Genomic DNA, 114,556 nt, shown 5'->3' on the forward strand with positions numbered 1-114,556 from the left:
GTGCCCCCTTCTCCGGGTTTTGGCTATCTCCACATGGATCCCAAACCGGGGGGGGGGGGGGGGGGGGCGGCCCCCGGGGGGGGGGGGGGGGGGGGCGCCCGCCCGGGGGGGGGCGCCCCCGGGTCTCAGGCCGTCGCCCGGACCACCGGCTCCTGGAGCTCGGTCACCCACTTCTCCCGGTCCTCCGGGCACTCCAGGCTGATCTCGCGGGCGTATCCCGCCGACCGGTAGCCGTTGGCGTCGATCCAGCGGGCCAGGGTCTGGGCCGTCGGCAGCACGGCGTCCATGGACCCCCGGTGCACGACGGTCGCCGCCTCGAACGCGGGCAGCTCGACCACCGTGATCCCGGTGTCGCCGACCGGCCCCACCGGGGCGGAGACCGTCATTCCGGCGTGCACGACGACCCCGCCGCCGTCCGGCACCTCCTCGTACCGGGCGATCCCGGGGCCCGACGGGGTGAGACCCGCCTCCCCGAGGAGGGGGAGGAGCCGGTCGTACAGCGGCCCGATGACCGGGGTGATGTCCTGCGGCTCGTAGCCGCCGGCCACCCCGGTCAGCTCCGCGACCCGCACCGCGGGCACCTTCTTGATCACGACGTCGTCCGTGGACATGTGTCCCTCGCTCTCGATCGACCGGAGCCTCGCCTCGACCCGGGCCAGCCGTGCGGCCGCCGCGGCCATCGCCGCCTCCAGCTCCGTACGGCGCAGCCGCAGCATTCCGCGCAGTTCCTCCGGGCCGACCGCCTCGTCCACGACGGCCCGCACCTGCTGGAGCGTGAAGCCGAGGTCCTTGAGCGCGATGATCCGGTTGAGCCGGGCGAGCTGGGCGGCGCCGTAGTAGCGGTAGCCGGTCGAGGGGTCGGTGCGGTCCGGGTGCAGCAGCCCGATCTCGTCGTAATGACGCAGCATGCGGGCCGACACCCGCCCGTACCGGGCGAAGTCTCCGATGGTGAACATGACGCCTCCCACTGCACGGCTTCACACGGTGTGAAGGTCAAGGGGCGGCGGGGACGGGCCGCCCGGCACAGGCAGGAGCCCCGCTCCTCCGCCGGGGCGGAGGAGCGGGGCTCCTTGGATACTGCTCTTACCGACCGCGATCGGCCGACCCGGGCAACTAGACCGGGGTGACGTTCTCGGCCTGCGGGCCCTTGGGGCCCTGAGTGACGTCGAAGTTCACGGCCTGGTTCTCCTCGAGGGAGCGGAACCCGGACGCGTTGATCGCGGAGTAGTGGACGAAGACATCCGGGCCGCCGCCGTCCTGGGCGATGAAGCCGAAGCCCTTTTCAGCGTTGAACCACTTGACGGTTCCGGTAGCCATAAGCCCTCCTTGGGCCAAAGGGTTGCCCTGCTCCAGAACCTGCAATGAAGTCTGAAAACTACAAAAGCCTGCGGGGTTACATGCTCCGCAGGCTCTGTACTGCAAGGGAAACCAAACTGCAACTTGCCGTCGAGCCTAGCACGCAGGGTGTGGGGAGGGGTAGAGGGAAAGATCACTTCATCCACATGTTTGATTGCCGCGGGAGGGGCCCTCCCAGAGGGCCTTCCCGTGCGCCGTCCGCCCCCGGTGGGGCGGCCGGACGGCGACGGGTCTAGCCTCGCGATGTGGACAATTCAACCGTTTCAAACGCCGCGGTCGACGACCGTCGCCCCCGGCCGCGCGTCGGCCACATCCAGTTCCTCAACTGCCTTCCCCTCTACTGGGGGCTGGCACGGACCGGAACCCTGCTCGACCTGGAGCTGTCGAAGGACACCCCGGAGAAGCTCAGCGAGCAACTGGTCAGGGGCGAACTGGACATCGCCCCCGTCACCCTGGTCGAGTTCCTGCGCAACGCCGACGACCTGGTCGCCTTCCCCGACATCGCGGTCGGCTGCGACGGTCCCGTGATGTCGTGCGTGATCGTCTCGCAGCGGCCCCTGGAGGACCTGGACCGGGCCCGCGTCGCGCTCGGATCGACCTCCCGGACGTCCGTACGGCTGGCGCGGCTGCTGCTCGCCGAGCGGTACGGGGTCAACCCCGACTACTACACCTGCCCGCCGGACCTGGGCCTGATGATGCAGGAGGCGGACGCCGCCGTCCTCATCGGCGACGCGGCCCTCCGCGCCAACCTGCACGACGCCCCCCGCCTCGGGCTCCAGGTCCACGACCTGGGCGCGATGTGGAAGGAGTGGACGGGCCTGCCGTTCGTCTTCGCCGTCTGGGCCGCGCGCAAGGACTACCTGGCGGCCGAGCCCACCGCGGTCAAGCAGGTGCACGAGGCGTTCCTCGCCTCCCGGGACCTGTCCCTGGAGGAGGTCACCAAGGTCGCCGAGCAGGCGGCGCGCTGGGAGGCCTTCGACGCGGAGGTCCTGGAGCGCTACTTCACCACCCTCGACTTCCGCTTCGGGCCGGCCCAGCTGGCGGGCGTGGAGGAGTTCGCCCGCCGCACCGGCGAGGCGGCGGGCTTCCCGGCGGACGTGAAGGTGGAGCTGCTCGGCGGATGAGAACATCCCGCCGCCGGGGAATGCCATTTTCGATTTTGTTGAACGCGCGATGAATGGCGGATTGCGCGAGACACCGGGAGTACGCAGCCGATGTCTCCCGCAATCCGCCCCCGCGCCTCCCGCAATGTGCCCCGGCCGGACCGGCGCATTCACGCCTTTTATCGCGCTGAATGACGCCGTTCGTTCCCTTGGGGGCGAAATCGGCGGATGGTTTCTCCCGTGGCCGGACGAGACTTCGCGGACACGAACTAGGCTTCGGTCGGAGGTCCGGCCGGGTTCACAGGGGGAGTCCTTATATGCAGCCGCTGGAAGCCGGGGAACCGCTGAGCATCGGCGCCTACCGGCTGCTCGGCAGGCTCGGGGCCGGCGGCATGGGCCGCGTGTATCTCGGGCGCAGCGCCGGCGGCCGTACCGTCGCCGTCAAGGTCGTCCATCCGCACTTCGCGCTCGACGAGCAGTTCCGCGCCCGGTTCCGGCGCGAGGTGGAGGCGGCCCGGCGGATCGGCGCCCAGTGGACCGCGCCCGTCCTGGACGCCGACCCGGACGCCCCCGTCCCCTGGGTCGCCACCGGTTACGTGGCCGGGCCGCCGCTCTCCGCGGCCGTCACCGAACACGGCCCGCTGCCCGAACACGCGGTACGGGTGCTGGGTGCCGGTCTCGGCGAGGCGCTGGCCGCGGTGCACGAGCGGGGCCTGATCCACCGGGACGTGAAGCCGTCCAACGTCCTGCTCGCCCTGGACGGCCCCCGGCTGATCGACTTCGGCATCGCCCGGGCCATCGACGCGACCGCCTCGCTGACCTCCACCGGGGTCTCCGTCGGCTCGCCCGGCTACATGGCGCCGGAGCAGATCCGGGGCACCGACATCTCGGGCGCGGCCGACATCTTCTCGCTGGGCGCGGTCCTGGCGTACGCGGCGACCGGCTCCGCCCCCTTCCTGGGCGACTCGTCGGCCGTCCTCCTCTACAAGGTGATCAACGAGGAACCGGAGCTGGGCGACCTCGAGGGCGGTCTGCGCGAGACCATCGCCACCTGTCTGGCCAAGGACCCGGAGCGGCGGCCGACCCCGGCCGAGCTGGCCCGCCGGCTGCTGCCCGGCGGCGCGGCGGTGGCGGTGGCGGCGGGCTGGCTGCCGGGCCCGCTGGTGCGCGAGGTGAGCCGGTCGGCGGTGGCCCTGCTGGACCTGGAACCGCAGGAGGCGCCGGTGCAGTCGGGGCCGGTGCCGTTCAGCAATCCGTCGTTCGGGGCGGGTGCGGGCGACTCCGCGTTCGGGGCGGGGAGGGGCGACTCCGTGTTCGGGGCGGGGAGGGGCGACTCCGTGTTCGGGGCGGGGAGGGGCGACTCCGTGTTCGGGGCGGGTGCGGGCGGGCCCGGATTCGGCTCGGGTGGGCCGGGCGCCGGGGACCCGGCGTACGGCTCCGGGGGTCCGGCCGCCGCTTCCGGCGCCTTCGGCCCGCCGGCCCCGGGGGCGGACGGGGTGCCGGGGCAGCGGACCGGGGGACGCGGCCCGGGCCTCGGCGTGACGGCGGGCGGGGAGGGCGCGGGGCGCCGCCGCGTGAGCTGCACCGTCGCGCTGGCGGTGGCCGGGGCGCTGGCCGCGGTGACCGTGGGCGGCGCGTTCCTGCTGGACCTGATGCCGGGCAGCGGCGGCGACAGCGGCAACGTCGGGCACGGAGAGGTGGGGCGCACCCCGCCCGCCGCCTCCGGCGGGCCCAGCTCACCGGCGGACTCGGCCACCGGGTCGGCCACGGCGGGGCCGGGAGGGGCCGGCGAGCTCCCCGACGCGTTCGTCGGCACCTGGAAGGGGCCGCTCACCGAGAAGACCACCGGCCAGTCGCACGGCACGCTCACCGCGGTCTTCGAGAAGGGCCGCAAGGGCACGGACGTGCTCCACCTGACCACCTCCCTGTCCGCCGGCATCGACGTCACCTGCTACAGCGTCGCCACCCTCACCTCCGCCTCCGACGACGAGGTCGAGCTGCGCGAGCGCGCCGACCCGGACCGGCCCGGCACGGCGGGGCTCTGCACCACCACGCCCGCGGGCCTCCACTTCACCCGGGCGGCCGACGGCACGCTGCGGTTCAGCTCCGACGAGAAGGGCGCCGGACTCCCGTACGGCACGCTGACCCGGTCCGGCGGCTGACCGCCGAGCCCGCTGGCGTACGCTGAACCGGTCCGAAGGCCCCGTATCGAGCTTCCGCCTGCCGCCCTTCGGGCGACGACGGGCAACTCGATACAGGCCCTAGATCCGTTGAAAAACCGCCGAAAGGTGACAGCCCGGTGACCGAGAAGGCCGACCTCCAGCCCATCCTCGACCGCGCCGCCGAAGGCGGCCGGATCACCCCGGAGGAGGCGCTCGACCTCTACCGGTCGGCCCCGCTGCACGCCCTGGGCGCGGCGGCCGACGCCGTGCGCCGCCGTCGGTACGCCGGTACGGAGCACATCGCGACGTACATCATCGAGCGCAACATCAACTACACCAACGTGTGCGTCACGGCGTGCAAGTTCTGCGCGTTCTACGCCGCGCCGAAGGACACCGCCAAGGGCTGGTCCCGGGACCTCGACGACATCCTGCGCCGCTGCGCGGAGACGGTCGAGCTCGGCGGCACGCAGATCATGTTCCAGGGCGGGCACCACCCGGACTACGGCGTGGAGTACTACGAGGAGCACTTCTCGGCCATCAAGAAGGCGTTCCCGCAGCTGGTGATCCACTCGCTCGGCGCCTCGGAGATCGAGCACATGGCCCGTATCTCCAAGGTCTCCGCCGAGGAGGCGATCAGCCGCATCCACGCCGCCGGTCTCGACTCCTTCGCGGGCGCCGGCGCCGAGCTGCTGCCGGCCCGGCCGCGCACCGCCATCGCCCCGCTCAAGGAGTCCGGCGAGCGCTGGCTGGAGATCATGGAGATCGCCCACGGCCTCGGCGTCGAGTCCACCTCGACCATGCTGATGGGCACGGGCGAGACGAACGCCGAGCGCATCGAGCACCTGCGGATGATCCGGGACGTGCAGGACCGCACCGGCGGCTTCCGGGCGTTCATCCCGTACACGTACCAGCCGGAGAACAACAAGCTGAAGGGGCAGACGCAGGCCACGCTCTTCGAGTACCTGCGGATGATCGCCATCGCCCGGATCTTCCTGGACAACGTCGCCCACATCCAGGGCTCCTGGCTCACCACGGGCAAGGAGGTCGGCCAGCTGTCGCTGCACTACGGCGCCGACGACCTCGGCTCGATCATGCTGGAGGAGAACGTCGTCTCCTCGGCCGGCGCCAAGCACCGCTCCAACCGGCTGGAGATCATCGACCTGATCCGCAAGGCGGACCGGGTCCCGGCCCAGCGCTCCACCACGTACGAGCACCTCGTCGTGCACGACGACCCGGCGAACGACCCGGTCGACGAGCGCGTCGTCTCGCACCTCTCGTCCGTCGCGATCGAGGGCGGCACCGCGCACCCGGAGCTCAAGCTCCTCGGCGCCGACTAGCGCCTTGCTGACGATCCACGCCGCCGCCCTGCTGCTGCCGGGCGGCGGCCGCGCACCCGTGCCCGACGGTGCGGTGGCCGTACGGGACGCGTCGGTCGCGGCCTTCGGACCGTACGGGGAACTGGCCGCCGCCCACCCCGGCGCCCGCGTCCGGCACTGGCCGGGCGTCCTGACCCCGGGCCTGCTCCAACGGGACGCGGTCCGGCTCCTGGAGGAGTGGTACTTCCCCGACCCGCGCGAGGCGGACGCGCTGGGCACCGAGCCCCTGACCGGCGCCGCGCTCGACGCGCTGGGCCCCGAGGAGACCTGGCGGGCGGGCAGCGTGCGGCGCGGGCTGCACCGGATGCTCGGGCACGGCACGACCGCCGTGACGGCCGGCCCCGGCACCCCGCCCGCCCTGCTCACGGCCGTACGCCGGTCCGGGCTGCTGGTCATCGGCGGGCCGGCGGCCCCCGCCGGCGTGCCGCGGATCGACCCGCTGGCCGGGGCCGCGGCAGTGTCCGAGGCGATGGCAGCGCCGCTCACCGCCGGGGGCCGCGCGGACCTCGCCGCCTTCGACGCGCCGGGCGAGGCCGGGCTGCTGGCGGCGGGCGCGGTGAGCTGCGTGGCGACGATCGCGGCGGGGCGCCTGGTGTACCGGGGCCGGTAGTGGGGCCTACGGCACCGGGGGACCGCCCAGGTAACGCCCCTCGGCGTCGTACGGCCAGGCGTTGGCCACGCAGCCCTTCAGCCCGTCGATCTGCTGCATCATCGCGGGCGCCGGCCGCCCCTTGCCGGGGCAGGTCTCGTGGTCGTGGCCGAGCCAGTGCCCGACCTCGTGGTTGATGATCAGCGCCCGGTACTCGCCCAGCGGGCCGTCGAACTCCGGCGAACCGGTCTGCCAGCGCTTCAGGTTGACCATCACGACGGGGCCGACCCGGCAGTTCACCTCGCCGTGGGTGTCCAGCCCGCTCGCCCCGCAGATGCGGTCGGTCGTCCCGGGGGTGGCGATCCGTATGACCAGCCCGGCCGGCCCCTTCGCGACCTGCCGGAACGTGTGCTCCCCGTGGTGCGACCAGCCCCGGGGCGCGGCCAGTATGCGCGCGACGACGGCGGCCGCCCCGTCCGCGTCGAGCCCGGAGCCGTCCTCCACCTCGACCCGGTAGGTGTTCCCCGTACCGCTGTCGGTGGCGGCGGCCCGGGCCACGGTGAAGACGGCCGCGGGCGTGCGGCCGGGGCCGTGCGCGTCGTTCCAGCGGAGGCCGACGACGGCGACCGCCGCGAGCACGACGGGGACGACGGCCATCATGAGCAACCGGCTCCGGCCGCTCTCCCCCCGGCGCCCTTTCCCTTCGGGCATCCTTGGCCCCTCCCCCAGTGATCGGTTGTTCCGTCCCCCGCTGATAGGACCGGTGAGCGGGCGGATCGGTTCAGTCCGCACCCGTACGAGGTGGGGCCGAGGCCGTCTGAAGGACCGTTACGGTACGGAGGGGCCGCCCAGGTACGCCCCGTTTTCGTCGTACGGCCAGGCGTTGGCCACGCACCCCTTGAGCCCGTAGATCTGCTGCATCATCGCGGGGGCGGGGCGGCCGGCGCCGGGGCAGGTCTCGTGGCCGCGGCCGAGCCAGTGCCCGACCTCGTGGTTGATGATCAGGGCCCGGTAGTCGTTCAGCGGCCCGTCGAACTCGGGCGAACCGGTCTGCCAGCGCTTGAGGTTGACCATCACCGTCTCGCCGATCCGGCAGTTGACCTCGCCGCGCGTGTTCATCCCGCCCCGCGCGCAGCTCCGGTCCGTGGTGGCCGCCGTCGCGATCCGGACGACCAGCCCGGCCGGACCCGACGCCACCCGGTGGAACGAGCGCGTCCCGCCCTGCCCCCAGCCGCGCGGGGCGGCGAGGATGCCGGCGATCCGGTCGGCGGCCTCGTCCGGGTCGACGCCCGAACCGTCCTCGACCTCGACCCGGTACGCGTAACGCCCTTCCGGGCCGCCGGCACGGGCGGTCGTGAAGGTGCCGGGGCCGGCGGCGGGGACGCGGACGCGGGTGGGGGAGGGGGTGGGAGAGGGCGAGGGAGAGGCGGAGGGCGACCGGGACGGCTTCGGGCTCCGGCCGGGCTTCGCGGAGGGGGTGGGTGAGGCGGTCGCGGGGGACGCGGCGGCCGATGGCTTACGCGCGGCGGCGGACGCCGGGGACTCGTCCCCGCCCGCCCAGCGGGGTGCCAGGACCACGACGACGCCGATCAGCGCCGTCGGTACGGCGACCATGGCCAGCACCCGTATTCGGCTGCGTCTCGCCCGTCTCGCCCGCCGCCGCCCGCCTCCGCCATGCCGCCCCCGTCTGCTCTCAGCCCCCACGGACAGAGTCCTCCTTCGCTTCCATCGGACGTTCGTCCGCGTACGCCACCAATTCCATGAACCGCGCGTCCCGGGCGACGGCCAGCAGGTCGTCCGCGGTGACCGGTGCCGACACCATGGCCTCGTCGTCGCCCCCCACGGTGAGCGTCACGCGGCTGTGCCCGTATCCGAAGCGGACGGTGACCCCGGTGATCGTCCTGCCCCCCTTGGCGTTCCCGGCCGCCGTGATCGCCTGGGCCATGATGCCCCCTGGCAGTGACACCTCGTCACACCGGTAGTGCTTCACCGGGACATCGAGGCAGGGCGGTTCCGCCTCGGACGTGGCCGACGGGCGGACCGAGAACACGACGGGGAAGACCCGGCCGTCCGACCCGCCCTGGTACCGGCTGACGGTGAGATCGGTCCGGCGGACCGGCCCGACCGCCTCGGGCAGCAGGGCTTCGAGCACCCCCGCCGCCTCGTTCTGGAATACCGTCTGCCGAGACAGCTCCGTCTCCGACAGGTCCGCCATGGAGGACTCGCCGGGTTCCGGCTCGATGTGCACGGGGAGACGGAGCCCCGGGCGGGCGGTGTCCAGGGGCGTGGGGACCGGCGTGGTCCGCGAGGCGGCCGACCAGTCGCGTACCCGCTCCGTACCTCCGCCCCATACCGGCAGCGCGGCGCCGAAGACCCCGAGAGCGAGCAGGGCGGCCGCCCCCGCACCGATGGCGGCGCGGGCCCGGGCCCGGCGGCGGCGGCCCCGGACCAGGGCGCCGGGGACCAGATCGGGCAGCGGGGGCGCCCCGTCGGTGGCCCGCTCCATGGCGGTCCGGAGCAGCAGTTCCTCGTCCTCCCGGCCGGGTTCGCCGCCCGGGGAGGGGTCCATGAACACGTGCACGGCGTCACTCCTCAGCTTCGGGTGGTGTAGAGGTGCGCGTCGCCCAGGCGGGCGCGCAGCGTGGCCAGAGAGCGCGAGCACTGGCTCTTGACGGTGGACGGGCTGCACCGCAGCAGCCCGGCGACCGTCTCCACGCTCAGGTCCTCCCAGTAGCGCAGGACGACCATCGCCCTTGCCCGGGGCGGAAGTTCGGCGAGGGCCGCCAGCAGCGTGACCGTGAGCTCCGGACCCACCGCCGGGGCGGGCGCGGCGATCGGCGTGTGGGCGAGCAGGTCGCGCAGCCTGCGGCGGCGCTCGGCGATGTAGGTGCGGGTGAGCACGGTCCGGGCGTAGGCGTCCGGATGGTCGGCCGCACGCACCCGGTGCCAGTGCTGGAACAGCTTCGCCAGCGTCGCCTGGGTCAGATCACGAGCGGCGTCGGCGTCACCGCAGAGCAGGTACGCGGTGCGGTAGAGCCGGTGCTGACCGGCGCGGGCGAATTCCTCGAAGCCCTCGGCATCCCGGCCGGCTTCCGTGAACATCTGCCCCCTTCCCTGTTCTTCCCGGTTCTCCGAAGGTCTCTCCGTGAGTACTGAGTGCCGCCGGGCCGAAAAGGTTGAAGCCGACTTCGCCGGAGGCGTCCGCCGCGAGCCGGCGCGGCCCGGGCTGCTTGAATGGGATGCGTGACCCGAGCCTCCCTGGACAAGCAGCCGCACGAAGTCGCCTCGATGTTCGACGACGTGGCGGCGAACTACGACCTCACCAACGACGTGCTCTCGCTCGGCCAGGCCCGGCTGTGGCGCAAGGAGGTCGCCAAGGCCGTGCACGCCCGGCCCGCCGAGAAGGTCCTCGACCTGGCGGCCGGCACGGCGACGTCCTCGCTGCCGTTCGCCGCGACCGGCGCGTACGTCGTGCCGTGCGACTTCTCCATCGGCATGCTCCGCGAGGGCAAGAAGCGGCACGCCTGGCTGCCCTTCACCGCCGGCGACGCCACGAGACTCCCCTTCCGCGACGAGACCTTCGACGCGGTGACCATCTCCTTCGGCCTGCGCAACGTCCAGGACACGGACGCGGCGCTGCGCGAGCTGTACCGGGTGACCAAGCCGGGCGGCCGGGTCGTCATCTGCGAGTTCTCCCAGCCCGTCTGGACCCCGTTCCGCACGGTCTACACCGAGTACCTGATGCGCGCCCTGCCCCCGGTGGCCCGCGCGGTGTCGTCCAACCCCGACGCCTACGTCTACCTCGCCGAGTCCATCCGCGCCTGGCCCGACCAGCCCGGCCTGGCGAAGAAGCTCCAGCGGGCCGGCTGGTCCCAGGTCGCCTGGCGCAACCTCACCGGCGGCGTGGTGGCCCTGCACCGGGGCGTGCGCGGCTGACGGTCCCGGCGGGCCGCAGGCCGGGAGCCGGGCACCGCGCGAAAGCGGTTGCGCGCATTCCGAGTTGACGGGAACCGGTGGACGGGGAAGATGTGTCCGTTGATACGGCGCGCGTCTTCCCCGTCCCCGCGTGTCACGGTCCCGCTCGTCCCCGGCCCGCTGCGGAGCTCCCATGCCCTCGTACTGCCCCTTCTGTGGAACCCAGGCGCCGGACGAGGCGCGCTTCTGCGTGAAGTGCGGGCGCGAACGCCCCGCGGCCCCCGCCACGCCCCCGCGGCCCGCCGCCCCGCCACCGCCGCCCGGTCCGCCGCCGCCCGCGGTGCCGGCCTACATGACGCGGCCCGCCGCGCCGCCGCCCGGATACGCGCCGGCGCCGGCCGGGCCCTCGCCGGCCGGGCTCTTCCTCGGGCGGGTGATGCGCGGTGACTGGGCGGCCTCGCTGAAGGCGGCCGTCTGGCCGACCGGGCTGATCATCGGCCTCGCGGTGGCCCTCGCCATCCCCGACTACGGGCAGGGGGACGACGTCGTCATCGGGTGGAGCGACCGGCTGCGCATCGCACTCGCCATGCTGCTCCAGGCGTTCGGCGGCGGCTTCGAGATACGGGCCCTCGCGCCGGGCGGCATGAACGACGGCGGCTACGGCGACGACGCGTACGGCGGCGGTTCGTACGGGGACTACGACCCGGGCGGGCAGGGCCGGATGACGCTCTCCCTGATCCCGCTCACCGTCACCGTGCTCTGGATCGGCGCCCTGATCCTCGGCGCCCGCGCCGCCCGCCGACGGGGCGGCGGCCTGGACGCGGCGGTCCGCATCAGCGTCGTGGCCGCCGCCGCGGTCCTGGTCCTCGGGCTCTACGCCCAGCCCGAGATCGAGGACGTCTCGCTCCACTCCTCGCCGGTCCTCGCGGCGCTCGGCGCCCTCGCCCTCGCGCTCGTCACCACCGGCGCCGTCCTGCAACGCGACGCCGCGGCCGCCTGGCTGGCCCGGCGGCCGGGTGTGCTGAGCCTCGTACGCGCCGCCGGAACCGCCGTCCGCGCGCTCGGCGCGGTCCTGCTGCTCTGCGCCCTGATCGGTTACGTCACCTACGCCACCCTGGACGACGTGGACGGCACGTCCCTGCTGCTCGCCCTGCCGCTGCTGCCCAACATCGCGCTGATGGTGCTCTCGGTGAGCTGGGGCGGCTCCGTCGAGTACGACATGCGCGGGCAGGCGGACTTCTTCGGCTCCGGCATGGAACACGGCGCGTTCGGGCTGGGCGAGCTGAGCGAGGCGGCGAACGACTGGGCCCTCGTCGGAGCGCTCGCCACCGGTCTCGTCTGCGCCCTCGTCGTGGGGCTGCTCGCCGGCCGCCGCTCCGCCGACCGCCGCGAACAGGTCACGGCCGGCGGGCTGTTCCTGCTCGGGTACCTGGCGTTGACCGGCATGAGCGGACTGTCCGCCGAACTCTCCGGCGGCGTCACCGAACTCGCGGGCCGGGGCACCCTGGAGATCGCCCCGAGCGTCGCCGACGCGCTGCTGTTCGGGCTGCTGTGGGTCGGCGGCGCGGTGCTCGTCGCGCCGTACCTGGCGCGGATGGCGGGCGGCGGCGGCCCGGGCGGCGGCACCCCGGCGCACCCGGCTCCGCCGAGCCCGTACGGCCCGCCGCCCGGGCCGCACGGCTCGGTGCCCGGCCAGTACACCCCGCCGTCCGCGCCGGGTGCGTACACCCCTCCGCCCGGCACCGCACCCGGCCCGTACGGCCCCCCGCCCGGTCAAGCCCCCGGCCACTCCGGCCCGCCCGCCCGGATGACCGCCGCGCCGGAGGCCCCCACCCCCGGGCGGGGCGAGCCGCCGGCCGACGCGATGCCGGGGCCGTACCTCCAGGCCCAGGCCCCCGCCCAGGCCCCCGCACGCCCCCGTCGGCGGCCCGTCCTCGTCTGGGGCGCCACCCTCACCGCCGCCCTGGTCCTCGGTGGCGGGGCCACCGCGGGCACCCTCGCCCTGATGGATCGCCACGACGACCCGGGCACCTCGGAGACCGGCGGCAGGAACGGCGGGAGCGACGACCGGGCGACCCCCGTCCAGGACGGTGAGGAGTAGCACGGCCACGTACAGGGGGCGGGCGGTGCCGGGGAAGTCCCCGGTGCCGCCCGCCCCCTGTACTCCTCAACGGTGCCGGCCGCCGGTCAGAGCTCCAGCCGGAAGCACCGCGCCTCCTGGCCCGGCAGCGGCGTCGTGAACGTCTCGGCCGGCTCCATGCCGAGGCGCCGGGCCACCGCGGCCGACCGCTCGTTGAGCACGTCGATCACCGCCACCACCCGCTCCACCCCCGCCGCGCGCAGCCGCTCCAGCGTGAGGCGCGCGGCGGCCGTCGCGTAACCCAGCCCCCAGGCCGGCCGGGCCAGCCGCCAGCCGATCTCCAATTCGCCCACCGGGCCGTACTCCGTCGGCCCCCACGGCTGGGCCCCCGTGAAGCCGACGACCCGCCCCTCCCCGTCGAGCACGGTCCACAGGCAGTAGCCGAGTTCGGCGTCGTGCCGCCGCTGGCGGGCGGTCCACTCCTCGTACATCGACAGTTCTTCCGGCCGGCCGCCGGAGAACCGCATCACCTCCGGGTCGGCGAAGGCGCGGTGCCAGGCCACCGCGTCCTCGTCGGTCGGGACACGCAGCTGTACGACGGGAGGAGCGGCAGGCGCGATCGACATGAGGCAGCCCTTCGGAGGGTTGATCAGCAGGCCCCCATAGACTGCCTTGGACCTGTGCCGCGCGGCACGCGAATTCGAGTCTTCGGGAGAGCCGACCGTGACCGAGCCCCTGTCCGAACACAGCGCGGACGTCATCGTCGTCGGGGCGGGCCCAGCCGGCTCCACGACCGCCTACTACCTGGCCAAGGCCGGACTCGACGTCCTGCTCCTGGAGAAGACCGCGTTCCCGCGCGAGAAGGTCTGCGGCGACGGCCTGACGCCGCGTGCCACCAAGCAGCTCGTGGCCATGGGCATCGACATCTCCGAAGAGGCGGGCTGGCTGCGCAACAAGGGCCTGCGCATCATCGGCGGCGGCGTCCGGCTCCAGCTGGACTGGCCGGATCTCGCCTCCTACCCGGACTACGGACTCGTCCGCAAGCGCGACGACTTCGACGAACAGCTGGCCCGGAACGCGCAGAAGGCCGGTGCCCGGCTGTACGAGCGGTGCAACGTCGGCGCCCCGATCACCGACGAGCGCACCGGCCGGATCACCGGGGTGCACGCGAAGCTGGGCGAGGAGAAGACCCCGGTCACCTTCCACGCCCCGCTCGTCGTCGCCGCCGACGGCAACTCCACCCGGCTCTCCCTGGCGATGGGCCTGCACCGCCGCGAGGACCGCCCCATGGGCGTCGCGGTGCGTACGTACTTCACCTCGCCCCGGCACGACGACGACTACCTGGAGTCCTGGCTGGAGCTGTGGGACCGGCGCGGCCCCCAGGAGAAGCTGCTGCCCGGCTACGGCTGGATCTTCGGCATGGGCGACGGCACCTCCAACGTCGGCCTCGGCATCCTCAACTCCTCCTCCGCCTTCCGGGAGCTGGACTGGCGCGAGGTCCTCAAGGCGTGGTGCGCGTCCATGCCGGAGGACTGGGGCTACACCCCGGAGAACATGACGATGCCGATCCGAGGCGCCGCCCTGCCGATGGCCTTCAACCGCCAGCCGCACTACACCAAGGGCCTGCTGCTGGTCGGTGACGCGGGCGGCATGGTCAACCCGTTCAACGGCGAGGGCATCGCGTACGCCATGGAGTCGGGCCAGATCGCGGCCGACGTCATCGTCCAGGCGCACGCCCGCGCGACCCCCGCCCAGCGGGAGCTGGCGCTGAACAACTACCCGAAGGTGCTCAAGGAGACCTACGGCGGCTACTACACGATGGGCCGCGCCTTCGTGAAGCTGATCGGCAACCCGAAGGTCATGAAGGTCGCCACCCAGCGCGGCCTGACGCACCCGCTGCTGATGAAGTTCACGCTGAAGATGCTCGCCAACCTCACCGACCCGACGGGCGGCGACGCGATGGACCGCGTCATCAACGGTCTGGCGAAGGTGGCGCCGCGCTCGTAGCGCCCGTTCACAAACGAAGGAGCCGTCACTCCCGAGCGGGGGAGTGACGGCTCCTTCGTGCGCTTCACGTGCGGATCAGGCTTGTGAATCCGTGAACGCGGCGCTGTCGCGTACTAGAGGACGCGGACCGCGCCGGTCGGCATGTCGTAGTCCAGCGGGCGCTGCACCACACCGGTGGAGGAGTTCTGCGCGCCCACGAACTGGCCGCCGCCCACGTAGATCCCGACGTGGTACGCGCTGCCAGCGCCGCCCCAGTACAGGATGTCGCCCGGCTGGAGGTTGCTCAGCGAGACCTGGGTGCCGAAGGTCGACTGGCTCTGCGAGACGCGCGGCAGGTCGACGCCCACCGTACGGAACGCGGCCTGGACCAGGCCCGAGCAGTCCCACGAGTTCGGGCCGGTGCCGCCGGACACGTACGCGTCGCCGACCTGCGCCTGGGCGAACGCGACGACGGAGGCCGCGGAGCCGGTGGCGTGGGAGGAGTACGAGGTCGTGGCGGCGGTGGTGGAGCCGGACGACGAGGTGCCGGTGGTCTTCAGCGTGGTGCGCTCGGCTGCGCGGGAGGCGCGCTCGGCGGCCTCCGCCTTCGCGGCCGCCGCGGCCTTCGCGGCCGCCTCGGCCTTCTTCTTGGCCTCCGCCTTGCGGACCGCCTCGGCCTTGGCCTTCTTGGCGTCCTTGGCGGCGGTGGAGGCCGCCGCGTCCTCGTGGGCCTGCGTCTCCAGGTCCAGGGCGACCTGCTGCGTGGCCTCGGCGGAGGCCGCGACGGTGGTGGAGAGTCCCGCCGTGATGGTGGGCATCTCGATCGTCTGGGTCACCGGTTCGGCCTGGGCCGGGCTCGCGGCACCCGCGACCGCGATGGTGCTGAGGACGCCACCGGCAACTCCGGCCCGCAGTGCCGTCGTCGAGGCGTTTCGGCGGGGCTTCCGGTGGCTGGGTATGTGAGCGGTGTGGGACATGGGTACTAGCGCTATCAGGGTGCGAGGGGTCCCATCAAGAAACGTGTGTTGCGACACAGTTACGTCCGGAATCTTTGAATCCGCTTCCTGGCGGCCCTTATTGACGCCGTAACGGTCAAAACGGACACCCGTGATCACGGCTGTGATCACGGGTTTTCAGCGATACGCCCGAATTGCCCGCCGCTTACCACTTGTTCACACGGTTGGCCAAGCCCGCTTCTGTGGCGGCCGCCGAGGGGTGACGCAGGTCACAGCATGGTCTCGCCGGGGTGGGCATACGAGCGCTCCGCGCGGGCCGGGGGTGGCGAGCGCCGAACTCGCGGCGCGCGGTGGCCGATTCGTGTGATTAAGGGTTTATGTCGCTCTGCGTCCACTTCGTTCTGTGAGGACCCCCGCGCGAGTGACCCCGTTCCGGCCGGTCCGCCCCCGGAGTGGGGCGGGTCCCTTTATCACCCTCTCGCGTCCCGTGCCAATTTTGCGCTGAGCGTCGCGACTTGATAGTGCGACATCCGTTTGACCAGCGAAAACGGCAGCAGATGTCACCTCTCGTGATCACTCGACCGCTTCGCGTACGAAGGTCACCGCTCATCCGACTTCATGATCGTTCGTCAGGTGGTGGAGATCACAAAGACGTTGGTGTACCCCGTGTCGCAGATCACAGGACGGCAGGCATAGGATGCGGGGCAGTCGGGCTTGTGAACTGCCTCACATGTGCACGATCTTGGTGAGGCGGGGAGCCGGTTCGCCCGATGCGGTCCAACGGTCAAGGACGACTGGAAGGAGCGAGGAGCGTGAATGCCTACGCGCCCATCCTCGTGCTCGGCGCCCTCGGGGCAGGGTTTGCGATCTTCTCCGTGGTCATGGCCACGCTTATCGGCCCCAAGCGGTACAACCGGGCAAAGCTCGAAGCGTACGAGTGCGGTATCGAACCGACACCCACGCCGGCCGGAGGCGGCCGCTTTCCCATCAAGTACTACCTGACGGCGATGCTCTTCATCGTCTTCGACATCGAGATCGTCTTCCTCTACCCCTGGGCGGTCAGCTTCGACGCCCTGGGGATCTTCGGGCTCGTGGAGATGCTGCTCTTCGTGCTCACCGTCTTCGTCGCCTACGCCTATGTGTGGCGGCGCGGCGGCCTGGAATGGGACTGAGGGGCTGAGGGGCACACCATGGGACTCGAAGAGAAGCTGCCGAGCGGCTTCGTTCTGACCACCGTCGAGCAGGCGGCCGGCTGGGTGCGGAAGTCCTCCGTCTTCCCGGCGACCTTCGGCCTCGCCTGTTGCGCCATCGAGATGATGACCACCGGGGCAGGCCGTTACGACCTGGCCCGCTTCGGCATGGAGGTCTTCCGCGGCTCGCCGCGGCAGGCGGACCTGATGATCGTGGCCGGGCGGGTGAGCCAGAAGATGGCACCCGTCCTGCGGCAGGTCTACGACCAGATGCCGAACCCCAAGTGGGTCATCTCCATGGGCGTCTGCGCGTCATCGGGCGGAATGTTCAACAATTACGCGATTGTTCAGGGTGTTGATCATATTGTCCCGGTCGATATCTATTTGCCGGGCTGCCCGCCGCGGCCCGAGATGCTGATGGACGCGATCCTCAAGCTGCATCAGAAGATCCAGGGCTCCAAGCTCGGGGTCAACGCCGAGGAAGCCGCCCGCGAGGCGGAGGAAGCGGCCCTCAACGCCCTGCCCCTGATCGACATGAAGGGGCTCATGCGATGAGCGACGAGCTGAGCGGCTCCTCCGTCCCCGTCCCGCGTAACGAGCACGGCGAGGTCATCGGCGTACGCAAGGGGATGTTCGGCGCCCGGAACGGCGGCGACACCTCCGGCTACGGCGGCCTCATCCGTACCGTCGCACTCCCCGGCGCCTCCTCCCGCCCCTACGGCGGCTGGTTCGACGAGGTCGCCGACGAGCTCGAGGGCGCCCTGGAGGAACAGGACCTCCTCCCCGAGAACGCCATCGAGAAGACCGTCGTCGACCGCGGCGAGCTCACCTTCCACATCGCCCGCGAGCACCTGGTCACCGTCGCGAGGACCCTGCGCGACGACCCGGCCCTGCGCTTCGAGCTGTGCACCGGCGTCAGCGGCGTCCACTTCCCCGGCGACAAGGGCCGCGAGCTGCACGCCGTCTACCACCTGCGCTCGATCACCCACGGCCGGCTGATCCGGCTGGAGGTCTCCACGCCGGACGACGACCGGCACCTGCCGTCCCTCGTCCCGGTCTACCCGACCAACGACTGGCACGAGCGCGAGGCGTACGACTTCTTCGGGCTCGTCTTCGACGGCCACCCCGCCCTCACCCGGATCATGATGCCGGACGACTGGCAGGGCTTCCCGCAGCGCAAGGACTACCCGCTCGGCGGCATCCCCGTCGAGTACAAGGGCGCCCAGATCCCGGCTCCGGACCAGCGGAGGTCGTACTCCTGATGACCACTCCCCATGCAACGCCCCGCGCCACGACCGAGGGGACTGTATATACAGTCACCGGCGGCGACTGGGACGAGGTCGTCGAATCGGCGGTCAAGTCCGACGACGAACGCATCATCGTCAACATGGGCCCGCAGCACCCCTCCACGCACGGCGTGCTGCGGCTCATCCTGGAGATCGACGGCGAGACCGTCACCGAGGCCCGCTGCGGTATCGGCTACCTCCACACCGGCATCGAGAAGAACCTCGAATTCCGCAACTGGACGCAGGGCACCACCTTCGTCACGCGCATGGACTACCTGACGCCGTTCTTCAACGAGACGGCGTACTGCCTCGGCGTCGAGAAGCTGCTCGGCATCGAGGACCGGATCCCCGACCGGGCCACCGTCCTGCGCGTGCTCCTGATGGAGCTCAACCGGCTCTCCTCGCACCTGGTGTGCATCGCCACCGGCGGCATGGAGCTCGGCGCCACCACGATCATGATCTACGGCTTCCGCGACCGGGAGCTGGTGCTCGACCTCTTCGAGCTGATCACCGGGCTCCGCATGAACCACGCGTTCGTCCGCCCCGGCGGCCTCGCCCAGGACCTGCCCCCGGGCGCGGTCGACCAGCTGCGCGAGTTCGTGAAGACCATGAAGAAGAACCTGCCGGAGTACGACAAGCTCGCCACCGGCAACCCCATCTTCAAGGCCCGCATGCAGGACGTCGGCTACCTCGACCTCACCGGCTGCATGGCCCTCGGCGCCACCGGCCCGATCCTGCGCTCGGCCGGGCTCCCGCACGACCTGCGCAAGACCGACCCGTACTGCGGATACGAGACCTACGAGTTCGACGTCCCCACGGCGGACAGCTGCGACGCCTACGGCCGCTTCCTCATCCGGCTCGAGGAGATGCGCCAGTCGCTGCGGATCGTCGAGCAGTGCATCGACCGGCTCGAACCCGGACCGGTCATGGTCGCCGACAAGAAGATCGCCTGGCCCGCGCAGCTCGCGCTCGGCCCGGACGGCCTCGGCAACTCGCTGGACCACATCAAGAAGATCATGGGCACCTCCATGGAGGCCCTGATCCACCACTTCAAGCTGGTGACCGAGGGCTTCCGGGTCCCCGTCGGACAGGTGTACACCGCCGTGGAGTCCCCCAAGGGCGAACTCGGCGTGCACGTCGTCTCGGACGGCGGGACCCGCCCCTACCGGGTCCACTTCCGCGACCCGTCCTTCACCAACCTCCAGGCCATGGCGGCGATGTGCGAGGGCGGCCAGGTCGCCGACGTCATCGTCGCCGTCGCATCCATCGACCCCGTGATGGGAGGCGTCGACCGGTGACCGAAGCACGTAGCGAAGTCAGTCTGGGGATGCCGCAGCTCCCCGCCCCCGCCTACCCGGCCGAGGTGCGCGCCAGGCTCGAAGCGGATGCGAAGGAGGTGATCGCCCGCTACCCCGGCAGCCGCTCCGCGCTGCTGCCGCTGCTGCACCTCGTGCAGTCCGAGGAGGGGTACGTCTCCCGTACGGGCATGGCGTTCTGCGCCGACATGCTCGGCCTCACCACCGCCGAGGTCACCGCGGTCGCCACCTTCTACACGATGTACCGGCGCAAACCCAGCGGCGACTACCAGGTCGGCGTCTGCACCAACACGCTCTGCGCGGTGATGGGCGGCGACGCGATCTTCGACCGGCTCAAGGAGCACCTCGGCGTCGGCAACGACGAGACGACCGAGGACGGCAAGGTCACCCTCGAACACATCGAGTGCAACGCCGCCTGCGACTTCGCACCCGTCGTGATGGTCAACTGGGAGTTCTTCGACAACCAGACCCCCGAGAGCGCGACCCGGCTCGTCGACGACCTGATCGCCGGCCGCACCGTCGAGCCCACCCGCGGCGCGCCCCTGTGCACGTACAAGGAGACCGCCCGCATCCTGGCCGGCTTCCCCGACGAGCGCCCCGGCGCCGTCGCGGCCTCCGGCGGCGCGGGCCACGCCTCGCTCATCGGCCTCAAGCTCGCCAAGGGCGAGGCCGCACCGCAGGCCCGGGTGGTGGGCCCGCGCGGCGAGGCGCCCGGCGACCAGCCGCAGAAGGGCGCCGAGCACCTCAGCTCCCACGACGCGCCGCAGCAGACCTCGGCATCCGACCCGGACTTCCCGGCCGGCCCCGCAGCCGAGGAGGGGGAGTGATGACGTTGGCCACCGAGATCGACCAGAACGGGACCAGCCCGGAGAAACTGCTCGCGCCCGTCCTGTCCGCCTTCTGGGACCAGCCGGACTCCTGGACCCTGGACACCTACCGCCGCCACGAGGGCTACGAGGGACTGCGCAAGGCCCTCGCCATGTCCCCGGACGACCTCATCGCGTACGTCAAGGACTCCGGTCTGCGCGGACGCGGCGGCGCCGGCTTCCCCACCGGGATGAAGTGGCAGTTCATCCCGCAGGGCGACGGCAAACCGCACTACCTCGTCGTCAACGCCGACGAGTCGGAGCCGGGGACCTGCAAGGACATCCCGCTCCTCTTCGCCAACCCGCACAGCCTCATCGAGGGCATCGTGATCGCCTGCTACGCGATCCGTTCCTCGCACGCCTTCATCTACCTGCGCGGCGAGGTCGTCCCCGTCCTGCGCCGGCTGCACGAGGCCGTGCGCGAGGCGTACGAGGCGGGCTACCTCGGCACGAACATCATGGGCTCCGGTCTCGACCTCGAACTCACCGTGCACGCGGGCGCCGGCGCGTACATCTGCGGCGAGGAGACCGCACTCCTCGACTCGCTCGAAGGACGGCGCGGCCAGCCCCGGCTGCGCCCCCCCTTCCCCGCGGTCGCCGGTCTGTACGCCTGCCCCACCGTGGTGAACAACGTCGAGTCCATCGCCTCGGTTCCCGCGATCCTGAACAAGGGCAAGGACTGGTTCAAGTCCATGGGCAGCGAGAAGTCCCCGGGCTTCACGCTGTACTCGCTCAGCGGCCACGTCGCGGGCCCCGGCCAGTACGAGGCCCCGCTCGGCATCACGCTGCGCCAGCTCCTCGACATGAGCGGCGGCATGCGCCCCGGCCACCGCCTCAAGTTCTGGACCCCCGGCGGCTCCTCCACCCCGATGTTCACCGACGAACACCTCGACGTCCCCCTCGACTACGAGGGCGTCGGCGCCGCCGGTTCCATGCTCGGCACCAAGGCGCTCCAGTGCTTCGACGAGACGACCTGCGTGGTGCGGGCCGTCACCCGCTGGACCGAGTTCTACGCCCACGAGTCCTGCGGCAAGTGCACCCCCTGCCGCGAGGGCACGTACTGGCTGGTCCAGCTGCTCCGCGACATCGAGGCCGGCAAGGGACGGATGTCCGACCTCGACAAGCTGAACGACATCGCCGACAACATCAACGGCAAGTCGTTCTGCGCCCTCGGCGACGGCGCCGCCTCGCCGATCTTCTCCTCGCTGAAGTACTTCCGCGAGGAGTACGAGCAGCACGTCACCGGCAAGGGCTGCCCCTTCGATCCCGCCAAATCGACCCTCTGGGCCGACGACAAGAACGCTCACCAGGGGGTGAACGCATGACAGTCACCACGAGTGCGCCCTCCGGGGGCGGCGAAGCGGCGATCCCGCCCGAGGACCTGGTCACGCTGACCATCGACGGCATCGAGATCAGCGTGCCCAAGGGCACCCTGGTCATCCGCGCCGCCGAACTCCTCGGCATCGAGATCCCGCGCTTCTGCGACCACCCCCTCCTCGACCCGGCCGGCGCCTGCCGCCAGTGCATCGTCGAGGTCGAGGGCCAGCGCAAGCCGATGGCGTCCTGCACCATCACCTGCACCGACGGCATGGTCGTCAAGTCGCAGCTCACCTCGCCGGTCGCCGACAAGGCACAGCGCGGCGTGATGGAGCTGCTGCTCATCAACCACCCGCTGGACTGCCCGGTCTGCGACAAGGGCGGCGAGTGCCCGCTGCAGAACCAGGCGATGTCGCACGGCGACGCGACCTCCCGCTTCGACGGGAAGAAGCGGACGTACGAGAAGCCCGTGCCGATCTCCACCCAGGTGCTGCTGGACCGTGAGCGGTGCGTGCTGTGCGCGCGCTGCACCCGGTTCTCCAACCAGGTGGCCGGCGACCCGATGATCGAGCTGATCGAGCGCGGCGCGCTCCAGCAGGTCGGCATCGGCGAGGGCGACCCGTTCCAGTCGTACTTCTCCGGCAACACCATCCAGATCTGCCCGGTCGGGGCGCTGACCTCGGCGGCCTACCGATTCCGCTCCCGCCCCTTCGACCTGGTGTCGACGCCCTCGGTGTGCGAGCACTGCGCCGGCGGCTGCGCCACCCGCACCGACCACCGGCGCGGCAAGGTCATGCGCCGCCTGGCCGCAAACGACCCCGAGGTCAACGAGGAGTGGCTCTGCGACAAGGGCCGCTTCGCCTTCCGCTACGCCCAGCAGCGCGACCGGCTCACCACCCCGCTGGTACGGGGCGAGTCGGGCGAGCTGGAACCGGCGAGCTGGCCCGAGGCGCTGGCCGCCGCGGCCGAGGGCCTGTCCGCGGCGCGGGGCCGGACCGGGGTCCTCACCGGCGGCCGGCTGACCGTCGAGGACGCGTACGCGTACAGCAAGTTCGCGCGGGTCGCCCTGGACACCAACGACATCGACTTCCGGGCCCGGGTGCACAGCGAGGAGGAGGCCGACTTCCTGGCCTCGCGCGTCGCCGGGCGCGGCAAGGACCTGGACGGCTCGGGTGTCACGTACACCTCGCTGGAGAAGGCGCCGACCGTGCTGCTGGTCGGGTTCGAGTCGGAGGAGGAGGCCCCCGGGGTCTTCCTGCGGCTCCGCAAGGCCCATCGCAAGCACGGACAGCGCACCTTCTCCGTCGCCTCGCACGCCACCCCGGGCCTGGTGAAGGCGGGCGGCGCGCTGCTTCCCGCCGCGCCCGGCACCGAGACCGAGTGGCTGGACGCCATCGCGGGCGGCGTCGGCCTGGAGGGCGAGGGCGCCGTCGCGGCCGAGGCACTGCGCGGTGAGGGCGCGCTGATCGTGGTCGGCGAGCGGCTGGCCGGGGTGCCCGGCGGGCTGACCGCCGCGGTCCGGGCCGCGACCGCGACCGGGGCCCGGCTGGTGTGGATCCCGCGCCGGGCGGGCGAACGCGGTGCGGTGGAGGCGGGCGCGCTCCCGTCGCTGCTGCCCGGCGGCCGTCCGGTCACCGACCCGCGCGCCCGGGACGAGGTCGCCGCCGCCTGGGGCGTCGCCGGGCTGCCGTCCCGCTCCGGCCGCGACACCGGCCGGATCATCGAGGCCGCGGCCACCGGCGAGCTGGGCGCGCTGCTCGTCGCCGGGGTGGGCGTCGAGGACCTGCCGGACCCGGCGCGGGCCCTTCAGGCCCTGGACCGGGTCGGCTTCCTGGTCTCCCTGGAGCTGCGGCCGAGCGAGGTCACCGACCGCGCCGACGTGGTGTTCCCGGTCGCCGCGGTCGCCGAGAAGTCCGGCACCTTCCTCAACTGGGAGGGCAGGGCGCGGATGTTCGAGGCCGCGCTGAAGCCCGACCAGATGACCCGCAACCTCGCCCCGGGCGACGCGCGGGTCCTGCACATGCTGGCCGACGCGATGGACGTCTCCTTCGCGCTGCCCGACCTGAAGGCCGCCCGCCGCGAGCTGGACCGGCTCGGCGGCCGGCGGGGCGAGCCCGCGGACGACCCGCGCTTCTCCGCGCAGCCGCTGCCCCGGCCCGGCGACGGCGAGGCGGTCCTCGCGGGCCACCGGATGCTGCTCGACCTGGGCCGCCTCCAGGAGGGCGACACCGCGCTCGCCGGGACCCGGCACGAGGCGGTGGCCCGGCTCTCGGCCGCCACGGCCGCGGAGAGCGGGGTCAAGGACGGCGACCTGCTGGCCGTGTCCGGACCCCTCGGCAGCGTCGAACTCCCGCTCCGGGTGACCGACATGCCGGACCGCGTGGTCTGGGTGCCGCTGAACTCCACTGGACGGGGCGTGCCGGCGACGACCGGGGCCCGCCCCGGCGGACTGGTCCGGATCGGCCCCGCCGCCGCCGGTACTCCCGACGTCACACCGGAGGTGCGGGCGTGACCGCCTTCGCTCAACTGGCCGCGGCACCGCACGGTTCGGTGCTCGCCGCCGAGGACCTGTCGATGTTCGGCGACGACCCCTGGTGGCTCGTCGTCGTCAAGGCCGTCTTCTGCTTCGCGTTCCTGATGGTGACCGTGCTCTTCTCCATCGTGTGGGAGCGCAAGGTCGTCGCCTGGATGCAGCTGCGCATCGGCCCCAACCGGCACGGCCCCTGGGGCATGCTCCAGTCGCTCGCCGACGGCATCAAGCTGATGCTGAAGGAGGACGTCGTCGTCAAGCGCGCGGACAAGGTCGTCTACGTCCTCGCGCCGATCGTCGCCGCCATCCCCGCGTTCATGGCGATCGCGGTGATCCCCTTCGGCCCGGCGGACAACGAGGTCTCGATCTTCGGCCACCGCACGGCGATGCAGCTCACCGACCTGCCGATCGCGATGTTGTACATCCTCGCGGTCGCCTCGGTCGGGATCTACGGCATCGTGCTGGCCGGGTGGTCGTCCGGTTCGACGTACCCGCTGCTCGGCGGGCTGCGCTCGTGCGCGCAGATGATCAGTTACGAGATCGCGATGGGCGCCGCGTTCGCCTCGGTCTTCCTCTACTCCGGGTCGATGTCGACCTCGAAGATCGTGGAGGCGCAGGAGGACCGCTGGTTCGTCATCCTGCTGCCGGTCTCCTTCATCATCTACATCGTCACGATGGTCGGTGAGACCAACCGCGCCCCGTTCGACATGCCGGAGTCCGAGGGCGACCTGGTCGGCGGCTTCAACACCGAGTACTCGTCGATCAAGTTCGCGATGTTCATGCTCGCCGAGTACGTCAACATGGTCACCGTCTCGGCCGTCTCCACGACCCTGTTCCTGGGCGGCTGGCGGGCCCCGTGGCCGGTCAGCACCTTCTGGGAGGGCGCGAACCACGGCTGGTGGCCGATGCTCTGGTTCGTCCTCAAGGTCCAGCTGCTGCTGTTCTTCTTCATCTGGCTGCGCGGCACGCTGCCCCGCGTCCGCTACGACCAGCTGATGAAGCTCGGCTGGAAGGTCCTGATCCCGGTCTCCGTCGTCTGGCTGATGCTGGTCGCCACGGTGCGGGCACTGCGCAACGAGGGCTACGACTTCTCGAAGATCCTGCTCTACGTGGCCGGTGCCGTGATCGCGGTGCTGCTGATCTCCTTCGTCGCCGACATCTTCCGCGACAAGAAGGACAGGGCCGCCGCCGCCGAGGCCGGCCCCGAGCCGGCGTTCGACCCGATGGCGGGCGGATTCCCGGTGCCACCGCTGCCCGGACAGACCCTGCCGCCCGTGCCGCGGCGCAGGCCGCGCCGTGAGCGGGAGCTCGTTGTCAGTGGCGGCGTGGATACTCAGAGTGACGGAAATCCGAGTGACGGAAAGGAGGCCGACGGTGTCTGAACTGCCTGATTCGCCGGGGTCCAAGAGGCCGGCGAAGCCCACCGGGCCGACGGGGTCGACGGCGTCCTCGCAGTCCTCCTCGTCCTCGGAGGACAAGTTCCAGAATCCGGTGGCCGGCTTCGGCGTGACCTTCAAGGCCATGTTCAAGAAGCGGTTGACGGAGCAGTATCCGGAGACGCCGAAGGTGACGGCGCCCCGCTTCCACGGCCGCCACCAGCTCAACCGCCATCCGGACGGGCTGGAGAAGTGCGTCGGCTGCGAGCTGTGCGCCTGGGCCTGTCCGGCCGACGCGATCTACGTGGAGGGCGCGGACAACACCGAGGAGGAGCGGTACTCCCCGGGCGAGCGCTACGGCCGCGTCTACCAGATCAACTACGCGCGCTGCATCTTCTGCGGACTGTGCATCGAGGCGTGCCCGACCCGGGCGCTCACGATGACCAACCAGTTCGAGCTCGCCAACACCACCCGCGAGAGCCTCATCTACACCAAGGACGAGCTGCTCGCCGGCCTGGAGGAAGGCATGGTCGACAGCCCGCACGCGATCTACCCCGGCATGGACGAACAGGACTACTACCGGGGCCTGGTCACCGAGGCCGCCCCCGGTACGGAGCGCCAGCCCGCCGTCTCCCAGGGCGAGAAACCGGCCGACGGGAACGGCGGGAACAACGGCGCCGCGCAGGAGGTGGACGCATGACCGGCCTGGCCGCAGCGGCCTCGCAGACCTCGACCGGCGAGGCCGTCCAGTTCTGGGTGCTCGGCACGGTCGCCGTGATCGGAGCCCTGTCCACCGTACTGATGAAGAAGGCCGTGCACAGTGCGCTGAGCCTCGCCGGGACGATGATCGTCCTGGCGGTGTTCTACCTCGCCAACGGCGCGTACTTCCTCGGCATCGTGCAGGTCGTCGTCTACACCGGCGCGATCATGATGCTGTTCCTCTTCGTGGTCATGCTCGTCGGCGTCACGGCGGCGGACTCGCTGAAGGAGACCCTCAAGGGCCAGCGCTGGCTGGCCGCCGGATGCGGCGTCGGCTTCGGCGTCCTGCTGATCGCCGGCATCGGCAACGCCTCGCTGAAGAGCTTCAACGGCCTGGGCACCGCCAACACCGTGCACGGCGGAAACGTGGAGGGGCTGGCCAACCTCATCTTCACCAAGTACGTCTTCGCCTTCGAGATCACCGGCGCGCTGCTGATCACCGCGACGGTCGGCGCGATGGTGCTCACGCACCGCGAGCGCACCGAACGGGCCAAGACCCAGCGGGAGCTGTCCGAGGAGCGCGTGCGGAGCAACCACCTCCCGCCGCTGCCCGCCCCCGGCGTCTACGCCCGGCACAACGCGGTGGACATCGCGGGCCTGCTCCCCGACGGCACCCCGTCCGAGCTCACCGTCATGCGGACGCTGCGCAAACGCGGCCAGATGCGCGACGTGTCCCAGGAATCACTGGCCGGCCTCAAGGCACTGGAGCAGCGCTCCGGTGAGCGGCTCGGCCGGGACACCGAAGAAGAGGAGGTCGCCAAGTGAATCCGGTCAACTACCTCTATCTCGCCGCCCTGCTGTTCACCATCGGCGCGGCCGGGGTGCTGATCCGGCGGAACGCGATCGTGGTGTTCATGTGCGTGGAGCTGATGCTCAACGCCTGCAACCTCGCGTTCGTCACCTTCTCCCGCATGCACGGCAACCTCGACGGCCAGATCATCGCCTTCTTCACGATGGTCGTCGCCGCCGCGGAGGTCGTGGTCGGGCTCGCGATCATCGTGTCGCTGTTCCGTTCCCGCCACTCGGCCTCGGTCGACGACGCCAGCCTGATGAAGCTGTAGAGGGGCGCTTGTACCGTGGAGAATCTGATCGCGCTGCTCGTCGCGGCGCCCCTGCTCGGAGCGGCGGTGCTGCTCTGCGGCGGCCGGCGCCTCGACCGCGCCGGGCACTGGCTCGGCACCCTGCTCGCCGCCGCCTCGTTCGTCGTGGCCGTGGTGCTCTTCACCGACATGCTGGGGAAGAGCGCCGAGGACCGGGCGATGCACCAGAAGCTGTTCAGCTGGATCCCGGTCGAGGGCTTCCAGGCCGACGTGGCCTTCCAGCTCGACCAGCTGTCGATGACCTTCGTCCTGCTGATCACCGGTGTGGGCACGCTGATCCACATCTACTCGATCGGCTACATGGAGCACGACGAGCGCCGGCGCCGCTTCTTCGGCTATCTGAACCTGTTCCTCGCGGCGATGCTGATCCTGGTCATCGCCGACAACTACCTGCTGCTGTACGTCGGGTGGGAGGGCGTCGGTCTGGCGTCGTACCTGCTCATCGGCTTCTGGCAGCACAAGCCCAGCGCGGCCACCGCCGCGAAGAAGGCGTTCCTGGTCAACCGCGTCGGCGACATGGGCCTGTCGATCGCGATCATGCTGATGTTCACCACCTTCGGCACGTTCGCCTACGGCCCCGTCCTGGAGGCGACCGGCGAGACGAGCGAGGGCAAACTGACGGCGATCGGCCTGATGCTGCTCCTCGCCGCCTGCGGCAAGTCCGCCCAGGTGCCGCTGCAGTCCTGGCTCGGTGACGCGATGGAGGGCCCGACCCCGGTCTCCGCCCTCATCCACGCCGCCACCATGGTCACCGCCGGTGTCTACCTCATCGTCCGCTCCGGTGCGATCTTCAACGCCGCCCCGGACGCGCAGCTGGTCGTCGTGGTCGTCGGTGCCGTCACGCTGCTCTTCGGTGCGATCGTCGGTTGCGCGAAGGACGACATCAAGAAGGCCCTCGCCGGTTCCACGATGTCGCAGATCGGCTACATGATCCTGGCCGCCGGGCTCGGCCCGATCGGGTACGTCTTCGCGATCATGCACCTGGTGACGCACGGCTTCTTCAAGGCCGGGCTCTTCCTCGGCGCCGGTTCGGTCATGCACGGCATGAACGACGAGGTGGACATGCGGAAGTTCGGCGGCCTGCGGAAGTACATGCCGGTCACCTTCGTCACCTTCGGCCTCGGCTACCTCGCGATCATCGGCTTCCCCGGCCTGTCCGGCTTCTTCTCCAAGGACAAGATCATCGAGGCGGCCTTCGCCAAGGGCGGCACCGAGGGCTGGATCCTCGGCTCCGTGGCCCTGCTGGGCGCCGCGATCACCGCGTTCTACATGACGCGCGTGATGCTGATGACGTTCTTCGGCGAGGAGCGCTGGCGCCGCACACCGACGCCGTCCCCGGCCGCGCCGGACGTCGAACCGGCCGCCGAGACGCGCGGCGAGCACGCGGAGCCCCACCCGCACGAGTCCCCGAAGTCCATGACGATCCCGATGATCGTGCTGGCCTTCGGCTCGGTCTTCGCCGGCGGCTTCTTCTCCATCGGCGACCGCTTCCTGCACTGGCTGGAGCCCGTCACCGGCCACGACCACGGACACGCCCCGATCGGCGCGTCGACGGTCACCGCGGCCACCATGGTGGCGCTCGTCATCGGTGCCGCCCTCGCCTGGGCGATGTACGGCCGCAAGCCGGTGCCCGTGGTCGCCCCGCGCGGCTCGCTGCTCACCCGGGCCGCGCGCCGCGATCTCCTCCAGGACGACTTCAACCACGTGGTCCTGGTCCGCGGCGGCGAACACCTCACCCGCTCCCTGGTCTACGTCGACCACACCCTGGTCGACGGTGTCGTCAACGGCACGGCCGCCACCATGGGCGGGCTCTCCGGCCGCCTGCGCAAACTGCAGAACGGCTACGCCCGCTCCTACGCGGTCTCGATGTTCGGCGGTACGGCGGTTCTCATCGCCGCGACCCTGCTGATGAGGGCGGTCTGATCACATGTCCTTTCCCCTCCTGACAGCGACGGCGGCGCTCCCGGCGATCGGCGCGGTGGCCACCGCCGCCGTCCCGGCCGCCCGGCGCACCACCGCCAAATGGCTGGCGCTGGTCTTCTCGCTGGCCACGCTCGTCCTGGCGGGCATCGCGCTCGTCCGGTTCGAGCCCGGCGGCAGCCGCTACCAGCTCACCGAGTCGCACGCCTGGATCGCGGACTTCGGCGTCCGCTACGAGCTGGGCGTCGACGGCATCGGCGTGGCGCTCATGGCGCTCACCGCCCTGCTGATCCCCTTCGTCATCCTGGCCGGCTGGCACGACGCCGAGCCCCTGGAGACGAACTCCTCGCGCTGGCGCCCCACCCAGGGCTTCTTCGCCCTGATCCTGATGGTCGAAGCGATGGTGATCCTCTCCTTCGAGGCCACCGACGTCTTCCTCTTCTACATCCTGTTCGAAGCCATGCTCATCCCGATGTACTTCCTCATCGGCGGCTTCGGGGACCGGGCCCACGCCGGCAGCGACGAGAACGCGGCGGCGCAACGCTCGTACGCCGCGGTCAAGTTCCTCCTCTACAACCTGGTCGGCGGCCTCATCATGCTGGCCGCGGTGATCGGCCTGTACGTGGTCGCGGGGACGTTCTCGCTCTCCGAGATCGCCGCGGCCCGCGCCGACGGCTCGCTGACCATGGCGACGAGCACCGAACGCTGGCTCTTCCTCGGGTTCTTCTTCGCCTTCGCGGTGAAGGCCCCGCTGTGGCCGCTGCACACCTGGCTGCCCAACGCCATGGGCGAGGCGACCACCCCGGTCGCCGTGCTGATCACCGCCGTCGTCGACAAGGTCGGCACGTTCGCGATGCTCCGCTTCTGCCTCCAGCTCTTCCCGGAGGCCAGCAAGTGGGCCACCCCGGTGATCCTGGTGCTGGCGCTGATCAGCATCGTCTACGGGGCGCTGCTCGCCGTCGGCCAGCGCGACATCAAGCGGCTGATCGCCTACGCCTCCATCTCGCACTTCGGCTTCATCATCCTGGGCATCTTCGCGATGACCAGCCAGGGCCAGTCGGGCGCGACGCTGTACATGGTCAACCACGGCATCTCGACGGCCGCGCTGATGCTGGTCGCGGGCTTCCTGATCAGCCGCCGCGGCTCGCGCCTCATCTCCGACTACGGCGGGGTGCAGAAGGTGGCCCCGGTACTGGCCGGCACCTTCCTGATCGGCGGCCTGGCCACGCTGTCGCTGCCGGGGCTCGCCCCCTTCGTCAGCGAGTTCCTGGTCCTGGTCGGCGCGTTCGCCGCGTATCCGGCGGTCGGCATCATCGCCACCACCGGCATCGTGCTCGCCGCGATCTACGTCCTGGTCCTCTACCAGCGCACCATGACCGGCCCCGTGAAGGCCGAGGTGCAGGGCATGGCGGACCTCAAGGTCCGTGAGCTCGTGGTGGTCGTCCCGCTGATCGCGCTGCTGCTCTTCCTGGGTGTCTACCCGAAGCCGCTGACGGACATCGTCAACCCGGCGGTGCGGCACACCATGTCGGACGTACAGAAGAAGGACCCCCAGCCCGAGGTGGAGGCCGCCAAGTGAGCGCAACAGCTGTCCACAGCCTGTGGACGACGGCGGGCGGGGTGACATCTGCCGCCCCGGACGAGAAGTTCAAGGCCCCGGTCATCGAGTACACCCAGCTGACCCCGGTCCTGATCGTGATCGGCGTCGCCGTCCTCGGCGTGCTCGTCGAGGCATTCGTGCCGCGCCGGGCCCGCTACCACACCCAGGTCCTCCTGACCGTCGTCGCCCTGGTCGCCGCGTTCGCCGCGGTGGTCGGCCTGGCGGCCGGCGGCTACGGGACCACCAAGGCGCACATCGCCGCGATGGGCGCCATCGCGGTCGACGGACCGGCCCTGTTCCTCCAGGGCGTCATCCTGCTGACGTCCCTGGTCGCGGTCTTCACGTTCGCGGAGCGCCGGCTCGACCCCCGGTCACACGGGAACACCGTCGACTCGTTCGCCGCGCAGGCCGGGGCCGTCCCCGGCAGCGACAGCGAGAAGGCGGCGGTCAGGGCCGGGTTCACCACCACCGAGGTCTTCCCGCTGCTCCTCTTCGCGGTGGCCGGCATGCTGGTCTTCCCGGCCGCCAACGACCTGCTGACGCTGTTCGTGGCCCTGGAGGTCTTCTCCCTCCCGCTGTACCTCCTGTGCGCCGTCGCCCGCCGCAAGCGGCTGATGTCGCAGGAGGCGGCCGTGAAGTACTTCCTGCTCGGCGCGTTCTCCTCGGCGTTCCTGCTGTTCGGGATCGCCCTCCTCTACGGATACGCGGGCTCCGTCTCGTACGCGCGGATCGCGACCGTCGTCGACGGCTCGATCCAGCGCATCGACCCCGCCCTCGCCGACACCATGGGCAACGACGCGCTGCTGCTCATCGGCGGCGCGATGATCCTGACCGGCCTGCTCTTCAAGGTCGGCGCCGTCCCGTTCCACATGTGGACCCCGGACGTCTACCAGGGCGCCCCGACCCCGGTCACCGGCTTCATGGCCGCCGCCACCAAGGTCGCCGCGTTCGGCGCGCTGCTGCGCCTGCTGTACGTGGTGCTGCCGGGCCTCACCTGGGATCTGCGACCGGTCATGTGGGGCATCGCGATCGTCACGATGGTGGGCGGCGCGGTCGTCGCGATCACCCAGACCGACATCAAGCGGCTGCTGGCCTACTCCTCGATCGCCCATGCCGGGTTCATCCTGGCCGGTGTGATCGCGGCCACCCCCGAGGGCATCTCGTCCGTCCTCTTCTACCTCGCCACGTACTCCTTCGTGACGGTCGGCGCCTTCGCCGTCGTCACGCTGGTGCGCGACGCGGGCGGCGAGGCGACGCACCTGTCGAAGTGGGCCGGGCTCGGCCGGCGCTCCCCGCTGGTCGCCGCGGTCTTCGCGGTGTTCCTGCTGGCCTTCGCCGGTATCCCGCTGACTTCCGGCTTCTCCGGGAAGTTCGCGGTGTTCAAGGCGGCGGCCGACGGCGGCGCGGGCGGCCTGGTCGTGGTCGGTGTGATCTCCTCGGCGATCGCCGCGTTCTTCTACATCCGGGTCATCGTGCTGATGTTCTTCAGCGAGCCGAAGGCGGACGGCCCCACGGTCGCCGTCCCCTCCCCGCTGACGATGACCACCATCGCGGTGGGCGTGGCCGTCACCGTGGTGCTGGGCCTCGCCCCGCAGTACTTCCTGGACCTGGCGAGCCAGGCGGGGACCTTCGTGAGGTAACCGGAACGGCCGCACGCGAACGCCGGACGGGCTTGGCACTCCCTCGGGAAGTCAAGCCCGTCCGGCGTTGTCACAGGCGGCGCCTATCGTGGCGGGGGAGAGCGCCGGGACGCGGCGGGAGCGGTACCGGGGGACAGAGCGATGAGCGGGACGGGCGTGACGGGCATGACCACGGATGTGACCACGGGCGGGGCCGCCGGTGCGACCGAGAGCGAGGCGCGGCGGACCCTGCACCGCGTCTTCGGCTACGAGGCGTTCCGCGGCGAGCAGGAGGCGATCGTCGACCACGTGGTGGCCGGCGGGGACGCCGTCGTGCTCATGCCCACCGGTGGCGGCAAGTCCCTCTGCTACCAGATCCCGGCCCTGGTCCGCCGGGGCACCGGCATCGTGATCTCCCCGCTGATCGCCCTCATGCAGGACCAGGTCGACGCGCTGCGGGCGCTCGGCGTCCGGGCCGGCTTCATCAACTCCACGCAGGACTTCGACGAGCGCCGCTCGATGGAGGCCCAGTTCGTGGCGGGCGAGCTCGACCTGCTCTACCTCGCCCCGGAGCGGCTGCGGCTCGACTCCACGCTCGCCCTGCTCTCCCGGGGCGAGATCTCCGTCTTCGCGATCGACGAGGCGCACTGCGTCGCCCAGTGGGGCCACGACTTCCGTCCCGACTACCTCGCCCTGTCGGTCCTCGGCGAGCGCTGGCCGGAGGTGCCGCGCATCGCCCTGACGGCCACGGCGACGGACACCACGCACCGCGAGATCACCCAGCGTCTCGGCATGCCCGACGCCAAGCACTTCGTGGCCAGCTTCGACCGGCCCAACATCCAGTACCGGATCGTGGGCAAGGCCGACCCGAAGAAGCAGCTGCTCACCTTCCTCAAGGAGGAGCACGCCGGGGACGCGGGCATCGTCTACTGCCTCTCCCGCGCGTCCACGGAGAAGACCGCCGAGTACCTCTGCCGCAACGGCATCGAGGCCGTCCCGTACCACGCGGGCCTGGACGCCGGGACCCGCGCGGCCCACCAGTCCCGCTTCCTGCGCGAGGAGGGCCTGGTCGTCGTCGCGACGATCGCCTTCGGCATGGGCATCGACAAGCCGGACGTCCGCTTCGTCGCCCACCTGGACCTCCCGAAGTCCGTCGAGGGCTACTACCAGGAGACCGGCCGGGCCGGCCGCGACGGCGCCCCGTCCACGGCGTGGATGGCGTACGGCCTCCAGGACGTCGTCCAGCAGCGCAAGCTCATCCAGGGCGGCGAGGGCGACGAGTCCTTCCGCCGCCGGGCCGCCTCCCATCTGGACTCCATGCTCGCCCTGTGCGAGACCGCCCAGTGCCGCCGCGCCCAGCTCCTCACGTACTTCGGCCAGGAGCCCACCGCCGCCTCCTGCGGCAACTGCGACACCTGCCTCACCCCGCCCGAGACCTGGGACGGCACGGTGGCCGCCCAGAAGCTGCTGTCCACCGTGGTACGGCTGAAGCGGGAGCGCGGGCAGAAGTTCGGCGCCGGCCAGATCATCGACATCCTGCTCGGCCGCCGCACGGCCAAGGTCATCCAGTTCGACCACGACCAGCTCTCGGTGTTCGGCATCGGCGAGGAGCTGGCCGAGGCGGAGTGGCGCGGCGTCGTCCGCCAGCTCCTCGCCCAGGGCCTGCTGGCCGTCGAGGGCGAGTACGGCACGCTGGTCCTGACCGAGGAGAGCGGCAAGGTCCTCGGCCGCGAGCGCGAGGTCCAGCTCCGCAAGGAGCCGAAGAAGCCGACGATCTCCCGGTCCTCGTCCGGCCGGGGCGAGCGCAAGCCCAAGGCGGCGGCCGCCGACCTCCCCGAGACGGCCGTCCCCGTCTTCGAGGCCCTGCGCGCCTGGCGCGCCGCCCAGGCCAAGGAACTGGGCCTCCCCGCCTACGTGATCTTCCACGACGCGACCCTGCGTGAGATCGCCACGGTCCACCCGTCGACGCTCGGCGAGCTGGGCGGCGTCAGCGGCCTGGGCGAGAAGAAGCTGGCGACGTACGGGGAGGGGGTGCTGGAGGTCCTGGCGGGGCTCGACGCGGCCGCCCCGGCCCCGGAAGGCGCCCCGCCGGTCCCGGTCCCGGAGACGCCCGCCGCCGCCCCCGCCACCCGGCCCGCCCAGGCCCCGGCCCACGACGACGCCGAGTTCGGCTGGGACGAGGAGCCCCCGGAGTACGAGTAGGGGCCGGGAGGGGCGGGCCTACTGCGGGTCCGCCACCCGGCGGCGCGGCGTGATGGCGCTGAGGTCGAGGTCGACCGGGAACGGGACGGACACCTTCATCCGGTCGTGGAAGATCCCCGTCGAGGTGTAGGCGCCGGTGGCGGGCTCCAGCTCGAAGACGTACACGACCGTGCGCCCGTCCTGATCCTCCACCCGCCAGTAGTGCGGGATCCTCGCCCGCGCGTACTTCACGGGCTTCGTCTCCCGGTCACGGGTGACGGAGTCGTCGGAGACGACCTCGATGGCGAGAAGCACGCTGCTGGCGGGGAAGCGGGTCTGCCGCAGACTTTCGACGGCGTCGGCGCGCACGACGACGACATCGGGCTCGGGGCGGTTCGAGCGGTCGATGTCGATCGTGAAACGGGCCACGGACTCCAGATCCCGCGGCGCCGAGGACAGCAGGTGTCTGCTGAAGAGGCTGACAGCCCGGGAATGGAAAACGGTCTGAGGGCACGCGAACACCAGACTGCCGTCGATCAGCTCCGTGTGGGGAGGCAGGTTCGGCAGCGTATCCAGGTCATCGGCGGTCCAGCCGCCCTCGGGCGGAACCGCCCACCGCGGCCCGGGATGCGGAGGCTCGGCGTTCATCGGCGTTCCCATACGGCGAAGTCTCGCGCCCCGGGCCGCGCGTGCGCGCATGACGGGGGCCGGGTTCCTCCCCATGGGTGACCTGGTGCTCAGACCCCCACCCCCCGCCCCGCATACGCCCGCACATCCGCGTCCGGGTCCGCGACCGCCCCCGCCAGCGCCTCCCGTACCCCCGGCGCGTCCCCGTGCCGCAGCAGCGCCAGCACCGCCGCCTTGCGGACGTCCGCGTTCGGGTCGCCCAGCGCGCCGGCCAGCGCGCCCACCGCGCGGCCCGGGTCCGCCGAGGTCAGGGCCTTCGCCGCGCCCGCGCGGACCTGCCAGGCCGGGGCCTCCAGCGCCTCCACCGCCAAGGCGGCGTACACCTCCGGGCAGCCCGTCTCCGCCAGCGCGCCCAGGGCCGCCGCGCGGACCAGCGGGTCCGGATCGCCCAGGAGCGGGGCGAGCGGGGCCGGGGCAGGGGCGCGGACGGCGGCCAGGCCCTTCGCCACCGCGACCCGGACCTCGCGGGCCGGGTCGGCGGCGGCCCGGGTCAGCCCGTCCACCGCGTCCACGGAGACCAGGGCCCGGACGGTCTCGACCCGCACCTCGAGATCCGGGTCGCCGAGCGTGCCCGCGTACAGCTCCGCGTCGCCGAGCCGAAGCGCTCGCAGGGTGTCGAGGGAGGCGGCGCGGACCACGGCGTCGGCCGACGACAGGGCGGCGACCAGCGGTGTCCGCAGCGCGGGCGAGGGTTCCAGCACCTCGACCAGTTCGCGCAGGGACGCCGCGACGGCCGCGCGGACGGCGGGGGACGGGTCGCGGAGGGCGGCGGCCAGCGCGGGGCCCGCACCCGGCGGGGTGGACTCCGTGAGCGCGGCGACGGCGGCCCGGCGCACGGCGGGGTCCGGGTCGTCCAGGTACGGCGCGAGCGAGGCCAGGTCCGGTTCGCCCTCGCTCAGCGCCAGCAGCTCCAGGATGCGCGGCGAGGTGGAGACGGCCGGTTCGGAGGCCGCCGACACGGGAACACGCGCCGACACCGGCGCGGCCTCCCGCGCCCCAGCCGTCCCCACGCCCACCGGCTCCACCGCGCCGATCCGCCGCACCGGCCCCCCGGCCGGCGCGAACCCCTCCACCGGGACCAGGTACGGCGCCACCGGGCGCGCCGTGAACTCCATCGCCCCGGACGCCGACTTGTACAGGTCCAGGTGGTGGAACCAGTCCGCGTCGTCCCGCTCCGGGTGGTCCGTGCGCTCGTGGTACAGCCCCCAGCGGGACTCCGTACGGGCCAGCGAGGAGCGCGCGGCCATCTCCGCGCAGTCGCGGATGAACGACACCTCCGCGCACCGCATCAGCTCGTGCGGGGTCTTCGCGCCCATCTCCGCGAGGTCGGTGCGCATCCGCTCGAAGGATTCCAGGGCTATCGACAGCCGGGCCCCGGACTTCGGCGGAGCCACGTAATCGTTCACGAAGCGGCGCAGCTTGTACTCGACCTGCGGCTGCGGCGGCCCGTCCGGATTGCGCAGCGGCCGGTAGATCAGTTCGTGCGCCGCCCGCAGCTGGTCGGCTGGCAACTCGCCCTCGTACGCCGTGAAACGGGCCGCGTCCTCGCCCGCCAGGTCACCGAAGACGAACGCGCCGATCATGTAGTTGTGCGGCACGCACGCCAGGTCACCGGCCGCGTAGAGGCGGTCCACCGTGGTGCGGGCGTGGTCGTCCACGCGGACGCCGGACGCCGAGTGGCCGCCGCACAGGCCGATCTCGGAGATGTGCATCTCGATGTCATGGGTGCGGTAGTCGTGACCGCGCCCGGCGTGGAACGTGCCGCGCGTCGGGCGTTCCGTGGAGTGCAGGATCGTCTCCAGCGCGCTGACGGACTCCTCCGGCAGATGGCTGAGCTTGAGGTAGACCGGCCCCCGGTCGGAGGCCACCTCCGCCGCGAACTCGGCCATCATCTGCCCCGACCAGTAGTCGGAGTCCACGAAGCGCTCGCCGTGCCGGTTGACCTGGTAGCCGCCGAAGGGGTTGGCGACGTACGCGCAGGCCGGGCCGTTGTAGTCCTTGATCAGCGGGTTGATCTGGAAGCACTCGATGCCGGTCAACTCGGCGCCCGCGTGGTACGCCATGGCGTAGCCGTCACCCGCGTTGGTCGGGTTCTCGTACGTACCGTAGAGGTAGCCGGAGGCCGGCAGGCCGAGCCGGCCGCAGGCGCCCGTGGCGAGGATGACGGCGCCCGCCCGGACCGTGACGAACTGCCCGGTGCGGGTGTGGAAGCCGGCCGCGCCGATCGCCCGGCCGTCGTCGCCGGTCAGCACGCGCACCGGCATGACCCGGTTCTCGATGCGGATGCGCTCGCGCATCTCGCGCCGCCGCAGCTGCCGGTAGAGGACCTTCTTCACGTCCTTGCCCTCGGGCATCGGCAGGACGTACGAGCCGGAGCGGTGGACCTGCCGGACCGCGTACTCGCCGTGCTCGTCCTTCTCGAACTTCACCCCGTACGACTCCAGGCGCCGCACCATGCCGAAGCCGCGCGTCGCGGTCTGCCGGACGGTGGACTGGTCCACGATGCCGTCGTTGGCGCGGGTGATCTCCGCGACGTAGTCGTCGGGTTCGGCACGGCCCGGGATCACCGCGTTGTTCACGCCGTCCATGCCCATGGCGAGCGCGCCGGAGTGGCGGACGTGCGCCTTCTCCAGGAGGAGCACGGAGGCGCCGCGCTCGGCCGCGGTGAGGGCCGCCATCGTGCCGGCCGTACCGCCGCCGACGACCAGCACGTCGCAGGAGAGTTCCTCGGCGTCCGCGAGGGCGGGGATCTGCACGGGGGAAGCCTTTCGGAGAGGGTTCAGGGGGTGAGGGATTCCAGGACCCGGCGGCGCAGCGCGACCGTCACCGGATCGGTGTGCGCGGTCCGTTCGCGCGGGCGCGGCACCGGCAGCACCCGACCGCCCGGCAGCAGGGCCACGCGGTCGCCGAGGAACAGCGCCTCGTCCACGTCGTGCGTCACGAACACCACCGTGGCGCCGCTGCCCCGGAGCACATCGACCAGGAGCCGCTGCATGCCGGCCCGGGTCTGGGCGTCCAGCGCGCCGAACGGCTCGTCCATCAGGACCGCCCGGGGCCCCGCCGCGAGGGCGCGGGCCAGCTGGACGCGCTGGCGCTGGCCGCCGGAGATCCGGTGCGGCAGCCGCGCCGCGTGTTCGGCGAGCCCGACCCGGCCCAGCCACTCCTCGGCGCGGGCCCGCCGCTCGGCGCGCCCCACACCGCGGATGGCCAGGGGCAGTTCGACGTTGGCCCGGACCGTGCGCCAGGGCAGCAGCGCGTCGTCCTGGAAGACGAGGGCGCGTGCGGCGCGGGGCCCGGTGACGGGCTCGCCGTCCTCGCTCACCTCGCCGCCCAGCGGGGGAAGCAGCCCGGCCAGGGTTCTCAGCAGCGTGGACTTGCCGCAGCCGGACGGGCCGACGACGGCCAGGATCTCGCCGGGCACGACATCGAGGTCGATGCCGTCGAGCACGGGCGCCCCGGCCCGGCCGAGCGTGGCGCCGCGCAGCGTGAGCCGCAGCCCGTGCGTGGTCGTCGTCATGAGCGCACCCGTTCCTGTGCCGTGCGGACCGAGGGGGCGGCGGGGGCCGCCGGGGCGGGGCGCCGGCGCACGGGGGAGGCCTGGCGGTTCTCCGTGCGCGGCAGCCAGCGGGTCAGCCGGCGGCCCAGGACCTCCACGGCCGTGGAGGTGAGCCAGCCGAGCAGGCCGATGGTGGCCATGCCGACGAAGACCCCGGGATAGTCGACCACCGTGTAGTCCTGCCAGGTCCGGTAGCCGACCCCGTACTCGCCGGAGATCATCTCGGCGGAGATCACGCAGATCCACGACACCCCGATTCCGACGGACAGGCCGCCGAGGATGCCGGGGAGCGCGCCGGGCAGCACCACCGACCACAGGACGCGCCGCCGGCCGCCGCCCATGGTCAGGACGGCCTCCTCCCACACCGGGGTCAGCGCCCGCACCGCGTGCCGGGTGGAGACCATGACGGGGAAGAACGCGGCGGTGCAGGTGATGAAGACGATGCCCTGCTCGTTGCTCGGGAAGAGCAGGATGGCGACCGGGACCAGCGCGATGGCCGGGACGGGCCGCAGCACTTCGAGGACCGGGCCGAGCAGATCGGCGGCGATCCGTGAGCGGGCGACGGCCGTGCCGACGGTGACCCCGAGGACGGCGGCCAGCGCGAAGCCGGTGACGATCCGGGTCAGGCTGTCGGTCAGGTCCTGCCAGTACGCGTCGCCCGCGACCCGGTCCGCGAAGGCGCGGCCGACCTCGCCGACCGTCGGGAACTGCTCGAAGCGCAGCCACAGATTGATGTCGTACGTGGTCAGCGCCTGCCACAGCCCGAGCGCCGCGCCCAGCGAGAGCACCCGTCGCACGGGTGACCACCGCCCTCTCATGACGCGGACCCGGCGCGTTCCAGCGCGGTGGCGTACGGGACGGTCCGGGCGCCCGGGTGCGCCGCCACGTCGGCGCGGGCGGCCGACTCGGTGACGTACGGACGCAGTTCCGGGCCGTCCGCGACCCACACCGCGCGGTCCGCGAACCACAGCGTGCCGGTCTTGGCGTCGGGGACGTACGCCGCCCGGACCGTGTCCCGGTGCGCGGCCGCGTACCGCAGCAGTTCGGTGGGGGTGGCGAAGGCGGTGGTGGTGTCCTTGCCCTTCAGCCACACCTCGCCGCCGCGCCGGGCGGGCGGCCCCGCGGCGAGGGCCTTCGCGTAGCCGGAGCCGTACACGCGCTTGATGTACCGGTCGTCCACGAAGGCGTCCACGTCCACGTCACCGACGAGCTTCGCGGAGGCCAGCACCGGGACGTCCTTCTTCAGGGCGGCGATCAGCGCGGGCTTCGGCGTGGTGTCGAAGGTGGCGATGCCCTGGGCGCCGTTGTAGAGGTGGACGACCTCCGCCGGCAGGCCGGTGGCCTTCGCGACGGACTCCGAGGCGGCGACCGGGTGCTCGTGGAGATACGTCGTCGCGCGGCCCTGGGCGCGCAGGAAGTCCTCCACCACGGCGGACCGCTTCTCCGCGAAGTCCTCGCGGACCGTGACGCCGTGGAAGGTGGGCAGGTCGAGCTCGGCACCGTCGTACAGCGCCTTGGCCCGGCCCTGGAAGGCGAGCAGCCCCGGCCAGGCCACGAACTGCGACAGCGCGTCCGCGCTGCCCGCCTGGAGTGCCGAAGCGCCCACGGCAGGCTGCTGGTTGAGCTTGCGGATGTCCTTCTCCGGGTCGATCCCGGCCTGTTGCAGGGCGCGTACGAGGGTGCCGTCGGCAGCCGAGCCGACGCTCGTGGAGACCTTCCTGCCGCGCAGGTCGGTGAGCGTGCGGAGCTTGGAACCCGGTCCGGTGACCACGGTGTTGAGGCCGCCCGACAGGTTGTAACCGGTGACCGAGACGAGCCGGGTGGGGCGCTTGAGCTGGACGCCCCGGGCCGCGTTGATCAGCAGCGGGAAGTCGCCCATCGAGCCGATGTCGATCTTCCCGGCGGTCATCTGGGCGGTGATCGGGGCGCCGGTGGCGTAGTCCTGCCACTCCACCTTGTACGTGACACCGTCCCGCTCACCGCGCTTGCGCAGCTCGTCCTCGAAGTACCCGAGGGACCGCAGCAGGGTGCCGGCGGTGACGGTGTTGATGGTCCGGGACTGGTAGCCCACGGTCACCGTGACCGTACCGCTGTCGTCCGCGCTCGCCCCGCCGCCGCAGCCCGTGGTGAGCGTGAGGAGCAGCGCGGCGCCGGCCAGGGCGCCGGGTGCTGTGCGTCGCATGGGAGTCGGGGCCTTTCAGCGCAGGAGATAGGGCATGTTGACGGTGACCGCCCCGGTGGGGCAGCGGGCGGCGCACGGGCCGCAGTACCAGCACTCGTCCACGTGCATGTACGCCTTGCCGCTGTCCTGGTGGATGGCCAGGGAGTCGAGCGGGCACATGTCGACGCACAGGGTGCATCCGTCGATGCACTTGGACTCGTCGATGGTCACGGGCACGTCGGCCCGCTGGGGCGCCAGAGGCATGGCGGGGCTCCAGGGAAGGGGGTTACGGAGGGTGGGGTGCTTCAACAGGCCCGGTGCAGCACGCCGTTCATGCTGATGCGGTCGCCGCGGAAGCGGATGAATTCCAGATCCACGGGCCGGCCGTCGGCGAGCCGGGTCAGCCGCTCCAGCATCAGCACGGCGGACCCGCGCGGGACTTCCAGGACGGCGGCGGAGTGCGCGTCGGCGTTGACGGCCTCCAGGGTGATGTCGGCGTCGCCCAGCAGCTGCCCGGTCAGGGACTCCAGCAGCCGGAACACGTCGGTGTTCTCCAGGTCGGCGCCGAGCAGCCCGGCGCCGACGTCCATCGGGACGTAGGTGAGGTCGAGGGAGAGGGGCAGCCCGTTCAGCAGCCGGCGGCGCTCGATGTAGAGCACGTCGGTGTGCTCGGCGAGGCCGAGGCGCCGGGCCACCGGGGCCGGGGCGGGGACGGGCCCGACGGTGCGGACCTCGTTGGTGACCCGGCCGTGTTCGCGCAGGGTCTCGGCCAGGCCCTGGAGCCGGTCGAGGGCGTGCGGGTACTTCTCGGCGACGACGACCGTGCCGACGCCCGGCAGCCGCTCGACCAACCCCTCGCCGCGCAGCAGGTCGAGGGCCTGGCGCACGGTGTTGCGGGAGACGCGGTAGTCGTGCCCGATGGTGTCCTCGTACGGCAGGACACCACCGGGGAACGCGCCCGTGCGCACCTGGTGGCGCAGCAGGTCGGCGAGGAGCCGGGCGCCGTCCGCACGCAGCCGGCGCCGGCGGGCGGCGGCGACGGGCACGGTGTGCTCGCGGGTGCGTTCGGCTGGCATGCGCTGGACCATACCGACGCGGTAAGGGAGTTGGTGTTGCCGCAGTGTTGCGCCATCAACGGTCCTCCACGGGGCGCCTGTGACCTGCGGTGACGCGGGAGGCCGGGGGAGATCCGCCACCCGCCGGTCCGCCATGCGGACCCCGCCGGCCGCACCCCGGAAGGAGCGAGGCCGGGGCGCCGGGTCAGTCCGTCGGGACGACCCGCCCCGTGACCTCGCCCAGACCCACCCGGGTGCCGTCCGGTCCCGGCGCCCAGGCGGTGATGGTCACCGTGTCGCCGTCCTCCAGGAACGTCCGCTTGCCCTCGGGCAGGTCCAGCGGGTCGCGGCCGTTCCAGGTCAGCTCCAGGAGGCAGCCGCGCTGGTCCGGCTCGGGGCCGCTGACGGTGCCGGAGCCGTAGAGGTCGCCGGTGCGCAGCGAGGCGCCGTTGACCGTCATCTGGGCGAGCTGCTGGGCGGCCGTCCAGTACATCGTGGAGAACGGCGGCTCCGCGACGACGTGTCCGTTGACCGCGACGGAGATCCGCAGGTCGTAGCCGCCGGGCTCGTCCTCGTCCGCGTCGTCCAGATAGGGGAGCAGCGGGAGGTCGCGGGCGGGCGGGGCGGTGCGGGCGGCGTCCAGGGCCTCCAGCGGGGTCACCCAGGCGGAGACGGAGGTGGCGAAGGACTTGCCGAGGAACGGGCCGAGCGGGACGTACTCCCACGCCTGGATGTCGCGCGCCGACCAGTCGTTGAGCAGGGAGAGCCCGAAGACGTGCTCCCGGAAGTCCGGGAGGGCCACGGGCTTCCCCTGCTCGGACGGGGTGCCGACGACGAAGCCGACCTCCGCCTCGATGTCGAGTTTCACGGACGGGCCGAAGACGGGCGCCGGGTCGGCCGGTCCCTTGCGCTGGCCCGCCGGGCGGACCACATCGGTGCCGGAGACCACGACGGTCCCCGCGCGGCCGTGGTAACCGATCGGCAGGTGCTTCCAGTTGGGGGTGAGCGGCGCGTCGGCGTCGGGCTGGAAGATCCGGCCCACGTTGGTGGCGTGGTGCTCGCTGGCGTAGAAGTCCACGTAGTCCGCGACCTGGTAGGGCAGGTGCAGGGTGACCGCGTCCAGCGGGTGCAGCAGCGGCTCCAGGTCCGCGCGGTGCGCGGGCACCGTGACCCACGCGGTCAGCGCCCGGCGCACATCGCGCCAGGCGGTGCGCCCGGCCGCGAGCAGGGCCGTCAGGTCGGGCCGGGCCAGCAGCTGTGCGTACGGCGAACCGAGGGCGAGCGCGGCGGCCCCGGCGTCCAGGACGTGGTCGCCGATGCGGACGCCGACGCGCCGCTTTGGCCGGTCCGGGGTGGAGAACACGCCGTACGGCAGGTTGTGCGGGCCGAAGGGATGGTCCTCGGCCACATCGAGCGGGCTGCTCTGCTCGGGCATCTGTCGCTGCCTCGCTTTCCGGGTCGCTTGGGTGACACGTTACGTCGGGGCCGTCGCCCCGGGCCGTGTCCGGGACGTCCCACGAGGCGTGCGACGCCGGGCACGACCCGGGCAGTGCCCCAACCATCCCCAATGCCCCGGAAAGTACGCCTCGCATCACCCTTCACCCGGCGGTTCGCGGGATGCTCTTCTCCCAGGTCCGGTGGAAGACGACCTCGCCGCCCTCGGTGCAGACGACCTCGTTGACGGTGTGGAAGTCGTCCGCGTCGGCGGTGATCTCCGAGCGCGTGTCGATCTGCACGTCCCAGGACATCTCCGGCCGGTGCAGCCGGATCGTCCAGTCGGACCGGGTGCGCGCGGAGAGCGGGTCGCCCTCCTGGACGGTGTACGTCTCCACCGCGTCCTCGGTGAATTCGAGCCCGTCCGGGTAGACGCGCGTGCCGCCGTAGCGCGGGTCGACCTCCAGCCGCCACTCGCCCTTGGCGACGTCGCGGACGACCAGCCGTTCCGGGCGCGGCGCCTCCAGGGGCTCCGGGAAGACCACGCCCAGCGGCTCGGACTGCTCGGGCTCCTCGAAACGGATCGCGGGGTCCTCGGTGCGCCGGCGCACCGGGAGTTCGACGAGGCTGCCGTCGGCCTCCAGGGTGAAGCCCGCCGAGCCCGCCTGCGGCCAGATCCAGGGCCAGTACGAGGACGAGACGGCGAGCCGGATGCGGTGGCCGGGCGGGAAGGTATGCCCGATGCCGTTCAGCTCGAAGGTCACGTCCTCGGTGGCGCCGGCCGGCCAGTCCTCGGTGCGGTCGCGTCCGTTGCGGGCGGCCAGGTTGAGCGCGCCGCGCGTGACGAGGGTGGAGGAGCCGTCGGGGGCGACGTCGCAGAGCCGGGCGATCGCCTGCCCGCGCGGCACGTCCATCGTGATGCGCAGCTTCACCCGGGGCCGGCCCAGGATCTCGATCGGCGCGTCGGTGACCGGGAACTCGAAGCAGAGCGACTTGGCGTCCTCGTCGCGCTGGTCCGGCGGCAGGTCGGCGTCGTTGCCGAAGGGGAAGAACCGCCCGGCGTCGAGGCCGGTCTGCTGCGGCGAGTGGACGATCTGCGGCCCGCCCTGGAGGGCGTACGCCACCGGGGTGACGTTCTCCGAGGGCCAGCTGGTCTCCCCGGCCCAGCGGCCGGGCAGCGTCTCGTAGACCGTGGCGGGCCGGTGCGACTCGCTGATCCAGGACCGCAGCAGGGGTTCCCGCATGATGCCGGTGTCCTCGTCCTTCAGGTGCTGGTCCCACCAGCGCAGCGTCTCCTGGAGGAAGCCGATGCCCGGTCCCGGCGGCAGCCCCCGGTCGGGGTACTGGTGCGACCAGGGGCCGATGATCCCGCGCACCTTCGCCGGGTCCAGGTGCTCGACGAGGCGGAGGACGGTGTCGCGGTACGGGTCGTGCCAGCCGCCGACCGCGAGGACGCTCGCCTTGATCGCGGAGTAGTCCTCGCAGACGCTGCCGTGCTTCCAGTAGGCGTCGCGGGTCTGGTGGGAGAGCCAGGTGTGGATGAAGGGGTCCACGGCCTCCAGCCGGTTCAGCCACATCTGCCGCCAGTCGTCGCCGACGTCCGCCGGGTCGGGCGGGCGGCACACGAAGGCCAGCATGGTGGCCGCCCAGGCGTGCATGTCCACGGCGAGGACCGAGCCGCCCATGTAGTGGACGTCGTTGTCGTAGCGGTCGTCGGCCGAGCACACCGTGACGATCGCCTTCAGCGGCTCCGGGGCCAGCGCGGCGATCTGGAGCGAGTTGAAGCCGCCCCAGGAGATCCCGAACATGCCGACCCGGCCCGAGCACCACTCCTGCCGGGCCAGCCAGTGGATGACGGCGACCCCGTCGGCCAGTTCCGTCGCGTCGTACTCGTCGCCCGGCATGCCCTCGCTGTTGCCGTGGCCGCGCACGTCCACCCGGACGGAGGCGTAGCCGTGTCCGGCGTACCAGGGGTGGCGCTGCCAGTCGCGCGGCGCGGTCCAGTCGCTCAGCCGGTACGGCAGGTACTCCAGGAGGGCGGGCACGGGTTTCTCCGTGACCGGCCGCCAGACCCGGGCGTACAACTGGGTGCCGTCCGGAAGCGGGATGTAGAGGTCCTCGCGGGTCGTCTCGTACGGGAACGCGGTCTCGATGTGCATGGGACTACCTCAGTGGACGGGGTGCATGGTGCGCCTGAGCCAGGGGGCGGCGGCGATGACGGCCACACCGGCCGCGACCGCGACAGCGCCATTGACACCGAAGTAGGCGGGGTTGGACACCTCGCCGTACAGCTTCACGATCTGGGCCTGGATGCCGTTGGCGAGGGCCAGCGAGAGGAACCAGAGCGCCATGGTCTGGCTGGCGAACGCCTTCGGGGCGAGCTTGGTGGTCGCCGACATGCCGGAGGTCTCCAGCAGGATGTCGCCGAGCCCGAGGAGCAGATAGGAACCGACGATCCACCAGGCGGCCATCTTGTACGTGTCCGTGGAGTGCCCCGAGGTGGGCAGGACCATCAGCAGGAACGAGAGGCCGCCCAGGATCACGCCGATCGCGATCTTGTTGGACGCGTGCGGCTGGCGCGGTCCCATCTTCGCCCAGACGGCCGCGACCACCGGGGCGAGCAGCACCTCGAAGGCGCCGAGCGCGGAGGCGTACCAGCTCGACGGGAAGTGGAAGCCGAAGATCTCCGTACGGGCGTTGGTCGACGCGAGCAGCATCATCGTCGAGTACGCCTGGAAGAGGATGAAGTTGAAGACGACGGAGGCCAGGAACAGCACCACGTACGGGCGCAGCCTGCCGCGTTCCTCGGCGGTGACCCGGGGACTGCGGAACATCACCGCGAAGTAGACGACCGGCGCGATCACCGAGATGAGGGTGAGCAGGTCGACGAACCGGTCCATGGTGAGCCAGCCCGCCAGGGCCAGAGCGGTCGCGACGGCCGCCACGACCACGCACCCGACGACGATGAGCCGGACCGCGCGGCGCATGGGTCCGGGGGCCAGCGCGAATTCGGCGGCGTGCTTTCGCCCGGCCAGGTGACGGCGGCCCGCCACGTACTGGATGAGGCCCAGCGTCATGCCGAAGGCGGCGGCCGAGAAGCCCCAGTGCCAGCTCGCGTGGTCACCGAGCCAGCCGGTGATCAGCGGGCCGAGGAACGCGCCGATGTTGATGCCCATGTAGTAGAGGGCGAAGCCCGCGTCCCGGCGCTCGTCGTCCGTGCGGTAGAGCTTGCCGACCATGGTGGCCACATTCGGCTTGAGCAGCCCCGTACCGGCACTGATCAGCCCCAGCCCCACCCAGGTCATGGCGTCGGTGGGCACCGCCATGGCGTAATGCCCGCAGGCGATCAGGACGCCGCCGTACAGGACGGCCCGGTACGAGCCCAGGATGCGGTCGGCCAGCCAGCCGCCGGCCACCGAGACGAGGTAGACGAGCGTGCCGTACGCGGCGGAGACGGAGGCGGCGGTACCGGCCTCCATGCCCATACCGCCATTCGCGACCGTGTCCGCGAAGTAGAGGACGAGGATCGCCTGCATGCCCAGGAACGAGAACCGTTCCCACACCTCGAGGCCGGACAGGGTCATCAGACCCCGTGGCTGGCCGAAAAAGGCGTGGTCGTCGGCCGGGGGCGGCTGCGTCGGGTCGGTGTCTGCTGCTGTGTGAGACAAAGCGGCAACTCCTGATCGTATGAGCTGATCCCGAACATACCGGCGGTGGCGGGAAGGCGCCCACGGTGATCCAAAGGGGACCGGATACGCTGACTTGAGTGATGACAACGACACATCGACATTCCGTGTGATCGTCAGCAGACAGGAGATCCCCTCGTGACCGTCGTCGGGCCGTTCGGACTGAGCGTGCGGGACCAGGCTCTTGAGGCCGGTGTCCAGGCCGGTTTGGCTGCTGTCGAGTCGGGCCTGCTCGATGCCACCAAGAGCGACGTGCCCTTCATCACGGAAGCCGCCCAGCACCTGGTGCGCGCGGGGGGCAAGAGGTTCCGGCCGCTGCTGGCGATGCTGGCCGCCCAGTTCGGTGACGCCGACGCGCCGGGCGTGGTGCCCGCGGCCGTCGTCGTCGAGCTCACCCACCTCGCGACGCTGTACCACGACGACGTCATGGACGAGGCCGACGTGCGGCGCGGCGTCGCCAGCGCCAATTCCCGCTGGGGCAACTCGGTCGCCGTACTGACCGGCGACTTCCTCTTCGCGCGCGCCTCGCACATCCTGGCCGACCTCGGCCCGGAGGCCGTCCGCATCCAGGCGCAGGCGTTCGAGCGCCTGGTCACCGGCCAGATCCTGGAGACCGCGGGCCCGCGCGACGGACGCGACCCGGTCGAGCACTACCTCGAAGTGATGAGCGGCAAGACCGGCTCGCTGATCGCCGTCGCCTGCCGGTTCGGCGCGATGATGGCCGGCGCCGACGAGTCCACGACCGACATCCTCACCCAGTACGGTGAACGGCTCGGCGTGGCCTTCCAGCTCGCCGACGACGTCCTCGACATCGCCTCCGACTCCCACGAGTCCGGCAAGACCCCCGGCACCGACCTCCTGGAGGGCATCCCGACCCTCCCCGTCCTCCACCTCAGGGCGCAGGCCGCGGCCGACGGCAAGCCGGAGGACCTGGCCCTCGTCGAGCTGCTCGACGGCGACCTGGGCGACCCGGACCGGCTCGCCGAGGCGCTGCGCCTGCTGCGCGCCCACCCGGCACTGGCCCGGGCCCGGCAGGACACCGTCCGGTACGCCCAGGAGGCTCGGGCGACGCTGAAGCCGCTGCCCGAGTGCTACGCCAAGCTCGCGCTCGAAGAGATGTGCGACGCGGTCGTCCACCGCGCCGGCTGACGGCCCCTCGGCCCGACCCCTACGGGACGGCCGGCGGCCGGCCCTTCGCCCTCATACCGAAGAGGTACGCGGAGTTGCTCCCGGGGGCTGACGCCTTCCGCCTCCGGATTTGGTCAGATGGAGGACAACCACTCCTGACCAAAACGGGTGAGAATGGCGGCACGGAGTGGACGAGTGCATCCGACGGAAGCCGCCGACCACGGAGGTAGGGCACACATGGCACCGAACGACAGCGCGGAGACCAACGGCACGGCCGCCCGGGGGAGCGCCGGCCGCCGCAAGGCGGCGCGCTACATCGTCCCCGCCGCGGTGGCGGGGGTGGCGGCGGCGACGATCGGCCTGGTCCCGGCGCTCGCCAGCTCGGGCGACCCCGATCTGCCGAAGATCACCGCTCAGGAACTCATCGAGAAGATCGCCGCGTCGGACACGGAGCAGTTCTCCGGCACGGTGAAGATCAGCACGGACCTCGGCATCCCGGCCCTGGGCGGCCTGGCCGGCTCCTTCCTCTCCGACGCCGGCGGGGACGGCGGCAAGGACACGTCGGGCGCCGACCCGCAGGCCAGGCTCACCGAGCTCGCCTCCGGTACGCACACCCTGCGGGTGGCCGCCGACGGCCCCGACAAGCAGCGCCTCTCCGTCCTGGACGACACGTCCGAGTACAGCCTGATCCACAACGGCGACCAGGTCTGGGCGTACGACAGCGCGTCCCACGCGGTCTACCACGCGGAGGGCGAGGACAAGGCGCCCCGGGACAAGGACCGGGCCGCCCCCGAGGGCGTGCCCACCACTCCGAAGGCCCTGGCCGAGCAGGCGCTGAAGGCCGCCGACGGCACCACGTCCGTCACGGTGGACGGCACCGCGCGGGTCGCCGGGCGCGACGCGTACCGCCTGGTCCTGAAGCCCGAGCAGAGCGGCTCCACGATCGACTCGGTCACCGTCGCCGTGGACGCGGAGAACGGCCTCCCGCTCAAGTTCACGCTCCGGCCCAGCAGCGGCGGCAAGGCGATCGTCGACGCCGGTTTCACCTCGGTCGACTTCGGGAAGCCCGCCGGGTCCTCGTTCACCTTCACCCCGCCCAAGGGCGCGAAGATCACCGAGGCCGAGGACGCCAAGGGCCACGAGAAGGCGCGGGGCGGCCTGGGCGAGGCCGAGGCCGCGCAGGGCGCCGGTGCCCCGAAGATCATCGGCAAGGGCTGGAACAGCATCGCCGAGTTCAGGACCCCCGGCGGCGCGGCCCTCCCGTCCGGGGCGTCGAAGGACGTCCCGGCCGAGGCCCGGCAGTTCCTGGACGCGCTCGGCGACAAGGTCACCGGCACGTTCGGTTCCGGCACGGTCTTCAGGACCCGCCTGATCAACGCGCTGATGACGGACGACGGCCGCGTCTACGTGGGCGCGGTCACCAAGGACGCGCTGGTCGAGGCCGCGAACGCGGGCTGACGCCCAGGTCCCTCGCCCGCCCCGCCGTGCGTGTCGCGCGGCGGGGCGGGCGCGACAGCGGGGAGCAGACATGACAAGGCCCGACACCGCGCCCGTCATCGAGACGCGCGGGCTGACCAAGCGCTACCGGGGCGGTCAGCTCGCCGTGGACCGGCTCGACCTCACCGTCCCCGGCGGCAGCGTCTTCGGCTTCCTCGGGCCCAACGGCTCGGGCAAGACCACCACCATCCGGATGCTCATGGGCCTGATCGCCCCGACCTCCGGCACCGCGAGCGTCCTCGGCCGCCCCATGCCGGACGCCTCGCGCACGGTGCTCCCCGAGGTCGGCGCGCTGATCGAGGGCCCGGCGCTGTACGGGTTCCTGAGCGGCCGGGACAACCTCGTGCGCTACGACAGGGCCGATCCCACCGCCGACCCGCGCACCCGCGCCGTCCGGGTCGGCGACGCCCTGGAGCGGGTCGGGCTCACCCCGGCGGCCGGCAAGAAGGCGCGCGCGTACTCGCTGGGCATGAAACAGCGCCTCGGCCTCGCCGCCGCCCTGCTCAGACCGCGCCGGCTGCTTGTCCTGGACGAGCCGACCAACGGCCTGGACCCGCAGGGCATGCGCGAGATCCGCGCCCTGGTCCGCGAACTGGCGGCGGACGGCACCACGGTCTTCCTCTCCTCCCATCTCCTGGACGAGATCGAGCAGGTCTGCACGCACGCGGCGGTGATGGCCCGGGGCCGGCTCCTCACCCAGGGCCCGGTCGCGGGCCTCGCCACCGGCGGCCGCCTCGCCGTCACCACCCCGGACCCGGCCGACGCCGCCCGCGTACTGAAGGAGCACGGCCTCACGGGCATCACGCTGGACGGCGACCGGGTCCGCGCCGACGCCCCGCCGGGCACGGTGGAACTCGCGGACGTGAACGCGGCGTTGGTGCGGGACGGCGTACGGGTGCGCGCGTTCGGCGTCGAACGGGCGTCGCTGGAGGACGCGTTCGTGGCTCTGACGGGAGAAGGATTCGATGTCGCAGGCTGAGAAGGCGGCCGGGACCGCCGGGGAGCCCACCGGGAGCGCCGTCGAGGGGGCGGCTCACGAAGGTGACGCCGGGGCCCCGGCCGAGGACGCTGTCCCGGCTGCGGCCGAGGGGGCCGCTCGTCGAGAGGCTGTCCGCGTCGTGCGCAACCCCCTCTGGACGTTCGGCATTCTGCGCTCCGAGCTGACGACCACCCTGCGCCGCCGGCGCACCCTCGCGCTGCTCGGCGTGCTGGCCGCCGTCCCCGTGCTGATCGGGATCGCGGTGCGCATCGAGACGGCCGACGGCTCGTCGGCGGGCCCCGGCGGCGGGGCGGCCGGCCCGGCGTTCCTCTCCCAGGTGACCAACAACGGCCTCTTCCTGGTCTTCGCCACGCTCGCCGCGACGCTCCCCGTCTTCCTCCCGATGGCCGTGGGCGTGATCGCGGGCGACGCGGTCGCGGGCGAGGCCAACGCGGGCACCCTGCGCTATCTGCTGGTCGCCCCGGCCGGCCGGACGAGGCTGCTGCTCGCCAAGTACGCCGCCACGCTCGGCTTCTGCCTGGTGGCCACGCTCGTCGTGGCCGCGTCCGCGCTGGCCGTGGGCGCGCTGCTGTTCCCGGTGGGCGACGTCACGACGATCTCGGGGACGACGATCGGCTTCGGCGAGGGCCTGGTACGGGCGGGGCTCGTCGCGGTGCTCGTGGCCGCGTCCCTGACAGGCTTCACGGCGCTCGGCCTGTTCGTCTCGACGCTCACCAACAGCGGCATCGCGGCCATGGCGGCGGCGGTCGGGCTGCTGATCACCGTGCAGATCGTGGACACCATCCCCCAGCTGAGCGGGGTTCACCCCTACCTCTTCCCGCACTACTGGCTTTCCTTCACGGACCTGTTGCGCGAGCCCGTCTACTGGGACGAGGTGAGGAAGAACCTGGGGCTTCAGGCGCTGTACGCGGCGGTGTTCGGCTCTGCGGCCTGGGCCCGGTTCACCACGAAGGACGTCACCGCCTGACCTGGGAGGCACACCCGTACCGTCGGCCGGCGAGCCGTCCCCCGATCGGCTCGTCGCGGCACGAACGGCACGAACGGTGCGAAAACAGAGGGAACGAGCCGACACGGTACGTTCCGTTTCCGCCAGAGCATTGTTCGGCTTATGGCGACGGACTGTCAACAAGGTTTGACTCGAACAGGCCTATGCTCACCGAATGAACACATCGCCGAGTTCACTGCGCAGGAGCGAGAGCTCACGCAGGGCGACCCTGCAAGCCGCCCTCGATCTCTGTACGGAGAGGGGCTACGGGCGGGTCACGGTCGAGGCGATCGCGGCCCGGGCGGGCGTGAGCAAGAAGACGATCTACCGCTGGTGGCCGTCGAAGAGCGCGGTGCTACTGGAAGCCTTTACGGAGACGCTGGTGTCGGCGACCCCGTTCGTCGACACCGGGGACATCGCGAAGGACCTGCGTACCCACCTCACGGGCGCGGTGAACGTCCTCGCCGTACCCCCGTACGGCCCGGCCTACGCGGGCATCCTCTCGGAACTGCACCACGACGACCGACTGGCCGAAACGGTACGTACGCAGCTGATCGACCCCCGCTTCGACGAGGCGGTCGGCCGGCTGCGCAGCGCCCAGGAGCAGGGCCAGCTCCCGCCGGACGCGGACCTGCACCTGGCGGTGGAGATGCTGTACGGCCCGCTGTACTACCGCCATGTGCTGCGCAAGCCGATGCAGGACGCGGAGGACGTGGGAAAGCTGGTGGACCACGTGCTGCGGGCGCTGGGGGCGACGATGCCGGACTGAGAGACGGTGGGTGCCTGTGGTGCTCTCGACCGCACTCGTCCGATCTGGCCGGCGGAGCGTCCCCGCGGTCGCCGACGGTCAGGTTCTCCTCAGTGGCCGTGCCATGTCCGGGACCGCGACGCCGGCAGGATCACGGCCTGCGGCTGGAGTCGTCAGGAGCTGATCCGGGCCGCGGGCACGGTCCAGCCGGTGGCGCGGATCCACTCGGCCAGGTCCCGGATGGCCGGCTCGATCGCCTTCACCGCTGCGAGGTCCGACGGGTGTTCTGACCCCTTGGCGAACTGGCGGAACATCACCTTGTCGAGGTCGTTGCCGAGGACGCTCAGCGGCAGGGCCTCGTAGCGTGACGGCAGCCCGGCGCGCGCGCCGAACGCGGCGGCGATCCGGGGGCCCGTCGGCTCGTCGCCGACGACCTCGATGGCTCCGCCGGGTACGTCCGCGGTGTCGAGCAGGATCGCGGCGGCGACCTGGCCGATGTCCTTGATCGAGATCATCTTCAGGGGGACGTCGTCCGGCAGCGGCAGCCTCAGGACGATCGTTCCGTCCTCCAGGCTCGGCGCCATCACGGTCGCGAAGTTCTCCATGAAGGCGGCCGGGCGGACCATTGTGGCCCTCAGGCCGGAAAGCTTCAGGTATTCCTCGATCCGGTGCTTCGAGTCGTGGTGCGGCACCCCCGTCACGCGCTCCGCTCCGAAGACCGAGTTGAACACGACGTGTGGCACGCGCGCTGCGGCCGCCGCATCGACGAGGGCGGTGCCCACGCGGACCTCCTCCTCGACCTCCTTGAGGCTGTTCGCCTCCGGGGTCATGAAGGAGAACGCGTCGACCGCCTCCAGCGCGGCGACCGTTGACGCCGGGTCGTCGATCCGGATGGCCGCCAGTTCGACGCCCCGGGCGGCCAGCGCCTGTGCTCGTTCGGACGTCTGGGAGCGGACGAGGGCCCGCACCCGCGCTCCTCGGGCCAGGAGCGCGTCGACGACCGCCCCGCCCTGCTGCCCCGTCGCTCCGAAGACCGCGATCGCACCGTTTTCCCGCGTGACCATGTCGTCACCTCTCGCTCAGGCATGGCATGAACCCCGATTAGTTCACGGCGTGAACAACAATAGTTCACGCCGTGAACTGATGCAAGGCATGGGTGTGCCCGGGAAGGACTGCGCGGTGGGTCAGGACGAGGTGGACGCCGAGACGCCCGACGCGTTCACGATGGCGGTGGCCAGGCGTTCGAGGTCGCGCCGGTCATCGGCGTCGAGGTTCTCCGCGACGTCGGGCAGGCGCCTGGTGGTCTCGGCGAACACCGCCTCGGCGAGCACCTTCCCCGTGGGCGTCACGCTGAGCATGGTGACCCGCCGGTCCTGCTCCGAACTCGCGCGGCTGACCAGGTGGCGCCGTTCGGTGCGATCCACGAGCTGGCTCAACGCGTTCTTGGTCATGCCGAGCGCGGTGGTGAGGTACGCCATCTGTCGCGGCTCGTCCTTGACCGCGCACAACAGCGTGGCCTGCAAGGAGGTCAGGTCGTACTCGGCGCAGATCTGCGCGTACCTCCGCTGGATCAGGACCGAGAGCCAGAAGAGCTTGTCACCGTAGTCCACGCTCGCCGCCCCTCGTCCGGTGCCGAACGCCCAGTTTACCGACGCCGACCGGCTTGCCCGACCGTCCGGTTGCCGGTGCTATGACGATCTACGGCTGGAGTGCCGGCCGAAGAGGCGTTCAAGGACCACCGCTATCCCGTCCTCCTCGTTGGACAGCGTCACCTCGTCGGCCGCCGCGCGCAGTTCCGGGTGGGCGTTGCCCATGGCCACGCCGTAGCCGCAGCTGCGGAACATCGGCAGGTCGTTGGGCATGTCCCCGAAGGCGATCGACGCGCCCGGGTCCACGCCCAGCTCCTCGGCGGCGAGCGCGATTCCGGCGCCCTTGTCGATGCCGTACGGCTGGAGCTCGACGGTCCCCGGCCCGGAGTGGGTCACGGTGGCGAGGTCCCCGACCACCGCCCGGGCCTCGGCGGTCAGCGCCTCGTCGCTCAGCTCGGGGTGCCGGATGAGCACCTTGATCACGGGCTCGGCCCACAGCTCGTCCCGGTGCCGGGTCCGTTGCGCGGGCAGCGCGGGGTGCGGCAGCCGGTAGCCGGGCTCGATGAGCGTGCGCCCGTCGGCCCCGTCCTGGTCGACGGCCGCGAAGACCTGGCCCACCTGCGCCTCGATCTTCCCGAGCGCCGCGTCGGCCGCCTCCCGGTCGAGCGTGACCGCCCGGACGGTACGTCGGGCCCCGGCGTCGTACACCTGCGTGCCCTGCCCGCAGACGGCGAGCCCTTCGTACCCGAGCCCGTCCAGCAGCTCCCGCACTCCGGGCACCGGCCGCCCGGTGACGACGAGGTGGCGGGCGCCTGCCGCGCGGGAGAGGGCGAGCGCGGCGCGGGTGCGGGGGCTGACGGTGTCGTCGCCGCGCAGCAGGGTGCCGTCCAGGTCGGTGGCGACGAGGGCATATGCGGGTGGGAGGGGCATGGCGGCAAGCGTAGGTGTTCGGTTCCGGAGCCCGGCCGGAGTTGTGGCGGGGCGGGGACGTGAGGTATTGAGCAGGAAATTCGACAACAAAGGTTGTCGAGAGCGATGAAGACAACTAAAGTTACGAGCTATGGGGAATCCTGAGAGCAAGAACGCGATGGCGGAACCGGACGCGGAACGGGTGGCGCTGGACGCGGCGCTCCTGGAGGCGCTGAACCCGGTGGCCGCGTCGCTGCAGGCGCGCGCGACGGGACTGCCGCCGGACCGGATGTGGGCGGCGGACCCGGTGGAGGTGTCGCTGTCCGTCCTGGCCGCCTGGAAAGTGGTGGACGAGGAGGTCAAGCGCCTGACGGCGATAGCCGCCCGGACGGCCGGCTCCTACGGCGCGAACTACGAGCGGCTGGGCGCGGCCTGGGGGATCACCCGGCAGGGCGCCCGCAAGAAGTGGCCGGACGCGGTGGGGAAGCGGCGGGAGGTGAGCGCGCTGGAACTGTTCGGCGGCCGGGCCGAGTTGAGCTGGCAGGAGGCGCCGGGGGGCTGGTGCTGGTCGGGCCGGGGCGCCGACGGCACGCACAGCGCGGCCGACGACGCGGCGTGCCCGTTCCCGACGAAGGAGGAGGCGGCGGCTCACGCGGGGGCGTTCCTCAAGGAGCACGCGGGCTGAAAGGGTGCGCGAAGGCGGGCGACCGGGCCGACGCCGTGCCCTGTGTGCGCCCGGAGATCGGGCACGCTCGTGTGTCGTTCGCTCATGCGGGTCTCCCTTGGAAGGCCCGCTTCCCACGGGTGGTCGCACCCTCGCGACCTGCGTCGCCGTGGTCAAGGTCCGTAAGTCTCTCCGGGGCTGGTGCAGCCCCGGAGCGGGACGGGTACGGCCACGGCCGCCCCGCCCCGCCCGCGTCCTACTCCACGCAGAATTCGTTGCCCTCCGGGTCCGTGAGGACCGTCCACTTCCCGCCCTGCTCCGCCACCTCGCGCTCGACCTTCGCGCCCAGGCCCTCCAGTCGGGCCACCTCGGCCTCGCGGCGGTCCGGGCCCGCGTGGAGGTCGAGGTGGAGGCGGTTCTTCACCGTCTTCGGTTCGGGGACGCGCTGGAAGAGGATGCGGCGGCCGCGCCCGGCGCCGCTCTGCTCGTCGTACGGGTCGTCCGGGTGGCGTACCGCCGCCAGGTCGAGCCAGGCGCGGCGGCCGTGGGCCGTCGTCGTGACCTCTTCCGGTACGGCCCCGAGGCCCAGGAGGTGTTCGACCAGGGGGCTGTTGTCCTCGATCTCGTAGCCGAGGGCCCGGGACCAGAAGCCGGCCTGCGCGTGCGGGTCGGCGGCGTCGATGACGACTTTCCACTCAAGGGTCATGAGCGGCATTCTGTCCCGGAATAAGGGATTCCGCTCAAAATTCCGGTCCCGGTCGGGCGTCGGCTCCGGTCGGGCGTCGGCTCCGGTCGGGCGTCGGCTCCGGTCGGGCGTCGGCTCCGGTCGGGCGTCGGCTCCGGTCGGGCGTCGGTCCCGCTCAGGCGTCGGCTCCGTCCAGATACGCGGTGACCGCCTTCACGTCGTCCGCTTCGGTGATCAGCCCCACGTGGCTGTCGGGCCGGACGAGGACCAGCAGCTCGTCGTCCGGCCCGATGCCGTACGCCGCACGCGCGTGTCCCGCGTGGTCGGTCAGCCCGGACGGGCCGCCGGCGCCCACCCCGTACGCCCGCAGGTCCTCGCCGTGCGCCGCGGCCGCGTCCCGCAGCGCCCCGGCCGTCCCCGCGCCGAAGCCGAGGAGGGTGAAGTGCGGTCCGGCGAAGACCTCGAAGAGGCGGCGGGGCTCGCCGGTCGTCGCGTCCAGGCAGGGCGCGTCCGGCGCCCGGTCGCCCGCGCGCAGAAGGGGGGTGGTGAGCGGGGAGGCGGCGAGCGAGCTCCAGCGGTAGCCGCTGCCCAGGCCGTTGGTGCCCGGGCCGACCGCCGAGTCGAGGCCGCCGCCGGGCTTCTTGATCGCCTCCATGGTGGCCCGCAGCCGTTCCGCGCTGATGTCCAGGACCTCGGCGGCGACCGGCAGCCGTTCCTCCTCGTAGGTGTCGAGCAGGGCGGGTCCGGCGAGCCCGGCGGCGACCCGGGCGAGCTTCCAGCCCAGGTTGTACGCGTCCTGGATGCCGGTGTTCATGCCGAGGCCGCCCGCGATGGAGTGCACGTGCGCCGCGTCCCCGGCGAGGAGGACCCGGCCCACCCGGTAGCGCGCGGCCATGCGCTCGTTGACCCGGTACGTGGAGAGCAGCGTCGCCTCGGTGAGACGGTCGCCCGGCAGGCCCGTGTGCTTGGCGAAAAGCCGCCGGAAGCCGTCGAGCGACGGTGCCACGGGGGCGCCCGCGGCGTCCCGCTCGGGCCCGGCCTGGAACCACCAGCCCGACCGGGTGCCGGGGATCGGGCAGAGCATCACGGCGCCGTCCTCGTCGAACCACTGGTGCCAGAACCCGCGGTCCAGCCCTTCCACCTCGACGTCCCCGCACACCATCAGCTGGGTCTCGTCGGTCCTGCCCTCGAAGGGGATGCCGAGCAGCTTGCGCACCGCACTGTGGCCGCCGTCGCAGCCGGCCACGTACGACGCCTCGATCCGGTCGCCGCCGGCGAGCGTGGCGGTCACGGAGGCCTCACCCTCGGCCAGGCCCACGAGCTCGGCGCCGAGTTCGACCCGTACGCCGTACTCCGCGAGCCGGGCCCGCAGCACCTCCTCCAGGCGCCACTGGGCCATCATGTGCGGCCGGTCGTACGGCGCGTCCGGCGTGGGCCGCTGGTCCGCGAAGGGATCGGCGTCGGCGATGGCGATCCCGCCCCGGTACTTGCGCATCGGCAGCGGGGCGGCTCCGGCGGCCAGCGCCTCGTCGAGGACCCCGAGGTCCTCCAGGACTTCGAGCGAGCGCGGGTTGGGGCCCTTCGCGCGGGACGTGCGCGGGAACTCGGCGGACTTGTCGATGATCCGGACGCCGACGCCCCGGCGGGCGAGGTCGATGGCCAGGATCAGTCCGGTGGGTCCTGAGCCGACGACGAGAACGGGAAGCGGGGGCGCGGAGGCGTGCATGGTTACTCCTGGATCCGGTCCGGTGGGCCTCCAGGAAAACGTAACCAAGTTAAAAAAGCAACTAGGTTGCGCTTGAAGAGGTCTCCGTCCGGGCCGCACCGGCCGGTGCGGCCGTCGCCGTCGCCGCCAGCCGGGCCGCCTGTGCCTGCGCCCTCGTGCGGTGCGACGTCCGCAGCGCGTCCCACGTCAGCACGGCGAGCGCCGCCCACACCAGACCGAAACCGGCCCACCGCTCCGGCGGCATCTCCTCGTGGAAGTACACGATCCCGAGCAGGAACTGGAAGACCGGGGCCAGGTACTGCAGCAGGCCGAGCGTCGACAGCGGTACGCGGATCGCGGCGGCCCCGAACAGGATCAGCGGCACGGCCGTGACGACGCCGGTCGCCGCGAGCAGCGCCACGTGTCCGGCGCCGTCGGAGGTGAAGGTGGACTCGCCGCGGGCGCCCAGCCAGAGCAGATAGCCGAGCGCGGGCACGAAGAGGACGGCGGTCTCGGCGGTGAGCGATTCCAGGCCGCCCATGTCGACCTTCTTCTTGATCAGGCCGTACGTCGCGAAGGAGAACGCCAGGATCAGTGAGATCCACGGCGGCTTCCCGTAGCCGATGGCCAGCACGAGCACCGCCGCGACGCCGGTGGCGACCGCCGCCCACTGGGCCGGGCGCAGCCGTTCGCCCAGGAGCAGGACGCCCATGGCGATGGTGACCAGCGGGTTGATGAAGTAGCCGAGCGACGCCTCGACGACGTGGCCGTTGTTCACGGCCCAGATGTACAGCCCCCAGTTGACGGTGATCACCGCCGCCGCCACGGTGAGCAGCCCCAGCTTGCGCGGTTGCCGCAGCAGCGGGCCGATCCAGGACCAGCGGCGCAGGACGAGCAGCAGGACCGCCACCACGCCGAGCGACCACACCATGCGGTGGGCCAGGATCTCGAGCGCCCCGGCCGGCTTCAGCAGCGGCCAGAACAGCGGGACGACGCCCCACATGCCGTAGGCGGCGAACCCGGAGAGGAGTCCGGCCCGCTGGTCATTCGTTCCCTGCACGGGCCCTCCTGGTGGGTGTCTGTCGTACGACGGCCAACCAGATGACGGTAGCGCCGACCGGGCCCGGTGTCATAGCCGTATCGCCAGACGGTCATGACACCGGACCGTCGGGGTCCGGAGGGAAGGGTCCGTGCCCGGAAGGTCCTACAGGGCGGCGACCGCGGCCTCGACCGTCTCGGCCATCGGCGTCGTCGGGCGGCCGATCAGCCGGGCCAGATCGCCGCTCGTGCCGGCCAGCCGGCCGCGCCGGATCGCCTCGTCCACGTCGACCAGGATCGCCGCGAGGCCCTCGGGGAGCCCGGCGCCGACCAGGATCTCCTGGTGCACCGCGCCCGGCACGTCCTTGTGGACGATCTCCTTGCCCGAGGCGCGCGACACCTGCGCCGCGTATTCCGCGAGCGACCAGGCGGTGTCGCCGCTCAGCTCGTACGCCTTGCCGAGGTGGCCCTCGCCCGTCAGGACCGCCGCCGCGGCGGCCGCGTAGTCGGCGCGGGTCGCGGAGGCGATCCTGCCCTCGCCCGCATTGGCCACGACCGCGCCGTGCGCCAGGACCGGCGCCAGGTTCGCCGTGTAGTTCTCCGTGTACCAGCCGTTGCGCAGGAAGGTGTGGGGCAGGCCGGAGGCCAGGATCAGCCGCTCGGTCTCCTTGTGCTCGTCGGCGAGCACGAAGTCCGCGTCCGGGCCGCCCAGGACGCCGGTGTACGCCAGCTGCGCCACGCCGGCCGCCTTGGCCGCGTCGATGACCGCCGTGTGCTGCGGGACGCGGCTGCCCACCTCGCTGCCGGAGATGAGCAGCACCCGGTCGCCGGCGCGGAAGGCCCCGGCCAGCGTCGCCGGGTCGTCGTAGTCGGCGATCCGGAGCTCCACCCCGCGTGCCGCCAGAGCGGCCGCCTTCTCCTTGTCGCGGACCGCGGCGACGATCCCGTCCGCCGGGACGGTGGTCAGCAGCTGCTCGACGACCAGGCGGCCGAGCTCTCCGGTGGCTCCGGTGACGACGATGCTCATGGGGTTTCTCCTCGGTGGGGGCGCATGTTCCGGCAGGCTCGGACGGCCGCGATCCGGGTTCATGCGGTCATGCTCGGGCGTTCTCCCACTCACCCTAAAGGGGGTACTAACTATTCGTAAGTGCCCACTTTGAAGTAAGGTACTGGTATGAGCGTGAGCAACCTGGTCGCCCTGGGCGGCGGGCCCGATGTGCGGCAGCCGATGTGCCCGTCCCGGAGCGTCCTCGAACACGTCACCAGCCGCTGGGGCGTCCTCGTGCTCGCCGCCCTGCTGGAGCGTTCGTACCGGTTCAGCGAACTGCGCCGCGAGGTCGGCGGGGTCAGCGAGAAGATGCTGGCCCAGACGCTCCAGACCCTGGAGCGCGACGGCTTCGTGCACCGGGACGCCAAGCCGGTGATCCCGCCCCGCGTCGACTACTCGCTCACCGCGCTGGGCCGCGAGGTCGCCGAGCAGGTGTGGGCCCTGGCGCGCTGGTCGGAGCGGAGCCTGGACGCGGTGGGCGAGGCGCGCGCGGCGTACGACAGCCGCAAGGAGGGCCGCGCGGACCGGTGACCCCGTACGCGAAGCGCCGGCCGCCCCCGTCGTGCACGGGTGCGGCCGGCGCTGCGTACGCCCGGGGCGGCGGCTAGCCGACCACCGTCCAGTTGTCGTTACCGGCGAGCAGCGCGGCCAGGTCGCCCTTGCCGTTCCGCTCAACGGCCCTGTCCAGCTGGTCGGCCATCAGCGTGTCGTACACCGGGCGCTCCACGCTGCGCAGCACTCCGATCGGGGTGTGGTGCAGGGTGTCCGCGTCGGCGAGCCGCGACAGCGCGAACGCCGTCGTCGGGCTGGGGGCGTGCGCGTCGTGGACGAGGATCTGCGACCTGTTCTCCTCGGTGACCGCGACCACCTTCAGGTCGCCGGTCAGCGAGTCCCGTACGACACCCTTCGCACCGTCCGCACCGAAGACGATGGGCTGCCCGTGCTCCAGGCGGATCACGGCCTCCTGGGCCCGGTCCTTGTCCTTCAGGACCTCGAAGGCGCCGTCGTTGAAGATGTTGCAGTTCTGGTAGATCTCCACCAGCGCCGTGCCCGGGTGGTCGGCGGCGGCCCGCAGCACGCTCGTGAGGTGCTTGCGGTCGGAGTCGACGGTACGGGCGACGAAGGACGCCTCCGCGCCGATCGCCAGCGACACCGGGTTGAAGGGCGCGTCCAGCGAGCCCATCGGTGTCGACTTGGTGATCTTGCCGACCTCGGAGGTGGGGGAGTACTGGCCCTTGGTGAGCCCGTAGATCCGGTTGTTGAACAGCAGGATCTTCAGGTTCACGTTGCGGCGCAGCGCGTGGATCAGGTGGTTGCCGCCGATGGACAGCGCGTCGCCGTCGCCGGTGACGACCCAGACCGACAGGTCCCGCCGCGAGGTGGCCAGGCCGGTCGCGATGGACGGGGCGCGGCCGTGGATCGAGTGCATCCCGTAGGTGTTCATGTAGTACGGGAACCGGGAGGAGCAGCCGATGCCGGAGATGAAGACGATGTTCTCCTTCGCCAGACCGAGGTCGGGCATGAAGCCCTGCACGGCGGCGAGGACCGCGTAGTCACCGCAGCCGGGGCACCAGCGCACCTCCTGGTCGGACTTGAAGTCCTTCATGGACTGCTTCGCCTCGGCCTTGGGCACCAGCTGGAGCAGTTCGTTCGTCTCAGGCATCGATGGCCTCCTCAAGAGCTGCCGCGAGCTGCTCGGCCTTGAACGGCATGCCGTTGACCTGGTTGTAACTGTGCGCGTCCACCAGGTACTTGGCGCGGATGAGCATGGCCAGCTGCCCGAGGTTCATCTCGGGCACGACCACCTTGTCGTAACGCTTCAGGACCTCGCCGAGATTCCGCGGGAACGGGTTGATGTGGCGCAGGTGGGCCTGGGCGATGGAGCGTCCGGAGGCGCGCAGCCGGCGGACGGCCGCGGTGATCGGCCCGTACGTCGAGCCCCAGCCCAGCACGAGCGTGCGCGCGCCTGCCGGGTCGTCGACCTCCACGTCCGGGACCTCGATGCCGTCCACCTTGGCCTGGCGGGTGCGGACCATGAAGTCGTGGTTGGCGGGGTCGTACGAGATGTTGCCGGTGCCGTCCTGCTTCTCGATGCCGCCGATGCGGTGTTCGAGGCCGGGTGTGCCGGGGACCGCCCACGGCCGGGCCAGCGTCTGCGGGTCGCGTTTGTACGGCCAGAACACCTCGGTGCCGTCGGCCAGTTCGTGGTTCGGGCCGGCGGCGAACCGGACGCGCAGGTCCGGGAGCCGGTCGAGCTCGGGGATGCGCCAGGGCTCGGAGCCGTTGGCCAGGTAGCCGTCGGAGAGCAGGAAGACCGGGGTGCGGTAGGTCAGGGCGATCCGGGCCGCCTCCAGCGCCGCGTCGAAGCAGTCGGCCGGGGTGCGCGGGGCCACGATCGGCACCGGGGCCTCGCCGTTGCGCCCGTACATCGCCTGGAGCAGGTCGGCCTGCTCGGTCTTGGTGGGCAGCCCGGTGGAGGGGCCGCCGCGCTGGATGTCGATGATGAGCAGCGGCAGTTCGAGGGAGACCGCCAGGCCGATGGTCTCCGACTTCAGCGCCACACCGGGCCCGGACGTCGTCGTCACGGCGAGCGCCCCGCCGAACGCGGCGCCCAGCGCGGCCCCGATGCCCGCGATCTCGTCCTCGGCCTGGAAGGTGCGCACGCCGAAGTTCTTGTGCCGGCTCAGCTCGTGCAGGATGTCCGAGGCCGGGGTGATCGGGTACGAGCCGAGGTAGACCGGCAGGTCCGCCTGGCGGCCGGCGGCGATCAGGCCGTAGGACAGGGCGAGGTTCCCCGAGATGTTGCGGTAGGTGCCGGTGGGGAAGGCCTGCGAGGCCGGGGCGACCTCGTAGCTGACGGCGAAGTCCTCCGTCGTCTCGCCGAAGTTCCAGCCGGCCCGGAAGGCCGCCACGTTCGCCTCGGCGATCTGCGGCTTCTTGGCGAACTTGGCCCGCAGGAACGCCTCGGTGCCCTCGGTCGGGCGGTGGTACATCCAGGACAGCAGCCCGAGCGCGAACATGTTCTTGGAGCGCTCGGCCTCCTTGCGGGAGAGCCCGAACTCCTTCAGCGCCTCGATCGTGAGCGTGGTCAGCGGCACCGGGTGGACGTTGTACGCCTGAAGCGAGCCGTCCTCCAGCGGGTTGGTTTCGTACCCCACCTTCGCCATCGGCCGCTTGGTGAACTCGTCGGTGTTCACGATGATCTCGGCCCCGCGCGGCACATCGGCGATGTTCGCCCTCAGCGCCGCCGGGTTCATCGCGACCAGCACGTTCGGCGCGTCGCCCGGGGTCAGGATGTCGTGGTCGGCGAAGTGCAGCTGGAACGACGAGACGCCCGGCAGGGTGCCCGCGGGGGCGCGGATCTCGGCGGGGAAGTTCGGCAGCGTGGAGAGGTCGTTCCCGAAGGAAGCCGTCTCCGAGGTGAACCGGTCACCCGTGAGCTGCATGCCGTCGCCCGAGTCACCCGCGAAGCGGATGATCACCCGGTCCAGACGGCGGACTTCCTTCCCGCCGGTCCCCGCGGCTGCGGACCGGGGGGCACGCTGGCCCCCTACGAGCGCCTCGTCGGCCTGCTCGGCTGGGCTACTGACCTGGCTGGTCACCGGATACCTCCGAGGATGCCCCGGCCTTCGGGCCGGGGAAGAACCGGACTCCTGCGGAGCAGGACGGGGAAAGGCCTTTCACCCCGAGGGCGAAAGGCCGTTGCTTCGGTCGGGTAGGCTGCGCGCTGTGCGTCGCGAGAACCAAACGCGTACACCGTGCTGATCGAGAACCAAGACAGCACATGCACCTCCAAGCTTTGCTGTACGAACCCGGGCTGGTCTCAACCCGGCTGGTGCTGATCGTGGAAGACCTGTCGGGTCGCTGATCCGCAGGCAACGTGAGCCAGGAATCCCCCTGCTTCAGCTGGGGGAGGACGTCAATTACTGGACCTCCCTCGGACAGCGGCGCGGAACCGTCCGGCCCGCCGGAGGTCCCCGCCCACCCTACGTCCGTAAGGGTCGCCTTCCTCCGGCCGATCACATGATGGACGGCATTTTGAGACGCCGTGATTCCGGATGCTGAGACGTTTTCCGGCCCTGTTCCGTCATGATTCCCCAGCCGCCCGGTTCCCCGTCGGACCCGCGCTGGAGACACACCCGGACACGACTGGTGGCGTCCTGCCGATCAGGTCCCCGGTGTCAGGAGTTCAGATACGTCAGCACCGCCAGCACCCGCCGGTGGTCGCCCTCGCTCGGGGCGAGACCCAGCTTCTGGAAGATGTTGCTGACGTGCTTCTCGACCGCCCCGTCGCTCACCACGAGCTGCTTGGCCACCGCGGAGTTCGTACGCCCCTCCGCCATCAGGCCCAGCACCTCGCGCTCACGCGGCGTCAGCCCGGCCAGCACGTCCTGCTTCCGGCTGCGGCCCAGCAGCTGCGCCACCACCTCGGGGTCCAGCGCGGTCCCGCCCTGCGCCACCCGGACCACGGCGTCCACGAACTCCCGGACCTCGGCGACCCGGTCCTTCAGCAGATACCCGACACCCCGGCTGGACCCGGCCAGCAGCTCGGTGGCGTACTGCTCCTCCACGTACTGCGACAGGACCAGCACCCCGATCCCCGGGTAGTCCCGGCGCAGCCGCACCGCCGCCCGGACGCCCTCGTCGGTGTGGGTCGGCGGCATCCGTACGTCCGCGACCACCACGTCCGGCAGCGCGTCCTGCCCGGCCAGGTCGCCGATCGTCTTGATCAGCGCCTCCGCGTCCCCGACGCCCGCGACGACGTCGTGCCCCAGATCGGTCAGCAACCGGGTCAGTCCCTCCCGGAGCAGTACCGAATCCTCGGCGATGACCACGCGCACCCTGTCCTCCACCACGACGCTGTTTCCCCCGCTGCTCGCTTGCTGGCATGACCCGTACGCCGTCCAGCATCCCAGTAACGGCATGGACGTCGCGAGCGTGCGCGGGGTTGAAGGCGCCCCGGAGGGCGGTTCCCTCCGGGGCGGTACGTCTGCCGTGCCGTGGATCTCCGGTCAGCCGCGCCAGGGCAGCTCCGCGGTGATCCTCGTCGGGCCGCCCACCGGCGAGTCGACGACCAGGACCCCGTCCACGGCGTCCAGCCGCTCGGTCAGCCCGGCCAGCCCGCTGCCCGCCGCCGGGTCGGCGCCGCCGTGCCCGTCGTCGGTCACCTGGAGCAGCAGCCGGTTCTCCGTGCGCCACACGTCGACCGAGGCGCGGGTGGCGCCGGAGTGCTTGCTGACGTTCTGGAGGAGTTCGGAGACGGTGAAGTACGCGATGCCCTCGATGGCCTGCGCCGGCCGCGAGGCCAGGTCCACCTCGACGGTGACCGGGACGGTGCAGCGGGAGGCGATGGCGGACAGTGCCGCGTCCAGGCCGCGGTCGGTGAGGACGGCCGGGTGGATGCCCCGGGCCAGGTCGCGCAGCTCCTGGAGCGCGACCTTCACCTCGCCGTGCGCCTCCTCCACCATGCGCGCGGCGGCCTCCGGGTCGGCGGTCAGCTTCTCCTTCGCGAGGCCCAGGTCCATGGCGAGGGCGACGAGCCGGGCCTGCGCCCCGTCGTGCAGATCGCGCTCGATGCGGCGCAGGTCCGCGGCGGCCGTGTCCACCACGACACCCCGGTCGGACTCCAGCTCCGTGACGCGCTCCGCCAGCCGGGACGGGCTCAGCAGCCCGGTCACCATCAGCCGGTCCACGGTCGCCAGGCCCCGGATCACCCACGGCGACAGCAGGACGATGCCCAGGCCCAGGACGGCGGTCAGGGCCAGGTCGGGGGCCGAGTCCAGGTACACCTCGTGCTGGGTGTCCCCGTACAGCTGGATGCCCGAGACGCCCGTGTGCGAGGGGACGGCCCAGAACCACAGCGGGTAGGTGAGGGCCGCCCAGCCCCATGCCTGGAGGGTCAGCGCGACGCAGAAGGCGAAGACCGCCCACGGGAGGTGCAGCAGCGCGTACAGCAGGTGGCGCCAGGACACCCCGCTCTTCAGGACCGCGCCGATCCAGGACATCAGCCCGCCGGTCCGGCCGCGCGCCGGTACCGGATCGGCCACGTCCACCCGCAGCAGGGTGCGCGCCCGGGTCCGCTCCAGCGTCCCGAAGCCCCGGCACATGACCAGCCCGGCGGCCAGCACCGGGATGCCCAGGAAGGTGACGAGCAGCCCCGCGCCCAGCGAGACCATGGTGATCGCGAAGGTGAACAGCACGATGCTGATCGGCAGGCTCAGCAGCAGATAGCAGAACTCGCGCCAGGTCCTGCCCTCCAGGGGCGCCCGCAGCGCGGCCGGCAGGACGTGCCGTGTCGCGGGCCGGGCGCCGAGTCCGCTTCCCGTCCGCTGGGGGTCCCGTGTGTCCGGTCCGTATGCCGTGGCCATGGGGTTCCGTCCGTTCTTCTGCCGCGTCCGTGAATGTGCGTGCGTTCCGTACTTCAAGAGTTGCGTGCGTTCCGTGCTTCAAGAGTGCGGGGCGCGCAGCCGCCGCACCATGAGGGCGGTCTCCGTCTCGGAGCGGGGGTTTTCCCCACCCCCTCTACGCGCTGCGCGCCCCGGCCGCGCTCTTCTCGGTCTCCCGGCCGCGCCAGGGCAGCTCGGCGGTGACGGTCGTCGGGCCGCCGGCGGGGGAATCGAGTACGAAGACGCCGTCGACGGCGCCCAGCCGCTCCGCGAGCCCCGCCATCCCCGTACCGCCGTCCATCGAGGCCCCGCCCCGCCCGTCGTCGCCGACCCGGATGAGCAGCCGGTCGTCCGAGCGCCACACGTCGACGGACGCCGTACGGGCCCCGCTGTGCTTGCTGACGTTCTGGAGGAGTTCGGAGACGGTGAAGTACGCGATGCCCTCGATGGCCTGCGCCGGCCGCCCCGGAAGATCCACCCGCACGGTGACGGGCACGGTGCAGCGGGAGGCGATGGCGGACAGCGCCGCGTCCAGGCCGCGGTCGGTGAGGACGGCCGGGTGGATGCCCCGGGCCAGGTCGCGCAGCTCCTGGAGCGCGACCTTCACCTCGCCGTGCGCCTCCTCCACCATGCGGGCCGCGGCCTCCGGATCGTCCGTCAGCCGCTCCTTGGCCAGGCCGAGCCCCATCGCGAGGGCGACGAGCCGGGCCTGGGCCCCGTCGTGCAGATCGCGCTCGATGCGGCGCAGGTCGGCGGCGGCCGTGTCCACGACCACGCCCCGGTCGGACTCCAGTTCGGCGATGCGGCGTTCGAGGTCGTCGGAGGGGGAGAGCAGCCCGCGCACCATGCCCCGGTCCGCGTTGGCCATGAGCCGCGCCGCATAGGGGAGCGCCGGCCACACGACGAGGCAGACGAGCGTCACGGTGAAGGTGAGGATGCCCCACGGCAGACGTACGAACGAGTACAGCGTCGCCCGCCAGGCGACCGGGTCGCGCAGGGCGGTCCACAGCCAGGCGAAGAACCCGTTCTCCCGGCGGCCCCGGCCCACCGGGCTCGGCTCCTCGACCCGGACCCCCAGCAGCTTCCGGGCCCGGCCCCGCTCGGCCCGCCCGATCAGCCGGGAACCCTGGAGCCCGGCGGCGAGCAGCGGCAGACCGATCACGGTGACCGCGAGGCCCACCCCGATGGCGATCATCGCCACCGTGTAAACGAATCCGACGATCGCCATCGGCAGGTTGGCCAGGAGGTGCGCGACCTCCTTCCACGTCCACCGGCCGAAGGCGAAGCGGACGGGAGGCGGCCCGTCGTCGGGGGGCACCTGGGAGTTCATGGTCATACGACCAGCCTGCCGGGCACGACCTGCGGATGCCATGGGGCCCGTGGGTGAGACGAAGTAGGGATATCCCCACCCGCGCCCCCTCGTTCCCCGTCCGTTGCCCGACGCAACTGCTTACCCGTCCTTTACAGGGCCTAGACTCCCGTGCGTACAGATCGTCGAACGGGTGAGGGAGCGAGGGGCGGACGTGGCCGACGTGACGGACCTTCCTGGTGCGGCATCGACTCCGGCGCGGACCGTGCTCGCGTCGTCGGACTACTTCCACGGCTACTCGGTCGTCGGACTGCTCGCCGTGATCGGCGTCCTGTTCGTCGCGGTCGCCTTCGGAGCCGGCCGGCTGCTGCGCCCCGTGGTCCCGACGCCGGAGAAGCTCCTCACGTACGAGTGCGGCGTGGACCCCGTCGGCGAGGGCTGGGCCCACACCCAGGTCCGGTACTACGTCTACGCCTTCCTGTACGTGATCTTCGCCGTCGACTCGATCTTCCTGTTCCCCTGGGCGACCGTCTTCGCGGCGCCGGGATACGGCGCGACGACGCTGGTGGAAATGTTCATCTTCCTCGGTTTCCTGGCCGTGGGACTGCTCTACGCATGGAAGAAGGGCGTCCTCGAATGGACGTGACGAGCCCGTCGTCCGCCGGCGCGGGGGACGAACCCGCCGCCGTACCCACGTTCCTCCCGGAACCGAAGCGCCTGGGCGTCCTGTCCCGGCTCGCCCCGGAACCGATGAAGGTGGTCCTGAACTGGGGCCGCCGCTACAGCCTCTGGGTCTTCAACTTCGGACTCGCCTGCTGCGCCATCGAATTCATCGCCGCCTCCATGGCGCGCCACGACTTCATCCGGCTCGGCGTCATCCCCTTCGCCCCGGGCCCGCGCCAGGCCGACCTCATGATCGTCTCCGGCACCGTGACGGACAAGATGGCCCCCGCGGTGAAGCGCCTGTACGAGCAGATGCCCGAGCCCAAGTACGTCATCTCCTTCGGCGCCTGCTCCAACTGCGGCGGCCCGTACTGGGACTCGTACTCCGTGACGAAGGGCGTCGACCAGATCATCCCGGTCGACGTCTACGTCCCCGGCTGCCCGCCCCGCCCCGAGGCGCTGCTCCAGGGCATCCTGAAGCTCCAGGAGAAGATCGCGCGCGAGTCGCTGGGCGAGCGTTACGCCACGGCCGCGGGCGCCCGCCCGTCGACGGCGGCGCTGCGCAGCGGCCTGGTGACACCGCCGCCGGCCGTGGGGGAGGGCGAGGAGAAGTGACCGCCTCCGCCGCTTACGACCGGCTTCCGGACGCCGTCACCGAGATCTTCGGCGAGGACGCCACGGCGGAGCAGGCGTACGACCTGCTGACGGTCGACGTCCCGCCCACCGCCTGGATCACCGCCCTGGAAACCGCGCGCGACGCCCTCGGCTGCACCTACTTCGACTGGCTGAGCGCGGTGGACGAGCCGGGCACGGGTTTCCGCGTCTGCGCGCACGTGGCAGCCCTGCCGGAGGCCGGGTCCGGGGCGGGGGCCGGCGTCCGGCGGCTGCTGCTCCGCACGACGGTGCCGCACGAGGCGCCGCTACTGCCGACGGCGATCGGCGTGTACGCGGGCGCCGCCTGGCACGAACGCGAGACGCACGAGATGTTCGGCGTCGGCTTCGAGGGTCACCCGCACCTCGTCCCCCTGCTCCTGCCCGAGGGCTTCGAGGGCCACCCCCTGCGCAAGGACTTCGTCCTGGCCGCCCGCGTGGCGAAGGCCTGGCCGGGCGCGAAGGAACCGGGCGAGTCGGAGCACGGCGGCCCGAAGCGCCGCACCATGCTCCCCCCGGGCGTCCCGGACCCGAACGAGTGGGGCCCCCTCAAGGGCCAGCTCCCGCCTGCCCCGGCCCGCCCGGCGCGGGCGGCGAGGGCTGCGGGCGACCGCCCGCCGCGTCGCACCCGGACGGCGGGGGAGGCGACGCCGACGACGCCGGAGGCACCGGGTTCTCCGGAGGCGCCGGGTTCTCCGGAGGCGCCGGGTTCTCCGGAGGCGCCGGGTTCTCCGGAGGCGCCGGGTTCTCCGGAGGCGCCGGGTACTCCGGAGGCGCCGGGTACTCCGGAGGCGCCGGGTACTCCGGAGGCGCCGGGTACTCCGGAGGCGCCGGGTACTCCGGCGGAGCAGGCCGCTGCGCCGCGTCGTACCCGCACGGCGGCCGAGGCGACCCCGGGCGCCGCCCCTGCGGCCCGCCCGCGCCGCAGCCGCAGCGCGTCCCAGGGCTCGGCGAGCCAGCGGGAGGCGCCTTCGGCACCGGAGGAGGGGGCGTCGGCGGGGCCCTCGGCGTCGGCCGGGCCTTCGGCGTCGGCTGAGCCCTCGACATCGGCTGAGCCCTCGGCGTCGGACGCGCCGTGGCACAACGCACGCCCCACGTTCGACGAGCCGGACGCCCGGTCCTCTCAGCCCCTCCGGCCTTTGAGGAGCGGGAGCACGGGGGCGGAGCCCCCCGTTCGAGAAGGGGCGGGCGGGCGAGAGGCCCAGCGCAGCGACACCCCCACCCCCGACGACGCCCACGCCGAACCCACGCCCGACGACCCCACCCCCGACAACGGAGGCGATCCCGAGTGAACGACGCACTGGACGTCGCCCTCCGCATCGTCGTCGTCTTCGCCGTCTTCATGGTCCTCCCCCTCGTGGTCGGCCAGACCGAGCACAAGGTGATGGCCCACATGCAGGGCCGCCTGGGCCCCATGTACGCCGGCGGTTTCCACGGCTGGGCCCAGCTCGTCGCCGACGGCGTGAAGTTCGCGCAGAAGGAGGACATCGTCCCCGCCGGCGCCGACCGCAAGGTCTTCCGCCTCGCGCCGGCCGTCGCCCTGCTCCCGTACCTGCTCGTGCTCGTCGCGATCCCGGTCGGCCCGGGGGAAGGCGCGGTCGGCCAGGTCATCGACGCGGGGATCTTCTTCGTGCTCGCGGTGATGGGCGTGGGCGTACTCGGCTCGCTGATGGCCGGCTGGGCGTCGGCCAACAAGTTCTCCCTGCTCGGCGGCCTCCGCACCGCCGCCCAGCTGCTCGCGTACGAGCTGCCGATGCTGCTCGCCGCCGCCTCGGTGGCGATGGCGGCCGGCACGGTGTCGCTGCCCGGCATCCTCGACGCGTTCGAGTGGTGGTGGCTGCCCTGGCAGATCATCGGCGCCCTGGTCTTCTTCGTGGCGGGACTCGCCGAACTCCAGCGCCCGCCGTTCGACATGCCGGTCGCCGACTCGGAGATCATCTTCGGCGCGTACACCGAGTACACCGGCCTCCGCTTCGCGCTGTTCCTGCTCGCCGAGTACGCCGGCATCGTCGTGCTGTGCGGACTGACCACCGTGCTGTTCCTCGGCGGCTGGCACGGCCCGCTGGGCGCCGACGGACTCGGCTGGGTCTGGACCCTGCTGAAGACCGGCATCCTGGCGTTCGTCGTGATCTGGCTGCGCGTGAGCTACCCGCGCCTGCGCGAGGACCAGCTGCAGAAGCTCGCCTGGACCACTCTCATCCCGCTCGCTCTCGCGCAGATCGCGCTCACCGGCATCGTGAAGGTGGCGATCAACTAGTGCCCCCGATCCCCGGCTCAGGTCTGGCCAAGGGCCTCGCCGTCACCCTGCGGACGATGACGAGGAAGACCGTCACCGCCCAGTACCCGGACGTGCAGCCCGAACTCCCGCCCCGCTCCCGCGGCGTCATCGCGCTGTTCGAGGAGAACTGCACCGTCTGCATGCTCTGCGCCCGTGAGTGCCCCGACTGGTGCATCTACATCGACTCGCACAAGGAGACGGTGCCCGCCGCGGTGCCGGGCGGCCGCGAACGCAGCCGCAACGTGCTGGACCGCTTCGCGATCGACTTCTCGCTCTGCATGTACTGCGGCATCTGCATCGAGGTGTGCCCGTTCGACGCGCTGTTCTGGTCGCCGGAGTTCGAGTACGCGGAGACGGACATCCTCGACCTCACCCATGAGCGCGACAAGCTCCGCGAGTGGATGTGGACGGTTCCGGAGCCGCCCGCCCTCGACCCGCGCGCCGAGGAGCCGAAGGAGATCGCCGCCGCCCGCAAGACGGCCGACAAACTCCGTGCCCAGCAGGAGCAGGAGCAGGAGCAGGAACGCGCCGCGACGGACGAGACGGACAAGGGGGGACAGGAGTGATCACCGCCACCGCGGCGGCCGCGACCGCCCACCCCGGCTTCCTCTCCCCGACCGGCGTCGAGATCGCCTTCGTCCTCGTGGGCGTGGCCACCCTCGGCGCGGCCCTGGTGACCGTCACGACCAGGCAGCTGGTGCACGCCGCCCTCTGGCTGATCGTGGCGCTCGGCGGCCTCGCCGTCGAGTACCTCCTGCTCACGGCGGAGTTCATCGCCTGGGTGCAGGTACTGATCTACGTGGGTTCCGTCGTCGTCCTCCTCCTGTTCGGGCTGATGCTCACGAGGGCCCCGATCGGCCGCTCCCCGGACGCCGACTCGGAGAACCGGTGGGCCGCCCTCGCGGTGGCCGCCGCCTCGGCCGGCACCCTCGTCTGGGTCGTCGTGGACGCGTTCCGCACGACGTGGATCGAGCTGGACGGGCCCGCCCAGGGCTCCACGAAGGCCACCGGCTCCTTCCTCTTCCGGAACTGGGTGCTCCCCTTCGAAGCACTCTCCGTCCTGCTGCTCGCCGCCCTGGTCGGCGCGATCGTCCTCTCCCGCAAGGGCCGGGCCGCCGCGTCCGGGGCCGCCGCGTCCGGGGCCGCCGCGTCCGGGGCCGCCGCGTCCGGGGCCCCCGCCTCCGCCGCCGCACCCCGAGAGGACAAGCGCTGATGCACCTCGCCTATCCCGCCGTGCTCGCCGCCCTCCTCTTCTGCACCGGGCTGTACGGAGTCCTCGCCCGCCGCAACGCGATCCTCGTCCTGATGTCCGTCGAGCTGATGCTCAACGCCGTCAACCTCAACCTGGTCGCCTTCGACGTCTGGCTCCGCGACCGCCTGCACTCCGGCCAGGCCCTCACTCTGTTCACCATCGCCATCGCGGCGGCGGAGATCGGCATCGGCCTGGCGATCGTCCTCGCCGTGTACCGCAACCGCGGCAGCTCCGCCGTCGACCGCCTCCGCGACACCGCGGAGACCGACGAGGCCGAGACCGTCCCGGCCGGCGACGACGAGGGCGACGACCCCGCGGGCACCGGCGCCCGCCCCGAAGACCAGGCCACTGCTGCGGCAGGGAAGGCAAAGAAGGCAGAGGCCACCGCGTGACCACCACGACCCTCGCCGTCCTCGTCCCCCTCCTCCCGTTCCTGGGCGCGGCGGCCGGTCTGCTCACCGGCCGCACCGCGCCCGGCTATGTCCGCCCGCTCGCCGTCCTGCCCTCCCTCGCCTCGCTCGTCCTCGCCGCCGTCGTCGCCGGGCGCCAGGGCGGCGGCCGGGCCATCGACGCGGCGACCCAGCTGACCCCCACCGGCTCCGTCCCCATCGACCTCGCACTGCACCTCGACGGCTTCGCCGTCCTCGTCGCCGTGCTGGTCGCCCTCGTCGCGAGCTGCGTGCAGATCTACTCGACCGCGTACCTGCGCGACGACCCCCGCTACCCCTCGTACGCGGCGCTCGTCTCCCTCTTCACCTCCGCGATGCTGCTCGTCGTCTACTCCGGCGACCTGATGGTGCTCCTGGTCGGCTGGGAGGTCATGGGCATCTGCTCGTACTTCCTGGTCGGCCACTACTGGGAGACGCCCGAGGCGCGCGCCGCATCGCTGAAGGCGTTCCTGGTCACCAAGCTCGGCGACGTCCCCTTCCTCATCGGCCTGTTCGCGCTCGCCGCCGACGCCGGTTCCTTCCGCATCACCCGCGTCCTGGGCGCCGTCGCCCACGGCGGCCTCGATCACCCCACCCTCATCGCGCTCCTGCTCCTGGCCGGGGTCGCGGGCAAGTCCGCGCAGTTCCCCCTGCACACCTGGCTGCCCGACGCCATGGCCGGCCCCACCCCCGTCTCGGCGCTGATCCACGCGGCGACGATGGTCGCCGCCGGCATCTACTTCGTGGCCCGGCTCCTCCCCGTCTTCGCCGCGTCCGGCGCCGCCCTCACCGTCCTCGCCGTGATGGCGGCCGTCACGATGATCGGATCCGGGCTCGCCGCCCTCGCCCAGGACGACATCAAGCGCGTCCTCGCCTACTCGACCATCGGGCAGCTCGGCTACATGTCCGGCGCCCTGGCCGTCGGCGACCGCGGCGCCGCCGTCTTCCACCTCGTCTCGCACGGTGCCTTCAAAGCCGTCCTCTTCCTCGCGGCCGGCGTCGTCATCCACGCCGCCGGCACCAACTCACTGGCCGCCATGTCCCGGATGAGCGGCCTCGCCCGGCGCATCCCGGACGCCTACTGGACGATGACCGTCGCGCTGCTCGCGCTGGCCGCCATCCCCCCGTTCGCCGGCTTCTTCTCCAAGGAAGCCGTCCTCGTCGCCGCCGAGCACACCGCGCTCGGTGACCGGCACGTCGCCCCCGCCGCCGCCGGCTGGACGGTCCTCGTCGCCGGCCTGCTGGCCGCCGTGCTCACCGCCGCCTACGCCACCCGGCTCTGGCTCCTCGCCTTCCGGGGCCGGGGCGCCGAGGCCCCCGACCACGGCAGGCAGCCCATCGCCATGACCGCCGTCCTGTGGGTGCTGGCCGTCCCGACCATCGCCCTCGGGCTGACCGTCGGCGTGATCGGCGACTGGTTCGACGGCCACCGCCTCGTCCCCTCGCTGACCACCGCCGTCCTGTCCACCGGGGTCGGCCTCGTCGGCGGCCTGGTCACCTACGGGGCCTGGCGCCACACCACCGCACTCGCAGCCCGCGTCCCCATGGGTTCGGTCGTCGCCCACCCCGACGCGGAACCGGCCCTCGTCGAGATCGAGGCCATCGAGGCCCGCACCGCCGCCTACGGCCCGGCCGGTGACGCCCCCGACCCCGCCGACCCCGGGCGCCTGCTGCTCGGCCCGCTCCACCGCCACGCGGCCACCGGCTTCCACCTCGACGCCCTGTACGCGGCGCTGTTCGTCCGCCCCGTCCAGGCCGCCGCACGCCTCATCCGCTTCCTGGACCGCGAGGTCGTCGAGACCTACGTACGCGGCTCCGCCACCGGCGCACGCTGGCTCGGCACCGCCGTCCGCCGCGCCCAGACCGGCAACGTGCAGACCTACCTCAGCGCCCTGCTGGCCGGTTCCCTGGTCCTGGCGGTCGCCGCCGTCGTCTTCGCCAACGTCAACGCGGGGTCCTGAGCCGTGATCGATATCAGCGCATCCGTGATGCAGTTCCTTCTGGCGTTCGTCGTCGTCGTCCCGCTCATCGGCGCCGTCGCCGCCCTGCTCCCCGCCCCGCCCGGGCTGAAGGGCCGCAGCCCCGACCAGGCCGTGCTTCGCCACGGCGTGACCGTCACCGGGGTCATCCTCCTGGCGACCCTGGTGCTGGCCGCCGGCTTCGACCACGACCACCCGTCGAAGATGCAGGCCAGCACCGACATCAGCTGGATTCCGGCGCTGGACGTACGCATCCACCTCGGCATCGACGGCATCTCGCTCCCCCTGCTCGTACTGACCGCGCTGCTGACCTTCCTCTGCGCGCTCCACAGCTACTTCAAGCTCCCCGACGGCCCCTCCCCGAAGGCCTTCGTCGCGCTGGTCCTCGTCCTGGAGTCCGGCACCCTTGCCACCTTCGCCGTCCTCGACCTGATCCTGTTCTTCCTGGCGTTCGAGATGGTGCTCATCCCGATGTACTTCCTCATCGCCCGATGGGGCGGTGCGGGGAGGCAGGCCGCTGCCTGGAAATTCATCCTCTACACACTGCTCGGCTCGGTCGTCATGCTGCTGGGCCTGCTCCTCATCGGACTGAAGAGCGGCACCTTCGACATGGTGGCACTCGCCACTGACAACGGCCGCGGGCTCACCTCGTCCGTGCAGGTCACCGCCGTTCTCGCGATCGGCATCGGGCTCGCCGTGAAGACCCCGATGTGGCCGCTGCACAGCTGGCTGCCCGACGCCCACACCGCCGCCCCGACCGTCGGTTCCGTGCTCCTCGCGGGCGTCCTGCTGAAGATGGGCACGTACGGGTTCGTCCGCATCCTGCTCCCGGTCGCCCCCGACGGGATGCACACCTTCGCCCCGTACCTCGCGGCCTTCGCCGCCGCCGGGATCGTCTACGGGTCGCTCGCCTGCCTGGCCCTCGCCCGGCCCGGCGCCAAGGGCGACCTGAAGCGGCTCATCGCGTACTCCTCCGTCGGCCACATGGGCTTCGTCCTCCTCGGTATCGCGAGCATGACCCCCACCGGCGTCAACGGCGCGCTCTTCGCCAACATCGCCCACGGGCTCATCACCGGCCTGCTGTTCTTCCTGGTCGGCGCGGTCAAGGACCGGTACGGCACCGCCGACCTCGACACCCTCGCCGGGGCCACCGGTGCCGCGCTCTACGGCCGCGCGCCCCGACTCGGCGGCCTCCTCGCGTTCGCCGCGGTCGCCTCCCTCGGCCTGCCCGGCCTGGCCGGCTTCTGGGGCGAGATGCTCGCCCTGTTCGGCGCGTTCGACCCGGCCGCGGGGCTGAGCCGGCCCGCCTTCCTGACGTTCATGTCCGTCGCGGCGTTCGGCACCCTGCTCACCGCCGCGTACCTCCTGATCGTGGTCCGCCGCGTCTGCATGGGTGCGCCCCCCGGCGAACCGCGGCCCATCGCCGACGTGCAGAGCTACGAATTCGCCGCCTGGACCCCCCTCGCGGCCCTCACCGTCCTCGCCGGCCTGTGGCCCGCCGTCCTCCTCGGCCTCACCGACCCGGCCGTGCAGAAGCTCCTCGCGGGAGGCAAGTCGTGACCACAGCGGCAGAGAGCACCACCAGCCTCGTCCAGTCAGTCGACTGGCTCGCGATCGCGCCCCCGGTCACCGTCGCGGCCGTCGCCCTCGTCGTCCTGGTCGCCGACCTCTTCGTCCCCGAGGCCCGCAAACCGCTCCTCGGCCACGGGGCCGTCGCCGGACTCGTCGCCGCGCTCGCCCTGATCATCCCGCTCCACGAGGGCGACCGCTCCACCTTCTGCCTCACCGACGGCAGCCGCGCCTGCAGCTACACCGCCGATCACTTCACCCTGGTCATCCAGGCCCTCGTGCTCGGCGGAGCCCTGCTCACCGCGCTGCTCTCCATCGGCGACACCCGTAAACTCCCGGCCGGCGAATTCTGGTTCCTGCTGCTGTCGTCCGCCGCGGGTGCCGCGCTGCTGCCCGCGGCCCGGGACCTCGCCACCCTGGTCATCGCCCTCGAAGTCGCCTCGCTGCCCGCCTTCGCCCTCGTCGGCATCAAGCGCGGCGACCGGCGCTCCTCCGAGGCCGCGCTGAAGTTCTTCCTGTCGTCGGTCGTCGCCACCGCCGTGATGCTCCTGGGCGTCAGTTTCGTGTACGCCGCCACCGGCACCCTCCACCTCACCGACCTGGCCGGCCGCCTCGGCCACGTCGACCCCCGGCTCTCCACCCTCGCCGGGGCGGGCGTCGCCCTGACCCTCGTCGGCTTCGCCTTCAAGACGGCCGCCGCGCCCTTCCACTTCTGGGTGCCCGACACCTACGTCGGCGCCCCCCTGCCCATCGCCGCCTACCTCTCGGTGGTCGGCAAGGCGGTCGGCTTCTCCGGCCTCATCCTCGTCACCGTGGTCGCCTTCCCGGCGTACGCGGACGTGTGGGGCCCCGCCCTCGCGGTCCTCGCCGCGCTCACGATGACCGTCGGCAACGTCGCCGCGCTGCGCCAGAACGCCTCCCGCGCGCGCAGCGCCGTACGCCTGCTCGCCTGGTCCTCCGTCGCCCAGGCCGGGTACCTGCTCGTCCCCGTAGCCGCCGCCGCGTACGCCGGGGACCGCCGGATCGGCTCCACCGTCGCGTACGCCCTGATGTACGCCGTCGTGAACCTCGGCGCGTTCGCGGTGGCCGCCCTGGTCGCCCGTACCCACCCCGGCAACCGCCTCGACGACTACCGCGGCCTGTACGCCACCCGCCCCCTGGCCGCCCTCGCGCTGGCCTTCTTCCTGCTCTGCCTGGCCGGCCTGCCGCCGGGCATCATCGGCCTGTTCGCCAAGGTCACGGTCTTCTCCGCCGCCGTCGACGCCGGTCTCGGCTGGCTCGCCGTCGTGATGGCCGTCAACGTCGTCGTCGCGCTGTACTACTACCTCCGGTGGACGGCCGCCCTCTTCCGCGCGCCCGAGGAGACGGAGGAGACCGTGCCCGCCGTACGGCACCGCGTCCCGGCGTCCCTGACCGCGGCGATCGTCCTCACCGCCGCCGCCGGAGTCGCCTTGTCGGGCGCCCCGCAGACCGTCCTCGGATTCGCCGCCGACAACCTCTTCTGACATCGATCGCCTGTTCGAGTGGCGGCAAGATCGGTTTGCCCCGGGCCGCCCGCACAGGGCAAGGTCGGGGCCGCGCGACGCGGTACGACGTTCACATCACCACAGAGGAGCCAGAGCAGTGCTGAGCGGGTTCAAGGACTTCATCCTGCGCGGAAACGTCATCTCCATGGCGGTCGGTCTCGCCGTCGGAGCCGCCTTCACCGCGGTCGTCACCGGCTTCAGCAACGCTTTCATCGTGCCGCTGATCGGGATCATCACGCGCGGCACCGGCGACTTCAGCAATGCGCACTTCACGGTCGACGGTGTGAAATTCCCGTACGGCCTGTTCATCGCCGCCGCGATCGCCTTCCTCATCACCGCCGCGGTCCTCTACTTCGGCGTCGTCATGCCGATGGCCAAGGTCCAGGACCGCTTCACCGCCAAGAAGGCGGACGAGCCGGTCGACATCAAGGCCGCCCTGCGCGACTGCCCCCGCTGCTACACCCCGATCCCGGCCATCGCCTCCCGCTGCGCCCACTGCACCAGCGAGGTCGAGCCCGACCCCGAGGCCCTGGCACTCGCGAAGCTCCCCGCCCAGCACTGAGCGCGCCGCGCCCCCTCCACCCGTACGGCCCAGAGCCCGCCCTCGCGCGCACGGCCGGGACGACCGGGCCGTCCGACCGTCCGCACCAGGGAACTCGCTCTCCTCGCCTGGCGTTGACCAGTACGGGAGGCTCCACTGGGAGTGGAGCCCGACCCAGCAAGGGTTCCCCTGCTGCAGGATTTGGAGGGCGTACCGTGCACCGCCGGCACAACGGGCTGAGAACCGCCGTACTCCTCGGGGGCCTGTCCGCACTCATCATCGTCATCGGCAGCTTCTTCGGACGTACGGGCCTGATCGTCGCCCTCGTGGTGGCGGTGGGCACCAACGCCTACGCGTACTGGAACAGCGACAAGCTGGCGCTGCGGGCCATGCGCGCCCGCCCGGTGAGCGAGTTCGAGGCGCCCCAGCTCTACCGCATCGTCCGCGAGCTCTCCACGTCCGCCCGCCAGCCCATGCCCCGCCTCTACATCTCCCCGACCCAGGCCCCCAACGCCTTCGCGACCGGCCGCAACCCGCGCAACGCGGCGGTCTGCTGCACCGAGGGCATCCTGCGGCTCCTGGACGAACGGGAGCTGCGCGGCGTCCTCGGTCACGAGCTGAGCCACGTCTACAACCGGGACATCCTGATCTCGTCGGTCGCCGGCGCCCTGGCCTCCGTCGTGATGTTCCTGGTCAACTTCGCCTGGCTGATACCGGTCGGCCGCTCCAACGACGACGAGGGCCCGGGCCTCCTCGGCATGCTGCTGATCATGATCCTGGGACCGCTCGCCGCGTCCGTCATCCAGCTGGCCGTCAGCCGCTCCCGGGAGTACGAGGCGGACGCCTCGGGCGCCAGACTGACCGGCGACCCGCTGGCCCTGGCCGGCGCCCTGCGGAAGCTGGAGACCGGCACGCAGCAGCTCCCGCTGCCCCCGGAGCCGCGGATCGAGACGGCGAGTCACATGATGATCGCCAATCCCTTCCGCGCGGGGCGGGGTATGTCCAAGATGTTCTCGACCCACCCGCCGATGGCGGAGCGCATCGCCCGACTCGAGAAGATGGCAGGTCATCGCCCATGAAGACAATCCTGAACGTCATATGGCTGGTCCTGTGCGGCTTCTGGATGTTCCTCGGCTATCTGCTCGCGGGCCTCCTGCTGTGCATCACGATCATCGGCATCCCGTTCGGCCTGGCGGCCTTCCGGATCGGCCTGTACGCCCTGTGGCCCTTCGGCCACCGGGTCGTCGACCGCCGGGACGCGGGCGCACCGTCCTGCGTGGGCAACGTGCTCTGGGTGATCCTCGCCGGCTGGTGGCTGGCGCTCGGTCACATCACCACGGGCGTCCTGCTGTGCATCACGATCATCGGCATCCCCCTGGGCATCGCGAACTTCAAGCTGATCCCGGTCTCCCTGATGCCCTTCGGCAAGGAGATCGTCAGGACCGACGAGCAGTTCGCCGGCTGGTAGGAGCCCCCGGCCCCACGCCCCGCCGCAGCCCCTTCGTGCAACCGTCCGTCCCTCACGGACGTCTTGGATTCCAGGACAGAGGGACGGGTAGGTTCGCACGCATGACCATTATCGGCTGGATCATTCTCGGGCTCGTCGCCGGCGTCATCGCCAAGATCCTGCTGCCGGGGCGCGACCCCGGCGGCCTGGTGGGCACGACCCTCATAGGCATCGTCGGCGCCTTCCTCGGCGGCTGGATATCGTCGCGCTTCCTGGACCGCGAGATCACCAAGGACTTCTTCGACCCGTCGACCTGGGTCGCGGCCATCGGCGGCTCACTGGTCCTGCTGATCGCCTACCGGCTGCTCTTCGGCGACTCCCGCGAACGTCACTGACGCCCGGCCCCCAACCCCGTCTCACGCAACGTCACATTGAGCCGGCCGCCGCTCATCCCCGTCCCGGGAGGGGCGGTGCCGGGCCGGACCGACGGCACCCCGTGGAACGCCCGGCGCGACGGCCCGCCGAACACGAACAGGTCCCCGGACGCCAGCTCCACGTCCGTCCAGGGCCTGCCCCGGCCCTCCGCGTTGCCGAAGCGGAAGACACACGTGTCGCCGATGCTGAGCGACACCACGGGCGCCCCGGACCGCTCCTCGTTGTCCCGGTGCATGCCCATCCGGGCCGTGCCGTCGTAGAAGTTGACCAGCGCGGCATCCGGTTCGTACGCCTCCGCGCCGCCCTCGGATCCGTACGCCTCCGCCACCGCCGCCCGCCCCAACTCCGCCAGCCACCCCGGGAAGGGGGCCACCGGCGCGCCGTTCACGTCGTCCGCCGTACGCGAGTAGCGGTACGGCTGCCAGTGCCACCCCAGGCACACCGTCCGCACCGACATCACGCCCCCGCCCGGCAACGCCGTGTGCCGCAGCGGTACGGGCCCCCGCGCCCACGCGCGGCACGCTGCCACCAACTCCCGCTGCCGCTCCGGCGGCAGCCAGTCGGGCACATGTACCGCCCCCGGTGCCACGACCGTGCGCGGCCGGGGGAAGAGCCCGTCCATCAGCGCGCGGCCAGGGCGCCTTCGAGCCCCAGCAGCCGCTCCTTGCGCTCCAGCCCGCCCGCGTACCCGCGCAGCGCGCCGTCCGCGCCGATCACCCGGTGGCACGGCCGCACGACCAGCAGCGGGTTGCGCCCGATCGCCGTGCCCACGGCCCGCACCCCGGCCCCGCTCGCGCCGACCCGCCCGGCGATCTGCCCGTAGGAGACCGTCTCCCCGTACGGAACGGCGTCCAGCGCCGCCCAGACCCGCCGCTGGAACTCCGTGCCCCGGCCCTCCGCGTACACCAGCTCGAAGCGCGTCCTGCGCCCCTCGAAGTACTCCCGCAGCTGAGCGGCCGCCCCCGCGAAAGCCGAAGGCGCGTGCACCCAGCCCTCCTGGACCACCGCGGCGCCCTTCTGGCCGGGCAGGGAGAGCGAGGCGAGCGCGATGTCCGCCGTGCCGGGGACCTCCTCCCCGACCAGCAGCAGTTCACCCAGCGGGCTGTCGACCGTCGCGTACATGGTCATGGCTGGTCCCTCTCCTCGTCCGCGCGACCGGCCGGAACGCCGACCGCCACGGACCAGTCTGCTGCGCCCGAACCCGCGCGACCGGCGGTATCCGGACATGCAGTCCGGGTGCGGAACGAAGCGCTCCGCGCCCGGACCGCAGTGTTCTAGCGGTAGTTCGCGAACTGGACGTCGAAGTCGAAGTCCTGGGCCTTCAGCAGGGCCTGTACGGCCTGCAGGTCGTCCCGGCTCTTCGAGGTGACCCGCAGCTCCTCGCCCTGGACCTGGGCCTTGACGCCCTTGGGGCCCTCGTCGCGGATGATCTTCGCGACCTTCTTGGCGTTCTCCTGGGAGATGCCCTCCTGGATCGAGGCGAACAGCTTGTACTCCTTGCCGGACAGCTGCGGCTCACCGGCGTCCAGCGACTTCAGCGAGATCCCGCGCTTGATCAGCTTGGACTGGAAGATGTCGAGGATGGCCTTGACCCGCTCCTCGCCGTTCGCCTGCATCAGGATCTTCTCGCCGGACCACGCGATCGACGCGTCCGTGCCCTTGAAGTCGTAGCGGGTGGAGATCTCCTTGGCGGCCTGGTTGAGGGCGTTGTCGACCTCCTGCCGCTCGACCTTCGAGACGATGTCGAAACTGGAGTCGGCCATGACGTGTGGCTCCTTGGATCGGGGGTGCTGGAAAGGAAGTGCCTGGCGCAGCGGCCGCGTGACGCGCGGGCCCTGCCGCCCGGCAAAGCCTAGCCACCCGGGGCCGTGCGGGCCTCCGAACAATCCGGTGGCGTAGCACCCTCGGTCATCAGGTATTGTTTACGTCGTTGCCAGAGAGCACCGCGGGAAAGCGGGACTCGAAGGCGGCATCCCTTGGCGGTGTGCCCGAGTGGCCAAAGGGAGCAGACTGTAAATCTGCCGGCTCAGCCTACCCAGGTTCGAACCCTGGCGCCGCCACGAGCAAGGCCCCCGTCCTCCGGACGGGGGCCTTCTTCGTTGTCCGGGTCAGTTCCCGGCGATGTCCTTCACCGCGACCGCCAGCGGCACGTTGCCCGAGATCAGCTCGAGGGTCAGGCCCGCCGTGGCCGGGGTGTCCAGCAGCTCCACGAGCGCCGCCGCCACGTCGTCGCGCGGCACCGGGCCCCGGCCCGTCGACGCGGCGAGCAGGACCTGGCCGGTGCCCGCGTCGTTGGTGAGCATCCCGGGCCGCAGGATCGTCCAGTCGAGTCCGGACCTGGACCGCACGTCCGCGTCCGCCGCCCCCTTCGCCCGCAGATACACGTCGAACACCTCGTCCCCGGGGTGGTCCGGGTCGGCGCCCATGGCCGAGACCACCACGTAGCGCCGCACCCCCGCCCGTTCCGCCGCATCCGCGAACAGCACGGCCGCACCCCGGTCCACGGTGTCCTTGCGGGCCGTACCGCTGTCGGGGCCCGCACCGGCCGCGAAGACCGCCGCGTCGGCGCCGCGCAGTACCTCGGCGACCTCCTCGACCGTGGCCGATTCCAGGTCCAGCACCACCGGTTCGGCGCCCGCCGCCCTCAGGTCCTCGCTCTGTCCGGGATTGCGGATGATGCCGGCCGCCTCATCCCCGCGTGCAGCGAGCAGCCGCTCCAGCCGCAGCGCGATCTGACCATGTCCACCTGCGATGACAATGCGCATGCAATCGACGGTACGCCGGAGCGCGCCGCGACGCTCACGGCCCGCCGGTGGATTCCGGCCGTCCCTGGCGGGGCAGCCCGGGCCCGCCGGCCTCCGCGCCGCAGTACTCGCGCACCGCGCTGGTGCGGGCGACCACCCGGCCCCGGTGCACCACGATCCGGCTGTACGCCAGCGACAGCGCCCCGGCGAGCCCTTCTCCGCGTACGGCGAGCAGTTCGGCGGGGAAGCCCGCCTCGACACGGACCTCGGGGAGCCCCATGACGTGCCGGGCCTCGGCGGAGATCGCCGCGTAGGCGTCCGCGGGGCGCAGTCCGCCGTGCGAGACCAGCAGGAAGGCGGCCTCCAGCGGGTCGCCGCGCCCCACCGGGTTGGCCGGGTCGCGCAGGGCCCCGCCGCCGGCCGCGACCCGGACGCCGGCGTCGCGCAGCAGCCGTACGGGGGCGGCGCCCCGGTGTTCCGCGCCGCAGCAGGGGCCCTGGGGGAGGCAGGTCACGCTCACGCCGGCCGCGGCCAGCCGGCCCGCGATCCGGGCCGCCGCGTCGTCGGGGAGGCGGGAGAGGCCGGCACAGGGGCCGATGGTGACCTCCTGGCGCAGACCGCCGGCCAGGGCGGCGAACCGGGCCAGCCGGGCGGGGTCGTCACCGTCCGTGTGCAGGTCCACGGGGCAGCCGTGCTCGGCGGCGATCTCCAGGACGGCTTCGACGTATCCGGACGGGTCCGGGTCGAGGTCCGGGCAGCCGCCGACCGCGCCGGCGCCCATCTTCACGGCGTCGCGGAGCATGGCCAGGTTGCCCGCCCCGGCCACGCCGGTGAGCAGCCGGGGGACGGCGACCGGAGTCAGCTCGGCCAGGCCGCGCAAGGAGCGCCGGGCCTGCAGGACGGCCTCGAGCGCCGCCAGGCCCTGTATGTCGCCGATCCGTACGTGTGAGCGCAGGGCCGTCGCCCCGTGGCCGAGCTGGAGCAGCGCGGCCTCCGTGGCGCGCCGCTGGACGTCCTCGGGGTGCTGGGAGGCGGGGCCGGCACCGTCGGCGGTGAGGGCGGTGTCGCTGTGGGCGTGCGGTTCGGCGGGCGCGGGGAGCAGCAGGTGGCCGCGGAGGTCGAGCCGGGCGCCGGGGGCGGTGAGGCTGCCCGCGGTGCCGACGGCCTCGATACGGCCGCCGCAGACCCGTACGTCCACGACGCGGCCGTCGGCGAGGCGGGCGCCGCAGAGGGTCAGTGCGGAACTCTCCGGGCCGCCTGCGGTCTCGGCCGCGTGGTCGTCGGGCTGCCACGGCTGGCTGTCGGGCATCGCGCTCCTGGGAAGGGGTCAAGATCACGCAGAGTGAGTAGAGCCTAGGGGTGTGCCCGGCCCGGTTCGAGGAGGAGCGCAATAGTCGTACCGGTGAGGCCTTGCTGATCAGCGGTGTGAGGGGGTCCGGAGCCGGGTACGGGGCGGGGTCGGCCGGTGGCCGGGAAACGGATTTGGGCGATCGGCGACTGAGCGTGTAATGTCTTCCTCGCTCGCCCCAATAGCTCAGTCGGTAGAGCGTCTCCATGGTAAGGAGAAGGTCTGCGGTTCGATTCCGCATTGGGGCTCTGGTGATCGGGAAACCCCGCTTCGGCGGGGGGCCTCGTCATCAAAGCGGTGTAGCTCAGTCGGTAGAGCAAGCGGCTCATAATCGCTGTGTCACCGGTTCAAGTCCGGTCACCGCTACTAAAAGTAGCCGATTGTGGGGTCGGTCCTTCGATCGGCTACTCTTTTCTGCGTTCATCCGTCCATCGTCCGTCCAAGGAGCACTCACGTGGCTGCCACCGACGTCCGCCCGAAGATCACGCTGGCCTGCGTGGAGTGCAAGGAGCGGAACTACATCACCAAGAAGAACCGGCGTAACAACCCGGACCGTCTTGAGATGAAGAAGCACTGCCCGCGCTGCAACTCGCACACTGCGCACCGCGAAACGCGCTGAATCAGGCTCGTACACGAGGCCGTCCCCTCCGGGGGGCGGCCTCGTGTCGTTGTGCGGGTTTGCCGTTGAATGGGGCCGGATGCCGTCACAGGCCGGCCCAGTCGTTCTTTCATCAGGAGGTTGCGAGTTCATGGCGCTCGACCAGTCCTTCGTGGGACGGACCTATCCGCCCACCGCGCCGTACGAGGTCGGACGGGAGAAGATCCGCGAGTTCGCCGAGGCCGTGGGCGACGCCCACCCCGCGTACACCGATCCCGAGGCCGCCCGGGCGCTCGGCCACGACGACGTGATCGCGCCGCCGACCTTTGTGTTCTCGATCACCTTCAAGGCCGCCGGTCAGGTCATCGAGGACCCCCAGCTGGGCCTGGACTACAGCCGGGTGGTGCACGGCGACCAGAAGTTCGTCTACGTCCGCCCGGTGCGCGCGGGGGACCGGCTGTCGGTCACCTCGACGATCGAGGCCGTGAAGTCGATGGCGGGCAACGACATCCTGGACGTCCGCGGCGAGGTCCACGACGAGTCCGGTGAGCTGGTCGTGACCGCCTGGACGAAGCTGGTGGCGCGCGCCGCCGAGGAGGCGTGATGACGGCGAAGGTGAGTTACGAGGCGGTCGAGGTCGGTACGGAGCTGCCGGCGCGGTCCTTCCAGGTCACCCGGGCGACGCTCGTGCAGTACGCGGGTGCCTCGGGCGACTTCAACCCGATCCACTGGAACGAGCGCTTCGCGCGCGAGGTCGGGCTGCCCGATGTGATCGCGCACGGCATGTTCACGATGGCCGAGGCGATCCGGGTGGTCACGGACTGGGCCGGTGATCCGGGCGTGATCGTCGAGTACGGCGTGCGCTTCACGAAGCCCGTCGTGGTCCCCGACGACGACAAGGGTGCGCAGATCGAGGTCAGCGGCAAGGTGGCCGCCCTGCTGGACGACCGGCGGGTGCGGGTCGACCTGACGGTCATGAGTGACGGCAAGAAGGTCCTGGGCATGTCCCGGGCCGTGGTGCAGCTCGCCTGAAACCGGCGCGGACAGCCGAGGTGAGGGGCACGGTCCAGGGGGCCGTGCCCCTCACCCGTAGCCCCCCGCAACTCCTCCCCGTGTCCTGCTTGACGAAGTTAGTGATTGAGTACTAACTTAACGGCATGGCAAGGATGAGTGCAGAGGAGCGACGCGAGAGCGTCATCCGCGCGGCGATCACCGAGTTCGCCCGCGGTGGGTACAGCGCCACCTCCACCGAGGTGATCGCCAGGCGTGTGGGTGTCTCGCAGCCGTACCTCTTCCGCCTCTTCCCCAGCAAGCAGGCGATGTTCCTCGCGGCGGCGGGGCGCTGCCTGGCGGACACCCGGCGGGTCTTCGAGGAGGCCGCCGAGGGGCTGGAGGGCGAAGAGGTGCTCCACTCCATGGCCAGGGCCTACCAGCGGCTGATCGCCGACGACCCCGACAAGCTGCTGATGCAGATGCAGGTCTACGCGGCCGTCGCCGCCGCGGAGGCGGCCGGTGATCACGCTTTCGGCGAGTCGGTGCGGGCCGCCTGGCTGGAGCTGTTCGACTCCGTCAACCTCGCGCTCGGCGCCGAGGTGGACGGCGCCACCACCTTCCTCGCGTACGGCATGCTCGCCAACACGCTGACCTCGCTCGGCTTTCCGGCCGGACACCGGATGTGGTCCGGGTTCTACGCCTCCGCTCAGCCGGTCGACTGAAACGTCCCACCCGGGCCCGGCCCGGTTTTCTGCCCAGAAAAGTTAGTAATCAATAACTAACCCTCAGGGGGAAAAGTGAATCAGCGAACGACCGGCCGCGCGGGAGCGGCCTGGGCCCTCGTCATCACCAGCGTCGCCGGTTTCATGGCGGCCCTCGACAACCTCGTCGTCACCACCGCCCTGCCGTCCATCCGCGAGAGCCTCGGCGGAGAGATGGAGGAGCTGGAGTGGACGGTCAACGCCTACACGCTCACCTTCGCCGTCCTGCTGATGTTCGGCGCCGCCCTCGGTGACCGCTTCGGCCGCCGCCGGCTCTTCCTCGCCGGGCTCACCGTCTTCACCGGCGCGTCCGCCGCGGCCGCCCTCTCGCCCGGCATCAACGAGCTGATCGCCTTCCGCGCGGTCCAGGGCGTCGGCGCCGCGATCATGATGCCGCTCACGCTCACCCTGCTCACGGCCGCCGTGGAACCGGCCCGCCGCGGCATGGCGCTCGGCATCTTCAGCGCCGCGACCGGCCTCGCCGTGGCCGGCGGGCCCCTGATCGGCGGCAGCCTCACCGAGCACATCTCCTGGCAGTGGATCTTCTGGCTCAACGTGCCGGTCGGCCTGCTCCTGCTGCCCCTCGCCCGCTTCCGCCTCGCGGAGTCGTACGCCCCCGGGGCCCGGCTCGACATCCCCGGCACCCTCCTGGTCAGCGGCGGCCTCTTCGGCCTCGTCTACGGCCTCGTCAACGCCAACGCCGAAGGCTGGACCAGCCCGACCGTCCTGACCTCGCTCCTCGCCGGCACCGCGCTCATCGGCGCCTTCGTCCGCCACGGCTTCCGCGGCCGGAAGCCCATGCTGCCCATGCGCCTCTTCCGGGACCGCGGCTTCTTCGGGATCAACATCTCCAGCATGCTGATGTACCTCGGGATGTTCGGCTCGATCTTCCTGCTCAGCCAGTACCTCCAGGGCGTCCTCGGCTACTCGCCCACCGAGGCCGGGCTGCGGATGCTGCCCTGGACCGGGATGCCGATGCTCGTCGCACCCATCGCCGGGATGCTCTCCGACCGGTTCGGCGGCCGTCCGGTGGTCGTCACGGGTCTCGCCCTCCAGGCGGCCGGACTCGCCCTGTTCGCCCTGGCCATCGCCCCGGACGCCTCCTACGTCTCGCAGCTGCCCGGCCTGATCGTCGGCGGCATCGGGATGGCCCTGTACTTCGCACCGGCCGCCGGCCTGGTGATGTCCAGCGTCCGCCCCGGGGAGCAGGGCATCGCGTCCGGCGCCAACAACGCCCTGCGCGAGGTCGGCGGCGCCCTCGGGGTCGCCGTGCTCACCACCGTCTTCGCCTCACAGGGCGGCCTCGGCTCCGCGCAGTCCTTCACGGACGGCACCGTGCCGGCGGTCTGGATCGGCTCCGCAGTCGTCGCCCTGGCCGCGCTCGTCGCCCTGATGATCCCCGGCCGCCGCGCCGCCGGAGCGCCCGGGCCCGCCCAGGAGACGGCGCAGGCCGCGGAGCAGGTCTCCGTACCCGCCTGACGCGTTCCGTGCCCGCGATACGGTCCGTGGCCCCGCCCAGCGGCGGGGCCACGGACCGTACTCTTGTCCCCGTGCAGGAACTTCACGACGCTCCCCTCGCCCCCCTGACCACCTTCCGGCTCGGCGGCCCCGCCACCCGCCTCCTCACCGCCACCACGGACGCCGAGGTGGTCCGGGCCGTGCGCGAGGCCGACGACAGCGGCACCCCGCTCCTGGTCATCGGCGGCGGCAGCAACCTGGTCATCGGGGACAAGGGCTTCGAGGGCACCGCCCTGCGCATCGCCACCAAGGGCTTCGTGCTGGACGGCGGCGCCCTGGAACTGGCCGCGGGCGAGGTCTGGACCGACGCCGTCGCCCGCACGGTGGAGGCCGGCCTCGCGGGCCTGGAATGCCTGGCAGGTATCCCCGGCTCGGCGGGCGCCACCCCGATCCAGAACGTCGGCGCGTACGGACAGGAGGTGTCCTCCACCATCACGGAGGTCGTCGCCTACGACCGCCGCACCCGGGAAACGGTCGTCCTGCCCAACTCCGAGTGCGCGTTCTCCTACCGGCACAGCCGCTTCAAGGCCGAACCCGACCGGTACGTGGTGCTGCGCGTCCGCTTCGGCCTGGAGGAGTCCGGCGGACTCTCGGCGCCCCTGAAGTACCCCGAGACCGCGCGGGCCATGGGCGTCGAGGAGGGGGAACGCGTTCCCGCGGCAGCCGCCCGCGAAACCGTGCTCCGGCTGCGCGCCGGCAAGGGCATGGTCCTGGACCCCGAGGACCACGACACCTGGTCGGCCGGGTCCTTCTTCACCAACCCGATCCTGGAACAGGCCGAGTTCGACGCGTTCCTGGCCCGGGTCGCGGACCGGCTCGGCCCCGAGGCCGCGCCCCCCGCCTTCCCCGCCGGCGAGGGACGCACCAAGACCTCCGCGGCCTGGCTCATCGACCGGGCCGGCTTCACCAAGGGCTACGGCACCGGACCCGCCCGCATCTCCACCAAGCACACGCTCGCCCTCACCAACCGGGGCGCGGCGACCACGGAGGACCTGCTCGCCCTCGCCCGCGAGGTCGTCGCCGGGGTGCACGCGGCCTTCGGCGTCACCCTCGTCAACGAACCGGTGACCGTGGGCGTGAGCCTGTAGTTCCCGCGGGGGCGGGGCCCGCTCAGTACGCCACGCCCACGCCCTGCCTCACCGCCGCCGGGTCGTCGGTCAGCGCCAGCATCGCGTGCGCCACGTCGGCCCGGGAGATGGACCGGCCGCTGCGCGGATTACCGCCCACCACCGTCCGGTAGGTGCCCGTCAGCGGCCCGTTCGTGAGCTTCGGCGGGCGTACCGACGTCCAGTCCGTGGCCGACGCCGCGAGCGCCGCCTCCATCGCGGTGAGATCCGCGTACACCTCCTTGAGGACCGCGCCGATCACCGAGAGCATCATCCGGTCCAGCAGCGGCTCGTCGGCGGGCGCCGGGGCGACCGGGGCGGCGCTGACCACCAGCAGCCGCCGGGTGCCCTCCGCCTCCATGGCCGTCAGCACGGCGCGGGTCAGCCGCTCGGCGATCCCGTCAGCCTTCCGGCCCCGCGGGCCGAGGCCGGAGAGGACCGCGTCCCGGCCGGCCACCGCCCCGCGCAGCGCCTCCGGGTCGTCGACCCGGGCGGCGGTGTGCACCGTGACGTCCGGGAGCGGGACGGCGAGCCGGGCGGGATCGCGGACCACCGCCGTCACCTCGTGCCCCGCGGCCACCGCCTGGCGGACGATCTCCTGGCCGATACCGCCCGTCGCACCGAACACCGTGAGCTTCATGGCACACCCCTCCCCAGGTGGGTAAGTATTCACTCACCCCTAGGGTGGGTGGGTACTCACCCACCCGTCAAGCCTTATCGGAGTGCCCATGGAGCAGAAGCCGGCCCGCGTCCGCCTCATCGACGCCGCCCACGAGCTCATGCTCACCAAGGGCCTGGCCCGGACCACCACCAAGGAGATCGCCAGGGCGGCCGGCTGCTCGGAGGCCGCGCTCTACAAGCACTTCCTCAGCAAGGAGGAGTTGTTCGTGGTGGTCCTCCAGGAGCGGCTGCCCAAGATCGATCTGTACAAGCTCCTCCCCGGCCCCGGCGCGGGCGTCCGTTCGGTCGAGGAGAACCTCACCGTCATCGCACGCCAGGCCGCCCTGTTCTACGAGCAGAGCTTCCCGATCGCCGCTTCGCTGTACGCCGAACCGAGGCTCAAGGAGCGCCACGACGCGGCCATGCGCGAGCTGGGCCGCGGCCCCCACCTGCCGATCCGCGGCGTGTCCGACTACCTGCGGGCCGAACAGACCGCCGGCCGCGTCCGGCCGGGTGCCGACACCTACGCGGCCGCCTCGCTGCTCCTGGGGGCCTGCGCCCAGCGCGCGTTCGCCTACCACGCCACCGCCACCGGCGAGCCGCCCCAGTCCCTGGACGACTTCGCCGCGTCCCTGGCCAGGACCCTCCTGCAGGGCCTGGGGACGTAGCCGGACCCGCGCCTCAGGCCACCGGCTCCGCCAGCCAGGCGTCGACCCCCGCCAGCAGCTCCGCCCGCACCGGCTCGGGCGCCGAGGAACCCCGCACCGACTGACGGGCCAGCTCGGCCAGCTCCTCGTCCGTGAACGCGTGGTGGCGGCGCACCAGGTCGTACTGCGCGGCCAGCCGGGAGCCGAACAGCAGCGGGTCGTCCGCGCCGAGCGCCATCGGCACGCCCGCGTCGAACAGGGTCCGCAGGGGTACGTCGGCGGGCTTCTCGTAGACGCCGAGCGCCACGTTCGACGCGGGGCACACCTCGCAGGTCACCCCGGCCTCCGCCAGCCTGCGCAGCAGCCGGGGGTCCTCGGCCGCCCGCACACCGTGCCCCACCCGGGCCGCGTAGAGGTCGTCCAGGCAGTCCCGCACGCTGGCCGGGCCCGAGAGCTCGCCCCCGTGCGGAGCGGCCAGCAGACCGCCCTCCCGGGCGATCGCGAAGGCCCGGTCGAAGTCACGGGCCATGCCGCGCCGCTCGTCGTTGGACAGCCCGAAGCCGACGACGCCCCGGTCCGCGTACCGTACGGCGAGCCGCGCGAGGGTCCTGGCGTCCAGCGGGTGCTTCATCCGGTTCGCCGCGATCACCACCCGGATCGGCAGCCCGGTCCCGCGCGAGGCGGCGTCCACCGCGTCCAGGATGATCTCGATCGCCGGAATCAGCCCGCCGAGCAGAGGCGCGTACGAGGTGGGGTCGACCTGGATCTCCAGCCAGCCGCACCCGTCCGCCACGTCCTCCTGGGCGGCCTCGCGCACCAGGCGCTGGATGTCCTCGGGGGACCGCAGACAGGACCGGGCGATGTCGTAGAGCCGCTGGAAGCGGAACCAGCCCCGTTCGTCCGTGGCACGCAGCTGGGGCGGCTCGCCGCCGGTCAGGGCCTCGGGCAGCCGCACGCCGTACTTGTCGGCGAGCTCCAGCAGCGTCGTGGGCCGCATCGACCCGGTGAAGTGCAGGTGCAGGTGGGCCTTGGGCAGCAGCCGGACGTCACGATCCATGCCCGATCACCTTCTGTAGCTGTCGCGCTCCGCACTGTGCCGAGAGGCCGCGGGCAGGGCTTGTCCGTCGTATGGCCTGCGTGCGCATACGAGAAACCCCCTTCGCAGGGGGAGGAGTCACTCCAAGATCCTGCCGCAAGGATCTCGGACCAGGCAGCCGAATTCACCGAACGAGCGCTTGCCTGAACGTACAAGCGGGGCCCCGGCACTGCCGGGGCCCCGCTTGTGTCGCGTGGCGACGTGTCAGGACTTCGCCTCGCCGAGCAGCTTCTGGATCCGCGAGACGCCCTCGACGAGGTCGTCGTCGCCCAGCGCGTACGACAGGCGCAGGTAGCCCGGCGTGCCGAACGCCTCGCCCGGGACGACCGCCACCTCGGCCTCGTCCAGGATCAGCGCGGCCAGCTCCACCGAGGTCTGCGGGCGCTTGCCGCGGATCTCCTTGCCGAGCAGCTCCTTCACCGAGGGGTACGCGTAGAACGCGCCCTCGGGCTCCGGGCAGAACACGCCGTCGATGTCGTTGAGCATCCGCACGATGGTCTTGCGGCGCCGGTCGAAGGCGGTGCGCATCTCGGCGACCGCGTCCAGGTTCCCGGAGATGGCGGCGAGCGCGGCGGCCTGGGAGACGTTGGCGACGTTGGACGTGGCGTGCGACTGGAGGTTGGTCGCGGCCTTCACGACGTCCTTGGGGCCGATGATCCACCCGACGCGCCAGCCGGTCATCGCGTACGTCTTGGCGACACCGTTGACCACGATGCACTTGTCGCGCAGCTCGGGCACGATCGCGGGCAGCGAGGTGAACTTCGCGTCGCCGTAGACCAGGTGCTCGTAGATCTCGTCGGTCATCACCCACAGGCCGTGCTCGACGGCCCAGCGGCCGATCGCCTCGGCGTCGGCCTCGCTGTAGACCGCGCCGGTCGGGTTGGAGGGGGAGACGAACAGGACGACCTTCGTACGCTCGGTACGGGCCGCCTCCAGCTGCTCCACCGAGACCCGGTAACCGGTGGTCTCGTCGGCCACGACCTCCACCGGGACACCGCCGGCCAGGCGGATCGACTCGGGGTAGGTGGTCCAGTAGGGCGCCGGGACGATGACCTCGTCGCCCGGGTCGAGGATCGCGGCGAACGCCTCGTAGATCGCCTGCTTGCCGCCGTTGGTCACCAGGATCTGGGAGGCGTCGACCTCGTACCCGGAGTCGCGCAGCGTCTTCTCCGCGATGGCGGCCTTGAGCTCGGGGAGCCCGCCCGCCGGGGTGTAGCGGTGGTACTTCGGGGTACGGCAGGCCTCGACGGCGGCGTCGACGATGTAGCCGGGCGTCGGGAAGTCGGGCTCGCCGGCACCGAAGCCGATCACCGGACGGCCGGCGGCCTTGAGGGCCTTGGCCTTGGCGTCGACTGCAAGGGTGGCGGATTCGGAGATGGCCCCGATGCGGGCGGAGACCCGGCTCTCGGACGGAGAAGTAGCAGCGCTCATGCCCCCATGCTCGCAGACCGTTTTCCCCGTCGGCACAGGGGTTTCAGGGAGCGGACAGCACTCGGACAGCATGCGGACACGAAGAGACCAGGAGCGATCAGGAGCTTTCTGTTCGACGCGGGGCCGCTGAGCACGTACACTCTCCTGTCGTTGGCCTTCACCAGCCGCACCGTTCCTGCACTCGGGTCATCCGGGAACATGCGGTAGGTTGGTGGAACCACAAAGGGTCGTAGCTCAATTGGTAGAGCACTGGTCTCCAAAACCAGCGGTTGGGGGTTCAAGTCCCTCCGGCCCTGCTACACACTCCTTCGCCAGGATGTGTGCGCATGTACGTACTTCAATGCACCGCCGTGCGGCTCCACCGGGCGCGGCACGGCCATGACCCGGAATCAGGTGAGAAGCGTGACGGACGCCGTGGGCTCCATCGACAAGCCTGATGCCGAGGACGAAGTCCCCGAGTCGAAGAAGACGCGGAAGGGCGGCAAGCGCGGCAAGAAGGGCCCCCTGGGCCGTCTCGCGCTCTTCTACCGCCAGATCATCGCGGAGCTGCGCAAGGTCGTCTGGCCGACGCGCAACCAGCTGACGACATACACCAGTGTGGTGATTGCGTTCGTAGTCGTCATGATTGGTCTGGTAACCGTGATTGACTTCGGATTCGCGCGGGTCGTCAAGTACGTCTTCGGCTGATCCACGCGAAGGGCGCCTGCTGGGCGCCCCTTTCGCATGTTCCACCCATATGTATCCAGGAAGAAGCCACCGTGTCTGACCCGAACCTGAACGACGCCGTCGAGCCGACGGCGGGCGCCTTCGAGTCCGCCGAGGACGAGCTCGACATCGTCGAGGCGGCGGACGCCGAGGAGTCGGACCAGGCCGACGCCGACGAGGCCCCCGAGGCCCTCGGCGAGGCGTCCGAGGAGACCGAGGACGCCGCCGAGGAGACCGAGGACGCGGCCGACGAGGAGATCGCGGACGCGGCCGACGAGGAGGAGGCCGAGCCGGCCGAGCCCGTCGACCCCGTCGCCGCTCTGCGCGAGGAGCTCCGCGGTCTGCCGGGCGAGTGGTACGTCATCCACACGTACGCCGGTTACGAGAAGCGTGTGAAGGCCAACCTGGAGCAGCGCGCCGTCTCGCTGAACGTGGAGGAGTTCATCTATCAGGCCGAGGTGCCTGAGGAGGAAATCGTCCAGATCAAGAACGGCGAGCGCAAGAACGTCCGCCAGAACAAGCTCCCGGGCTACGTCCTGGTGCGCATGGACCTGACGAACGAGTCCTGGGGCGTCGTCCGCAACACCCCCGGTGTCACCGGCTTCGTGGGCAACGCCTACGACCCGTACCCGCTGACGCTGGACGAGATCGTCAAGATGCTCGCTCCGGAGGCCGAGGAGAAGGCCGCCCGTGAGGCCGCCGAGGCCGAGGGCAGGCCGGCTCCGGCCCGCAAGGTCGAGGTCCAGGTGCTGGACTTCGAGGTCGGCGACTCGGTCACCGTCACCGACGGCCCGTTCGCGACGCTGCAGGCGACGATCAACGAGATCAACGCCGACTCGAAGAAGGTCAAGGGCCTCGTCGAGATCTTCGGTCGCGAGACGCCGGTCGAGCTGAGCTTCGACCAGATCCAGAAGAACTGAGCTTTCCGCCCGCTTCTGGACACATGCCTACCGAGCAGGTCAGACAGGCTGTCGCAGCCGGTCTGACCTGCTCGGTTTTTGGTCGCGCAGCTATACCCGTTATCGTTGTGCGGTATGCCTGCATCCGGATGACCGGATGACGGCGAAAACTCTCACTAGGACCCGGAGAGAGCACATGCCTCCCAAGAAGAAGAAGGTCACGGGGCTTATCAAGCTCCAGATCAACGCCGGTGCGGCCAACCCGGCCCCGCCGGTCGGCCCCGCACTGGGTCAGCACGGCGTCAACATCATGGAGTTCTGCAAGGCCTACAACGCCGCGACCGAGTCGCAGCGTGGCATGGTCGTGCCGGTGGAGATCACGGTCTACGAGGACCGCTCCTTCACCTTCATCACCAAGACTCCGCCGGCCGCCAAGCTGATCCTCAAGGCCGCGGGTGTGGAGAAGGGCTCCGGCGAGCCGCACAAGACCAAGGTCGCCAAGCTGACGGCTGCCCAGGTCCGCGAGATCGCCACGACGAAGCTCCCCGACCTGAACGCCAATGACCTCGACGCCGCGTCGAAGATCATCGCCGGCACCGCCCGCTCCATGGGCATCACGGTCGAAGGCTGATTCAGCCCCACCCCTCAGTGGTAGGACCAAGCGCTGGTCCGCACCACGACTCCACACTCTGAAACCATCAGGAGTAGAAGTGAAGCGCAGCAAGAACCTCCGCGCTGCGGACGCCAAGATCGACCGGGAGCGCCTCTACGCCCCGCTCGAGGCCGTCCGTCTCGCCAAGGACACCGCCTCCACGAAGTTCGACGGCACCGTCGAGGTCGCCTTCCGCCTGGGTGTCGACCCGCGCAAGGCCGACCAGATGGTCCGCGGCACCGTGAACCTCCCGCACGGCACCGGCAAGACCGCCCGGGTCCTGGTCTTCGCGACCGGTGACCGTGCTGCGGCCGCGGAAGCCGCCGGCGCCGACATCGTCGGCTCCGACGAGCTCATCGACGAGGTGGCGAAGGGTCGTCTGGACTTCGACGCCGTCGTCGCGACCCCGGACCTCATGGGCAAGGTCGGCCGCCTCGGCCGCGTGCTCGGTCCGCGTGGTCTGATGCCGAACCCGAAGACCGGCACCGTCACCCCCGATGTCGCGAAGGCTGTCAACGACATCAAGGGCGGAAAGATCGAGTTCCGCGTCGACAAGCACTCGAACCTGCACTTCATCATCGGCAAGGTCTCCTTCGACGAGACCAAGCTGGTGGAGAACTACGCAGCGGCGCTGGAAGAGGTCCTCCGTCTGAAGCCGTCCGCCGCCAAGGGCCGCTACATCAAGAAGGCCGCGCTGGCCACCACGATGGGCCCCGGCATCCCGCTGGACGCCAACCGCACCCGTAACCTCCTCGTCGAGGAGGACCCGGCCGCCGTCTGAGCCCTCGCGCTCGTACGACCGCCGCGTCACGTGTGACATGGGACGGGCCCCGCAACCTTTCGAGGTGCGGGGCCCGTCCTCATTCGTACGTGGACATGACTGTCGGTGTCCTGCGTTAGCGTGGGCGGCCGAAGTCGAACGAGGGGTGGAACAGCAGATGTTGAGCAATACCGTACGGCGTGTGGGCCTGTCCGTGGCTGTGGTGGCGGCGCTGACCTCGGTCGCGGCCTGTGGCGGATCCGACGACGGGGGCACGAGCAAGGGCTCCGGCAAGAGCGAGAGCCGCGGCGGCTCCGTGGTGAAGGTCGACCCGATCGCCGCGCTGGTCGCCGTCCAGAAGAAGACCGGCCAGGCGCACTCGGCCCGGGTCGAGGGCGACACCACCATGGGCAGCGCGATGTCCATGAAGCAGTCGGGTGTCATGGACTGGTCCGACGGGATCACCGGCACCATGCAGATCACCTACACCGGCGGCACCATGGCCGACGCCATGAAGCAATTCGGCGGCACGGGCACGATGGAGGCCCGTTACTTCAAGGACGGGTACGCGGCGGACATGGGTGAGGCCATGGCCCGGCAGACCGGCGGCAAGCGCTGGATCAGCTACAGCTACGACGACCTCGCCAAGGTGGCCGGCGCCTCCGGTGCGGCCATGAAGGACCAGATGCAGAACAGCACCCCGGAGCAGGGGGTGAAGTCGCTGCTGGCCTCCGGCGACGTGAAGAAGGTCGGCCAGGAGGACGTCCGGGGCGTCAGCACCACGCACTACTCGGGCACCGTCGACGTCGCGGCCCTGACCGCCAAGAACAGCAGCCTCGACGCCGACCAGCTCGCCGCCTTCAAGAAGCAGCTGGCCGACGCGGGGATCACCACGGAGACCGTCGACATCTGGGTCGACGAGAACGACCTCCTGGTGAAGAAGACCGAGCGCGGCGAGATGAAGACCGGTGAGCTCAACTCCACCGTGTACTACAGCGATTACGGCACCAAGGTCTCGGTCGAGCGTCCGCCGGCCGCCGAGACCATCGACTTCGCCGAGCTGATGAAGCAGCAGCAGGGAGCGACTGCCTGACCCGGTCCGGGTGCGTTCAAACCTCCCGGAACCGTCTCGAGGCGGGACGGATTTGCCCGGCGCGACTCGAGTCGCGTACGCTTCTGCAGAAGCCAAAGACCGCTGGTCGTTGTCCTGACTCCGCAAGGGGTCGGCAACCGAAGGCTCCGTTGATACGGACGACCTGCGCAGGTGACTGTGGAAAGCTCCCGGACTTCGTTTCGGTCGAGCTACGCCCTGGCGCCTGCGCCGGGGCGTTTCGTCTTTCCGGGTCCTTTTGAGCGGTCCTCATCACCCGGAAGGAGGCCGACGCTATGGCAAGGCCCGACAAGGCTGCTGCGGTAGCCGAGCTCGCGGATCAGTTCCGCAGCTCGAACGCCGCCGTGCTGACCGAGTACCGGGGTCTCACCGTTGCACAGCTCAAGCAGCTGCGCCGTTCGCTCGGTGAGAACGCCCAGTACGCCGTGGTGAAGAACACGCTGACCAAGATTGCGGCCAACGAGGCCGGGATCGACACGCTGGACGACCTGTTCGCAGGTCCGACGGCGGTTGCCTTCGTCACCGGTGACCCGGTGGAGTCGGCGAAGGGTCTTCGTGACTTCGCCAAGGACAACCCGAACCTGATCATCAAGGGCGGTGTCCTTGACGGCAAGGCGCTGTCCGCCGATGACATCAAGCAGCTCGCGGACCTCGAGTCCCGCGAGGTTCTGCTCGCCAAGCTGGCCGGTGCCATGAAGGGCAAGCAGACCCAGGCTGCGCAGCTCTTCCAGGCGCTGCCGTCGAAGTTCGTCCGCACCGCGGAAGCGCTTCGCGTCAAGCTGGAGGAGCAGGGCGGTGCCGGTACGCCGGCTCCCGCCGAGGCCGCCGAGTAATCACGCTCAGCGGTCCAGCGGGCACCGTGTACGCCCGCCGACACATACATCCGGCACCTGCCGAATAGTGGAAGGACGCCTGTCATGGCGAAGCTGTCCCAGGAAGACCTGCTCGCTCAGTTCGAGGAGCTCACCCTCATCGAGCTCGCCGAGTTCGTGAAGGCCTTCGAGGAGAAGTTCGACGTCACCGCCGCCGCGGCCGTCGCCGTCGCGGGCCCGGCCCAGGGTGGCCCGGCTGCCCCGGCCGAGGAGGAGAAGGACGAGTTCGACGTCATCCTCACCGCCGCCGGTGACAAGAAGATCCAGGTCATCAAGGTCGTGCGCGAGCTGACCTCCCTCGGCCTGAAGGAGGCCAAGGACCTCGTCGACGGCGCCCCGAAGCCCGTCCTCGAGAAGGTCGCGAAGGACGCCGCGGACAAGGCTGCCGAGTCCCTCAAGGGCGCCGGCGCCTCCGTCGAGGTCAAGTGACCCTGCGAGTCTTCTGACTCCTCAGGACACCCGTGCCGCGAGGCGCGGAGTCACATCGCGAAAGGCGATCACCCGAACGGGTGGTCGCCTTTCGGCGTACCGGGGGCGGGTGTCTTGCCCTTCTCGCGTTGACGAGTATGGTGATCTTCGCCGTGCGCCTCTCGCGGGGTGCGTGGCAGCCGCCGAGGGCGGCGGCCGCGGGGCCCGAGGGCCGGCGGGGCCGAGGGGCCCCTTGACGAACCGCACGCGGCGCGCAATTCTCAAGGCGCGGCGCCGAATCGATCCGAATCCGAGGCATGGATCGACGGCGAAGCGGGCAGTAAAGAAGGGCGCACCTCGCGCAGGGCTGAGACAAGGGTGTTGAGAAGAGCTGTTGAGAGCAACGTGGGTCTCTGAAAACCCCGACTGGACATCAGTGTGGCACTTGGCTACACTGACCCTTTGCGCTGCCTGTTAGCTGCCTCCTGCCCGTCACCAGGGGCATACCCATCTTGAGCATCGTGGGCCGAGACTTCCCTGAACTGGGATTTCTCCCCTCATGTCCAATTTGGGACCGGTACGCGCGTAGTGAGTCCGAGCCCTCGGAAGGACCCCCTCTTGGCCGCCTCGCGCAACGCCTCGACCGCGAATACGAACAACGGCGCCAGCACCGCCCCGCTGCGCATCTCTTTTGCAAAGATCAAGGAGCCCCTCGAGGTTCCGAACCTCCTCGCGCTGCAGACCGAGAGCTTTGACTGGCTCCTCGGCAACGCCGCCTGGAAGGCTCGCGTCGAGGCTGCTCTGGACAGTGGACAAGACGTCCCCACCAAGTCCGGCCTCGAGGAGATCTTCGAGGAGATCTCGCCGATCGAGGACTTCTCCGGGTCGATGTCGCTCACGTTCCGCGACCACCGCTTCGAGCCCCCGAAGAACTCGATCGACGAGTGCAAGGAGCGCGACTTCACGTACGCCGCCCCGCTCTTCGTCACGGCCGAGTTCACCAACAACGAGACCGGCGAGATCAAGTCCCAGACGGTCTTCATGGGCGACTTCCCGCTCATGACCAACAAGGGCACCTTCGTCATCAACGGCACCGAGCGTGTCGTGGTGTCGCAGCTGGTCCGCTCGCCGGGTGTCTACTTCGACTCCTCGATCGACAAGACGTCCGACAAGGACATCTTCTCCGCCAAGATCATCCCGTCCCGGGGTGCCTGGCTGGAGATGGAGATCGACAAGCGCGACATGGTCGGTGTCCGCATCGACCGCAAGCGCAAGCAGTCCGTCACCGTCCTCCTGAAGGCTCTCGGCTGGACCACCGAGCAGATCCTGGAGGAGTTCGGCGAGTACGAGTCCATGCGCGCCACCCTGGAGAAGGACCACACCCAGGGCCAGGACGACGCGCTGCTCGACATCTACCGCAAGCTCCGCCCGGGCGAGCCGCCCACCCGCGAGGCCGCTCAGACGCTGCTCGAGAACCTCTACTTCAACCCGAAGCGCTACGACCTCGCGAAGGTCGGCCGCTACAAGGTGAACAAGAAGCTCGGCGCCGACGAGCCGCTGGACGCCGGCGTGCTCACCACCGACGACGTCATCGCGACCATCAAGTACCTGGTCAAGCTGCACGCCGGTGAGACCGAGACGGTGGGCGAGTCCGGCCGCACGATCGTCGTCGAGACCGACGACATCGACCACTTCGGCAACCGCCGTCTGCGCAACGTCGGCGAGCTCATCCAGAACCAGGTCCGTACGGGTCTCGCCCGTATGGAGCGCGTCGTGCGCGAGCGCATGACGACCCAGGACGTCGAGGCGATCACGCCGCAGACCCTGATCAACATCCGGCCGGTCGTCGCCTCCATCAAGGAGTTCTTCGGCACCAGCCAGCTGTCGCAGTTCATGGACCAGAACAACCCGCTGTCGGGTCTCACCCACAAGCGCCGCCTGTCGGCTCTTGGCCCGGGTGGTCTGTCCCGTGAGCGGGCCGGCTTCGAGGTCCGTGACGTGCACCCGTCCCACTACGGACGCATGTGCCCGATCGAGACCCCCGAAGGCCCGAACATCGGTCTGATCGGTTCGCTCGCCTCGTACGGCCGCGTCAACGCGTTCGGCTTCATCGAGACGCCGTACCGCAAGGTCGTCGACGGCCAGGTCACCGACGAGGTCGACTACATCACCGCCGACGAGGAAGACCGTTTCGTCATCGCCCAGGCGAACGCGACGCTCTCCGACGAGCTGCGGTTCACCGAGCCCCGCGTGCTGGTCCGCCGCCGCGGCGGTGAGGTCGACTACGTCCCCGGTGACGAGGTCGACTACATGGACGTCTCGCCGCGCCAGATGGTGTCCGTCGCCACCGCGATGATCCCGTTCCTGGAGCACGACGACGCCAACCGCGCCCTCATGGGCGCGAACATGATGCGCCAGGCGGTTCCGCTCATCAAGAGCGAGGCCCCGCTCGTCGGCACCGGCATGGAGTACCGCTGCGCCACCGACGCCGGTGACGTGCTGAAGGCCGAGAAGGACGGTGTGGTCCAGGAGGTCTCCGCGGACTACATCACCGTGACGAACGACGACGGCACGTACACCACGTACCGCATCGCCAAGTTCATGCGCTCCAACCAGGGCACCTCGGTCAACCAGAAGGTCGTCGTCTCCGAGGGCGACCGGGTCATCGAGGGCCAGGTGCTCGCCGACGGTCCGGCCACCGAGAACGGTGAGATGGCGCTCGGCAAGAACCTGCTCGTGGCGTTCATGCCGTGGGAGGGTCACAACTACGAGGACGCGATCATCCTGTCGCAGCGCCTCGTGCAGGACGACGTCCTCTCCTCGATCCACATCGAGGAGCACGAGGTCGACGCCCGTGACACCAAGCTCGGCCCCGAGGAGATCACCCGGGACATCCCGAACGTCTCCGAGGAGGTCCTCGCCGACCTCGACGAGCGCGGCATCATCCGTATCGGTGCCGAGGTCGTCGCCGGCGACATCCTCGTCGGCAAGGTCACGCCCAAGGGTGAGACCGAGCTGACCCCCGAGGAGCGCCTGCTCCGCGCGATCTTCGGTGAGAAGGCGCGCGAGGTCCGTGACACCTCGCTGAAGGTGCCGCACGGCGAGATCGGCAAGGTCATCGGCGTCCGCGTCTTCGACCGCGAAGAGGGCGACGAGCTGCCGCCGGGCGTGAACCAGCTGGTCCGCGTCTACGTCGCGCAGAAGCGCAAGATCACCGACGGTGACAAGCTCGCCGGCCGCCACGGCAACAAGGGCGTCATCTCGAAGATCCTGCCGATCGAGGACATGCCGTTCCTGGAGGACGGCACCCCGGTCGACATCATCCTCAACCCGCTGGGTGTCCCGTCCCGAATGAACCCGGGACAGGTCCTGGAGATCCACCTCGGCTGGCTCGCCAGCCGCGGCTGGGACGTCTCCGGCCTCGGTGACGAGTGGGCCAAGCGCCTGCAGGCCATCGGCGCCGACCAGGTCGCCCCCGGCACCAACGTCGCCACGCCCGTCTTCGACGGTGCGCGCGAGGACGAGATCTCCGGTCTCTTCGAGGCCACGATCCCCAACCGCGACGGCGACCGTCTGGTGCAGCCCTCCGGCAAGGCCAAGCTGTTCGACGGCCGCTCCGGCGAGCCGTTCCCGGACCCGGTCTCGGTCGGCTACATGTACATCCTCAAGCTGCACCACCTGGTCGACGACAAGCTCCACGCCCGTTCGACCGGTCCGTACTCCATGATCACGCAGCAGCCGCTGGGTGGTAAGGCGCAGTTCGGTGGGCAGCGATTCGGTGAGATGGAGGTGTGGGCCCTTGAGGCTTACGGCGCCGCTTACGCCCTCCAGGAACTGCTGACGATCAAGTCCGACGACGTCACCGGCCGCGTGAAGGTCTACGAGGCGATCGTCAAGGGCGAGAACATCCCCGAGCCGGGCATTCCCGAGTCCTTCAAGGTGCTCATCAAGGAAATGCAGTCGCTCTGCCTCAACGTGGAGGTGCTGTCCTCGGACGGCATGTCCATCGAGATGCGCGACACGGACGAGGACGTCTTCCGCGCGGCGGAGGAGCTCGGTATCGACCTGTCCCGGCGCGAGCCGAGCAGCGTCGAAGAGGTCTGACGGGTTGGCCGGCCGGATCCCCGTGATCCGGCCGGCTCTCCCCGGACCCGTTCAGACCATTGCTGAAGTGCCCCGATTTCTCGCGTGACGCGAGGGGGCTCGAACCCCCGAAAGAGGGATTGACGACAAGTGCTCGACGTCAACTTCTTCGACGAGCTGCGGATCGGCCTTGCCACCGCGGACGACATCCGGACCTGGTCCCACGGCGAGGTCAAGAAGCCGGAGACCATCAACTACCGCACCCTCAAGCCCGAAAAGGACGGACTCTTCTGCGAGAAGATCTTCGGTCCGACCCGGGACTGGGAGTGCTACTGCGGCAAGTACAAGCGTGTCCGCTTCAAGGGCATCATCTGTGAGCGCTGTGGCGTCGAGGTCACGCGCGCCAAGGTGCGCCGCGAGCGCATGGGTCACATCGAGCTTGCCGCTCCCGTCACCCACATCTGGTACTTCAAGGGCGTCCCGTCGCGCCTGGGCTACCTGCTGGACCTCGCGCCGAAGGACCTCGAGAAGGTCATCTACTTCGCCGCGTACATGATCACGTTCGTCGACGAGGAGCGCCGCACCCGCGACCTCCCGTCCCTGGAGGCCCACGTCTCCGTCGAGCGCCAGCAGATCGAGAACCGCCGCGACTCGGACCTCGAGAACCGCGCCAAGAAGCTCGAGACCGACCTGGCCGAGCTGGAGGCCGAGGGCGCCAAGGCCGACGTGCGCCGCAAGGTGCGCGAGGGTGCCGAGCGCGAGATGAAGCAGCTGCGCGACCGTGCGCAGCGCGAGATCGACCGCCTCGACGAGGTGTGGAGCCGCTTCAAGAACCTCAAGGTCCAGGACCTGGAGGGCGACGAGCTGCTCTACCGCGAGCTGCGTGACCGCTTCGGCACGTACTTCGACGGCTGCATGGGCGCCGCCGCGCTGCAGAAGCGCCTGGAGTCCTTCGACCTCGACGAGGAGGCCGAGCGCCTCCGCGAGATCATCCGTACCGGCAAGGGCCAGAAGAAGACCCGTGCGCTCAAGCGCCTCAAGGTCGTCTCCGCGTTCCTGCAGACCAGCAACAAGCCCAAGGGCATGGTGCTCGACTGCGTGCCGGTCATCCCGCCGGACCTGCGTCCGATGGTGCAGCTGGACGGTGGCCGCTTCGCGACCTCCGACCTGAACGACCTGTACCGCCGTGTGATCAACCGCAACAACCGCCTCAAGCGTCTCCTTGACCTCGGTGCCCCCGAGATCATCGTGAACAACGAGAAGCGGATGCTGCAGGAGGCCGTCGACGCGCTGTTCGACAACGGCCGCCGCGGTCGCCCGGTCACCGGTCCCGGTAACCGCCCGCTGAAGTCCCTCAGCGACATGCTGAAGGGCAAGCAGGGTCGTTTCCGTCAGAACCTGCTCGGTAAGCGTGTGGACTACTCCGCGCGTTCCGTGATCGTCGTCGGTCCGCAGCTCAAGCTGCACCAGTGCGGTCTGCCGAAGGCCATGGCGCTGGAGCTCTTCAAGCCGTTCGTGATGAAGCGCCTGGTCGACCTGAACCACGCGCAGAACATCAAGTCGGCCAAGCGCATGGTCGAGCGCGGCCGCACGGTCGTGTACGACGTCCTGGAAGAGGTCATCGCCGAGCACCCGGTTCTCCTGAACCGTGCGCCGACGCTGCACCGCCTCGGCATCCAGGCCTTCGAGCCGCAGCTGGTCGAGGGCAAGGCCATCCAGATCCACCCGCTCGTCTGCACCGCGTTCAACGCGGACTTCGACGGTGACCAGATGGCCGTGCACCTGCCGCTGTCCGCGGAGGCGCAGGCCGAGGCCCGCATCCTGATGCTGTCCTCGAACAACATCCTCAAGCCGGCCGACGGCCGTCCGGTCACGATGCCGACCCAGGACATGGTGCTGGGTCTGTTCTTCCTGACCACCGACGGTGAACTCCGTGACACCAAGGGCGAGGGCCGCGCGTTCGGCTCCACGGCCGAGGCGATCATGGCGTTCGACGCCGGCGAGCTGGCGCTCCAGTCGTCCGTCGACATCCGCTTCCCGGTGGGCACCATCCCGCCGCGCGGCTGGGTGCCGCCGGTCGCCGAGGAGGGCGAGCCCGAGTACCAGCCGGGTGACACCTTCCGGCTGCGGACGAGCCTGGGCCGCGCGCTCTTCAACGAGCTGCTGCCCGAGGACTACCCGTTCGTCGACTACTCGGTCGGCAAGAAGCAGCTCTCCGAGATCGTCAACGACCTCGCCGAGCGCTACCCCAAGGTCATCGTGGCGGCGACGCTCGACAACCTGAAGGCGGCCGGCTTCCACTGGGCGACCCGTTCGGGCGTCACCGTGGCCATCTCCGACGTCGTCGTGCCCGAGGCCAAGAAGGCCATCGTCAAGGGCTACGAGGAGCAGGACGAGAAGGTCCAGAAGCAGTACGAGCGCGGTCTGATCACCAAGGACGAGCGCACGCAGGAGCTCATCGCGATCTGGACCAAGGCGACCAACGAGGTCGCCGAGGCCATGAACGAGAACTTCCCCAAGACGAACCCCATCTTCATGATGGTTGACTCGGGTGCCCGAGGAAACATGATGCAGATGCGTCAGATCGCCGGTATGCGTGGTCTGGTGTCCAACGCCAAGAACGAGACGATCCCGCGTCCCATCAAGGCGTCCTTCCGTGAGGGCCTCACCGTTCTGGAGTACTTCATCTCCACGCACGGTGCCCGTAAGGGTCTGGCGGACACCGCCCTGCGTACCGCCGACTCGGGTTACCTGACCCGTCGTCTGGTGGACGTCTCGCAGGACGTGATCATCCGCGAGGAGGACTGCGGCACCGACCGCGGCCTCAAGCTGAAGATCGCCGTCAAGGGTGCCGACGGTGTCCTCCGCAAGACGGACGACGTCGAGACCTCGGTCTACGCCCGCATGCTCGCCGAGGACGTCGTCGTCGACGGCAAGGTCATCGCGCCTGCCAACGTCGACCTCGGTGACGTCCTGATCGACGCCCTGGTGAACGCCGGCGTCGAGGAGGTCAAGACCCGCTCGGTCCTGACCTGCGAGTCCGCGGTCGGCACCTGTGCCTTCTGCTACGGACGCTCGCTCGCCACCGGCAAGCTGGTCGACATCGGTGAGGCGGTCGGCATCATCGCCGCCCAGTCCATCGGTGAGCCCGGTACCCAGCTGACGATGCGTACCTTCCACACCGGTGGTGTGGCCGGTGACGACATCACCCAGGGTCTGCCGCGTGTCGTCGAGCTCTTCGAGGCGCGTACGCCCAAGGGTGTCGCCCCGATCTCCGAGTCCGCGGGCCGTGTCCGCATCGAGGAGACCGAGAAGACCAAGAAGATCGTCGTCACCCCGGACGACGGCAGCGACGAGATCCCCTTCCCGATCTCGAAGCGCGCCCGTCTGCTGGTCGGCGAGGGCGACCACGTCGAGGTGGGCCAGAAGCTCACCGTGGGTGCCACCAACCCGCACGACGTGCTGCGCATCCTCGGCCAGCGCGCGGTCCAGGTCCACCTGGTCGGCGAGGTCCAGAAGGTCTACAACTCGCAGGGCGTGTCGATCCACGACAAGCACATCGAGATCATCATCCGGCAGATGCTCCGCCGCGTGACGATCATCGAGTCCGGCGACGCGGAGCTGCTGCCGGGCGAGCTCGTCGAGCGCTCGAAGTTCGAGACCGAGAACCGTCGTGTGGTCACCGAGGGCGGTCACCCCGCCTCCGGCCGTCCGCAGCTGATGGGTATCACCAAGGCCTCGCTGGCGACGGAATCCTGGCTGTCGGCCGCCTCCTTCCAGGAGACGACCCGAGTCCTGACGGACGCGGCGATCAACGCCAAGTCCGACAGCCTCATCGGCCTCAAGGAGAACGTCATCATCGGTAAGCTCATCCCGGCCGGTACGGGTCTGTCCCGCTACCGCAACATCCGGGTCGAGCCGACCGAGGAGGCCAAGGCCGCGATGTACTCGGCCGTCGGCTACGACGACATCGACTACTCGCCGTTCGGCTCGGGCTCCGGCCAGGCCGTTCCGCTGGAGGACTACGACTACGGTCCGTACAACCAGTAAGCGGGTCGCTTGATACGACCGGAGGGCGGTCACCCCGTACGCGGGGTGGCCGCCCTCCGGTGTGTGATCCGTCACAGCGCGCCGCGGTGCCCCGGGCGGCCCCCGGGGGTCTCCGACCCGCCCGCAGGGCTCGTACGGGCCTCTGGGGCCTCCTCGCGGGGCCGCGTGGCATCCGTACGGGTCGGGACAAGCCGGGCGGCCGGGCCGGCGGGCCGGGCCGGACGCCATTTGTTTTGACCCAGCTCCGTGAGGTAGGTACGCTCAGACCTTGTGCCTGGGGTGTGCCTGGGTTCGTGTGCGTGTCCTCAACCGCATGGCGAGCCTGTCTTCGGCCACCGTGATCCGTGCTCCTCATGCCGTTCCGGTACGGGCTCGCAGGATTCGACACACCCGACCGCGTGGGTCGGCGACGTTCCAGGTTAGTTTCACCGACGGCACACAGAAACCGGAGAAGTAGTGCCTACGATCCAGCAGCTGGTCCGGAAGGGCCGGCAGGACAAGGTCGAGAAGAACAAGACGCCCGCGCTCGAGGGTTCGCCCCAGCGCCGCGGCGTCTGCACGCGTGTGTTCACGACCACCCCGAAGAAGCCGAACTCCGCGCTCCGGAAGGTCGCACGTGTGCGTCTGACCTCGGGCATCGAGGTCACGGCCTACATCCCGGGTGAGGGACACAACCTGCAGGAGCACTCCATCGTGCTCGTGCGTGGTGGCCGTGTGAAGGACCTGCCGGGTGTTCGTTACAAGATCATCCGCGGCTCGCTCGACACCCAGGGTGTCAAGAACCGCAAGCAGGCCCGCAGCCGCTACGGCGCCAAGAAGGAGAAGTAAGAATGCCTCGTAAGGGCCCCGCCCCGAAGCGCCCGGTCATCATCGACCCGGTCTACAACTCTCCTCTCGTCACGTCGCTGATCAACAAGATCCTGCTCGACGGCAAGCGTTCCACCGCCGAGCGGATCGTGTACGGCGCCATGGAGGGTCTTCGTGAGAAGACCGGCGCCGACCCGGTCATCACGCTGAAGCGCGCGCTGGAGAACGTCAAGCCCTCGCTCGAGGTCAAGTCCCGCCGTGTCGGTGGCGCCACCTACCAGGTGCCGATCGAGGTCAAGCCCGGTCGTGCCGCCACCCTCGCGCTGCGCTGGGTCGTGGGTTACTCCCGCGCCCGTCGCGAGAAGACGATGACCGAGCGGCTCATGAACGAGCTGCTCGACGCCTCGAACGGTCTTGGCGCTGCCGTCAAGAAGCGTGAGGACACCCACAAGATGGCCGAGTCCAACAAGGCCTTCGCGCACTACCGCTGGTAGTCGCTACCCCCATCGAGACCGAGAGAAGACTGAGCCTTATGGCCACCACTTCGCTTGACCTGGCCAAGGTCCGCAACATTGGGATCATGGCCCACATCGACGCGGGCAAGACGACCACCACTGAGCGGATCCTGTTCTACACCGGCGTCTCGTACAAGATCGGTGAGGTCCACGACGGCGCTGCCACGATGGACTGGATGGAGCAGGAGCAGGAGCGCGGCATCACCATCACGTCCGCCGCGACGACCTGCCACTGGCCGCTCAACGATGTTGACCACACCATCAACATCATCGACACCCCGGGTCACGTCGACTTCACCGTCGAGGTGGAGCGTTCGCTCCGCGTCCTCGACGGCGCCGTCACCGTGTTCGACGGTGTGGCCGGCGTCGAGCCGCAGTCCGAGACCGTCTGGCGTCAGGCGGACCGCTACGGCGTGCCGCGTATCTGCTTCGTCAACAAGCTCGACCGCACCGGTGCCGACTTCCTGCGCTGCGTCAGCATGATCGTGGACCGCCTCGGCGCGACCCCGATCGTCATGCAGCTGCCGATCGGTGCCGAGGCCGACTTCACGGGCGTCGTCGACCTCGTGTCGATGAAGGCCTTCGTGTACCCCGAAGAGGCCGCCAAGGGCGAGATGTACAACATCGTTGACATCCCGGCCGAGCTTCAGGACCAGGCCGACGAGTGGCGCGCCAAGCTGCTCGAGGCCGTGGCCGAGAACGACGACGCCATGATGGAGCTGTACCTGGAGGGCACCGAGCCCACCCAGGAGCAGCTGCACGAGGCGATCCGTCGCATCACCCTGGCCTCCAAGGGCAGCGCCGACTCCGTCACCGTCACCCCGGTGTTCTGTGGCACCGCGTTCAAGAACAAGGGCGTCCAGCCCCTGCTCGACGCGGTCGTCCGCTACCTGCCTTCCCCCCTGGACGTCGAGGCCATCGAGGGCCACGACCCCAAGGACCCCGAGACCGTGATCAAGCGCAAGCCTTCGGACGACGAGCCGCTGTCGGCTCTGGCGTTCAAGATCGCGAGCGACCCGCACCTCGGCAAGCTCACCTTCGTCCGGATCTACTCCGGTCGCCTGGACGCCGGCACCGCGGTGCTGAACTCCGTCAAGGGCAAGAAGGAGCGCATCGGCAAGATCTACCGCATGCACGCGAACAAGCGTGAGGAGATCGACTCGGTGGGCGCCGGCGACATCATCGCCGTCATGGGCCTGAAGCAGACCACCACCGGTGAGACGCTGAGCGACGAGAAGAACCCGGTCATCCTGGAGTCCATGGACTTCCCGGCGCCGGTCATCCAGGTCGCCATCGAGCCCAAGTCCAAGGGTGACCAGGAGAAGCTGGGTGTCGCCATCCAGCGCCTCTCCGAGGAGGACCCGTCCTTCCAGGTGCACTCCGACGAGGAGACCGGCCAGACCATCATCGGTGGTATGGGCGAGCTTCACCTCGAGGTGCTCGTCGACCGCATGAAGCGCGAGTTCCGCGTCGAGGCGAACGTCGGCAAGCCGCAGGTCGCGTACCGCGAGACGATCCGCAAGGCCGTCGAGCGCATCGACTACACGCACAAGAAGCAGACTGGTGGTACCGGCCAGTTCGCGAAGGTGCAGATCGCCATCGAGCCCCTCGAGGGCGGCGACGCGTCGTACGAGTTCGTCAACAAGGTCACCGGTGGCCGCATCCCCCGTGAGTACATCCCCTCGGTGGACGCGGGTGCCCAGGAAGCCATGCAGTTCGGTGTCCTGGCCGGTTACGAGATGGTGGGCGTCCGCGTCACCCTGATCGACGGTGGTTACCACGAGGTCGACTCCTCGGAGCTCGCCTTCAAGATCGCCGGTTCGCAGGCGTTCAAGGAGGGTGCCCGCAAGGCGTCCCCCGTGCTCCTCGAGCCGATGATGGCCGTCGAGGTCACCACGCCCGAGGACTACATGGGCGATGTCATCGGCGACCTCAACTCCCGCCGTGGCCAGATCCAGGCCATGGAGGAGCGCAGCGGCGCTCGCGTCGTGAAGGGCCTCGTGCCCCTCTCGGAGATGTTCGGCTACGTCGGAGACCTCCGTAGCAAGACCTCGGGTCGCGCAAGCTACTCGATGCAGTTCGACTCCTACGCCGAGGTTCCGCGGAACGTCGCCGAGGAGATCATCGCGAAGGCCAAGGGCGAGTAACTCTCCCGAGCTCACGCTTTAGGCTTGTCACCGGAGCCCGTGGGGCATTCGTCGCGCAGTTCGCACTTCGCGGAGAATGCCCCCGGGAACCGGCATCCCAGCAAAGATCACCTGGCGCCGATGAAGCAAGGCGTACAGAACCACTCCACAGGAGGACCCAGTGGCGAAGGCGAAGTTCGAGCGGACTAAGCCGCACGTCAACATCGGCACCATCGGTCACATCGACCACGGTAAGACGACCCTCACGGCCGCCATTACCAAGGTGCTGCACGACGCGTACCCCGACCTGAACGAGGCCTCGGCCTTCGACCAGATCGACAAGGCTCCCGAGGAGCGCCAGCGCGGTATCACCATCTCCATCGCGCACGTCGAGTACCAGACGGAGTCGCGTCACTACGCGCACGTCGACTGCCCGGGTCACGCGGACTACATCAAGAACATGATCACCGGTGCCGCGCAGATGGACGGCGCCATCCTCGTGGTCGCCGCCACCGACGGCCCGATGCCGCAGACCAAGGAGCACGTGCTCCTGGCCCGCCAGGTCGGCGTTCCGTACATCGTCGTCGCCCTGAACAAGGCCGACATGGTGGACGACGAGGAGATCCTGGAGCTCGTCGAGCTCGAGGTCCGCGAGCTGCTCTCCGAGTACGAGTTCCCGGGCGACGACCTGCCGGTCGTCAAGGTCTCGGCGCTCAAGGCGCTCGAGGGCGACAAGGAGTGGGGCCAGACCGTTCTCGACCTGATGAAGGCCGTGGACGAGAACATCCCGCAGCCCGAGCGCGACGTCGACAAGCCGTTCCTGATGCCGATCGAGGACGTCTTCACGATCACCGGTCGTGGCACCGTCGTCACCGGCCGCATCGAGCGTGGTGTCCTCAAGGTCAACGAGACCGTCGACATCGTCGGTATCAAGACCGAGAAGACCACCACCACGGTCACCGGCATCGAGATGTTCCGCAAGCTGCTCGACGAGGGCCAGGCCGGTGAGAACGTCGGTCTGCTCCTCCGTGGCATCAAGCGCGAGGACGTCGAGCGCGGCCAGGTCATCATCAAGCCCGGTTCGGTCACGCCGCACACCGAGTTCGAGGCCCAGGCCTACATCCTGTCGAAGGACGAGGGTGGCCGTCACACCCCCTTCTTCAACAACTACCGCCCGCAGTTCTACTTCCGTACCACGGACGTGACCGGCGTCGTGACCCTCCCCGAGGGCACCGAGATGGTCATGCCGGGCGACAACACCGTCATGTCGGTCGCGCTGATCCAGCCGGTCGCCATGGAGGAGGGCCTGAAGTTCGCCATCCGTGAGGGTGGCCGGACCGTGGGCGCCGGCCAGGTCACCAAGATCAACAAGTAATCACTTGTTCGTCTGACCTGGTTGCTCCGCACAGAGCACCAAGAAGGGCCCCGTCCCACCGTTCACGCGGTGGGGCGGGGCCCTTCGGTGTTTCCTGACGGGTTACGCGGCCGTCGCGGGCCGGCGGACCATGGTGACGTCGACCGGGTCCTCGTGCTCCAGGACGAACCCGTGCCGCTCGTACAGCCGCCGGGCGGCGCTGCCCTGGAGGACGATCAGCCGTACGGTCGCCCCCTCCGCGTCCGTGCGGTCCAGCAGGCGGTCCAGCACGCCGGAGCCGATGCCCCGGCCCTGGACGGCCTCATTCAGGTAGAAGCTCTCCAGGAGATAGCCGTCCCCGGCCGGCTTCAGCGTCACGCTGCCCGCGAAGCGGCCGTCCACGACGATGACCGAGGTGTGCTCGGGGACGTACGAGTCGCGCAGCCGCTGACGCACCCGGTGCTCGTCGTAGCGGCCGAGGCGGACCAGGTCCGGGCGCATCACGACGGCCCGGAGCTCGGCTGTCTCCTCCAGGTCACCGGGGGTGGCGGGGCGCAGGTCCCAGCTGTGAGTGGTACGTACACGCATGGCGGGAGTCTGTCATAGGGCCCGGTGCCCGGCCGGCGCCGTTCCGGCCCGTGGTCGTCCGCTCGAAGCCGCGTTTCTGGCAAAGTGCCGCATATGTGTCACTACTGCGGTTGCCGTGAGATCCCGCTGATCAAGGAGTTCATCGCGGAGCACGAGTCCGTTACGGATACGGCGGGCGCGGCCCTTCGCGCGCTGGACGACGGCGATCGCGGCCGCGTGGCGGATCTGGTGGCCCGGATGGAGCGGGAGCTGGTGGCGCACTGGCAGGGCGAGGAGCAGGGGCTCTTCGCGGTGATGAGCGCCGATCCGGAGTACGCGGACTACATCGACGCGCTCGTACGCGAGCACCGCGAACTCGGCGCGTTCCTGCGCGGGATCGACCTGAGCCGCGAGGAGGACGTCGTACGGCTGCGCGAGGCGGTCGACGAGCTGTACCACCACATCGCCAAGGAGGAGGACGGCCTGTTCCCGGCCTCGCTCACGGCGCTGTCGGGCGAGGAGTGGGACCGGTCGATGCGCGCGTGGCGCGAGGCGCACCCGGCGTAGCCGTTCAGCAGGGCGAGCCGCAGTCCTGGGCTGCCTGCGGAGCGGCCAGGACGTCGAGGCCGTACCCGACGGCGGCGAGGGCCGCGACGGCCGCCGCGAGGCCGAGCGCGGTGCGCCAGCGGCCCCGTACGGCGGCGAAGGCGGCCAGGGCGGCGACCGCGCCGCCGCCCACGAGGACCGGCAGGCCCAGGAGGAGCACGTACGGGTTGGTCTCGCCCTCGAAGGCGCCGAAGAGGCCCCTGCGGCCGTACGGAAGCCAGACCGCGAGGCCCGCCAGGGCGCCGAGTATCCCTGTCAGGAACCCCGCGGTGCCGATGGCGGCTTCGCGCCGGGGCGTCGTCGTCTGTTCGGTGTCCCTGTCGGTGTCCATGCAGGGAAGGACGCCCGGCCCGGCCGGGAGGTTTCCCTCCGGAACGATCGGTGAGGCGGTGCGGTCAGGGCCTGGACCGCGGGGTGGGGCGACGCGGCGACCCGGTCCGCGGGGCCTCGCGCGGCGCGGTCGGGTCGAGGAGCTGGTGGCGCCGTCCGGGGCTGGTCGAGCACGGGCTCGGCGGGCCGGGACGTCTGGCGCGCCGGTTGAGGCCGGCCTTGCAAGTCGCTTCGGTGGGGCGCCTGTTGAGCCGTTCCTTCCTCTCAAATCGGTTGACATCGGAGGGCGGAATGCCGGACGTTCGGCCGTGTACCACCGATGCGCCACAGGGACGGGGAGACGGCACGCAGATGACTTTCATAGGAGGGGGCCCGAGGCCGGGACGCGGGAGGGGGCCGGTGGCGCCCGCCGAGGTGGACGCGGGCCCGCGGCATGAGCCGGGACGACCGGCCTCCGTGCAGAGCGTCTTGGAGCAGGTGCACACCGCGGGGCGGGTCGAGGACCTGGGGAAGACGGTGCGGTTCAGCTGGCCGGGGGTGTACTTCGAGGGCCGCTTCCACGGGACCGGGGTCGGGGTGGTGCTCGACTGCGCGGCCGCCGACTACGACGTCCAGGTCGACGGGGCCACCGTCGCCACCCTGGTCACACCCGGCGACACCACGTACTGGATCAACGGCCTGCGGGACGGCGAGCACACGGTCCGGGTCGTCAAACGCAACGACACCCCGGGCGACACCAGCGCGTTCGGGGGCTTCGTCGCCGTGCCCGGGGGTGCCGTACTGAGCAGACCGGCGCCCCGGGACCGTCAGATCGAGTTCATCGGGGACTCCATCACCGTGGGCTACGGCAATCTGTCGGGCACCGGCGTCTGCGATCCGGAGCAGGTCAGGCGGAACACCAACAGCGACGTGAGCCACGGCGCCCTCACCGCCCGGCTGCTGGACGCCGATTACCAGCTCAACGGCTTCTCCGGCCTCGGCATGGTGCGCAACGTCGCCGGCATCATCCCGGACGTCACGTACCGGACCTACTACGACCGCGCCCTGCTGAACGTGGACGGCGATGTCTGGCAGAACCCGGGGACGTGGCGCCCTCAGGTCGTGGTGGTCAACCTCGGCTCCAACGACTTCTCCGACCTCACCCCCGGTGAACCGTGGACGCCCGACGGCCTCGCGGTCGCCTACCG

Annotated in this window: 105 protein-coding genes and 4 tRNA genes (1 of these 109 cut by a window edge); 69 read left to right on the plus strand and 40 right to left on the minus strand. The window is 71.0% G+C overall.

From position 1 onward, the window contains the following. Positions 1–125 precede the first annotated feature (125 nt). On the minus strand, positions 126–956 hold the full coding sequence (locus tag ABZ564_RS00005; protein WP_360846931.1) for a MerR family transcriptional regulator: 831 nt from the start codon (positions 954–956) through the stop codon (positions 126–128). 157 nt (positions 957–1,113) lie between these two features. Then, positions 1,114–1,317, minus strand: coding sequence for a cold-shock protein (locus ABZ564_RS00010; RefSeq protein ID WP_360846934.1), 204 nt, complete (start codon positions 1,315–1,317; stop codon positions 1,114–1,116). A 284-nt stretch (positions 1,318–1,601) separates the two neighbouring features. Between ABZ564_RS00010 and ABZ564_RS00015 the strand changes: the two genes are divergently transcribed. The 4 genes from ABZ564_RS00015 (at position 1,602) to ABZ564_RS00030 (ending at position 6,607) form a co-directional block, all read left to right on the plus strand. After that, entirely contained in the window at positions 1,602–2,480 is an 879-nt protein-coding gene (locus ABZ564_RS00015) for a menaquinone biosynthesis protein (RefSeq protein WP_360846937.1), read from the plus strand. 296 nt (positions 2,481–2,776) lie between these two features. Next, a complete protein-coding gene (locus ABZ564_RS00020; RefSeq protein ID WP_360846939.1) occupies positions 2,777–4,621 on the plus strand; it encodes a serine/threonine-protein kinase in 1,845 nt (614 codons plus the stop codon). A 137-nt stretch (positions 4,622–4,758) separates the two neighbouring features. Next, complete coding sequence (gene mqnC / locus ABZ564_RS00025) at positions 4,759–5,958, plus strand: cyclic dehypoxanthinyl futalosine synthase (RefSeq protein WP_360846941.1); 1,200 nt, start codon at positions 4,759–4,761, stop codon at positions 5,956–5,958. 4 nt (positions 5,959–5,962) lie between these two features. Beyond that, on the plus strand, positions 5,963–6,607 hold the full coding sequence (locus ABZ564_RS00030) for a hypothetical protein (protein WP_360846944.1): 645 nt from the start codon (positions 5,963–5,965) through the stop codon (positions 6,605–6,607). A gap of 6 nt (positions 6,608–6,613) precedes the next feature. Here ABZ564_RS00030 and ABZ564_RS00035 read toward each other — a convergent pair whose 3' ends face one another. From ABZ564_RS00035 to ABZ564_RS00050, 4 genes are all read right to left on the minus strand, one after another. Then, on the minus strand, positions 6,614–7,297 hold the full coding sequence (locus tag ABZ564_RS00035) for a DUF3152 domain-containing protein (protein WP_360846947.1): 684 nt from the start codon (positions 7,295–7,297) through the stop codon (positions 6,614–6,616). Positions 7,298–7,414: 117 nt separating this feature from the next. Continuing rightward, entirely contained in the window at positions 7,415–8,200 is a 786-nt protein-coding gene (locus ABZ564_RS00040; RefSeq protein ID WP_360846950.1) for a DUF3152 domain-containing protein, read from the minus strand. Positions 8,201–8,279: 79 nt separating this feature from the next. Next, positions 8,280–9,167: a hypothetical protein gene (locus ABZ564_RS00045; protein ID WP_360846953.1), complete on the minus strand. Its 888-nt coding sequence runs from the start codon at positions 9,165–9,167 to the stop codon at positions 8,280–8,282. Between the two features lie 11 nt (positions 9,168–9,178). Continuing rightward, positions 9,179–9,688, minus strand: coding sequence for a SigE family RNA polymerase sigma factor (locus ABZ564_RS00050; RefSeq protein WP_360846955.1), 510 nt, complete (start codon positions 9,686–9,688; stop codon positions 9,179–9,181). Between the two features lie 141 nt (positions 9,689–9,829). On the opposite strand from ABZ564_RS00050, the gene ABZ564_RS00055 reads away from it, so the two are divergent. After that, positions 9,830–10,522, plus strand: a complete 693-nt coding sequence (locus tag ABZ564_RS00055) for a demethylmenaquinone methyltransferase (protein WP_360846958.1) — start codon at positions 9,830–9,832, stop codon at positions 10,520–10,522. A gap of 172 nt (positions 10,523–10,694) precedes the next feature. Next, positions 10,695–12,602 carry a zinc ribbon domain-containing protein gene (locus ABZ564_RS00060; protein WP_360846961.1) on the plus strand — a complete coding sequence of 636 codons (1,908 nt, stop codon included), beginning with the start codon at positions 10,695–10,697 and terminating at the stop codon, positions 12,600–12,602. A gap of 86 nt (positions 12,603–12,688) precedes the next feature. Here the strand turns inward: ABZ564_RS00060 and ABZ564_RS00065 are convergent, their stop codons facing one another. Next, a complete protein-coding gene (locus ABZ564_RS00065; RefSeq protein WP_360846963.1) occupies positions 12,689–13,207 on the minus strand; it encodes a GNAT family N-acetyltransferase in 519 nt (172 codons plus the stop codon). Positions 13,208–13,304: 97 nt separating this feature from the next. Here ABZ564_RS00065 and ABZ564_RS00070 point away from each other — a divergent pair, with 97 nt between their 5' ends. Continuing rightward, entirely contained in the window at positions 13,305–14,588 is a 1,284-nt protein-coding gene (locus ABZ564_RS00070; protein ID WP_360846966.1) for a geranylgeranyl reductase family protein, read from the plus strand. Positions 14,589–14,701: 113 nt separating this feature from the next. On the opposite strand, the gene ABZ564_RS00075 is transcribed toward ABZ564_RS00070, so the two are convergent. Next, positions 14,702–15,544, minus strand: a complete 843-nt coding sequence (locus ABZ564_RS00075) for a C40 family peptidase (RefSeq protein ID WP_360846969.1) — start codon at positions 15,542–15,544, stop codon at positions 14,702–14,704. A 791-nt stretch (positions 15,545–16,335) separates the two neighbouring features. On the opposite strand from ABZ564_RS00075, the gene ABZ564_RS00080 reads away from it, so the two are divergent. The 15 genes from ABZ564_RS00080 to recQ all read left to right on the plus strand — a co-directional run bounded on the left by ABZ564_RS00080 (position 16,336) and on the right by recQ (position 34,604). Further along, positions 16,336–16,695 (plus strand): NADH-quinone oxidoreductase subunit A, encoded by a 360-nt coding sequence (locus ABZ564_RS00080; protein WP_003967084.1) that lies wholly within the window; start codon positions 16,336–16,338, stop codon positions 16,693–16,695. An 18-nt stretch (positions 16,696–16,713) separates the two neighbouring features. Beyond that, a complete protein-coding gene (locus ABZ564_RS00085) occupies positions 16,714–17,268 on the plus strand; it encodes an NADH-quinone oxidoreductase subunit B family protein (protein ID WP_360846972.1) in 555 nt (184 codons plus the stop codon). Continuing rightward, positions 17,265–17,975 (plus strand): NADH-quinone oxidoreductase subunit C, encoded by a 711-nt coding sequence (locus tag ABZ564_RS00090; protein WP_360846975.1) that lies wholly within the window; start codon positions 17,265–17,267, stop codon positions 17,973–17,975. The genes ABZ564_RS00085 and ABZ564_RS00090 overlap by 4 nt, the downstream gene beginning before the upstream one ends. Next, positions 17,975–19,297 carry an NADH-quinone oxidoreductase subunit D gene (locus ABZ564_RS00095; protein WP_360846978.1) on the plus strand — a complete coding sequence of 441 codons (1,323 nt, stop codon included), beginning with the start codon at positions 17,975–17,977 and terminating at the stop codon, positions 19,295–19,297. The genes ABZ564_RS00090 and ABZ564_RS00095 overlap by 1 nt, the downstream gene beginning before the upstream one ends. 29 nt (positions 19,298–19,326) lie before the next feature. Then, the gene (nuoE, locus tag ABZ564_RS00100) at positions 19,327–20,142 is read left to right on the plus strand and encodes an NADH-quinone oxidoreductase subunit NuoE (protein ID WP_360847648.1); all 816 of its coding nucleotides are present in this window, start codon (positions 19,327–19,329) and stop codon (positions 20,140–20,142) included. Continuing rightward, positions 20,142–21,506 carry an NADH-quinone oxidoreductase subunit NuoF gene (nuoF, locus tag ABZ564_RS00105; RefSeq protein ID WP_360846980.1) on the plus strand — a complete coding sequence of 455 codons (1,365 nt, stop codon included), beginning with the start codon at positions 20,142–20,144 and terminating at the stop codon, positions 21,504–21,506. Before nuoE ends, nuoF begins: the two co-directional genes overlap by 1 nt. Beyond that, on the plus strand, positions 21,503–24,010 hold the full coding sequence (locus tag ABZ564_RS00110; protein WP_360846983.1) for an NADH-quinone oxidoreductase subunit G: 2,508 nt from the start codon (positions 21,503–21,505) through the stop codon (positions 24,008–24,010). The genes nuoF and ABZ564_RS00110 overlap by 4 nt, the downstream gene beginning before the upstream one ends. Then, positions 24,007–25,410 carry an NADH-quinone oxidoreductase subunit NuoH gene (gene nuoH, locus ABZ564_RS00115; protein ID WP_360846986.1) on the plus strand — a complete coding sequence of 468 codons (1,404 nt, stop codon included), beginning with the start codon at positions 24,007–24,009 and terminating at the stop codon, positions 25,408–25,410. Before ABZ564_RS00110 ends, nuoH begins: the two co-directional genes overlap by 4 nt. Continuing rightward, the gene (gene nuoI / locus ABZ564_RS00120; RefSeq protein ID WP_360846989.1) at positions 25,403–26,104 is read left to right on the plus strand and encodes an NADH-quinone oxidoreductase subunit NuoI; all 702 of its coding nucleotides are present in this window, start codon (positions 25,403–25,405) and stop codon (positions 26,102–26,104) included. Before nuoH ends, nuoI begins: the two co-directional genes overlap by 8 nt. Further along, on the plus strand, positions 26,101–26,928 hold the full coding sequence (locus ABZ564_RS00125; RefSeq protein WP_360846992.1) for an NADH-quinone oxidoreductase subunit J: 828 nt from the start codon (positions 26,101–26,103) through the stop codon (positions 26,926–26,928). The genes nuoI and ABZ564_RS00125 overlap by 4 nt, the downstream gene beginning before the upstream one ends. After that, positions 26,925–27,224: an NADH-quinone oxidoreductase subunit NuoK gene (gene nuoK, locus ABZ564_RS00130; protein WP_018101339.1), complete on the plus strand. Its 300-nt coding sequence runs from the start codon at positions 26,925–26,927 to the stop codon at positions 27,222–27,224. Before ABZ564_RS00125 ends, nuoK (ABZ564_RS00130) begins: the two co-directional genes overlap by 4 nt. Before the next feature lie 15 nt (positions 27,225–27,239). Beyond that, positions 27,240–29,186, plus strand: coding sequence for an NADH-quinone oxidoreductase subunit L (nuoL, locus tag ABZ564_RS00135; RefSeq protein ID WP_360846996.1), 1,947 nt, complete (start codon positions 27,240–27,242; stop codon positions 29,184–29,186). Positions 29,187–29,190: 4 nt separating this feature from the next. After that, positions 29,191–30,762 (plus strand): NADH-quinone oxidoreductase subunit M, encoded by a 1,572-nt coding sequence (locus ABZ564_RS00140; protein ID WP_360846998.1) that lies wholly within the window; start codon positions 29,191–29,193, stop codon positions 30,760–30,762. Continuing rightward, positions 30,759–32,423 carry an NADH-quinone oxidoreductase subunit NuoN gene (gene nuoN, locus ABZ564_RS00145; protein WP_360847001.1) on the plus strand — a complete coding sequence of 555 codons (1,665 nt, stop codon included), beginning with the start codon at positions 30,759–30,761 and terminating at the stop codon, positions 32,421–32,423. The genes ABZ564_RS00140 and nuoN overlap by 4 nt, the downstream gene beginning before the upstream one ends. Before the next feature lie 165 nt (positions 32,424–32,588). Then, positions 32,589–34,604, plus strand: coding sequence for a DNA helicase RecQ (gene recQ / locus ABZ564_RS00150; protein WP_360847651.1), 2,016 nt, complete (start codon positions 32,589–32,591; stop codon positions 34,602–34,604). An 18-nt stretch (positions 34,605–34,622) separates the two neighbouring features. On the opposite strand, the gene ABZ564_RS00155 is transcribed toward recQ, so the two are convergent. From ABZ564_RS00155 to ABZ564_RS00200, 10 genes are all read right to left on the minus strand, one after another. Continuing rightward, positions 34,623–35,231: a Uma2 family endonuclease gene (locus ABZ564_RS00155; RefSeq protein ID WP_360847654.1), complete on the minus strand. Its 609-nt coding sequence runs from the start codon at positions 35,229–35,231 to the stop codon at positions 34,623–34,625. An 89-nt stretch (positions 35,232–35,320) separates the two neighbouring features. After that, positions 35,321–38,026 carry a fumarate reductase/succinate dehydrogenase flavoprotein subunit gene (locus tag ABZ564_RS00160; RefSeq protein WP_360847004.1) on the minus strand — a complete coding sequence of 902 codons (2,706 nt, stop codon included), beginning with the start codon at positions 38,024–38,026 and terminating at the stop codon, positions 35,321–35,323. A gap of 23 nt (positions 38,027–38,049) precedes the next feature. Next, positions 38,050–38,787, minus strand: coding sequence for an ABC transporter ATP-binding protein (locus ABZ564_RS00165; RefSeq protein ID WP_360847006.1), 738 nt, complete (start codon positions 38,785–38,787; stop codon positions 38,050–38,052). Further along, positions 38,784–39,644 carry an ABC transporter permease gene (locus ABZ564_RS00170; RefSeq protein WP_360847009.1) on the minus strand — a complete coding sequence of 287 codons (861 nt, stop codon included), beginning with the start codon at positions 39,642–39,644 and terminating at the stop codon, positions 38,784–38,786. Before ABZ564_RS00170 ends, ABZ564_RS00165 begins: the two co-directional genes overlap by 4 nt. Continuing rightward, positions 39,641–41,008, minus strand: coding sequence for an ABC transporter substrate-binding protein (locus tag ABZ564_RS00175; RefSeq protein WP_360847012.1), 1,368 nt, complete (start codon positions 41,006–41,008; stop codon positions 39,641–39,643). The genes ABZ564_RS00170 and ABZ564_RS00175 overlap by 4 nt, the downstream gene beginning before the upstream one ends. A gap of 15 nt (positions 41,009–41,023) precedes the next feature. Then, complete coding sequence (locus ABZ564_RS00180; protein ID WP_018101329.1) at positions 41,024–41,251, minus strand: ferredoxin family protein; 228 nt, start codon at positions 41,249–41,251, stop codon at positions 41,024–41,026. A 41-nt stretch (positions 41,252–41,292) separates the two neighbouring features. Beyond that, positions 41,293–42,063 carry a GntR family transcriptional regulator gene (locus ABZ564_RS00185; RefSeq protein ID WP_360847015.1) on the minus strand — a complete coding sequence of 257 codons (771 nt, stop codon included), beginning with the start codon at positions 42,061–42,063 and terminating at the stop codon, positions 41,293–41,295. A 184-nt stretch (positions 42,064–42,247) separates the two neighbouring features. Beyond that, the gene (fahA, locus tag ABZ564_RS00190; RefSeq protein ID WP_360847018.1) at positions 42,248–43,477 is read right to left on the minus strand and encodes a fumarylacetoacetase; all 1,230 of its coding nucleotides are present in this window, start codon (positions 43,475–43,477) and stop codon (positions 42,248–42,250) included. 163 nt (positions 43,478–43,640) lie between these two features. Further along, entirely contained in the window at positions 43,641–45,635 is a 1,995-nt protein-coding gene (locus ABZ564_RS00195) for a CocE/NonD family hydrolase (RefSeq protein ID WP_360847021.1), read from the minus strand. Positions 45,636–45,644: 9 nt separating this feature from the next. After that, positions 45,645–47,144 (minus strand): peptide MFS transporter, encoded by a 1,500-nt coding sequence (locus ABZ564_RS00200; protein WP_360847024.1) that lies wholly within the window; start codon positions 47,142–47,144, stop codon positions 45,645–45,647. A gap of 156 nt (positions 47,145–47,300) precedes the next feature. Between ABZ564_RS00200 and ABZ564_RS00205 the strand changes: the two genes are divergently transcribed. The 5 genes from ABZ564_RS00205 (at position 47,301) to ABZ564_RS00225 (ending at position 52,541) form a co-directional block, all read left to right on the plus strand. Further along, entirely contained in the window at positions 47,301–48,311 is a 1,011-nt protein-coding gene (locus ABZ564_RS00205) for a polyprenyl synthetase family protein (protein ID WP_360847027.1), read from the plus strand. A gap of 216 nt (positions 48,312–48,527) precedes the next feature. Beyond that, positions 48,528–49,748, plus strand: coding sequence for a DUF2092 domain-containing protein (locus ABZ564_RS00210; protein WP_360847028.1), 1,221 nt, complete (start codon positions 48,528–48,530; stop codon positions 49,746–49,748). Positions 49,749–49,818: 70 nt separating this feature from the next. Continuing rightward, complete coding sequence (locus tag ABZ564_RS00215) at positions 49,819–50,766, plus strand: ABC transporter ATP-binding protein (protein ID WP_360847031.1); 948 nt, start codon at positions 49,819–49,821, stop codon at positions 50,764–50,766. Next, positions 50,753–51,754 carry an ABC transporter permease gene (locus ABZ564_RS00220; protein ID WP_360847034.1) on the plus strand — a complete coding sequence of 334 codons (1,002 nt, stop codon included), beginning with the start codon at positions 50,753–50,755 and terminating at the stop codon, positions 51,752–51,754. The genes ABZ564_RS00215 and ABZ564_RS00220 overlap by 14 nt, the downstream gene beginning before the upstream one ends. A gap of 193 nt (positions 51,755–51,947) precedes the next feature. Further along, on the plus strand, positions 51,948–52,541 hold the full coding sequence (locus ABZ564_RS00225; RefSeq protein ID WP_360847037.1) for a TetR/AcrR family transcriptional regulator: 594 nt from the start codon (positions 51,948–51,950) through the stop codon (positions 52,539–52,541). A 152-nt stretch (positions 52,542–52,693) separates the two neighbouring features. On the opposite strand, the gene ABZ564_RS00230 is transcribed toward ABZ564_RS00225, so the two are convergent. The 3 genes from ABZ564_RS00230 to ABZ564_RS00240 all read right to left on the minus strand — a co-directional run bounded on the left by ABZ564_RS00230 (position 52,694) and on the right by ABZ564_RS00240 (position 55,039). Then, positions 52,694–53,584: an NmrA/HSCARG family protein gene (locus tag ABZ564_RS00230; RefSeq protein ID WP_360847040.1), complete on the minus strand. Its 891-nt coding sequence runs from the start codon at positions 53,582–53,584 to the stop codon at positions 52,694–52,696. A gap of 120 nt (positions 53,585–53,704) precedes the next feature. Continuing rightward, positions 53,705–54,130, minus strand: coding sequence for a MarR family transcriptional regulator (locus ABZ564_RS00235; protein ID WP_360847043.1), 426 nt, complete (start codon positions 54,128–54,130; stop codon positions 53,705–53,707). A gap of 78 nt (positions 54,131–54,208) precedes the next feature. After that, a complete protein-coding gene (locus tag ABZ564_RS00240; RefSeq protein WP_360847046.1) occupies positions 54,209–55,039 on the minus strand; it encodes an HAD family hydrolase in 831 nt (276 codons plus the stop codon). Between the two features lie 130 nt (positions 55,040–55,169). On the opposite strand from ABZ564_RS00240, the gene ABZ564_RS00245 reads away from it, so the two are divergent. Continuing rightward, positions 55,170–55,703: a hypothetical protein gene (locus tag ABZ564_RS00245; RefSeq protein WP_360847049.1), complete on the plus strand. Its 534-nt coding sequence runs from the start codon at positions 55,170–55,172 to the stop codon at positions 55,701–55,703. Between the two features lie 235 nt (positions 55,704–55,938). Here ABZ564_RS00245 and ABZ564_RS00250 read toward each other — a convergent pair whose 3' ends face one another. From ABZ564_RS00250 to ABZ564_RS00265, 4 genes are all read right to left on the minus strand, one after another. Beyond that, the gene (locus tag ABZ564_RS00250) at positions 55,939–56,397 is read right to left on the minus strand and encodes a VOC family protein (protein WP_360847052.1); all 459 of its coding nucleotides are present in this window, start codon (positions 56,395–56,397) and stop codon (positions 55,939–55,941) included. Positions 56,398–56,542: 145 nt separating this feature from the next. Beyond that, positions 56,543–58,093: an FAD-dependent monooxygenase gene (locus ABZ564_RS00255; RefSeq protein ID WP_360847055.1), complete on the minus strand. Its 1,551-nt coding sequence runs from the start codon at positions 58,091–58,093 to the stop codon at positions 56,543–56,545. Positions 58,094–58,154: 61 nt separating this feature from the next. Further along, positions 58,155–59,132: an EamA family transporter RarD gene (gene rarD / locus ABZ564_RS00260; protein ID WP_360847058.1), complete on the minus strand. Its 978-nt coding sequence runs from the start codon at positions 59,130–59,132 to the stop codon at positions 58,155–58,157. A gap of 144 nt (positions 59,133–59,276) precedes the next feature. Further along, positions 59,277–60,137, minus strand: coding sequence for an SDR family oxidoreductase (locus tag ABZ564_RS00265; RefSeq protein WP_360847061.1), 861 nt, complete (start codon positions 60,135–60,137; stop codon positions 59,277–59,279). A gap of 147 nt (positions 60,138–60,284) precedes the next feature. Between ABZ564_RS00265 and ABZ564_RS00270 the strand changes: the two genes are divergently transcribed. Then, on the plus strand, positions 60,285–60,689 hold the full coding sequence (locus tag ABZ564_RS00270; RefSeq protein WP_360847064.1) for a helix-turn-helix domain-containing protein: 405 nt from the start codon (positions 60,285–60,287) through the stop codon (positions 60,687–60,689). Positions 60,690–60,762: 73 nt separating this feature from the next. On the opposite strand, the gene ABZ564_RS00275 is transcribed toward ABZ564_RS00270, so the two are convergent. The 5 genes from ABZ564_RS00275 to ABZ564_RS00295 all read right to left on the minus strand — a co-directional run bounded on the left by ABZ564_RS00275 (position 60,763) and on the right by ABZ564_RS00295 (position 67,880). Further along, positions 60,763–61,821: a 2-oxoacid:ferredoxin oxidoreductase subunit beta gene (locus ABZ564_RS00275; protein ID WP_360847066.1), complete on the minus strand. Its 1,059-nt coding sequence runs from the start codon at positions 61,819–61,821 to the stop codon at positions 60,763–60,765. Continuing rightward, complete coding sequence (locus ABZ564_RS00280) at positions 61,814–63,760, minus strand: 2-oxoacid:acceptor oxidoreductase subunit alpha (RefSeq protein WP_360847069.1); 1,947 nt, start codon at positions 63,758–63,760, stop codon at positions 61,814–61,816. Before ABZ564_RS00280 ends, ABZ564_RS00275 begins: the two co-directional genes overlap by 8 nt. A 579-nt stretch (positions 63,761–64,339) precedes the next feature. After that, a complete protein-coding gene (locus ABZ564_RS00285; protein ID WP_026171285.1) occupies positions 64,340–64,999 on the minus strand; it encodes a response regulator transcription factor in 660 nt (219 codons plus the stop codon). A gap of 171 nt (positions 65,000–65,170) precedes the next feature. Then, on the minus strand, positions 65,171–66,526 hold the full coding sequence (locus ABZ564_RS00290; protein ID WP_360847072.1) for a sensor domain-containing protein: 1,356 nt from the start codon (positions 66,524–66,526) through the stop codon (positions 65,171–65,173). 154 nt (positions 66,527–66,680) lie between these two features. Next, entirely contained in the window at positions 66,681–67,880 is a 1,200-nt protein-coding gene (locus ABZ564_RS00295) for a sensor domain-containing protein (protein ID WP_360847075.1), read from the minus strand. Positions 67,881–68,067: 187 nt separating this feature from the next. Between ABZ564_RS00295 and ABZ564_RS00300 the strand changes: the two genes are divergently transcribed. From ABZ564_RS00300 to ABZ564_RS00365, 14 genes are all read left to right on the plus strand, one after another. Then, entirely contained in the window at positions 68,068–68,499 is a 432-nt protein-coding gene (locus ABZ564_RS00300; protein ID WP_360847078.1) for an NADH-quinone oxidoreductase subunit A, read from the plus strand. Next, positions 68,490–69,131: an NADH-quinone oxidoreductase subunit B family protein gene (locus ABZ564_RS00305; protein WP_360847081.1), complete on the plus strand. Its 642-nt coding sequence runs from the start codon at positions 68,490–68,492 to the stop codon at positions 69,129–69,131. The genes ABZ564_RS00300 and ABZ564_RS00305 overlap by 10 nt, the downstream gene beginning before the upstream one ends. Then, positions 69,128–70,459, plus strand: coding sequence for an NADH-quinone oxidoreductase subunit C (locus tag ABZ564_RS00310; protein WP_360847085.1), 1,332 nt, complete (start codon positions 69,128–69,130; stop codon positions 70,457–70,459). Before ABZ564_RS00305 ends, ABZ564_RS00310 begins: the two co-directional genes overlap by 4 nt. Continuing rightward, positions 70,456–71,424: a complex I subunit 1 family protein gene (locus ABZ564_RS00315; RefSeq protein WP_360847088.1), complete on the plus strand. Its 969-nt coding sequence runs from the start codon at positions 70,456–70,458 to the stop codon at positions 71,422–71,424. Before ABZ564_RS00310 ends, ABZ564_RS00315 begins: the two co-directional genes overlap by 4 nt. After that, positions 71,424–72,011: an NADH-quinone oxidoreductase subunit I gene (locus ABZ564_RS00320; protein ID WP_360847091.1), complete on the plus strand. Its 588-nt coding sequence runs from the start codon at positions 71,424–71,426 to the stop codon at positions 72,009–72,011. Before ABZ564_RS00315 ends, ABZ564_RS00320 begins: the two co-directional genes overlap by 1 nt. After that, a complete protein-coding gene (locus ABZ564_RS00325; RefSeq protein WP_360847658.1) occupies positions 72,011–72,658 on the plus strand; it encodes an NADH-quinone oxidoreductase subunit J in 648 nt (215 codons plus the stop codon). Before ABZ564_RS00320 ends, ABZ564_RS00325 begins: the two co-directional genes overlap by 1 nt. Then, a complete protein-coding gene (gene nuoK, locus ABZ564_RS00330) occupies positions 72,658–73,089 on the plus strand; it encodes an NADH-quinone oxidoreductase subunit NuoK (protein WP_360847094.1) in 432 nt (143 codons plus the stop codon). The genes ABZ564_RS00325 and nuoK (ABZ564_RS00330) overlap by 1 nt, the downstream gene beginning before the upstream one ends. Next, on the plus strand, positions 73,086–75,086 hold the full coding sequence (locus ABZ564_RS00335; protein WP_360847097.1) for an NADH-quinone oxidoreductase subunit L: 2,001 nt from the start codon (positions 73,086–73,088) through the stop codon (positions 75,084–75,086). The genes nuoK (ABZ564_RS00330) and ABZ564_RS00335 overlap by 4 nt, the downstream gene beginning before the upstream one ends. A gap of 27 nt (positions 75,087–75,113) precedes the next feature. Beyond that, positions 75,114–76,664: an NADH-quinone oxidoreductase subunit M gene (locus ABZ564_RS00340; RefSeq protein WP_360847661.1), complete on the plus strand. Its 1,551-nt coding sequence runs from the start codon at positions 75,114–75,116 to the stop codon at positions 76,662–76,664. Then, complete coding sequence (locus ABZ564_RS00345) at positions 76,661–78,178, plus strand: NADH-quinone oxidoreductase subunit N (protein WP_360847099.1); 1,518 nt, start codon at positions 76,661–76,663, stop codon at positions 78,176–78,178. The genes ABZ564_RS00340 and ABZ564_RS00345 overlap by 4 nt, the downstream gene beginning before the upstream one ends. 118 nt (positions 78,179–78,296) lie before the next feature. Then, positions 78,297–78,761 (plus strand): large conductance mechanosensitive channel protein MscL, encoded by a 465-nt coding sequence (gene mscL, locus ABZ564_RS00350; RefSeq protein WP_360847101.1) that lies wholly within the window; start codon positions 78,297–78,299, stop codon positions 78,759–78,761. 194 nt (positions 78,762–78,955) lie between these two features. After that, complete coding sequence (gene htpX, locus ABZ564_RS00355) at positions 78,956–79,819, plus strand: zinc metalloprotease HtpX (protein ID WP_360847103.1); 864 nt, start codon at positions 78,956–78,958, stop codon at positions 79,817–79,819. Then, a complete protein-coding gene (locus ABZ564_RS00360; protein ID WP_360847105.1) occupies positions 79,816–80,208 on the plus strand; it encodes a YccF domain-containing protein in 393 nt (130 codons plus the stop codon). The genes htpX and ABZ564_RS00360 overlap by 4 nt, the downstream gene beginning before the upstream one ends. A 101-nt stretch (positions 80,209–80,309) precedes the next feature. Continuing rightward, complete coding sequence (locus ABZ564_RS00365) at positions 80,310–80,582, plus strand: GlsB/YeaQ/YmgE family stress response membrane protein (protein ID WP_360847107.1); 273 nt, start codon at positions 80,310–80,312, stop codon at positions 80,580–80,582. Here the strand turns inward: ABZ564_RS00365 and ABZ564_RS00370 are convergent. From ABZ564_RS00370 to ABZ564_RS00380, 3 genes are all read right to left on the minus strand, one after another. Continuing rightward, on the minus strand, positions 80,576–81,244 hold the full coding sequence (locus tag ABZ564_RS00370) for an alpha-ketoglutarate-dependent dioxygenase AlkB (protein ID WP_360847110.1): 669 nt from the start codon (positions 81,242–81,244) through the stop codon (positions 80,576–80,578). The genes ABZ564_RS00365 and ABZ564_RS00370 overlap by 7 nt on opposite strands. Then, on the minus strand, positions 81,244–81,750 hold the full coding sequence (locus tag ABZ564_RS00375) for a methylated-DNA--[protein]-cysteine S-methyltransferase (protein WP_360847113.1): 507 nt from the start codon (positions 81,748–81,750) through the stop codon (positions 81,244–81,246). The genes ABZ564_RS00370 and ABZ564_RS00375 overlap by 1 nt, the downstream gene beginning before the upstream one ends. Before the next feature lie 146 nt (positions 81,751–81,896). After that, positions 81,897–82,385 (minus strand): YajQ family cyclic di-GMP-binding protein, encoded by a 489-nt coding sequence (locus ABZ564_RS00380; protein ID WP_018519335.1) that lies wholly within the window; start codon positions 82,383–82,385, stop codon positions 81,897–81,899. A gap of 215 nt (positions 82,386–82,600) precedes the next feature. Here ABZ564_RS00380 and ABZ564_RS00385 point away from each other — a divergent pair. Continuing rightward, positions 82,601–82,682 (plus strand) — tRNA-Tyr (locus tag ABZ564_RS00385). 48 nt (positions 82,683–82,730) lie between these two features. Here ABZ564_RS00385 and ABZ564_RS00390 read toward each other — a convergent pair. After that, positions 82,731–83,387, minus strand: a complete 657-nt coding sequence (locus ABZ564_RS00390) for an SDR family oxidoreductase (protein WP_360847116.1) — start codon at positions 83,385–83,387, stop codon at positions 82,731–82,733. A gap of 34 nt (positions 83,388–83,421) precedes the next feature. Continuing rightward, positions 83,422–84,675: an amidohydrolase family protein gene (locus ABZ564_RS00395; protein ID WP_360847119.1), complete on the minus strand. Its 1,254-nt coding sequence runs from the start codon at positions 84,673–84,675 to the stop codon at positions 83,422–83,424. 214 nt (positions 84,676–84,889) lie between these two features. Here ABZ564_RS00395 and ABZ564_RS00400 point away from each other — a divergent pair. The 8 genes from ABZ564_RS00400 to ABZ564_RS00435 all read left to right on the plus strand — a co-directional run bounded on the left by ABZ564_RS00400 (position 84,890) and on the right by ABZ564_RS00435 (position 89,672). Then, positions 84,890–84,962: transfer RNA gene (locus tag ABZ564_RS00400), tRNA-Thr, on the plus strand. A 45-nt stretch (positions 84,963–85,007) separates the two neighbouring features. Continuing rightward, positions 85,008–85,080, plus strand: a tRNA-Met gene (locus ABZ564_RS00405). Between the two features lie 88 nt (positions 85,081–85,168). Beyond that, a complete protein-coding gene (rpmG, locus tag ABZ564_RS00410) occupies positions 85,169–85,333 on the plus strand; it encodes a 50S ribosomal protein L33 (protein ID WP_003956487.1) in 165 nt (54 codons plus the stop codon). A 130-nt stretch (positions 85,334–85,463) separates the two neighbouring features. Beyond that, positions 85,464–85,916, plus strand: a complete 453-nt coding sequence (locus ABZ564_RS00415; RefSeq protein WP_360847122.1) for a MaoC family dehydratase N-terminal domain-containing protein — start codon at positions 85,464–85,466, stop codon at positions 85,914–85,916. Continuing rightward, on the plus strand, positions 85,916–86,344 hold the full coding sequence (locus ABZ564_RS00420) for a MaoC family dehydratase (protein WP_360847125.1): 429 nt from the start codon (positions 85,916–85,918) through the stop codon (positions 86,342–86,344). The genes ABZ564_RS00415 and ABZ564_RS00420 overlap by 1 nt, the downstream gene beginning before the upstream one ends. A 134-nt stretch (positions 86,345–86,478) precedes the next feature. Next, positions 86,479–87,027: a helix-turn-helix domain-containing protein gene (locus ABZ564_RS00425; protein WP_360847664.1), complete on the plus strand. Its 549-nt coding sequence runs from the start codon at positions 86,479–86,481 to the stop codon at positions 87,025–87,027. Between the two features lie 75 nt (positions 87,028–87,102). Beyond that, on the plus strand, positions 87,103–88,545 hold the full coding sequence (locus tag ABZ564_RS00430; protein ID WP_360847128.1) for a DHA2 family efflux MFS transporter permease subunit: 1,443 nt from the start codon (positions 87,103–87,105) through the stop codon (positions 88,543–88,545). Between the two features lie 71 nt (positions 88,546–88,616). Further along, positions 88,617–89,672 carry a UDP-N-acetylmuramate dehydrogenase gene (locus tag ABZ564_RS00435; protein ID WP_360847131.1) on the plus strand — a complete coding sequence of 352 codons (1,056 nt, stop codon included), beginning with the start codon at positions 88,617–88,619 and terminating at the stop codon, positions 89,670–89,672. A gap of 22 nt (positions 89,673–89,694) precedes the next feature. Here the strand turns inward: ABZ564_RS00435 and ABZ564_RS00440 are convergent, their stop codons facing one another. After that, positions 89,695–90,330 carry an NAD(P)H-binding protein gene (locus tag ABZ564_RS00440; RefSeq protein WP_360847134.1) on the minus strand — a complete coding sequence of 212 codons (636 nt, stop codon included), beginning with the start codon at positions 90,328–90,330 and terminating at the stop codon, positions 89,695–89,697. 88 nt (positions 90,331–90,418) lie between these two features. On the opposite strand from ABZ564_RS00440, the gene ABZ564_RS00445 reads away from it, so the two are divergent. Beyond that, the gene (locus ABZ564_RS00445) at positions 90,419–91,018 is read left to right on the plus strand and encodes a helix-turn-helix domain-containing protein (RefSeq protein WP_360847137.1); all 600 of its coding nucleotides are present in this window, start codon (positions 90,419–90,421) and stop codon (positions 91,016–91,018) included. A gap of 13 nt (positions 91,019–91,031) precedes the next feature. Here the strand turns inward: ABZ564_RS00445 and ABZ564_RS00450 are convergent, their stop codons facing one another. Both ABZ564_RS00450 and ABZ564_RS00455 read right to left on the minus strand, forming a co-directional pair. Further along, on the minus strand, positions 91,032–92,054 hold the full coding sequence (locus tag ABZ564_RS00450) for an adenosine deaminase (RefSeq protein WP_360847140.1): 1,023 nt from the start codon (positions 92,052–92,054) through the stop codon (positions 91,032–91,034). Positions 92,055–92,297: 243 nt separating this feature from the next. Beyond that, on the minus strand, positions 92,298–93,524 hold the full coding sequence (locus tag ABZ564_RS00455; protein ID WP_360847143.1) for a pyridoxal phosphate-dependent aminotransferase: 1,227 nt from the start codon (positions 93,522–93,524) through the stop codon (positions 92,298–92,300). Positions 93,525–93,747: 223 nt separating this feature from the next. On the opposite strand from ABZ564_RS00455, the gene ABZ564_RS00460 reads away from it, so the two are divergent. The 14 genes from ABZ564_RS00460 (at position 93,748) to tuf (ending at position 111,887) form a co-directional block, all read left to right on the plus strand. Then, a tRNA-Trp gene (locus tag ABZ564_RS00460) sits at positions 93,748–93,820 on the plus strand. Positions 93,821–93,926: 106 nt separating this feature from the next. Continuing rightward, the gene (gene secE, locus ABZ564_RS00465; protein ID WP_360847146.1) at positions 93,927–94,211 is read left to right on the plus strand and encodes a preprotein translocase subunit SecE; all 285 of its coding nucleotides are present in this window, start codon (positions 93,927–93,929) and stop codon (positions 94,209–94,211) included. A 71-nt stretch (positions 94,212–94,282) separates the two neighbouring features. Next, positions 94,283–95,149 carry a transcription termination/antitermination protein NusG gene (gene nusG, locus ABZ564_RS00470; protein ID WP_360847149.1) on the plus strand — a complete coding sequence of 289 codons (867 nt, stop codon included), beginning with the start codon at positions 94,283–94,285 and terminating at the stop codon, positions 95,147–95,149. A 175-nt stretch (positions 95,150–95,324) separates the two neighbouring features. Next, complete coding sequence (rplK, locus tag ABZ564_RS00475; RefSeq protein ID WP_018101261.1) at positions 95,325–95,759, plus strand: 50S ribosomal protein L11; 435 nt, start codon at positions 95,325–95,327, stop codon at positions 95,757–95,759. Between the two features lie 79 nt (positions 95,760–95,838). Next, complete coding sequence (gene rplA / locus ABZ564_RS00480) at positions 95,839–96,561, plus strand: 50S ribosomal protein L1 (RefSeq protein ID WP_360847153.1); 723 nt, start codon at positions 95,839–95,841, stop codon at positions 96,559–96,561. A gap of 157 nt (positions 96,562–96,718) precedes the next feature. Further along, positions 96,719–97,633, plus strand: a complete 915-nt coding sequence (locus ABZ564_RS00485) for a hypothetical protein (RefSeq protein ID WP_360847156.1) — start codon at positions 96,719–96,721, stop codon at positions 97,631–97,633. 293 nt (positions 97,634–97,926) lie between these two features. Further along, entirely contained in the window at positions 97,927–98,484 is a 558-nt protein-coding gene (rplJ, locus tag ABZ564_RS00490) for a 50S ribosomal protein L10 (protein ID WP_018101258.1), read from the plus strand. Between the two features lie 84 nt (positions 98,485–98,568). After that, complete coding sequence (gene rplL, locus ABZ564_RS00495; protein ID WP_073964461.1) at positions 98,569–98,952, plus strand: 50S ribosomal protein L7/L12; 384 nt, start codon at positions 98,569–98,571, stop codon at positions 98,950–98,952. A gap of 597 nt (positions 98,953–99,549) precedes the next feature. After that, positions 99,550–103,035, plus strand: coding sequence for a DNA-directed RNA polymerase subunit beta (rpoB, locus tag ABZ564_RS00500; RefSeq protein WP_360847161.1), 3,486 nt, complete (start codon positions 99,550–99,552; stop codon positions 103,033–103,035). 129 nt (positions 103,036–103,164) lie between these two features. After that, positions 103,165–107,064 carry a DNA-directed RNA polymerase subunit beta' gene (locus tag ABZ564_RS00505; RefSeq protein WP_360847164.1) on the plus strand — a complete coding sequence of 1,300 codons (3,900 nt, stop codon included), beginning with the start codon at positions 103,165–103,167 and terminating at the stop codon, positions 107,062–107,064. 456 nt (positions 107,065–107,520) lie between these two features. Further along, a complete protein-coding gene (rpsL, locus tag ABZ564_RS00510) occupies positions 107,521–107,892 on the plus strand; it encodes a 30S ribosomal protein S12 (RefSeq protein WP_003948652.1) in 372 nt (123 codons plus the stop codon). Positions 107,893–107,894: 2 nt separating this feature from the next. Then, entirely contained in the window at positions 107,895–108,365 is a 471-nt protein-coding gene (gene rpsG, locus ABZ564_RS00515; protein WP_073964452.1) for a 30S ribosomal protein S7, read from the plus strand. A gap of 38 nt (positions 108,366–108,403) precedes the next feature. Further along, positions 108,404–110,533, plus strand: coding sequence for an elongation factor G (gene fusA / locus ABZ564_RS00520; RefSeq protein WP_360847167.1), 2,130 nt, complete (start codon positions 108,404–108,406; stop codon positions 110,531–110,533). Positions 110,534–110,693: 160 nt separating this feature from the next. Then, a complete protein-coding gene (tuf, locus tag ABZ564_RS00525) occupies positions 110,694–111,887 on the plus strand; it encodes an elongation factor Tu (protein WP_345105854.1) in 1,194 nt (397 codons plus the stop codon). Between the two features lie 102 nt (positions 111,888–111,989). On the opposite strand, the gene ABZ564_RS00530 is transcribed toward tuf, so the two are convergent. Further along, on the minus strand, positions 111,990–112,454 hold the full coding sequence (locus tag ABZ564_RS00530; RefSeq protein WP_360847170.1) for a GNAT family N-acetyltransferase: 465 nt from the start codon (positions 112,452–112,454) through the stop codon (positions 111,990–111,992). A 93-nt stretch (positions 112,455–112,547) separates the two neighbouring features. On the opposite strand from ABZ564_RS00530, the gene ABZ564_RS00535 reads away from it, so the two are divergent. After that, positions 112,548–113,000 carry a hemerythrin domain-containing protein gene (locus ABZ564_RS00535; RefSeq protein ID WP_360847173.1) on the plus strand — a complete coding sequence of 151 codons (453 nt, stop codon included), beginning with the start codon at positions 112,548–112,550 and terminating at the stop codon, positions 112,998–113,000. 4 nt (positions 113,001–113,004) lie between these two features. Here the strand turns inward: ABZ564_RS00535 and ABZ564_RS00540 are convergent, their stop codons facing one another. Next, a complete protein-coding gene (locus ABZ564_RS00540) occupies positions 113,005–113,370 on the minus strand; it encodes a hypothetical protein (RefSeq protein ID WP_360847176.1) in 366 nt (121 codons plus the stop codon). A gap of 455 nt (positions 113,371–113,825) precedes the next feature. Here ABZ564_RS00540 and ABZ564_RS00545 point away from each other — a divergent pair, with 455 nt between their 5' ends. Further along, positions 113,826–114,556 carry the 5' portion of a GDSL-type esterase/lipase family protein gene (locus ABZ564_RS00545; RefSeq protein ID WP_360847179.1) on the plus strand. Its footprint extends 271 nt past the window's final position, so the window shows 731 of its 1,002 coding nt (coding positions 1–731); its start codon is at positions 113,826–113,828; its stop codon lies off the right edge, out of view.

It is taken from the genome of Streptomyces sp. NPDC019224 (assembly GCF_040632605.1).
In the GTDB taxonomy this organism is placed as follows: domain Bacteria; phylum Actinomycetota; class Actinomycetes; order Streptomycetales; family Streptomycetaceae; genus Streptomyces.

Coding starts and splice junctions, on each gene's coding strand:
- ABZ564_RS00005 (WP_360846931.1), bottom strand. CDS start 956: ATGTTCACCATCGGAGACTTCGCCCGGTACGGGCGGGTGTCGGCCCGC.
- ABZ564_RS00010 (WP_360846934.1), bottom strand. CDS start 1,317: ATGGCTACCGGAACCGTCAAGTGGTTCAACGCTGAAAAGGGCTTCGGC.
- ABZ564_RS00020 (WP_360846939.1), top strand. CDS start 2,777: ATGCAGCCGCTGGAAGCCGGGGAACCGCTGAGCATCGGCGCCTACCGG.
- ABZ564_RS00035 (WP_360846947.1), bottom strand. CDS start 7,297: ATGCCCGAAGGGAAAGGGCGCCGGGGGGAGAGCGGCCGGAGCCGGTTG.
- ABZ564_RS00040 (WP_360846950.1), bottom strand. CDS start 8,200: ATGGTCGCCGTACCGACGGCGCTGATCGGCGTCGTCGTGGTCCTGGCA.
- ABZ564_RS00050 (WP_360846955.1), bottom strand. CDS start 9,688: ATGTTCACGGAAGCCGGCCGGGATGCCGAGGGCTTCGAGGAATTCGCC.
- ABZ564_RS00060 (WP_360846961.1), top strand. CDS start 10,695: ATGCCCTCGTACTGCCCCTTCTGTGGAACCCAGGCGCCGGACGAGGCG.
- ABZ564_RS00065 (WP_360846963.1), bottom strand. CDS start 13,207: ATGTCGATCGCGCCTGCCGCTCCTCCCGTCGTACAGCTGCGTGTCCCG.
- ABZ564_RS00075 (WP_360846969.1), bottom strand. CDS start 15,544: ATGTCCCACACCGCTCACATACCCAGCCACCGGAAGCCCCGCCGAAAC.
- ABZ564_RS00085 (WP_360846972.1), top strand. CDS start 16,714: ATGGGACTCGAAGAGAAGCTGCCGAGCGGCTTCGTTCTGACCACCGTC.
- ABZ564_RS00090 (WP_360846975.1), top strand. CDS start 17,265: ATGAGCGACGAGCTGAGCGGCTCCTCCGTCCCCGTCCCGCGTAACGAG.
- ABZ564_RS00095 (WP_360846978.1), top strand. CDS start 17,975: ATGACCACTCCCCATGCAACGCCCCGCGCCACGACCGAGGGGACTGTA.
- nuoE (WP_360847648.1), top strand. CDS start 19,327: ATGCCGCAGCTCCCCGCCCCCGCCTACCCGGCCGAGGTGCGCGCCAGG.
- nuoF (WP_360846980.1), top strand. CDS start 20,142: ATGACGTTGGCCACCGAGATCGACCAGAACGGGACCAGCCCGGAGAAA.
- ABZ564_RS00110 (WP_360846983.1), top strand. CDS start 21,503: ATGACAGTCACCACGAGTGCGCCCTCCGGGGGCGGCGAAGCGGCGATC.
- ABZ564_RS00125 (WP_360846992.1), top strand. CDS start 26,101: ATGACCGGCCTGGCCGCAGCGGCCTCGCAGACCTCGACCGGCGAGGCC.
- ABZ564_RS00140 (WP_360846998.1), top strand. CDS start 29,191: ATGTCCTTTCCCCTCCTGACAGCGACGGCGGCGCTCCCGGCGATCGGC.
- recQ (WP_360847651.1), top strand. CDS start 32,589: ATGACCACGGATGTGACCACGGGCGGGGCCGCCGGTGCGACCGAGAGC.
- ABZ564_RS00155 (WP_360847654.1), bottom strand. CDS start 35,231: ATGAACGCCGAGCCTCCGCATCCCGGGCCGCGGTGGGCGGTTCCGCCC.
- ABZ564_RS00165 (WP_360847006.1), bottom strand. CDS start 38,787: ATGACGACGACCACGCACGGGCTGCGGCTCACGCTGCGCGGCGCCACG.
- ABZ564_RS00170 (WP_360847009.1), bottom strand. CDS start 39,644: ATGAGAGGGCGGTGGTCACCCGTGCGACGGGTGCTCTCGCTGGGCGCG.
- ABZ564_RS00175 (WP_360847012.1), bottom strand. CDS start 41,008: ATGCGACGCACAGCACCCGGCGCCCTGGCCGGCGCCGCGCTGCTCCTC.
- ABZ564_RS00180 (WP_018101329.1), bottom strand. CDS start 41,251: ATGCCTCTGGCGCCCCAGCGGGCCGACGTGCCCGTGACCATCGACGAG.
- ABZ564_RS00185 (WP_360847015.1), bottom strand. CDS start 42,063: ATGCCAGCCGAACGCACCCGCGAGCACACCGTGCCCGTCGCCGCCGCC.
- fahA (WP_360847018.1), bottom strand. CDS start 43,477: ATGCCCGAGCAGAGCAGCCCGCTCGATGTGGCCGAGGACCATCCCTTC.
- ABZ564_RS00195 (WP_360847021.1), bottom strand. CDS start 45,635: ATGCACATCGAGACCGCGTTCCCGTACGAGACGACCCGCGAGGACCTC.
- ABZ564_RS00210 (WP_360847028.1), top strand. CDS start 48,528: ATGGCACCGAACGACAGCGCGGAGACCAACGGCACGGCCGCCCGGGGG.
- ABZ564_RS00215 (WP_360847031.1), top strand. CDS start 49,819: ATGACAAGGCCCGACACCGCGCCCGTCATCGAGACGCGCGGGCTGACC.
- ABZ564_RS00220 (WP_360847034.1), top strand. CDS start 50,753: ATGTCGCAGGCTGAGAAGGCGGCCGGGACCGCCGGGGAGCCCACCGGG.
- ABZ564_RS00225 (WP_360847037.1), top strand. CDS start 51,948: ATGAACACATCGCCGAGTTCACTGCGCAGGAGCGAGAGCTCACGCAGG.
- ABZ564_RS00230 (WP_360847040.1), bottom strand. CDS start 53,584: ATGGTCACGCGGGAAAACGGTGCGATCGCGGTCTTCGGAGCGACGGGG.
- ABZ564_RS00240 (WP_360847046.1), bottom strand. CDS start 55,039: ATGCCCCTCCCACCCGCATATGCCCTCGTCGCCACCGACCTGGACGGC.
- ABZ564_RS00245 (WP_360847049.1), top strand. CDS start 55,170: ATGGGGAATCCTGAGAGCAAGAACGCGATGGCGGAACCGGACGCGGAA.
- ABZ564_RS00250 (WP_360847052.1), bottom strand. CDS start 56,397: ATGCCGCTCATGACCCTTGAGTGGAAAGTCGTCATCGACGCCGCCGAC.
- ABZ564_RS00255 (WP_360847055.1), bottom strand. CDS start 58,093: ATGCACGCCTCCGCGCCCCCGCTTCCCGTTCTCGTCGTCGGCTCAGGA.
- ABZ564_RS00265 (WP_360847061.1), bottom strand. CDS start 60,137: ATGAGCATCGTCGTCACCGGAGCCACCGGAGAGCTCGGCCGCCTGGTC.
- ABZ564_RS00270 (WP_360847064.1), top strand. CDS start 60,285: ATGAGCGTGAGCAACCTGGTCGCCCTGGGCGGCGGGCCCGATGTGCGG.
- ABZ564_RS00275 (WP_360847066.1), bottom strand. CDS start 61,821: ATGCCTGAGACGAACGAACTGCTCCAGCTGGTGCCCAAGGCCGAGGCG.
- ABZ564_RS00290 (WP_360847072.1), bottom strand. CDS start 66,526: ATGGCCACGGCATACGGACCGGACACACGGGACCCCCAGCGGACGGGA.
- ABZ564_RS00295 (WP_360847075.1), bottom strand. CDS start 67,880: ATGACCATGAACTCCCAGGTGCCCCCCGACGACGGGCCGCCTCCCGTC.
- ABZ564_RS00305 (WP_360847081.1), top strand. CDS start 68,490: ATGGACGTGACGAGCCCGTCGTCCGCCGGCGCGGGGGACGAACCCGCC.
- nuoK (WP_360847094.1), top strand. CDS start 72,658: ATGCACCTCGCCTATCCCGCCGTGCTCGCCGCCCTCCTCTTCTGCACC.
- ABZ564_RS00340 (WP_360847661.1), top strand. CDS start 75,114: ATGCAGTTCCTTCTGGCGTTCGTCGTCGTCGTCCCGCTCATCGGCGCC.
- ABZ564_RS00360 (WP_360847105.1), top strand. CDS start 79,816: ATGAAGACAATCCTGAACGTCATATGGCTGGTCCTGTGCGGCTTCTGG.
- ABZ564_RS00365 (WP_360847107.1), top strand. CDS start 80,310: ATGACCATTATCGGCTGGATCATTCTCGGGCTCGTCGCCGGCGTCATC.
- ABZ564_RS00370 (WP_360847110.1), bottom strand. CDS start 81,244: ATGGACGGGCTCTTCCCCCGGCCGCGCACGGTCGTGGCACCGGGGGCG.
- ABZ564_RS00375 (WP_360847113.1), bottom strand. CDS start 81,750: ATGACCATGTACGCGACGGTCGACAGCCCGCTGGGTGAACTGCTGCTG.
- ABZ564_RS00380 (WP_018519335.1), bottom strand. CDS start 82,385: ATGGCCGACTCCAGTTTCGACATCGTCTCGAAGGTCGAGCGGCAGGAG.
- ABZ564_RS00390 (WP_360847116.1), bottom strand. CDS start 83,387: ATGCGCATTGTCATCGCAGGTGGACATGGTCAGATCGCGCTGCGGCTG.
- ABZ564_RS00395 (WP_360847119.1), bottom strand. CDS start 84,675: ATGCCCGACAGCCAGCCGTGGCAGCCCGACGACCACGCGGCCGAGACC.
- ABZ564_RS00415 (WP_360847122.1), top strand. CDS start 85,464: ATGGCGCTCGACCAGTCCTTCGTGGGACGGACCTATCCGCCCACCGCG.
- ABZ564_RS00420 (WP_360847125.1), top strand. CDS start 85,916: ATGACGGCGAAGGTGAGTTACGAGGCGGTCGAGGTCGGTACGGAGCTG.
- ABZ564_RS00425 (WP_360847664.1), top strand. CDS start 86,479: ATGAGTGCAGAGGAGCGACGCGAGAGCGTCATCCGCGCGGCGATCACC.
- ABZ564_RS00440 (WP_360847134.1), bottom strand. CDS start 90,330: ATGAAGCTCACGGTGTTCGGTGCGACGGGCGGTATCGGCCAGGAGATC.
- ABZ564_RS00445 (WP_360847137.1), top strand. CDS start 90,419: ATGGAGCAGAAGCCGGCCCGCGTCCGCCTCATCGACGCCGCCCACGAG.
- ABZ564_RS00450 (WP_360847140.1), bottom strand. CDS start 92,054: ATGGATCGTGACGTCCGGCTGCTGCCCAAGGCCCACCTGCACCTGCAC.
- ABZ564_RS00455 (WP_360847143.1), bottom strand. CDS start 93,524: ATGAGCGCTGCTACTTCTCCGTCCGAGAGCCGGGTCTCCGCCCGCATC.
- rplK (WP_018101261.1), top strand. CDS start 95,325: ATGCCTCCCAAGAAGAAGAAGGTCACGGGGCTTATCAAGCTCCAGATC.
- ABZ564_RS00485 (WP_360847156.1), top strand. CDS start 96,719: ATGTTGAGCAATACCGTACGGCGTGTGGGCCTGTCCGTGGCTGTGGTG.
- rplJ (WP_018101258.1), top strand. CDS start 97,927: ATGGCAAGGCCCGACAAGGCTGCTGCGGTAGCCGAGCTCGCGGATCAG.
- rplL (WP_073964461.1), top strand. CDS start 98,569: ATGGCGAAGCTGTCCCAGGAAGACCTGCTCGCTCAGTTCGAGGAGCTC.
- rpsG (WP_073964452.1), top strand. CDS start 107,895: ATGCCTCGTAAGGGCCCCGCCCCGAAGCGCCCGGTCATCATCGACCCG.
- fusA (WP_360847167.1), top strand. CDS start 108,404: ATGGCCACCACTTCGCTTGACCTGGCCAAGGTCCGCAACATTGGGATC.
- ABZ564_RS00530 (WP_360847170.1), bottom strand. CDS start 112,454: ATGCGTGTACGTACCACTCACAGCTGGGACCTGCGCCCCGCCACCCCC.
- ABZ564_RS00535 (WP_360847173.1), top strand. CDS start 112,548: ATGTGTCACTACTGCGGTTGCCGTGAGATCCCGCTGATCAAGGAGTTC.
- ABZ564_RS00540 (WP_360847176.1), bottom strand. CDS start 113,370: ATGGACACCGACAGGGACACCGAACAGACGACGACGCCCCGGCGCGAA.